The organism is Streptomyces sp. NPDC093600, assembly GCF_044764755.1.
Classification (GTDB): domain Bacteria; phylum Actinomycetota; class Actinomycetes; order Streptomycetales; family Streptomycetaceae; genus Streptomyces.
The window spans coordinates 1-109,189 of record NZ_JBIWIU010000001.1 but is presented as its reverse complement, the minus strand read 5'-3'; the positions used below and the strand labels follow the sequence as shown (position 1 = coordinate 109,189).

Below are 109,189 nucleotides of genomic sequence, written 5' to 3'. Positions count from 1 at the left end.
CCCGCTACGACCTCTCCGAGGACGCCGCCGTCGAGACCGCCATGGTCTTCGGCGAGCTGTACCGCAACGGCGCGGAGTGGAAGTTCCGCGCGGTCGGCCAGGGCTACGCCTCGGGCCTGGAGGGCATCGCCCGCGACTTCGGCGTCAACCTCTGACGGACACGCACCGTACGCGCGCCGTACGACAAGGCCCCGGCTCCGGCCGGGGCCTTACCGTTTCCGCATGATCGTCGAGCCCTACGCCTCCGCCGACCACGCCCTGCCCGGCCCGCTCCTCACCGAGCTGACCGAGCTCTACGCCTCCAACCGCGACTTCCACGCGGTCACCGGCGACTTCCCGGACCCCGACGGCATCCTCCCCGAACAGGTCGCCGCCGCCCTCGCCGACGAACTCGCCCGCCCCGGCTCCGAGGTGCTCCTCGCCCGCTCCGAGGGCCGGCTGATCGGCATCGCGGTCACCCTCGACCACCACCCCGACCCCACCGACCCGGACCCGTGGATCGGTCTGCTGATGGTCGACGCGCGCGCCCACCGGTCGGGCCACGGCCGCGCCCTCGCCGGCACGGTCGAGGGACGGTTCCGCGCCGAGGGCCGTACGGGCGTCAAGCTCGCGGTCCTGGAGAACAACCCGCGCGGCCTCGCCTTCTGGACCTCCCTCGGCTACGCCGAGATCGACCGCCGCCCGGACCGGGAACACGGCCGCCCGAGCGTGGTCCTGCGCAAGAGCCTCTGAACGGCGCGGGACTGCTCATGGCTTCGTACAGCCCAGGGCCACAGGGCTACTGAGGCCGCTCCGGCTTCCCGTCCCCGTACAGCCACACGTCCCACACGTCACCGAGGTCCTCGCCCGCCACGTCCTCCACATAGGCGGTGAAGTCCTCCGTGGAGGCGTTGCCGTGACGGTGCTTCGCGGGCCAGCCCGCCAGGATCTCGTAGAACGTGTCGTCGCCGACCGTCTGCCGGATCTTGTGCAGCACCATCGCGCCGCGCTGGTACACCGGCGGGTCGAACAGGTTCTCCGCCGTCGGCGGTTCGGCGGGCGGGAAGGCCCAGTTGGCCTCGTCGGCGAAGGCCTTCTCGAAGCGGCGCTGGGCCGGGGTGTCCTCGAAGTCCTCCGCGTACAGCCACTCCGCGTAGGTCGCGAAGCTCTCGTTGAGCCACATGTCCCGCCAGGTCGCGGGCGAGACGGAGTTGCCGTACCACTGGTGCGCGAGCTCGTGGACGAGGGTCGGGGCATCGAAGGCGTCCTGCGGGAATACGGGCCGGGTCTGGGTCTCCAGGGCGTAGCCGACGTCGCCGGCCGCTTCGACGATCGCGCCGGTGGAGGAGAAGGGATAGGGCCCGAAGTTCTCCTGCTGCCACTCCAGGATCTCGGGGATGCGGTCGAGGAGCGCGGAGCTGTCGGCGGCGACGGTCGGGTCGACGGCGGTGTGCACGGCGACGCCGGAGGGGGTGGTGGCGGTCCTCGTCTCGTACCGGCCGATCGCGACCGTCGCGAGGTAGCTCGCCATCGGCTCGGCGCTGTGCCAGACGGCGGTGGTCCGGCCGCCTGCCGTCCGCTCGCTGCGCAGGGTGCCGTTGGAGACGGCCCGCAGGCCCGCCGGGACGGTGAGGGTGATGTCGTACGTCGCCTTGTCGGACGGATGGTGGTTGCCGGGGAACCAGGCCGTGGAGCCGACCGGTTCGCCGAGCGCGAGCGCCCCGTCCTTCGTCCGCAGCCAGCCCTCGCCCGCCCCGTCGGCGTCGGTGATCTTCCGGGGTACGCCGGAGTACGTGACGGTGGTCCGGAAGACCTTCCCCTTGCCGATCTCCTCGCGGGGCCGGAGCGTCAGTTCGCCGCCCGCCCGGTTGACGGCGGCCGGGGCGCCGTCGACGGTGGCGCGGCCGACGGTGAGACCGGCGAGGTCGAGGTTGAAGGCGCTCAGGTCCTGGGTGGCGCGGGCGGTGATCTCGGCGGTGGCGTCGAGGCGGCCGTCGGCGGGGTCGTAGTCGAGCCTGAGGTCGTAGTGCCGGACGTCGTAACCGCCGTTGCCGAGCTTGGGGAAGTACGGGTCGCGCAGCCCCGCGGCGCCGGGGGCGCCGTCCACCGGCCCGCCCGTGTCACCGGTGCAGCCGGCGGAGCCGACGATAAGCAGCAGCGTCGCGGCGGCTGCCAGTACGGCTCGGGTACGTCTCTCCACGGAACGATCTTAGGCGGGGGTACGAATCCGGCGGCGCCGGGCCTGGGGCGGAACCGGCGGCGCCCGGCGGGGGTCCGGGCGCCAGCGGGGGGCGCGGGGGCTGTTACTTGTCGAGCGCCTCCACGCCGGCGCGGGCGAACTTCTCGTCCAGGTCGCCACTGGGCGCGCCGGCCACGCCGATGCCGGCGATCGGGGCTCCCTTGGCCGTGACGGGGACGCCGCCGCCGAGGAACAGGGTGCCGGGGATGTCCTTCAGGTTCGGGGCCTGGGCCAGGCGCCCGGCGAGGACGGAGGTCGGGGCGTTCCAGGAGACGGCGGTGAACGCCTTGCGCTCGGCGGACTCGTAGGACTGCGGGCCGGCGCCGTCACCGCGGAGGATCACGACGGTGTTGCCGTTGCGGTCCACGACGGCGACCGTCACGCGCTGGTTCTCGGCCTCGGCGGCGTCCAGGGTGGCCTGCGCGGCCTTGGTCGCGGCGTCGATCGTCAGGTGCGTGGTCTGCTGGAGGTTCCGGTTCGCGGCGTCGGCCTTGACGGCGGCGGCGGGGGCGGCGGCCGGAGCGGAGGCGTTCGCGGAGACGGCGCCGAAGGTGCCTGCGGCGACGGCGGCGGCCGCGGTGGCGCCGATGAGCATCTTCTTCATGGTGAACTCCCGGGGATCGCTGTGTGGTTCGCTCTGCCATCGATCCTCCGGCCGGATCCGGGCCCCCACGGTCGACGGAGCGGCTGCCTCCGCCGCGCGGTACGGATGACACGCGGGTCAGCCGATCGGTTGATGCCCCCGTGGTCCCCCAGGGCCACCATGGAGGCGTACACCCAGGTCAGGACCGTCGGAACCCGCAAGGAAAGGCATGTGATGGAGCAGGACCCGGACGCCCGCTGGCTGGCGCGGGTCATGCACGTCGCCTTCTTCCTCCTCCTCGGCGCGTCCCTGGTCCGCTTCCTGCTGCGGCACCCGTGGGAGGACCGCGGGCCGTGGATCGTCGCCCTCTCCGGCGCCCTCGCCTCCCTCTACGTCCTCGGCCCGGTGCTCGGCACCCGCGCCACCCCGCGCCGGCTCGGCTGGCTCTTCACCGTCGTCGCCGTCTGGATGCTCCTCGTCGTCCTCGCGCCGAGCTTCGCCTGGTGCGCGGTCCCGCTCTTCTACACCGGTCTGCGCACGCTCCCGCCGCGCGCCGCACTCGTCCTGGTCGCGCTGCTGACCGTCTTCGTGGTGGCCGCCCAGGTCCAGCTCTCGTACGGAGGCTGGGACCCGAACCTGATCATCGCCCCGCCGGCCGTCGCCGCCATCGCCACCGCCGTCTTCGTGCACGCGCAGCGCCAGGCCGACCGGCAGCGCGCGCTGATCGACGATCTGATCCGGACCCGCCGTGAACTGGCGGCGATCGAGCGCCGCGAGGGCACGCTCGCCGAGCGCCAGCGGCTCTCGATGGAGATCCACGACACCCTCGCGCAGGGTCTTTCGAGCCAGCAGATGCTGCTCCAGGCCGCGGAGCGCACCTGGGACAGCGACCCGGAGACCGCCCGCCGCCATGTCCGTACCGCCGAGTCCATCGCCGAACGCAACCTCGCCGAGGCCCGCCGCTTCGTCCACGACCTCGCCCCCGCCGACCTCGCCGAGGGCGGCGGCCTGGAGGCGGCGCTGCGCACCCTCGCGGGCCGCGAGTCCGCCGCGTTCCGGGTCGACGGGGTGCCGGTGCCGCTGCCCGACCGGGTGCAGTCGGCGCTGCTGCGCATCGCGCAGGGCGCCCTCGCCAACGTCCGCGAGCACGCCGCCGCCACCTCCGCCGCGCTGACCCTGACCTACCTCGACGACCAGGTCGTCCTCGACATCGCCGACGACGGCCGCGGCTTCGAACCGCGACCGCAGCCGTCCCGGGAGCCCGGCGTACGCGGCCACGGCCTGCCCGCCATGCGGGTCCGTGCCCAGCAGCTCGGCGGCACGCTCACCATCGAATCCACGCCCGGCGAGGGCACGGTGCTCTCGGCCGCGATCCCCCTCACGCCCCCTGCGGAGACCTCATGACGGCCGTACGGATCCTGCTGTGCGACGACCACGCGGTCGTTCGCGCCGGGCTGCTCGCCCTGCTCGGCAGCGCGCCCGACATCGAGGTCGTGGGCGAGGCCGGCAGCGGCGAGGAGGCCGTCGCGATGGCCGCGAAGCTGGCCCCGGACGTCGTCCTGATGGATCTTCAGCTCGGGCCCGGCATCGACGGGATCGAGGCGACCCGCCGGATCGCGGCGTCGGGGGCGGGCGTCCACGTCCTGGTCCTCACCACGTACGACACGGACGCCGACATCACCCGCGCCATCGAGGCGGGCGCCACCGGCTACCTCCTGAAGGCCGAACGGCCCGAGGAACTGTTCGCCGCGATCCACTCCGCCGCCCAGGGCCGCACCACCCTGTCCCCGCCCGTCGCCAGCCGCGTCATGGACCGCATGCGCGGCGCGGCCGGGCCCACGCTCACGGACCGCGAGCGGGACATCCTCGGCCAGCTCGCCCACGGCCTGGGGAACCGCGAGATCGCCCGCGCGCTCTTCATCAGCGAGGCGACCGTGAAGACCCATCTCGGCCGGATCTACGCCAAGCTGGGCGTCGACACGAGGGCGGGCGCCGTGGCCGTGGCCAAGGAACAGCGCCTCCTGCCCTGACCCGCGCCACACTGCTACGCTTCGCTACCTTTCCATCACAAAGTGTGAGATAGCGGGAGCGCGCGTGAAGATCGCCTGCGTCGGCGGTGGGCCCGCCGGCCTGTACTTCTCGATCCTGATGAAGCGGCAGGACCCGTCCCACGACATCACGGTCTACGAACGCAACCCGGCCGGCTCCACCTACGGCTGGGGCGTCACCTACTGGGCCGGGCTCCTCGACAAGCTCCGGGCCGGTGACCCCGAGTCCGCCGACGCCATCGGCGAGGCGTCCGTGCGCTGGACCGACGGCGCCGCCATCGTCCGCGACGAGCGGACCGTCCACCGCGGCGACGAGGGCTTCGGCATCGGCCGCCGCCGGATGCTCACCCTCCTCGCCGAGCGGGCCCAGGCCCTGGGCGTACGGGTCGAGTTCGAGCACGCGATCAGCGGCGAGGACGCCCCGGAGCTCGCCGGCGCCGATCTGATCGTCGCCGCGGACGGGGTGAACAGCGTGCTGCGCGAGGCCCACGGCGACCACTTCGGCGCCGAGGTGACCACCGGCCGCAACCCGTACATCTGGCTCGGCACCACCAAGGTCTTCGACTCCTTCAGCTTCGCCTTCAAGGAGACGGAGCACGGCTGGATCTGGTGCTACGCCTACGGTTTCAGCGGCGAGCGGTCCACGTGCGTCGTCGAATGCTCCCCGGAGACATGGGCCGGTCTGGGCCTCGGCACGATGGGCGAGGCGGACAGCCTGAACCTGCTGGAGAAGCTCTTCCACGACCTCCTGGACGGTCATCCGCTGATCGGCCGGTCGCAGGCCGACGCCGCCGCCCGGTGGCTGCACTTCCGGACGCTGACCAACCGCACCTGGCACCGGGGCAACCTGGTCCTCCTCGGCGACGCCGCCCACACCACCCACTACTCCATCGGCGCGGGCACCACCCTGGCCCTGGAGGACGCCCTCGCCCTCGCGGACGCCCTGCGCGAGGTTTCGGGGGCGGGCACCGGCGCGGGGGCCGGCCGGAGCCTCGACGAGGCGCTGAGCCGTTACGGCCGGCGGCGGCGCGCGGAGCTCCTGTCGGCCCAGAGCGCGGCCCGCTACAGCGCCCGGTGGTACGAGAACCTCCCCCGCTACATGCACCTGGAACCGGCCCGGATGTTCGCCCTCCTCGGCCAGCGGCACTCCCCTCTGCTTCCCTACGTCCCGCCCCAGCTCTACTACCGGCTCGACAAGGCCGCCGGGCAGCTGGAAGCACTGCGCCGCCTCAAGCGCTGGCTGGGCCCCCGCCTCGCCCGCACGGTCCAAGCCCGCACGTCCCAGACCCGGACCCGGACGCGTACCGGTACGGGCGCCTGACGGCGGGGCCCGCACGGGGGCCGGCCCGGGTCCGGTACGGCAGCCGACGCCCCCGCCCCCCGTTTCTCCCCCGCACCGGCCCCGGCCCGCCGCCTCCCCCGGCGTGGGACCATCGACCCGTGCTCGACATCGGCTACTCCCTCTCCCGTCGCTTCCCCGACCCCCCGCAGACCGACTACCGCCGCGCGGACGTCCACGCCCTGCGCCACGACCTCTTCTGCGGGGACGTCTACCTCGCCGACCCCAAGGCCGACCGCGAGCTGTCCACAGCCTGGGGATGGGTGCCGGTGCTCGACTTCGCCTGGGCGCTGTGCGACATCGTCGAGCAGCTCGACCGCGACCCGCGCGGCAACCGGTCCGCGCGCCCCCAGTACGCCGAGCTCGACTTCACCGAGTCCTCCGACCGCATGCTCTTCGAGCGCCGCTTCGGCTGGGTGGACGTCGAGGCCGACTGGATGCCCGGCGACGAGCCGCCGCTCACCTTCAACCACCGCGAGCTGCGCCGCGAGGCCCGCGACTTCCTGCACGACCTGATCGCCGACCTCACCGACATGCACGAGGGCCTCGGCGACAACCCCGTCATCTGGGACCTCCAGGCCCGCTTCCCCCGCGTCCCCTGACACCCGCGCGCGGCCAGGGAGTGCGCGCCGGAAGCCGCAGACCAGGCGAGACAACGCGGACACGGCCTAGTCCTCCACGCGCACCCCCAACTGCGCCGCGAACACCGGTGCCAGGTCCAGCAGCTGCCCCGTACTGATCACCGCGCCCGACAAGGCGTCCACTCCGCGCGCGATCTCCAGCCGCTCGACCGTCCGCAGGTCCACGTCCTTCATCCGGGCCCCGCCGAAGTCCGCCCCCGTCAGCACACAGTCACGGAACTCCACCCTCTCCAGCCGCACGCCGCCGAAATCCGGCTCGCTCAGCACGCACCCCTCGAAGACGACGTCCTTCAGCTTCGCCATCCGCAGATTCAGATAGTCGATCTTCCCGCCGCGCACCACGACCCTCTCCAGGACCGCCCCGTGCAGCTGCGTCCCCCCGAGGCGCGCGTCCAGGACCTCCACATCACGCAGCGACGCCCCCGCCAGATCCGTCCCCACCCCCCGTATCCCGCTCAGCACACAGTCCAGCACACGCGCCGCCGTCAGCCGCGTCTCGTCCAGCGCGCACTCCCGCAGCGCGCAGTCCATGAAACGCGCGCCCGCCCCGTCCTGCCCCGCCAGGTCGAGGCCGGTGAATTCGAGGCCGTCATAGTCCCCGTCCGGCTCAAGCCCCCCTTCGTACGCCGTCAGCGGCGGCAGCCGCACCTCCGCCCGCCGCACGGCGGCCACCGCCTTCTTGCCGTTCCGTGTCGCCATGCCCCCCATAGTGACGTGCACCACTGACAACGCCCCGATGTCACACCCCGTACCCCCGCGTCCGTCCCGTTCATGAGACCGACCCAGGGAGCGTCCACATGCAGCGGAACAGGCAGCACATCACCGTCGTCGGCGGCGGATTCGCCGGACTCACCGCGGCCCTCACCGCCGCCGAGGCGGGGGCCAAGGTCACCCTCCACGAGGCCCACCACACCCTCGGCGGCCGCGCCCGCACCGCCGAAGGGCCGTACCGCACCAACGAGGGACCCCACGCCCTCTACAACGGCGGCCCCCACTGGACCTGGCTCCGGCAGCGCGGACTCCTCGGCCCGCTCGCGCCCCTCCCGCCGCTGGAGGCCGCCCGGTTCCGCTTCCACCGCGACGGCGCACTGCGCCGCACCCCGCCCCTCGGATTCCTGCGCCACACCCTCCGTACGGCCGAACAGGCCCCCGTCGACCTCGACTTCCTCACCTGGGCCACCCGGGTCGCCGGCCCCCGGGCCGCCCGCGACGCCGCCGCGTACGCCGGGGTCGCCCTCTTCCACCACGACCCGGGCTCGCTCTCCGCCCGCTTCGTCCAGGAACGGCTCCACCGGGCCGCCGCACTGCCTCCCGAGGCCCGCTACATCCGCGGCGGCTGGGGAGAGCTGATCGACCGGATGGCCGCCCGGGCCTGGGACCTGGGCGTACGGATCGAGACCTCCTCCCGCCTCGACGCGCTGCCGCTCGCCGACGGACCCGTCATCGTCGCCACCTCCCTCGCCGCGGCCGCCCGCCTCCTCGGCGACCCCGGCCTGAGCTGGGAGAGCGGCCGCACGGTCCTCTTCGACCTGGCGCTGCGCCGCCGCGCGGGAGACCCGTTCGTCATCTCCGACCTGGACGCCCCCGGCTGGATCGAACGCTTCACCGCGCAGGACCCGTCCCTCGCCCCGGCCGGCGAAGAGTTGATCCAGGCCCAACTGCCCATCGGCCCGGGCCGGTCCAAGGCCGACGGCGTCGCCCACGCGGAACGCCTGCTCGACCTCGGGTTCCCCGGCTGGCGCGACCGTACGGTCCGGCGCCGCGAAGCCGTCTCCGACGGCCGTACGGGCGCGGTCGACCGGCCGGGCACCACCTGGCGCGACCGCCCGGCGATCGACCGCGGCGACGGCGTCTACCTCGTCGGCGACCAGGTCGCGGCGCCCGGCGTGCTCTCGGAGGTCTCCTTCACCAGCGCCGTCGAAGCCGTGTCGCTGGCCCTGCGCGCAACTCGCCTTGACCTCAAGGCCGCTTGAGGTTGAAAGCTGGGCTCACCGAACGATCACACGACCCGGGGAGCCCGCCATGCACGCCATCCGCCTCCACGCCTTCGGCCCCGCCGAGAACCTGACGTACGAGGAGGTCCCCGACCCGGTCCCGGGCCCCGGCCAGGTACGTGTCGCGGTCACCGCGGCCGGGGTCCACCTCCTCGACACGGCCCTGCGCAGGGGGCAGACCGGCCCGTTCCCCGCCCCCGCCGAACTCCCCACGATCCCCGGCCGCGAGGTCGCCGGCACCGTGGACGCGCTCGGCGAAGGCACCGACCCGGCCTGGCTCGGCAAGCGGGTCGTCGCCCACCTCGGCCTCGCCCCCGGGGGCTACGCCGAACTCGCCGTCGTCGACGCCGCCAGGCTCCACGAACTCCCCGACACCCTCGGTGACGCCGAAGCCGTCGCCATGATCGGCACCGGCCGCACCACGCTCGGCATCCTCCAGTTCACCGAACTCGGTCCCGACTCGGTCGCCGTCGTCCCGGCGGCCGCCGGGGGCATCGGCACGCTCCTCGTCCAGTACGCGAAGAACGCCGGCGCCACCGTCATCGGCCTCGCGGGCGGCCCCGAGAAGGTCGCCCTCGTCCGGGACAACGGCGCGGACCTGGCCGTCGACTACACGCTCCCCCACTGGCCCGACGAAGTACGCGCCTTCCTCAGCGACCTGCCCCGGACTCCGTCCGGGGAGACCCCCGCGCCCACCGTCGTCTTCGACTCCGTCGGAGGAGACACCGGCCGCGCCGCCGTCGACCTCCTCGGCAAGGGCGGCCAACACCTCGTCTTCGGCTGGTCCGACAGCGGCCTCCACGACGGAAAACCCCTCACCTTCACCGAGGAGGAGCTCACCGCCCGGGGCATCACCTCCGAGAGCGTCCTCGGCCCGGTCATGCTCCAGAAGGCCGGCGGCGACATCCGCAACCTCGAACTCGCCTCCCTCGCCGCCGCCACGGCGGGCCACCTCCGCCCGGCCGTCCACCCCTTCCCCCTCGCCGAGGCGTCCACCGCCCACCGGGCCCTGGAAACCCGCGGCACGGTCGGCAAGGTGGTCCTGATCCCGTAACGCGACGCAGAACCCGAAACGGAGACCCACCGAGCCGGAGAACCGCCGAACCCGCTTACGCCCCCAGCGACGCGAGCGCCTCGTCCGTCAGCCGGTACACCGTCCACTCGTCCTGCGGCTTCGCGCCCAGCGACTTGTAGAAGTCGATCGACGGGGTGTTCCAGTCGAGGACCGACCACTCCATGCGCTCGTACCCCCGCTCCACACAGATCCGCGCCAGCTCCCGCAGCAGCGCCTTCCCGTGGCCGCCGCCCCGCAGCGACGGCCGTACGTACAGGTCCTCCAGATAGATCCCGTGCACCCCGCGCCACGTCGAGAAGTTCAGGAACCACAGCGCGAAGCCCGCCACCTCGCCCTCGTCCGTCTCCGCGATGTGGGCGAACGCGGCGGGGCGCTCGCCGAACAGCGCCTCGCGCAGCTGGTCCTCGCTCGCGCGGGCCTCGTCGAGCGCCTTCTCGTACTCGGCGAGCTCGCGGACCATCGCGTGGATGACGGGGACATCGGCAGGAGTGGCAGTACGAATCATGCGCTCAGCCTGCCCCGGTCAGCGCGTGCGCGCCAAGAGTGTCCGGGCGATGGACACCTGTTCCTCGTCCAGTTCCGGCTCCCCGTCCTCCACGTCCCACAGCCCGTTCTGCAGCACCCGTCCCAGCGTCCAGGCCGCCGACCGCGCCCTGTCGAGCCCCAGGACCTCCGTCATCAGGTCGAAACGCCACAGCGTCTCCGCCGGGTCCGGATCGAAGGCGCTCGTCAGCGCCGGCAGCAGATCGAACCCCGGGTCCCCGGCCAGCGGCTTCGGGTCGATCGCCAGCCACGGCTCCCGGTCGGCCGCCAGGATGTTGTCGCTGTGCAGGTCCCAGTGGAGCAGCCGGTCGCCCGGCTCGCCCATGACCTCCCGTACCGCCGCGGCACAGTCCCGCAGCAGCCGCGCGTCCTCCGCCCCGAGCCGCGACGCCGCCCCCGGTACGTCCGCCAGCATCCGCGCGGCGATGTCATCGAGCCGGCGCACGCCCTCCGGCGCGGGCGCCGCGACCAGCCGGGCGAGCACGTCCGTCAGGATCCGCGTCACCTCCCGGGTGTCCTCCACCGTCGACAGATGCCGGGTCTCGTCCAGCCGCTCCAGAAGCAGCGTCCCCGTCTCCGGATCCTCGTCGAGGAGACGTACGGCCCCGGCGCCTCCCCACGCCCGCAGCGCCACCGCCTCCCCCGCGCTCTCCTCGTCCAGGAGCTGCATCTTCAACGCGGCCCGCGCACCGTCGGCCGTCCGCGTCACCGGCAGGACCAGCGACGCCACGCCGTACATCGACGGTCCGGTCGGCCGCAGCCCCCACCGGTCCATAAAGTGCGCGGCCCGCCCGGGCAGCGCGGCGACGAACGCGCGCCCCGCGTCGCCGTTGAACCGCGCCTGGGACTCCGCGAGTTCCTCCGGTACATGAATCACAGGGGAAGACACACGGCAATGCTAAGGGGCGTCTTGCCGTGCAGGCCGGGCTCGCGCCCGAAGGCCAGACCCGTATCCACAAGGCCGACGGCTCAAGTAACCTCCCGCCCACACCTCAGGGAGAAGGGCACCATGAGCAGCACGGTCAACGGCGGCATTTCGTACTGGTACGCGCGGGAAGGCACCCCCGCCCCCCGCGAGCCTCTGCCCGGGGACGCCACGGCCGACGTCTGCATAGTCGGCGGCGGCTACACCGGCCTGTGGACCGCCTACTACCTCAAGAAGGCCGTCCCCTTCCTCAACATCACCGTCCTGGAAGCCAAGTTCTGCGGTTACGGCGCCTCCGGGCGAAACGGCGGCTGGCTCTACAACGGCATCGCCGGCCGCGACCGGTACGCCAAGCTCCACGGCCACGACGCGGCCGTCCGCCTCCAGCAGGCGATGAACGACACGGTCACCGAAGTCATCCGCGTCGCCGCCGAGGAAGGCATCGACGCCGACATCCACCAGGGCGGCGTCCTGGAGGTCGCGACCTCCCCGGCCCAGCTCGCCCGCCTCAAGGACTTCCACGCCGTCGAGATCGCCTTCGGCGAGAAGGACCGCGAACTCTTCGGCGCCCGCGAAACCGCCGACCGCGTCCGCGTCACCGGCGCCGTCGGCTCCACGTGGACTCCCCACGGCGCCCGCCTCCACCCCGTGAAGCTCGTCAAGGGCCTCGCCGCGGCCGTCGAAGCCCTCGGCGTCACCATCCACGAGTCCACCCCGGTCACCGAGATCAAGCCCAAGCACGCCGTCACCCCGTACGGCACCGTCCGCGCCCCGTACGTCCTGCGCTGCACGGAAGGCTTCACCGCCTCCCTCGCCGGACAGCGGCGCACCTGGCTCCCCATGAACTCCTCCATGATCGCCACGGAGCCCCTCACCGACGCCCAGTGGGAGACCGTCGGCTGGAACGGCCTCGAAACCCTCGGCGACATGGCCCACGCCTACATGTACGCGCAGCGGACCGCCGACGGCCGCATCGCGCTCGGCGGCCGCGGCGTCCCCTACCGCTACGCCTCCCGCACCGACAACGACGGACGCACCCAACCCCAGACCGTCGAAGCGCTCCGCGAGATCCTCATCCGCTTCTTCCCCTCCCTCGCCGGCCTCGGCATCGCCCACGCCTGGTCCGGCGTCCTGGGCGTCCCGCGCGACTGGTGCGCCACCGTCACCCTCGACCGCTCCACCGGCCTCGGCTGGGCAGGCGGTTACGTCGGCTCCGGCGTCGCCACCGCCAACCTCGCCGCCCGCACGCTCCGCGACCTCATCCAGCAGGACTCGGGCCAGTCCGGGTCCACCGACCTGACCGCGCTGCCCTGGGTGAACCACAAGGTCCGCAAGTGGGAGCCGGAGCCCTTCCGCTGGCTCGGCGTCCAGTCGATGTACGCGGCCTACCGCACCGCCGATCGCCGCGAGTCCACCACCCACACGCCGACGACGGCCCCCCTCGCCACACTCGCCGACCGCCTCTCGGGCCGCTGACTGCCCCGAAACGCACAAGTGTCCCGGACCTGAGTGGTCCGGGACACGAGATTGATGGAGCCGCCTGTCGGAATCGAACCGACGACATCCAACTTACAAGGTTGGTGCTCTGCCAATTGAGCTAAGGCGGCGTTGCTCACTCGCTTCACGCGCGCGAGGCTCCCCCACTCTACACAGCACCGCGAACCACCAGCCAAGAAATTGCCGACCACCGTAACGACCCGCCCACACGTTCGTTGACCGGACTGGAGTGCAGTTCCGACTATCGGACAGCAGGACGGGGAGGGGCGATGACGGAGCCGGTACGTGTGGTCGGCGCCGAGGCCAAGCGCGTGAAGCGGGAGGCGCTGGGCATCGCCGACCGGCGCAAGCACCAGGGCCGCGCAGCGATTCCCATGCAGCGCCGAGCGCAGGAAGCGAGCAGGCAGCAGCGGGTCTACCGCTTCCGCTTCTATCCCTCTCCCGACCAGGCCGACCAGCTACTCAAGACCTTCGGTGCCTGCCGGTGGGTCTACAACGAGGGGCTGGCCCTGCGGTCCGGCGCCTGGGAGCAGCACCGCGTGTCGGTGGGGTTCGCCGAGACATGTCGGGCATTGACGGGCTGGAAGCGGGAGGAGGGGCGGGAGTGGTTGCGAGAGGTGTCGTCGACGGTGTTGCAGCAGGCGCTGCGGCATCTGGACGGAGCGTTTTCGCGGTTCTTCAAGAAGTCGGCCACGTACCCGAAGCGAAAGAAGAAGGGCCGGTCGCGGGATGCGGCGACGTACGTCCGGACCGGTTTTCGTTGGGCGGAGGATCCGGAGCGGCCGGGTACGGGTCTGGTGACACTGGCCAAGCAGGCGGCGCCGCTGGACATTCGCTGGTCGCGTCCGTTGCCGGCGGGTCAGGTGCCGGTGCGGTTGAACGTGACGCGGGATCGCGCCGGGCGCTTCTTCCTGTCGGTGTTGGTCGAGGAGCGGATCGAGCCGTTGCCGCCGGTGTTCTTGCCCGGTGGGTGCGAGCCGAAGGCGGTGGGGCTGGATCTCGGTCTGGCTGCGTTGGTGACGTTGGATGACGGTTCGGTGCTTGAGCATCCGCGCCTGCTGAAGAAGTACGGGGAGGAGCTCGCCCGCCGCCAGCGGGCGCTGCATCGCAAGAAGAGAGGGTCGAAGAACCGGGGGAAGGCCAGGGAGCGCATCGCGCGCCTGTACGCGCTCATCGGCGATGTCCGCAGGGATCTGTTGGATCAGTTCACCACCCGCCTCGTGCGCGAGAACCAAGTGCTCGTGGTGGAGGATCTGCCCATCGCCAATCTGATGCGTCGGGCCGAGGGGCAGGGGCGGCGTCGTAAGGCGAAGCTGAATCAGACGATCATGGATGCTGCGTGGGGTGAGCTGTTGCGACAGCTGCGCTACAAGTGCGAGTGGTACGGCCGGACGCTGGTGGTCGTGGACCGGTTTTTTCCGTCGACGCGGCGCTGCTCGGCCTGTCACACGAAGGGGCCCCGGCTGGACGTGTCGGTCCGGGAGTGGATCTGCGGTGAGTGCGGTGTTGTGCACGGGAGGGACAAGAACGCGGCGGTGAACCTTCGCGATGAGGGGATGCGGCTGTACTGGCTGGTGGCAGCTGCGCTGCCGCCGGGGAAGCCGACGCCTTCGGTGATCCGGGCGTCGGCGCTGCCGGACGCTGCCCTGGCCGCGTAGGACCAAAGTGCGGTACGGACCGACGGGCCGTCGGCCATAAGGCCTGTGGAGCTCGCGTAAGACCGGCTGGCGTGCCCTTCAGGGTCGTGCCGGGTCGGCAATGGGTGTTGAAGCAGGAAACGCCGCGCAGTCGGCAGGGCCAAAAACCAGCCGCTCTGCCGCCTGTCGGTGTAGGTCACAAGTGCGGCGCTCTGCCTCCGCCCAGCAGCTCCTCGAAAATCTCTCCGCCTCTGACTGCTGACAGATCGGACACCGCCGAGGTAGCGTCACGGGAAGTTCACTCCGGTGGACTAGACCTCAATCCTTCCTTTACTCGGATCGTCCGGCACGTTCCTGCCGGTGAAGGGACACATCACCATGGCTTCTGTCACGTTCGACAAGGCGACCCGGCTCTACCCGGGGTCCGACAAGCCCGCCGTCGACCAGCTCGAGATCGAGATCGAGGACGGCGAGTTCCTCGTCCTCGTCGGCCCCTCCGGCTGCGGCAAGTCCACCTCCCTGCGCATGCTCGCCGGTCTGGAGGACGTCAACGGCGGCTCCATCCGCATCGGTGACCGCGACGTCACGCACCTGCCGCCGAAGGACCGGGACATCGCCATGGTGTTCCAGAACTACGCGCTGTACCCGCACATGACCGTCGCCGACAACATGGGCTTCGCGCTCAAGATCGCCGGCGTCAACAAGGCCGAGATCCGCGCCAAGGTCGAGGAGGCCGCGAAGATCCTCGACCTCACGCCGTACCTCGACCGCAAGCCCAAGGCGCTCTCCGGTGGTCAGCGCCAGCGTGTCGCCATGGGGCGCGCCATCGTGCGTGAGCCGCAGGTCTTCCTCATGGACGAGCCGCTGTCGAACCTCGACGCCAAGCTCCGCGTCTCCACCCGTACGCAGATCGCCAGCCTCCAGCGCCGGCTCGGCATCACCACGGTGTACGTCACCCACGACCAGGTCGAGGCCCTCACCATGGGCGACCGCGTCGCCGTGCTGAAGGACGGTCTCCTCCAACAGGTCGACTCGCCGCGGAACATGTACGACCGCCCCGCCAACCTCTTCGTCGCCGGCTTCATCGGCTCCCCCGCCATGAACCTGATCGAGGTCCCGATCACGGACGGCGGCGTGAAGTTCGGCAACAGCGTCGTCCCCGTCTCCCGCGAGGCGCTCTCCGCCGCCACCGCCAAGGGCGACACGACCGTCACGGTCGGCATCCGCCCCGAGCACTTCGACGTCTCGGGCGCCACCAGCAAGGAGGGTCTGGCCGTCTCCGTGAACGTCGTCGAGGAGCTCGGCGCCGACGGTTACGTCTACGGCTCCTCCCGCGTCGGCGGCGAGGACAAGGACCTGGTCGTCCGAGTCGGCGGCCGCGCCGTGCCGGAGAAGGGCTCCACCCTGCACGTCGTGCCCCGCGCCGACGAGCTGCACGTCTTCTCCACCTCGACGGGCGAGCGTCTCTCCGGCTGACGCCCGGACCGGCGCCCCGGTCATCCGCCGAAAGGCCCCGTTCCCGCTTGCGGGCGCGGGGCCTCTCGCGTACCCCCGTACCCCCGCCACGGCCGTCGACAAATACCCCGGCAGACCCGCCAATTCGGGCGCCCGCGTCAACACGGAATTCGAAAAGTCGCCTCTCACCATCCCCCGCGAGAGTGACTAAATGTCGCCCTGTCACTACGGCCCGCTACGCTCGCCTGCGTGACGCACACTGCCCGCCGTATCGGCCGCTCTCTCGCCCTCGTCCTGCCCGTCGTCCTGGTGCTCTCCGGCACGCTCGCGGTGTCCGCCGTTCCGTGGGCCGGCCAGGGCTCCGGGACCCAGATGCTCACCGCATCCTCGGAGGACGTCTCCGTCCCCGCCAAGCCCCGCGCCCCGCAGGATATTCTCCGCGACCGGCTCCTCGCAGAGCTTCAGGAGAAGGATCCCGGAACGGCTCTCACCCACCTCCAGCGCGAGGTCGAGAACCGCCCGTCCCTCGCCAAGCACTGCATGTCGATCGCCCGCGCCCTCGGCCGCGCCGCCGTCCAGTACTACGGCCCCACGCGCGCCCAGTCCTACTCCCGCCCGGTCTGCGACACCTCGTTCGCGTCCGGCGTGATGTACGCGAGCTGAGCGGGCACGCCGATCGACAGTTCAGCCTCAAGAGGGACGCATATCGTTCCGGTATGCATACCACCCCGACGCAGGCCGTGGTCCTGGCGGGCGGCCAGGGCTCGCGCCTGCGCCCCTACACCGATGACCGCCCCAAGCCGATGGTCGAGATCCCGGGCACCGGGACCCCGATCATCGGCCATCAGCTGTCCTGGCTCGCCGCCGAGGGCGTCACGGACGCCGTGGTCTCCTGCGGCCATCTCGCCGAGGTCCTCCAGGAGTGGCTGGCCTCCGCCGCCCTCCCCCTGCGCGTGACGACGGTCGTCGAGACGGAGCCTCTGGGCCGCGGCGGCGGTCTGAAGTACGCGGCGGCGCATCTGCCCGAGCCGGGGCAGCCCTGGTACGCCACCAACGGCGACATCTGGACCCGTTTCTCCCTGCGGGAGATGGCCGGGTTCCACGCGGAGCGCGACGCCACCGCCACCCTCGCGCTCGCCCGCCCCCGGATCCCGTGGGGCGCTGTCGAGACCGACACCTTCGGGCACATCACCGACTTCATCGAGTCGCCGCCGTCGCCGTATCTCATCAACGCGGGCGTGTACGTCTTCTCCGCGGCCTTCACGGACCTTCTGCCGGACCGGGGCGACCACGAGCGCACCACGTTCCCCCGCCTCGCCCGTGAGCGCCGTCTGGCGGGCTTCCCGCTGCCCCAGGGGGCGTACTGGCGGGCCATCGACACCGCCAAGGACCTCACGGAGGCGGCGAAGGAGCTGGCCTCCCAGGGCGCCTGACAGCCCGACAGCCTCCCACTGCGCCTGACAACCGGTCCCCCGACCGATCGGGCCGCCCCGGGCGACGTCGCGGACGCCCAGCCTCCCCCGTACGCATACGAAAGGGCGGCCCCCGCTTCCCACGCGGGGGGCCGCCCTTTCGTATGCGTACGTCAGCCCAGCAGGCCGCCGATCGGGTTGCGGTTGCCGCCCGTCGTCGAGCCGCCGTCCGTGGAACCGCTGCTGCCGCCCGAGCTGGAGCCGCCCGATCCTCCGCTGCCCCCGCCGGTGCTCGTCGGGCCGGAGGTGATGGTCGGGGCCGGCCTCGACTGGCTCGGGGAACTGTCCGTACCGCGCGTGGCGGTGGGCCGGCTCTCCTGGGTGCGGCCGGTCTCCCGCGCGGTCTCGCTCGGTGAGGCGCTCTTCTCCTCCTCGCGCTCCCCGCTCGCGCCGGCCGTCTCCGACGGCGTGGGGCGGGTGGAGGCGGACTTGGACGGGCTGCGCTCGCCGGGCTCCCGCGTGAGGGGCTGGCCGGGGAGGTGGTTGATCGGGTCGTCGTTCGGGCCGGGCACCGTGACCATCTCCGTGGAGCGTACGGCTCCGCCGAGCATCGAGCCGATGAGCAGGGTCAGGCCGACGACGACGGACGTGACGACGAGGCCTCGGCGCAGGACGCGGCGGCGCAGGTCCCACAGTTCGGAGCGGGGCCCGAGCGTCCGCCAGGCTTCGCCCGCGAGGCGGGCGTCGATGGAGTAGACGGGGGCGCCGGCGATGACCAGCGGCGACCACGCGGCGAGGAAGATGATGTCGGCGGAGTCGTAGACCGGGACGCTCTTCCAGCTGACGGTGAGGATCAGCGCGGCGGAGAGCAGGGCGCCGAAGACGGCGGCGACCCGCTGCCAGAGCCCGAGGACGGTGAGGACGCCGACGACGACCTGGAGGAAGGCGACGGTCAGGCCCGCGCCGACGGGGTGCTGGAGGGCGAAGTCGCGCAGCGGCTCGGCGAGGTCCCAGGGGTGGAGCGAGTTGAGCCACTTGACCATGGAGCCGCGTTCGCCGCCGTCGAAGTAGACGGGGTCGCACAGCTTGCCCATGCCGGCGTAGATCGAGATGAAGCCGAGGAAGACGCGGAGCGGGAGCAGCACGACGCCGAGGTTCATCCGGCGCCCGGGGTAGTAGGCGTGCCGGACCGGGTCGGCGCCGTGGCGGTGCGAGCGGGCGCGGTCGTCGTCCGGGTCGGCGTCCCCGTCGTCGTACGACGGACCGTAGACCGGCTCCTCGTACGACTGGCCCTGCGGCGGGTCGTAGGCACCCTCGGCGCGCCGCATGGGGGGCAGCAGCGGGGTCCCGTCCGTGGTGGTGCCGGGGACGACGGGGGTCGGCATGGTGTCGCCGATGCGCGGGATGGCCTGCGTCGCCCCGGCGTCGTGGGACGCGGGGGGTTCCAGGGTGGAGACGGAGGACTCGCGCATGGCCTGGAGCAGTCCGGTCGCGCCGGGATCGCCCGGGGCGGACTTTCCGGTCCAGACGACGGGGCGGCGGCGGCCCGCCGCTCCCACGGCCGCGGCCGCACCCACGGCGGCTCCCCCGCCGAGCGCGGAGAGGCGGGGGGAGGCGGCGAACTTCGGCTGCTGGGCGGTCGGCGCGAGCCGCACACGGAAGCTGGCGTGGTTCACGATGACCTGCGCGGGGTCGGAATCCACTTTGACCATGCTCAGCGCGGGCTGATCGTCGAACCCCGGCCGGGGCGTTCTGGTGTCCACACTCATCTAACCGAGTGACGTGGGGTTAGGACACTGCCTTGACGGGCTCGGAATGTCCGAGACCCGTCAAGATCGCCTGATAGGGGAAAGGGCCCAGCTCAGGGAGGTGGGCCCGTTCCGGGTGTACGCCGTTCGAGGGGCGTACGGAGAGTCAGCGCGCGCGGCGGCGGGCGACTTCGTAGAGGACGATTCCGGCGGCGACGCCGGCGTTGAGCGACTCGGCGCCACCGGGCATGGCGATGCGGACGCGGTAGTCGCAGGTCTCGCCGACGAGCCGGCCGAGGCCCTTGCCCTCACTGCCGATGACGATGACGACGGGGCCGTCGAGCGCCTCCAGGTCCTCGACCGTGTGCTCACCGTCGGCGGCGAGGCCGACGACCGTGAGGCCCTCCTTCTGGAAGCCCTCCAGCGCGCGCGTGAGGTTGGTGACGCGGGAGACGGGGGTACGGGCGGCGGTGCCGGCCGAGGACTTCCAGGCTCCGGCGGTCATACCGGCCGCGCGGCGCTCGGGGACGACGACGCCGTGGCCGCCGAAGGCGGAGACGGAGCGGACGATCGCGCCGAGGTTGCGGGGGTCGGTGACACCGTCGAGGGCGACGATCAGCGGGTCCTCGTGGGCGTCGTAGGCGGCCGCCGTCAGGTCCTCGGGGTGCGCGTACTCGTACGGCGGGACCTGCAGGACGACGCCCTGGTGGTTGAGCCCGTTCGTCATCCGGTCGAGCTCCTGGCGCGGGGCCTCCATCAGGTTGATGTTGCCGCGCTCGCCGGCGAGCTTGAGGACGTCGCGTACGCGCTCGTCGTTGTCGATGAACTGCTGGACGTACAGCGTGGTCGCGGGGACGCCGTCGCGCAGCGCCTCGAAGACCGGGTTGCGGCCGACGACCATTTCGGAGGTGCCCTTGGGGCCGCCGCGGCGGGGTGCGGGGCGGCGGGCGGCGGCGTGCTTGGCCTGGGCGGCGGCGATGCGGTTCTTCTTGTGACCCTTGCGGGCGGAGGCGGGCGGCGTGGGGCCCTTGCCCTCGAGGCCCTTGCGCCGCTGGCCACCGCTGCCGACCGTCGCGCCCTTCTTGTTGGACGTGCGACGGTTCCTGCGCTGGCTGTTCCCGGCCATGACTACCTGTTTTCCTCGACTGCGTACATAAGTCTGTAGATGAAGTGTGCCGCCCGGTCCGCCGAGCGGCACATCCGTGGGTGCTGGCCCGCCTCAGCGGGAGGCGAGCGTCCAGCGAGCCCCGTCCTGGCCGTCCTCGATGACCAGGCCGGACTGGTTGAGCTGGTCGCGGATCGCGTCCGCGGTCGCCCAGTCCTTGCGCTCGCGGGCCGACTCGCGCTGCTGGAGCACGAGGCGTACGAGTGTGTCGACGACGCCGTGGAGGTCCTCGCCGCCACCGGACTCGCCGGCCCACTGGGGGTCGAGCGGATCGAGGCCGAGGACGCCGAGCATGGCGCGGACCTCGGCGAGGCGGGCGATGGCCTCGTCCTTGTCGTCGGCGGCCAGCGCGCTGTTCCCCTGCCGGACGGTGGTGTGGATGATCGCGAGGGCGTGCGGGACGCCCAGGTCGTCGTCCATGGCGTCGGCGAAGGCGGTCGGCACCTCGGGGGCGGGCGGGACGGTCTTGCCCGCCTTCTCGGTGACGCGCTGGATGAAGCCCTCGATCCGCGCGAACGCGGACTCGGCCTCGCGCAGCGACTCCTCGCTGTACTCGATCATCGAGCGGTAGTGCGGGGTGCCGAGGTAGTAGCGCAGGACGATGGGGCGCCAGTTCTTGACCATCTCGGAGACGAGGACGGAGTTGCCGAGGGACTTCGACATCTTCTCGCCGCTCATGGTGACCCAGGCGTTGTGCACCCAGTACGAGGCGAAGTCGTCGCCGAACGCCTTGGCCTGGGCGATCTCGTTCTCGTGGTGGGGGAAGATCAGGTCGAGCCCGCCGCCGTGGATGTCGAAGGCGGAGCCGAGGTACTTGTGGGCCATCGCCGAGCACTCCAGGTGCCAGCCGGGGCGGCCGCGTCCCCACGGGGTCTCCCAGTCGGGCTCGCCGGGCTTGGTCGCCTTCCACATCGCGAAGTCGCGCGGGTCGCGCTTGCCGGTGATGCCTTCCTCGGCGGGCTGGCGCAGGTCGTCGAGGTCCTGGTTGGACAGGGCGAGATAGCCGGGGAAGGAGCGCACGTCGAAGTAGACGCTGCCGTCGGCCTCGTAGGCGTGGCCGCGCTCGATGAGGCCGCGCATCATCTCGACCATCTCGGTGACGTGACCGGTGGCACGGGGCTCGTAGCTGGGCGGCAGGCAACCGAGGGCCTGGTAGCCGTCGTTGAAGGCGCGCTCGTTCTCGTAGCCGATGGACCACCAGGGGCGGCCCTGGTCGGCAGCCTTGGCGATGATCTTGTCGTCGATGTCGGTGACGTTGCGGACGAACGTGACGTCGTAGCCGCGGTACTCGAACCAGCGGCGCATGATGTCGAAGTTCAGCCCCGACCGGATGTGGCCGATGTGCGGGGCGGCCTGCACGGTGGCGCCACAGAGGTAGATCGAGACACAGCCCGGTGTGAGCGGGGTGAAATCACGGATCTGCCGGGCGCTGGTGTCGTACAGGCGAATAGTCACCACTCCAGGGTAGTGGGCGTGTGGTAGTGCCCCGCGACCGATTCCCGACCGCGGGGCGTGTTTTTCACCGTCATTCCGGGCTTCTGCGGGCGTGTCTCGTCGATCGGGCCGGATCGGAGAGCGGGCGGCTACGGCCGTACGCGGACGACGAGCGCGGTGGCGATGGCGGCGAGGCCCTCGGCGCGGCCGGTGAGGCCGAGGCCGTCGGTCGTCGTGCCGGAGACGGAGACGGGGGCGCCGACGGCTGCGCTCAACGCCTTCTGGGCCTCGTCGCGGCGCTTGCCGACCTTCGGGCGGACGCCGATGACCTGGACGGCGACGTTGCCGATCTCGTACCCCTCGGCGCGGACGATGCGGGCGGCCTCGGTGAGCAGGGTGACGCCGGAGGCGCCGGACCACTCGGGGCGGGAGGTGCCGAAGTGGGCGCCGAGGTCGCCGATGCCGGCGGCGGAGAAGAGGGCGTCGCAAGCGGCGTGGGCGGCGACGTCACCGTCGGAGTGCCCGGCGAGTCCGTACTCCTCCTCCGGCCACAGCAGGCCGGCGCACCACAGGTCGCGGCCGCGCTCGAAGGCGTGGACGTCGGTGCCGATGCCGACCTGCGGCAGCTTCAGGGGCTCAGAAGCCATCGTTGGCCCTCCGGCGGGCGAGAACGGCCTCGGCGAGGACGAGGTCGAGCGGACGGGTCACCTTGAACGCCTCCTCGTGGCCGGGCACGACCACGACGGGCGCGCCGAGCCGTTCGACCATGCCGGCGTCGTCGGTGGCGCCGTCTCCCGCGAGGGCGACGGTGGCGTGGGCGTTGACGAGGGTGTCGTGGTCGAAGCCCTGCGGCGTCTGGACGGCACGGAGCCGGGAGCGCTCGGGCGTGGCGACGACCTTCTCGGCCTCGCCCTTGTTCTCCGCCGGCTCGACCTCCTTCACCGTGTCCGCGAGCGGCAGGGCGGGGACGACGGCGACCGCCCCGTCCCGTACGGCCTCGACGACCGCGTCGACGGTGTCGACGGGGACCAGCGGGCGGGCCGCGTCGTGGACGAGGACGGTCGTGATGCCCTCGGGGAGCGCTTCGAGGCCGAGCCGTACGGATTCCTGGCGGGTCTCGCCGCCGGGGACGACCAGATAGTCGGTGCGCTCGGGCAGGGCGTGCGTGTCGAGGAGGTTCTTGACCTCGGCGGCGCCGTCCGAGGGGGCGACCACGACGACCAGGGAGACCGCGCGGGAGGCGGCCATCGCGCGGACGGCGTGGATGAGCATGGGGGTGCCGTTCAGCGCTCGGAGCGCCTTGGGGGCGCCCGGGCCGAGCCGTACGCCCCGGCCGGCCGCAGGGATCACCGCGGCGGTACGGACAGGACGCGCTTCGTCTGACATCGGTTGCACTCCGGCAGGTTTGTTTCCTCGGCCGACGTGGGTAGGCCCTCACCGTGCCGGGCGCGACGCGTGGACCGGGCCCTTTCCGTGACGACGGTCGGGCGTAGCGCGACGGGCACAGGGGATGTGGCGCGAGGGGACAGGGGCTACGGGTCTCTTCGTGTGCTGGATGGGCTTTCGTGGACGCCTACGGCCGTACGGCGACGTGCGTGCGGTGACGTGCGTGTCGCGTGCGTCGCGCGCGTGGCGTGTCGTGTGCGTCCGTGGTGCGCTCTCGGGTGTGCGAGACGTGCGGGGAGACGAAATGCCGCAGCGCCCGGCGACGGCACTGTGGTGTTTCACAGCACGTCAGCGGGCACCGCGGCATCGCTGCACTCAGGACGCGAGGACCTCGTCGAGGAGAGCCTCGGCCTTGTCCTCGTTCGTGTTCTCCGCGAGGGCCAGCTCGCTCACCAGGATCTGCCGAGCCTTGGCGAGCATGCGCTTCTCACCTGCGGAAAGTCCGCGCTCGCGCTCCCGGCGCCACAGGTCACGCACCACTTCGGCGACCTTGATGACGTCGCCGGAGGCGAGCTTCTCGAGATTTGCCTTGTAGCGCCGGGACCAGTTCGTGGGCTCTTCGGCGTACGGTGCGCGCAGCACCTCGAAGACCCGGTCCAGCCCATCCTGACCGACCACATCGCGAACTCCGACGAACTCCGCGTTGTCCGCCGGCACCCGAACCGTCAGGTCGCCCTGGGCGACCTTGAGCACCAAGTAGGTCTTGTCCACGCCTTTGATCTGGCGAGTTTCGATGGCCTCGATCAGCGCGGCCCCGTGATGGGGATAGACCACGGTGTCGCCAACCTTGAACGTCATGTGACAGGTACCCCTTCCGTGGCTATCCAGGGTAACACGGATACGGCTTCTTCTGAATGGCGTTTTCGCAGGTCAGGGCATATCTCGGGGCTTGACAACAGCAACACGAACGTGCTGCGACAGGCTTCCGGGAGGGGGTATTCGCAGGTCGGAGCGGCTGTGCGGACGGAGAGAAACGCGCGCGTCACACACGCGCGAGACCCTCCGAAGAAGGAGTGATGTACCGGTTTGCCGGGTTCCGGAGGCGCCTCTTCACCTACTCCGTTCGAGGATCGGTCACCCGTACGGATGCATCCTGGATCGAATCCCGAATTGATCATCGGACGTCGGTACGGATTTTCCTCGGGTGCGGGTTCGCGAAATGCGCGTCCGGTCGGCGAATTGATCACGACGGATATGTGAACGGCGTGTCACAGGGGGTCAATGGACTGCCGTCCGGCCACCGGCCGCGAGGGCCGTGCCAGGGGGGCGCGGCCCGGCCGGGATCCGCCGGACCGGCCGTAGGGGCGGGTCGGGTGCGGGCCGGAGAGTGCGGCTCGGTAACCTAAGCGCGCTGACGCACCTTTAGCTCACCCTTAGCCGGTTGATCACAGCTCGACCTCAGCCGGCTTGTCCATCGCCCGTCCGAACGTCCTAGGAGTTGCCGCCGCCGTGAGCCGCAGCCTTCGACGCGGCGCCCTCGCCGCCACCGCCATCGTGTTCTCGATCGCCTCGCTGTCCGCCTGTGGGGCGGGCAATGACGCGCAGACGCTCGGCGTCCGGCCGGACAACGCCGCCGTATCGGTGGACGACGTCAAGATCCAGAACGCGGTCGTGATCACTCAGCCGGACCCCGCCGTGAAGGGCCCGGCCGTCGTCGCGGCCACGATCTTCAACAACGGCCGCACGCCGCAGACCCTCGACGCGATCACGCTGCCGGGCACCAAGGCCACGGTGCAGCTGAAGCCCGCCACGGGCGCGGGCCCGATCACCGTCCCCGCGGGCGGCTCGGTCATCATCGGCGGCAAGGGCAACGCCTCCGCCACGATCCAGACCGGCAGCGAGGCCGCCAAGGTCGGCGACGCCCAGCAGGTCGTCTTCAAGCTGAGCAGGACCGGCGACGTGAGCCTGGAGGCGTTCGTCGTCCCCGCGACCAGCTACTTCAAGGACTTCGGCCCGGCCGAAGTCCCGAAGCCTCCGGGCGCCACGCCGACGGCGACCGCGACGGCCACTCCGACGGGTGAGGCCGCCCACGGGGCCGACCAGGAGGCCGACCACGGGTCCGGCCACTGACGGACCGCGCGGCGACACGACGCGGAAAGGGGCGCCCCGCCGGAGTGATCCGGCGGGGCGCCCCTTCGTCGTCCTCACGGCATGGGCGTCCGTGGCCCAGGCCGGTCCAGCCGGTCTACGGCTCGAACTTGTAGCCCAGGCCGCGGACCGTCACCAGGTAGCGCGGCGCGCCCGGGTCCGGTTCGATCTTGGCGCGCAGGCGCTTGACGTGCACGTCGAGGGTCTTGGTGTCACCGACGTAGTCCGCGCCCCAGACCCGGTCGATGAGCTGCATACGGGTCAGGACGCGGCCCGCGTTGCGCAGCAGCATCTCCAGGAGGTCGAACTCCTTCAGCGGGAGGTCGACCTTGCCGCCCGAGACGGTGACGACGTGGCGGTCCACGTCCATACGGACCGGGCCGGCCTCCAGGGCCGCCGGGGTGACCTCCTCCGGCTCGCCGCGCCGGCGCAGCACCGCGCGGATGCGGGCGACCAGCTCCCGCGACGAGAAGGGCTTGGTCACATAGTCGTCGGCCCCTATCTCCAGGCCGACGACCTTGTCGATCTCGCTGTCCTTGGCGGTCACCATGATCACCGGGACGTTCGAGCGGCCGCGCAACTGGCGGCAGACCTCGGTGCCGGGCAGCCCCGGCAGCATGAGGTCGAGGAGGACGAGATCCGCTCCATTGCGCTCGAACTCGTCGAGTCCGTCGGGCCCGGTCGCCGCGACCGCGACCTCGAAGCCTTCCTTGCGGAGCATGTATGACAGGGCGTCGCTGAAGGATTCCTCATCCTCGACGACGAGCACTCGGGTCACGGAAGGACCTCCGGGGCAGGGAGCGGTTCGGTCATGAGATCAGGGGTGGGGGAGGTAGAGGAGGCTCGGGAGCCGGAGGCCGGGCCTGAGCCGGACCCGTGGCCGGAGCCGGAGTGGCCGGGGCCGTGGTCGGAGCCGTCGCCGTGGCCGTGGTCGGAGCCGTCGCCGTGGCCATAGCCGTGGCCGTGGCCGGAGCCCGTGCTGGTGCCGTTGGCGGACGACCTGCGGTCCCGCACGGCGCCCGCCTCGGGCAGCCGCAGGGTGAAGGTGGAGCCCTGGCCCTCGGTGCTCCAGACCGTGACCTCCCCGCCGTGCGAGGCGGCCACGTGCTTGACGATGGCCAGGCCCAGACCCGTACCACCGGTGGCGCGGGAGCGGGCCGGGTCGACGCGGTAGAAACGCTCGAAGATCCGGTCGCGGTCCTTCTCGGAGATGCCGATGCCCTGGTCGGTCACGGCTATCTCGATCAGGTCGCCGCCCGGCGCCGCCACGCGGCGGGCGGCGATGCCCACCCGCGTACGGGCGGGTGAGTAGTTGACGGCGTTCTCGACGAGGTTGCCGAGGGCGGCGGCGAGCTGGCCGCGGCTCCCCCAGACGTACAGGTCGGCGGCGCCTCCGGAGGCCATGGTGATCTGTTTGGTGGAGGCGGTGTGCCGGGAGCGGTCGATGGCTTCGGCGACCAGTTCCTCCACCCGTACGGGCTCGGAGTCCTCCAGCGGGTCGTCGTTCTGCACCCGGGAGAGGTCGATGAGCTCCTGTACGAGATTGGTGAGGCGGGTCGCCTCGATCTGCATACGGCCGGCGAAGCGGGTGACCGCCTCGGGGTCGTCCGAGGCGTCCATGACCGCCTCGGAGAGCAGGGAGAGCGCGCCCGTAGGAGTCTTGAGCTCATGGCTCACGTTGGCGACGAAGTCGCGCCGTACCGCTTCGATACGGCGGGCCTCGGTCAGGTCCTCGACCAGAAGCAGCACCAGGCGGGAGCCGAGCGGCGCGACGCGGGCGGAGACGGCGAGGGCCTCGCCGCGTCCGCTGCCGCGCCGGGGCAGGTCGAGCTCCACCTGACGTATCTCCCCGTCCCGGCGGGTGTCGCGGGCCATGTTGAGCATGGGCTCGACGGCCAGTTTCCCGCCGCGGACCAGGCCGAGGGCGTACGCCGCCGAGCTGGCCTTGACCACCGAGTCGCTCTCGTCGAGGACGACCGCGGAGGAGCGCAGCACGGACAGCACGGTGTCGACGCCGGGCGGGAGCACGGCGTCGGTGTGCAGGGAGGTACGGGTGGGCCGCGCCTGGTCGCGCTCGCTCCAGCGGAACGCCAGCATGGCGATCACGCCGGTGCACACCCCGGCGATCGCGGCCAATGCGGCGACCGCCGCGTTCACGTCCATGCCATCCAGGTTATGCGGGGTGAGGGACACTCTCCCAGCCGTCCGAGTGGCTGCTCGAACAGTCGTCGCCCAGAGTTCACCGTGGGGACGGTGGTGGTTCATTTGCCCTGCCCGGCACGTTGACGTGCGTCGCCCAGAGTTCACCGAGGAGAAAGCACCGGTTCATTCCGGGTGGAGGAGCCGGACGCGTACGGGACCGAACGTGGGAGCGTGGGGGTCCGAGCCCCACCCGGACCCCGGACGCTTGTGAGAGAGGGACATCGATGCGGGACGCGTACCACGAGGAACTGGACTCGATCGGCGAGAGCCTGGTCGAGATGGCCCGCCTTGTCGGGTCCGCGGTCGGGCGCGCCACGACGGCGATGCTCGACGCGGACCTGAAGCTCGCGGAGAGCGTGATCGCGGCGGACCAGAAGGTCGACGATCTGCAGCACGACCTGGAGGCCCGGGCGATAGCACTGCTCGCCCGGCAGCAGCCGGTGGCGACGGACCTGCGGATCGTGGTGACCTCGCTGCGGATGAGCGCGGACCTGGAGCGGTCCGGCGACCTGGCGCAGCACGTGGCGAAGCTGGCGCGGCTGCGGTTCCCGGACACGGCGGTGCCGCGGGATCTGCACGCGACGATCCTGCAGATGGGTCAGCTGGCGCAGCGCCTGATGGCGAAGGCGGCGGAGGTCATCATCACGAAGGACGTCGACCTGGCGCTGCAGCTGGAGCACGACGACGACGAGATGGACCTGCTGCACCGGACGCTGTTCCAGCACCTGATGGACGACCGGTGGAAGCACGGCATCGAGACGGCGGTGGACGTCACGCTGCTCGGCCGCTACTACGAGCGGTTCGCGGACCACGCGGTGTCGGTGGCGAAGCGGGTCGTGTACCTGGTGACGGGCGAGCACGCGGACGAGCTGCACCAGTCGGACGCGCCGGTCGAGGGCGCGTAACCCCTTCGGGGAGGCGGGCCGCACTTCTGTGCGCCGTTGATGCGCCGGGAGGAGCGGGCATGCAATGGGGAAAGGCGACCTACGCCTTCGAGGAGGGACCCCATGGCTGATTCCGCCACGACCGATCCCCAGCAGGAGGCCCCGCGCGACGCGGTGTTCCTGCCCGTCCTCGGCGCCTGCGGGTGCGGCTCGGGCTGCGGCTGCGGCTGCCAGTCCGGCGCACCGTGCCAGTGCGGGGGCTGCTCGGGCTAGTTCGTGTCTCAGCGACGGCGAAGGGCCCCGCCCGGCGATCCGAGGATCGGGGCGGGGCCCTTCGTTCCGGCCTTCGTTCGGCCTTCGTGCCGGCCTTCGTACTGGCCGTGCCGCTCTCGTGCCGGGCCCGGGTGAGCGCGTGCCGGGGCGCCGTCAGAGGTCCAGGACGCCGACGGGCTGGCCGCCCGTCGTCTCGCCGGTGGGCCGGAATCCGAGCTTCAGATAGAACGCCTCGGGGCCGTCCTCGCCCGGCTCCCAGGAGACGTACACCTGACGGCCCCCGGTGCGGCGGACCTCGGCGATGACCGATTCGACGGCGAAGCGGCCGTACCCCCGGCCCTGCCGCTCGGCGGCGATGTTGAGACGCCACAGACCGCTGCGGCGGTCGTTCGGGTCCTTCTTGGGGGCCCACTGGATGTCGATGAAGGCCATCAGGAACCCGACGAGCTCGTCTCCGTCGAAGATCAGCCGCGGCCAGGCACAGTCGCCGAAGGCGTACGCCTCGGCGAGCGAGTTCGCGACGGGCGCGACGTTCTTCTCCTGGTCGGGCCGGACGCGCAGCTCCAGGGCGGCGTCCACGTTCTCGGGAGTGATCTTCTCCAGACGGAGCGACGAAGTCATGGCCGGGACCCTACCGACCGTTCATGATCTTCGCCCGCGAATAAGTCCGCCCGCGGTCTCAGGAGAACGCGCCCCGGGACAGGCCGGGTTCAGCCACGTCCAACAACCGCTCGCCAACCGTCCCTTGACAGCGACAAGCCCCCCGCCGGCGGAGGACCCGCGGGCAGGGGGCTTGATCAAGCTCTGTCTACTTCTTCTTGCCCTGGTTCTTCACGGCCTCGATCGCGGCCGCCGCCGCGTCCGGGTCCAGGTACGTGCCGCCCGGCTTGAGCGGCTTGAAGTTCTCGTCGAGCTCGTACGCGAGCGGGATGCCCGTCGGGATGTTCAGGCCCGCGATGTCCGCGTCCGAGATGCCGTCCAGGTGCTTGACCAGGGCGCGCAGGCTGTTGCCGTGCGCGGCGATCAGGACCGTGCGGCCCGTCAGGAGGTCCGGGACGATGCCGTCGTACCAGTACGGCAGCATGCGGTCGACGACGTCCTTCAGGCACTCCGTCCGGGGGCGCAGCTCCGGCGGGATCGTGGCGTAGCGCGCGTCGTTCGCCTGCGAGAACTCGTTGTCGTCGGCGAGGACCGGCGGCGGGGTGTCGTACGAGCGGCGCCAGAGCATGAACTGCTCCTCGCCGAACTCGGCCAGGGTCTGCGCCTTGTCCTTGCCCTGGAGCGCGCCGTAGTGACGCTCGTTCAGACGCCAGGAGCGGTGGACCGGGATCCAGTGGCGGTCGGCGGCCTCCAGCGCGAGCTGCGCCGTGCGGATGGCGCGCTTCTGGAGGGAGGTGTGCAGTACGTCGGGCAGCAGGCCGGCGTCCTTGAGCAGCTCACCGCCGCGGACCGCCTCCTTCTCGCCCTTCTCGGTGAGGTTGACGTCCACCCAGCCGGTGAACAGGTTCTTCGCGTTCCACTCGCTCTCGCCGTGGCGGAGGAGGATCAGCTTGTACGGTGCGTCGGCCATGCGTCCGAGCCTAATCGACGCCCGGCGCCCGACGCTCCCCGCAATTCACTGGCGGCCGGGAAGCCCGCCCCCGTAAGTTACGGATCCGGATAGGGACGCTTACAGACGCTGGGGGCCGGCCACACATGTCCATCGACTCGCTCAGACGATCAGCCGTCGCGACCGTCTCCGGGCTTCCCCGCGGATTCTGGTGGCTCTGGCTCTCCACCCTCGTCAACCGCACCGGCGCCTTCGTCCTCACCTTCCTCTCCCTCTACCTCACCCAGGAGCTCGGGCACTCGGCCTGGTACGCCGGGCTCGTCCTCGCCCTCCACGGTCTCGGCGGCGTCGCCGGATCCCCGCTCGGCGGGACGCTCGCGGACAAGTGGGGCCGACGCCCCACCATGGTGACGATGCACCTGATGACGGCCACCTGCGCCGCCGCCCTCTCCGTGGTCAGCACGGCCTGGGGCGTCGCCGCCGTCGTCCTGCTGATGGGCGTCTCCATGCAGGCCGTGCGCCCCTCCATCCAGGCCACCATCGCCGACATGGTCCCCGAGCACGACCGCCGCCGGGCCTTCGCCCTCAACTACTGGGCCCTCAACCTGGGCTTCGCGATCGCCGCCTTCGGCGGTGGCGCGGCCGTCTTCCTCGGCTACCGCACCCTCTTCCTCATCGAGGCCGTCGCGGTCACCCTGTGCGCCCTGATCGTCTTCCTGCGGCTGCCCGAGACCCGCCCCGAGGCCAAGCGGAACCCCGCCGGCGAACTCGTCGAGAAGGACCGCGTCAGCGTCCTCGACGTCCTGCGCGACGCCCCCTTCCGTATGCTCGTCCTCCTCAACCTCCTCGTCTCCCTCGTCTTCACCGCCCCCTGGGTCGGTCTGCCCCTCTCCATGGCGGCAGAGGGGCTCGAACCCTCCGCGTACGGCGCCGTCATCGCCGTCAACGGTGTCGTGATCGTCGCCTTCCAGTTGCTGGTCAACAAGGTGACCGAGAAGCGCTCGCCGGCGATGCTGCTCACCGTCTCCGCGCTGCTCTTCGCCGTCGGCACGGGCGCCACCGCGTTGGCCGGTACCCCGCTGGTCTTCGCCGCGACCGTCGTCGTGTGGACCATCGGCGAGATGGTCCACGTGCCCACCAACGCCGCCGCCACCGCCAAGCTGGCCCCCGAACACGCGCGGGGCCGCTACCAGGGCGTCATGGGCATGTCCTGGGCGCTGTCCGGATTCCTCGCGCCGATCCTCGCGGGCTGGGTCGTGGACGGCCCCGGACCGGACGTGCTGTGGATCGCCTGCGGGGTCATCGGCTGCATCGCCGCCCTCGGATACATCACCCGCCTCCGCAAGGCCCTCGCCGACGACCAGCCCGTCCCGGCGGCCGACCGGCTTCCCGACGACCAGCCCATCCCGGCGCACGACCGGCTTCCCGACGACCAGCCCATCCCGGCGGCCGACCGGCTTCCCGACGACCGGTCCGTCCCGGCGGCCGACCGGCTTCCCGACGACCGGCCCGTCGTCGACAAGACACCCGGCGCCGGCACCGTCAGCGCCTGACCTTCCGCTGTGCCTCGTACAGGTTCCGGGGGCGCACCGCCCCCGGGCTCCCGTACGCCTCCACGCGCGCGTGGGGGTCTCCGGTGAAGTCCGGCACGTCGATCTGGTCGAACTCGCGGACCTCGCTGATGCCCACGGTCGCGCTGTACGGCGCGACCGTGTCGATCTTGACGAGGCCCGCCCGCCCGTTGGTGACCGTCACGTTCCAGTGGGCGAACCGGGCCCCGTACAGCGGGCCCGCCGAGGCGTCGCCGCCGTGCCGGCCGTTGTTCTCGACCGTGATCTGCGTCCGTACGTTGGCGAAGGGCATTCCCCGGTGCGTGTCGAAGGTGCCCATCTCCATCACCCCCCGCGACCAGACGTTGTGGCTGGACAGGCCCTCCACGTTGATGCCGTGCAGCTGGGTGCCCGGCGGCGCCGGGACCGTACGGGCGGCGATCTTGAAGTCCTCGACGAGGTTGTCGTGCGCTCCCTCGCGGCAGAAGTACGGGTGGTGCGCGCCGCGCCCCTCCACGCGCGTGTGGCGCAGGGTGCAGGCGGAGGCGGCGACGAGACCGAAGCCGTTGTCGACATGGCGGACGACGACGTCGTCGGCCCAGCAGTCGTAGGCGCACTGGAAGGTGACGCCGTTGAAGCCCTTGTCCAGCAGGTGCGGGGCCTGGGGCGTCTCGACCGCCTCCAGGGTCAGGCCCTCCACCCCCGCGTCCGTGAGCGGCTCCACGAGGGTGGTCAGGCGGGGGTCCCACTCCGGGCGTACGTCGAGCGGGAGCGGGCGCTCGAAGGTGACCTTCCGGCCGCGTACGGCCGCGATCCGCACCGGCCACTCGTAGGGGACGTACGACGTCAGCTTGGTCTTGTCGTCCCAGACGTACGACTCCGCTCCCGGCCCGCCGCCCGCGATGTGCTCGAGGAGCGTGTGCCCGGCGTCGTCGGCCAGCCTGAGCAGAACGATCCGGCCCCGGCGCAGGGCTGACGGGTCGTCGACCGTGACCGTCCAGTCGCCGCGGCGGGCCGGGCGTACGGCCGTGAGGGCGGTCCACTCGTCGCGCCTGTTGCCGGTCCAGCCTTCGAAGGGCCAGGCCCGTTCCCGTATCGCGGCGACGAGGGAGGCGTGCCGTGCGCGCGGGGCGAGCCAGATCAGGCCCCCGGCCCAGGACCAGGAGGACTTGTCGCCGCCGTAGCGGGACCCGTAGGGGCCGATCAGCTCGGTGAGGTGTTTCGTTGCCACCAGTTTCGTACGGGCGGATCCCGCACCGCGCAGCACGACTCCGCTGTCGCCGATGTGGATCAGGCCGTCGATCCGGTACGTGCCGGGCGGGACGAGCACCGTCCCGCCGCCGCGCTCCCCCGCCTCGGCGAGGGCCCGGTTGAAGGCGGGGGCCGAGTCCGTCGAGCCGTCGGGGTTGGCGCCGTAGGAGAGGACGTCGGCGACGGCGCGGGGCCGTGGGAGGCCGGTGGCGCCGCGGCGGGCGCCGGCGCGGCCCACGTAGGGGATCTGGGGGTGCGTGTACGGGGCTGCCTCGAACTCCTTCCAGAGGGTGCGGGCGTACGGCACGGACTCCGGCTCCGGGGTGAACCCGGTCGTCGTGGCGGCCGCCGCCACCGCGACCGCGCCGCCCAGGAACCGCCGTCTGCCGAGGGCCCTGTCCCCGAGTGACCCCAGTGATCCGTCGCCGAGTGCCCTGTCCGCTGCCATACCCCGAGCCCCTTTCATATACATGAATGGTGTTCAGATAAGCGCCGGGCGTGAGCATGGCACGGCCGAGCCAGGGAGGGAAGGGGTCGGAAAGGGGGCTGTAGGCCAGCCCCCGGCGCCTCCGAGCGGTCAGTCCGTCGGCTTCTTGGTCAGGTGCGTGAAAGCGTCGAGGTTCCGAGTCGACTCGCCGCGCGACACCCGCCACTCGTACTCACGCCGGATCGCGCTCGCGAAACCCAGCTCCAGCAGCGTGTTGAAGGAACCGTCGGCCGCTTCGAGCACCGAGCCGAGCAGCCGGTCCAGCTCCTCGGGCGTGACGGCCGCCAGCGGGAGCTTGCCGGTCAGATAGATGTCGCCGAGACCGTCGACGGCGTAACTCACTCCGTAGAGCTTGAGATTGCGCTCCAGGAGCCAGCGGTGGACGCCCGCCTCGTTCTCGTCCGGATGCCGGATGACGAAGGCGTTGAGGGAGAGCGAGTGCCGGCCCACCCGGAGCGAGAGCGTGGTGAAGAGCTTGCGCGTGCCGGGGAGCTTCACGACGTACGAGCCGGGCTCGGGGGACTCCCACTCCAGCTCCGCGTCCTTGAAGGTGTCCTCGATGACCCGCTGGGCGTGTACGACGTCAGCCATGGTGCGAGCGTACGCGACGGCGGTGATCATGAGCCCGGTGATCCCGCCCGTGCTCCCGCGTCCGGTGGTCGTGCATCGCCGCCGTGTAGACGTCCGCCGTGCCCGACGCCGCCGTGTCCCAGCCGAAGGAACCGGCGTGCCGGGCGGCCGCCTCCCCCATCCGGGCGGACAGCCCCGGGTCGTCCAGGAACCGGCCGAGCGCGCGGGCGTAGTCGGCCGGGTCGTGCCCCTGGACCAGGAAGCCGGTGACGTCGTCGCGCACCGCGACCGGCAGGCCGCCGACCGCCGCCGCGACCACCGGCGTCCCGGCCGCCTGCGCCTCCAGGGCGACCAGGCCGAAGGACTCGCTGTACGAGGGCATGACCAGCACCGAAGCCGCGCGGAACCAGTCCGCGAGCCGCTCCTGGCCCACCGGCGGGTGGAAGCGCACGACGTCCGCGATGCCGAGCCGGGCGGCGAGCTTCTGCAGCCCCTCGGGCTTGGCCAGTCCGCTTCCGCTCGGGCCGCCGACGACCGGTACGACCATGCGGGAGCGCAGCGAGGGGTCGCGGGCCAGCAGGAGCGCCGCTGCGCGCAGCAGGATGTCGGGGGCCTTGAGCGGCTGGATACGGCCCGCGAAGACCGGCACGAAGGCGTCGGCGGGCAGCCCGAGGCGGGCCCGGGCCGCGGCGCGGCCGTCGGCCGGCCGGAAGCGGTCGAGGTTCACACCGGGGTGGACGACGGCGACCTTGCCGGGATCGGCGTCGTAGAAGCGGACGAGCTCGTCGGCCTCCTCGGCGGTGTTGGCGATCAGCCGGTCGGCGGCGGAGACGATCTGGGTCTCGCCGATCACCCGGGCCGTGGGCTCGGGGGTGTCCCCCTCCGCCAGCGCCGCGTTCTTGACCTTGGCCATCGTGTGCATGGCGTGCACGAGCGGGACGCCCCAGCGCTCGGCGGCGAGCCAGCCGACATGGCCGGAGAGCCAGTAGTGCGAGTGGACGAGGTCGTAGTGGCCGGGGCGGTGGCCCGCCCACGCCTGCATGACGCCGTGCGTGAAGGCGCAGAGCTGGGCCGGCAGCTCCTCCTTGGCCAGACCCTCGTACGGTCCGGCGTCCACATGCCGTACGAGGACACCGGGCGCGAGCTCGACGGCCGGGGCGAGGCCGCCGGTGGTGGCCCGGGTGAAGATCTCGACCTCGATGTTGATCGCGGCAAGCCGCTTGGCCAGCTCGACGATGTAGACGTTCATGCCGCCGGCGTCGCCGGTCCCCGGCTGGTGGAGGGGTGAGGTGTGGACGCTGAGCATGGCCACCCGGCGCGGGGCGCGGTGACGGCCGGGGAGCCGGAGCCTGGACGGTGACGTCAGGGAGCCGGCGAGCCGGGACACGTACTGGCTCACGTCGACGGTCCTTCCGCTCGGAGCGAGGGCATGGCGGGTATGGCGGTTATGGCGGGCATGGCGGGTGGAGCAGGCAGAGCAGGCACGGCGCACCCGGCGGACAGAGGAACAGCGGGCACGGCGGACCGGACGGCGGACAGCGCCCTCCAGGCGGCACAACACCGGAATGTCGCCATCCATTTCCGTTTTGCCAATTCATTGCCGTACGGGAACGGCGTGGCGCGCCCCTTACCCTCGTTCCATGGCCCCGCGCACCACCCGCCCCCAGAGCTCCGCCCGGGGTCACTCCCCTCTCGCTCCGCCCGCCGCAACCCGGCCCGCCGGGACCCGGCCCGTCGGGACGGCGACCCGCGGGACCACCAACCCCAATCGTCTCCGCCGCATGGACCGCTGGATCGCCGCCGTCCACGGCCCGGTCCTGCGCCGCTCGGCCGCCCCGGTCGCCGTCGACCTGGGTTACGGAGCCGCTCCCTGGACGGCCGTCGAGCTGCTCGGCCGGCTGCGCACGGCGGACCCGCGCACGGAGGTCGTCGGCATCGAGATCGAGCCGGCCCGGGTCGCCGCCGCCCAGCCGTACGCGCGCGAGGGCCTGGATTTCGTCCACGGCGGCTTCGAGGTCCCGGTGGCGGGGCAGGTCGCGCTGATCCGGGCCGCGAACGTGCTGCGCCAGTACGACGAGGACGAGGTCGCCGCCGTGTGGGAGCGCCTGTGCGGGCGGCTCGCGCCGGGAGGGCTGCTGGTGGAGGGGACCTGCGACGAGATCGGGCGCCGGCACGTGTGGGTGGCGCTCGACCGGTCCGGGCCCCGGACGGTGACGTTCGCGACCCGGCTGGGTTCGCTGGAGCGCCCCTCGGACCTCGCGGAGCGCCTGCCGAAGGCGCTCATCCACCGCAATGTGCCGGGCGAGCCGGTGCACGCGTTCCTGCGCGACTTCGACCGGGCGTGGGCGGCGGCGGCTCCGTACGCCTCGCTGGGCGCGCGGCAGCGCTGGATCCGGGCGGTACGCGACCTGGCGGCGGACTGGCCGCTGACGGACGGCCACCGGCGGTGGCGGCAGGGGGAGGTGACGGTGCGATGGGAGGCACTGGCGCCGGGGCGGACGGGGGCGTCGGGGTCGGCGTCGCGATCGGGATCGGCGTAGTCGTAGAAGAAATCCCGGCGCGGGGGAACGCGACGCGCCGGGCACCCGTCCTCGACGGGGGGAAGTGACCCGACAAGCCCGGTCCTCCCCTGTCGTTTTCACGTTCCGCATGGCACTATCGCCAAGGTCACCAGCAAGTTACTGACGGTAAATCAGGTACGGGACTCGGATACGGGACGCCAGGCCGTCCAGGGCCGTACGAGGGGGAGATTGTGAACCGACGCCGCTGCGCCACCGCCGCGATCACCGTGGTCTGCGCCCTGACGGTGCTGGCTTCACCCGCGTTGGCCCTTCCCGCCGCGGCGGCGCCCCTGCCGCCGGCGCCGCCCGCCGCACCGGGCGCGCCCGCCGCGCCGAAGAAGACCCTCGACGAGGTACGCAAGGAGATAGACGCCCTGTACCACCAGGCCGCTGTCGCCACCGACGCGTACAACCTCGCCGAGGAGCAGACCAAGGAGCAGTCCGCCGAGATCGTGAAGCTGGCCCGGATGATCGTGGCCGGCCGCGAGAAGATCGACCGGCTCAAGGCTCAGGCGGGCGCCGCCGCCCGCGCCCAGTACCGCAACGGCGGGCTGCCCGACGGCGCCCAGTTCGTCCTCACCGACGACCCGCAGCTCTTCCTCGACAACGCCGGCCGGCTCCAGCAGGGCCAGAAGGCCACGAGGGACCTGCTCGCCGAGATGAGCCGTACCCAGGCGGAGTTGACCACCTACGCCAAGGACGCGGGCACCAACTGGACCAAGCTGGAGGCCAACCGCGTCAAGCAGGCCGAGGCGAAGAAGGACATCGACGCCAAGATCGCCGCGGCCAGGAAGCTCGAGTCCGAGCTGGAGGCCGAGGAGCTGGAGCGGCTGCGGCAGCTGGAGCGGCAGGAGCAGCACCGCGCGCAGACCGCCTGGCTGGGCACCGGCGTCCTCAAGGGCCTGGAGGGGAAGGCGACCGCACGCGGCAAGCAGGCGGTCGAGTTCGCGACGGCGCAGATCGGCAAGCCGTACGTCTGGGGCGCGGAGGGACCGGGCTCGTACGACTGCTCCGGCCTGACCCAGAGCGCGTGGGGTGCGGCGGGCCGCGTCATCCCGCGTACCTCGCAGGAGCAGTGGCGGCTGCTGCCGCGCGTGGACATCAAGGACATGCGGCCGGGCGACCTGATCGTCTACTACAAGGACGCCAGCCACATCGGGATGTACATCGGTGACGGAGCGATGGTGCACGCCCCCCGTCCCGGCCGGAACGTGACGATCGCGGGGGCGGGCTCGATGGAGATCCTGGGAGTCGTCCGCCCGGAGTGAGACCGGAGGGGGACTGAGTGGGACCGGACGCGGACCGGAGGGGGTCCGGAGTGAGACCGGAGTGACACCGCTCACGGCCGTACGTCGGGCGGGGACCGCCCCTGGCCGGGCGTCCGGCGCGTGATGTTCGTCATGGCCGGAACGTCAACAACCTCCCCATGCGCGGCATATGCCAGTGCCACATCAGCGCCCGTGTGGTGATCACCATTCCGTTGCCCGCCGGGGTGGCGCTATGGTCCCCGTCTGGCGGGACGTCGTTCGTCGCCCTGCCGCGCCCTCGGGGGGAGGGAAGGAAAACAAGACCGATGCCCGTACCCGTACCGCGACAGAGAATCGTCTCTGCTGCGGCGCCCGGCGCTGCCACCGCGGCGACAGGCACCGATCTCACCCTTCTGGTCGTCGAGGACGACCCGGCGGGTGCCCTCGCCGTACCCGAACTGCTCGACGCGGACGGGACGCGCGTCCGGATCCGTACCGCCCGCAACCTGACCGAGGCCGAGCGGCTGCTCACCGACGACGTGCACTGCGTCCTGGTCGACCTGGCACTGCCCGGACCGCGCGCGGCCGGTGACGACCCGCTGGCCCCGCTGCGCCACGTCCTGCGCCTCGCGCCGCGCCACGCCGTCCTGGCGCTGGCGGCCTCGGCCGACGCGGAACTGGCGGCGGAGGCGGTACGGGTGGGGGCGCAGGACCATCTCTTCCGCGAGGAGCTCGACGGCCGGCTGCTGAGCCGGGCGATCCGGTACGCGGTGGAGCGCAAGCGCGCGGACGCGGTGCAGGTGAAGCTGGCCGAGTCGCGGCTGCGGGCGCAGGAGAACGCCCGCCTCGAGCGCGGCCTGCTGCCCACTCCCCTGCTGGAGGGCTCCGACCTGCGGTTCGCGGCCCGCTACCGGCCCGGCCGCTCGCGCGCGCTGCTCGGCGGCGACTTCTACGACACCGTGCGCACCCCCGACGGCACGGTCCACGCCATGATCGGCGACGTCTGCGGGCACGGCCCGGACGAGGCGGCGCTGGGTGTGGAGCTGCGGATCGCGTGGCGTGCGCTGACCTTCGCCGGCCTGTGCGGGGACGAACTGCTCTCCACGCTGCAGCAGGTCCTGGAGCACGAGCGGGAGAGCGAGGAGATCTTCGCGACCATCTGCACGGTCGACATCGCGCCGGACGGGCGCCGGGCGGGCCTGTGCCTGGCCGGGCACCCGTCGCCGCTGATCGCCCGGCAGGGTCGGGCGGCGCAGCTCCTGCCGTACGAGGACGGCGGCCCGGCCCTGGGTCTGCTGCCGCGGGCGCGCTGGCCGCGGCGTCAGGTGGAGCTGGGCGGCACGTGGAGCCTGCTGATGTACACGGACGGCCTGATCGAGGGCCGCTCGGCGGGCCCGGGCTCGCCGCGCCTGGGCCAGGACGGGATGGTCGAGATGATCAACCGGCAGCTGGCGGAGGGCCTGCGGGGCGAGGAGCTCCTGGAGGCGGCGGTGACGGAGGTCCGGGCGCTGAACGGCGGGGAGCTGACGGACGACGTGGCGGTCCTGGCACTGGAAAGGGCCCGGGGGTAGTCCCCGGACCCTGTCCGTACGCGCTTACGGTGCTCGGCGGCTGTGGCCATCGGCCACGATGGTCGTCGCCGCTACCCGCCATTTCCGGTGGCCGCCGCTAGCAGCCTTCTTCGCTGGTCGCCGCTACCGGCCGCCGTTGTACGGGCCGTACGGCCCGTCGCTGCTGGATCCACCGCGACGGCCGCCGCCACCACCCGAGATCTGCCGGATCGCGGGCCGGACGTCGACCATGAAGACGATGGCGGCGATGAGGCCGGCGATCTGGAGGAAGAGCATCGGCAGCAGCAGGTTGAGGGCGAGGTTGATGCCCAGGATGATCAGCCAGAACTTCTTGGTCTGCTTGTCGGCCGCGCGGTAGGCGTCCTCGCGCGCCATCGCCGCGAAGACGAGCGCGGTGATGGCGAAGCCGATGAAGACCAGGCCGATCACCAGCCAGATGATGGAGTCGAATCCCGCGCGCAACATGCGTAGCACCGCCTCGTGAGTGGATGGAGCGCCTCGCGGCCAAGGTACCCGGTTCAACGCTCCGGGCACCCTGATTGGTGCCCGGGCTTACTTCTCGGTGGCGGAGGCGGGCTTCTTGGCGGCGGGCTTGCGGGCCGTGGTCTTGCGGCCGGGCTTGTCGTCCTCGGCCGCGACTCCGGCGGAGGCGTCGGCCTTGGCATCGTCGGCCGCGGCCTTGGCCTGGGGCTGGACCTTGGGCTCCGTGTCCGGCTCGACGGCGATGGCGATCTCGGTGATCTCCTCGGCGGCCTCACCGCGCCAGGCCCTGACGGCCTCCTCGCCGTGCGCGGCGACCTCCTCGTACTTCTCCCGCGCCTTGACCGCGTACTCGGCGGCGACACCGACTCCGCGCAGGGCCAGGTCCTGGGCGGTCTCGCCCAGCTTCTTCAGATCGGTGTCCAGGCTGCCCACGACCTCGGCGAACTTCGACTGAACGGTGACCTGGGCCTCCTTGGCCCGCTCCGAGACCTTCTCCTGCACGGCCTTGGGGTCGGTCTTGCGTACGGCCTCGATCCGGGCGGGCGCCTCGGCGGCGATCTGCTCGATCAGCCCGGGCACCTTCTTGGCCTGCTGGACGGCGAGGTCGGCGGTGCCGGCGGCGAAGTAGAGGGGGGTACGCAGTTCTTCGATGATGGCCATGGTGGTGGTCCTCCCGGATGTCACGTACTGGTTCGAGGGTCGTCGTGCGAGGGTGGTTCGGCATCGCTGTCGGGCTCGGCCGCGGCGGCCTCGGCCGCGTTCTCCTTGCGGAAGGAGTCGTAGATCTGGAGCAGCACCTGCTTCTGCCGCTCGTTGATCGAGGGATCGGCCAGTATGACGGCGCGCGTCTCCAGCTCCTCCCGCTCCTTCTCGTCGAGGATCCCGGCCCGGACGTACAGCGTCTCCGCGGAGATCCGCAGCGCCTTGGCGACCTGCTGCAGCACCTCGGCGCTGGGCTTGCGCAGTCCGCGCTCGATCTGGCTCAGGTACGGATTGGACACCCCGGCGGCATCGGCGAGCTGCCGCAGGGACAGCTGCGCGGTGCGCCGCTGCTCGCGGAGGTACTCGCCAAGATTGCCGACGTTGAGTGATGCCATGCTCCGACCCTGCCACCTCTTGCTAACTATTGCAAGCGCCTGCTTGCAATAGTGTCGCGTGTCACGGAGGCTCGGCAGGTGTGCCTGAGCACGCTAGTTGTCACCTGAGCAGGACAACTGTCACCGATCGGCTTGGCGGACTCCTGCGCGCTTGCGACTTTTCGAGATAGATGACACCGAGTCGTGCCGGCTGACACCGAGCACGTCCGCAGCCGGCCAGCGACAACCGACTCCGTCGTCGGAATGTGGTCGGGGCATGATTTCCGCTGTGCATGAGGACGAGAACGAGCGCGTGAGCGCGCGGTACACGCTGACCGAGACTGAGCACGGCCACGTTTGGGGCGTCTGCGCCGAGGCGGAGGGACTGTTCAGGGAATCTCAGCGCGGGATGTATGAGCTGTTCGGTTGGGTTCCGGAGGAATCCGGCGTACCCGCTTGGATCGGCAGCCGGGTGTGGCTGGTGCCGGACGACGAGGCACTCGACGCCTGGCTACTGGAGGACGCGGAGAGCTTGGGGAAACTGCCCGGGACGGACAGTCTGCTGCTCACCGGCATGGACGACTACGAAGGTCCGCCCGAGGGGTACAGAGGGCGCGTTCGTCTGCACGACGGGCACCGCTGGCTGGGCTCCTGCCGGGAATTCACCCGTGTCCTGTCGCCCGAGCAGGTGCCGCCCCCGCTGGTCCTACGGGGGCTCGCCCCGAGTGATCAGCTGAGAGCGGCGCTGATGAAGGGCACCCGGCGAGCGCTGGATCTGGAGGAGGCTGCTCTGGAGATACAGGACGGTGAAGGCGAGCTACTTACTGATCGGCTGCTGTGGGCCACCGTCATTGGCTGGCGCCCGTCCGCCTGCGGAGCAGACCTGATCGACCTGGAGCTCGACGGGGGCCGCTTCACACCCTTTCCCGAATACGCCCGGCCCATCTGGGAGCGGTGGCTCTCCGGGCCACCGGACGCCGTGAACGCCTGGGCCGGCCTCGATACCCGCCGCCGCGGGGCCTGGCATGACCTCGTCCGGGAGCGGGCCTGCCGGCGCACCCACCGTGACCGGCCAACCGGTCACCCCTACGAACTCGACGGCCGGCACATCACTGACGAACCAGCCCTCTACCTGGCACTCGGCGAGGCAATCAACGGGCCGGGAGGCTACTTCGGCGGCTGTCTCGCCGCCCTTGACGACTGCCTGCGCGGCACCTTCGGCTACACCGCCCCCGCGACCCTGCTTTGGCGAGACGCCGCGACCGCACGCGAGTACCTGTCCCACGCCCTGACACCGGATGGACAGCGTTACGACCTGTTCTCCGCAGTCCTTGAGTCCCTGGCCCAGGGTGGCATGGACGTCACCCTGGCATGAGCTCGCGCTGGCGGATCTTCGCGGCGAATACCACCCTGGACATGCTGACTTCTGACCTCGCGGTCCGTCGGGTTGGATGGCGTCGTGGCGAAACGACACAAGACGAAGAAGAAGCGGCCTCCCTTCGGTATACCGCGGGAGATCATCCTGCTGTCGGGGCAGGACGTGTGGCCCTACACGTTCATCGCCGACGATTCGGGTGGCGGATGCGGCAAGGTCGCGATGCCCACCGACACAGCCCTTGAGGACGTGCAGGCGGCGGTCTTCACGCCGCTGGCGGACCTCACCCGCACCTTCCACGGTGTCGAGATCGGCATCGTCTGGTCCCCCCTCACGCCAGACTCGTGGGTCGGGCGTATCAGTTCCATCACCACGGATCGGGCGGACTCTCAACAGATCTAGCGCCTACTGCGTGGCCAACCAGCGGGCGCTGACCTGATCAGATACTGAGAAGCTCGTTTCGCAGTCCGGGCAGGCTGCCGCACCGAAAACGTACGTCAGCGCGTTCGCGACCTCTCGTTGACCATCAGCGAGTGCAATGTCGTGGAGCCGTCGACCGATACCGTCCAGTGCTGCGGGATCCGCAGGGCGCAAGGGCCTCGTCTCCACATCATCCTCAGACAGCGCGTAGTCACCACTGGTGGAAAAGAATCCTCGCTCGCCGAGGACTATGAACAAGCTGGCTTCACAGTGGGGGCAGGAGACCTCGTACTCCTCGTTCGTAAGACCCCATGCCAAGTCTTCGCTCCAACCCAGTACGCCTTCGAAGCTCAATACAGCTTCCAAGAGGTACGCGTACTCGGTTCGATCGGAGGCCGATCGGAGGCGATTGTTCGCCACCGACAGCAGGGTCGCGATCTCGGCCGCGTACTCCAGGCGGACATCGCCAGCGTCGTGTGGCTGGCCAGCGCCTGCCACGATCGCACCGGCCAGGGTGAGGGCACTCACCGTCTGCCCTCGGTCGTCCCCGCCGGCTACTCCGACCAGCCAGGGCAATGCCGCGAAACTGGCTGAGTAGACGCTGCCCTGGTGACACAGCGCCGACCACAGATCGTTCCAGAGCTCGGTGTTCGGCTCCGATGCGATCCGATCCAGCAAAGCGGGTATGCCGCAGAGCCGTAGGCATGGCTCAGTTGCGACCAATCCGTCATGCGGAGATCCAATCACGCGGCTCCTGGCGACTGGCACGGATCAACCCACTGGCCCGGGACGGCTCCGGGAAACGCTCCCGGCCGCCCTTAGGAATCGGACCGCGGGCGATGATCTTGTGCATCGGAGCCATGTGGGCGACGTGGTTCGTGGCGACGATCCGCAGCGGGAACGAGATCCAGGCTTTGCGCCGGAGATAGAACGACAGGGCGTAGTCGACATCGCTGGCCTGGTGAATGAGCGGCAGCATTCGCTCGCGGGCCTGCTCTTCGTCGTCCGCGTCAAGGAGACGTTCGGCAATCCCGAGTACTGCCCCCATGAGCAGCGGGTCCAGCGGGGGGTCGGTGTAGGGGCGGGAGCTGCGCTTCTTCCCGGGGCTGCCCCGGAGGACTGTCGCACGGGCATGGCGTTGCTCGGCGTCGTGGTCGAGGGCTTCGGCGAGGGCTGCTGTTGCGGCGAAGGGCCGGGCCACCGGCCAGGACAGGAACACGAGACCGAGCAGGGCTCTGAGGTCGGCGAAGTAGTCGGCGGCGGGGATCAGCCAACCAACACACGGGGTCATCGCGGGGCCGACGGGATCGAGCAGATCCTGAAGCCGCTGCTGAAGGCCGAGCAGGTGTTCCAGCGTACGCACGTCGGGAAGTTCGCCGGAGAGCGCGCCGTCAGGTTCGGCGAGCTGGGCACCGCAGGCGGGTTGGAGGCGCCCGACGGTGCGTGGGGCGGTGGTTGTCCGGCACTGGGTGGGATGCAGTTCTTCGTCCCAGGGACGGGCGATGATGCTGTTCATCTCGACCGTGTGAACAGGTTGTTGGCAGGTGGGGCATCCGATTCGCAGCAGACGACGGTGCTTGGTGCAGGCGAAGACTGGTGGGAGGCGTCAGGAGCGTTGCCAGGATCCGCCGTGAAGTTGCTGGATCGGGGTCGCGCCATGCCAACAGTTATCCGGTATCCGATATCAGTGAAAGCTTGCTGAGGCACTGGCAGAACGCGCGGAGGCGACGCGCCGTGTAGAACAGCTGCGAGCGCGTGTCATCGACATGCGCGGTACCAGGAAGGCGAGACTCCCGCCGAGGACGCGGCTGAGCTGCTGGCTGAGGCCGGTGACGTGCTGGACGCTCTGGAAACATCGATCGCGGAGGCTGTCAGGATCTGAGGCCCCCCGCCGCAGGCCTGGATCGGGGACAGCGACCTCGCCACATTCCCGGAGGAGTTGGCCGGTCCGGGGGGTGGTGAAATTCGGTCGCGGTCGTCAGTACGCGCCCCTATGGTGGTCCGATGTCGTCGATCAAGCAGTTCCAAGTCACCTTCGACTGCGCGGAACCCGAGCGCCTCGCTCGGTTCTGGTGCGAGGTGTTGGGGTACGCCGTACCGCCGGCCCCCGAGGGGTTCGACACCTGGGACGAATTCAATCGTTCGCTGCCGCCTGAGCAGCGGGACTCGGCGTTCGCCTGCAGCGATCCCTCGGGGGTGGGCCCGCGCCTGTACTTCCAGCGCGTTCCCGAAGGCAAGGTCGTCAAGAATCGGGTCCATCTCTGTGTGCGGGCCGGCACCGGGCTCGTGGGGGAGGAGCGTCTCGCCACGCTTCAGGCCGAGTGCGCACGACTGGTCGCGCTCGGCGCGGTGTGCGAGCGGGTCATGCTCGCCGATGAGGAGAACGAGTCCTGCATCGTCATGCGGGACATCGAGGGCAACGAGTTCTGTCTCGACTGAGGGCCGGTGATCGAGGCGCGGGCGGGCGGTGGACCGAGCGGTCCCGGGTCCGCGCCGCGCGGGTCCCTGGCGTGCGATGCTGGTCGGGTGATGCTGGAGGACCTCGTACGGCTGCGGCGCGCCCGGGACACCATGGACCGCGACTACGCGAAGCCGCTGGACGTCCCGACGCTGGCCGCCGTCGCCCTCATGTCGCCCGGGCACTTCTCCCGCAGCTTCCGCGCCGCCTTCGGTGAGACGCCGTACAGCTATCTGATGACCCGCCGTGTCGAGCGCGCGAAAGCGCTGCTGCGGCGGGGTGACCTGAGCGTGACGGAGGTCTGCTTCGCCGTCGGCTGTACCTCGCTCGGGTCGTTCAGCTCGCGCTTCACCGAGCTCGTCGGCGAGACCCCGAGCGCCTACCGGGCCCGCCGTCACGAGGCCGGCGCCGCCATCCCCGCGTGTGTCGCCAAGGTGCTGACCCGACCGGTCAAGAACGTCAGGAACGGCACACCGGTCAGGATCGGAGAAGCGGAATCCGAGGCCCGGCCGTAGCGTCGAGGCATGGAAATCAAGCTCTCTCAGTGCTTCATCGCCGTCGACGACCATGACAAGGCGCTCGCCTTCTACCGTGACGCCCTCGGCCTGGAGGTCCGCAACGACGTCTCGTTCGAGGGGATGCGCTGGGTGACCATCGGTTCGCCCGCGCAGCCGGACGTGGAGATCGTCCTCGAACCGCCGCTCGCCGACCCCAACGCCTCCCCGGCCGACCGGCAGGCCATGTCCGAGCTCCTCGCCAAGGGCGTCCTGCGTGGGGTGATCTTCTCCACCGACGACTGCGACGCCACCTTCGAACGCATCCGGGCGGCCGGCGGCGAAGTACTCCAGGAGCCGGTCGACCAGCCCTACGGCGTCCGCGACTGCGCCTTCCGCGACCCGGCCGGCAACATGCTCAGGTTCGCCCAGCCCCGCACCACCTGACGACGCCCCCGGGGGCCAGCCCGGGGCCCGGGCGGGGACGCGGTTCAGTGGTGGGACAGCCAGGCGGCGAGAACCCCGAAGTCGGCGGTGGTCAGGCCGAGTCCGGGTTCCACGCGGTGGAGCAGGGCGGGGGCGGGGTGGTGTGCGGAGACCCAGGAGCGGTCGGCGTCGGTGATCTCGTCATCGACCCAGGCGAAGGGCCGCCCGGCCGCCCACGCGAGGAGGGGGCGGGTCTTCCAGTGGAGGCCGTACCACGCGTCCTCGGCGGACCGACCGACATCGGCGGACCACTCGTCGTCGGCGGACCGGCCGACATCCGCGGACCCGCCGGCGCCAGGGGCCAGTACAGGCAGCGCCGGCAGGCCGAGCCGAGGCGCGACCGTGGCGTTCGCCTCCGACATCCAGGTCGTGGCCCACACCAGCTCGCACGGCAGCGCCGCCAGGCGGGGGCCGTGCTCCGGGTCGATTCTGTTCAGAAGGGGGTGCGTGGCGTCGACCGGGCCGTACGTCGGATGGCCGCCCGGATGCCGGCGCGGCGGCGCGCCGAACGGGATCAGCGGCCCGTCGACGTCGAGGAACAGCAGCGGCCGTGGCGGCCCCGTGCCACCCCGCCCGCCCCCGTCCACGTCGTTTCGCGCAGGTCCCATACCCCCAGCCTGCCAGCGCCGCGCCCGGCAACCGACCGTGCCCCCCTCTCCCCGTACGGCGAGACAGCCGCCCCAGCCACTCCCCCGCCCGCCAGTCGTCCGCTTCCTGATAATCCGCTACGGATCGACCTTCGTTACCCTGGTGGACATGACGGCCATGGCACCCACGCGCACCGAACCGGACCTGTCCTTCCTCCTGGACCACACCAGCCACGTCCTGCGGACCCGGATGAGCGCGGCGCTCGGGGAGATCGGGCTCACCCCGCGCATGCACTGCGTCCTCGTCCACGCCCTGGAGGAAGAGCGGACGCAGGCCCAGCTCGCCGAGATCGGCGACATGGACAAGACCACGATGGTGGTGACCGTCGACGCCTTGGAGAAGGCCGGCCTGGCCGAACGCAGGCCGTCGAGCACCGACCGGCGGGCGCGGATCATCGCCGTGACCGAGAAGGGGGCGAAGGTCGCCCAGGAGAGCCAGAAGATCGTCGACCACGTCCACGAGAGCGCCCTCGACTCCCTCCCGGACCACGAGCGGGAGGTCCTGCTCCGCGCACTGAACCTGCTGGTCACAGGACACCTGGCGACGCCTGTCGAAGGCCCCCGGCCAGCCCGCCGGGCACGCCAGAAGGGGTGACACACACCAGCCCCCGCCACCTCGTTCCGTAAAAGATAGTCTGCAACAAAACTATCTGTTACGGTCTCTTCCGTTGCCCTCCCGACGACAGGAGAGACCGCCATGCCACCCACCGAAACCCCCTCGCGCTCCCGCCGCCTCGCCCTCGGCGTCCTGGCCACCGGAATGCTGATGACGATCCTCGACGGCAGCATCGTCACCGTCGCCATGCCGGCCATCCAGAGCGACCTCGGCTTCACTCCGGTCGGACTGAGCTGGGTCGTCAACGCCTACCTGATCGCCTTCGGCTCGCTGCTCCTCCTCGCCGGCCGGCTCGGCGATCTCATCGGCCGCAAGAGGATGTTCCTCGCGGGTACGGGAGTCTTCACGGCCGCCTCCCTCCTGGCCGGCGTCGCCACCTCCCCCGGCGTCCTGATCGCCGCCCGCTTCCTCCAGGGCGCCGGCAGCGCGATGGCCTCCGCCGTCAGCCTCGGCATCCTCGTCACGCTCTTCACCGCACCGCGCGAACGGGCCAAGGCGATCGCCGTGTTCAGCTTCACCGGAGCGGCCGGCGCCTCCCTCGGGCAGGTCCTCGGAGGTGTCCTCACCGACGCGCTCACCTGGAACTGGATCTTCTTCATCAACCTGCCGATCGGCGTCGCGGCCCTCCTCGCCGCCCTCCCCGCCCTGCCCGCCGACCGCGGCCTCGGCCTGAAGGCCGGAGGCGGCGCGGACGTCGTCGGCGCGCTGCTCGTCACCTCCGGCCTGATGCTCGGGATCTACGCGGTCGTCAAGATCGAGGAGTACGGCGCCGGTTCGGCCCACACCCTCGGCCTCGGCGGCCTCGCGCTCGCCCTCCTCGCGGGATTCGTCGTCCGCCAGGCCACCGCGAGGAACCCGCTCATGCCGCTGCGGATCTTCCGCTCGCGCAGCGTCCTGGGCGCCAACCTGGTCCAGATGCTGATGGTCGCCGCGCTGTTCTCGTTCCAGATCCTCGTCGCGCTCTACCTGCAGAAGGTGCTCGGTTACGGCGCCGCCGAGACCGGCCTCGCGATGCTGCCGGCCGCCGCCGTCATCGGTGCGGTGTCCCTCGGCGTCTCGGCCCGTCTCAACGCCCGCTTCGGCGAGCGCACCGTACTGCTGGCCGGCCTCGTCCTCCTCGTCGGCCTCCTCGGTCTGCTGACCCGGCTGCCCGTGAACGCCTCGCACGCCTCGTACGCCACCGACCTGCTGCCCGTCATGCTCCTCGCCGCCGGGTTCGGCCTCGCGCTGCCGGCCCTGACCTCGCTGGGCATGTCCGGCGCGAAGGAGGAGGACGCGGGGCTCGCCTCGGGTCTGTTCAACACCACCCAGCAGATCGGCATGGCCCTCGGCGTCGCGGTCCTCTCCACCCTGGCCGCCTTCCGCACCGAGTCCCTCACCGCCTCGGGCCGCCCCGCCGCCGAAGCCCTGACCGGGGGCTATCACCTGGCGTTCGCCGTCGGCACCGGACTCCTCCTCGCCGCCCTGGCCGTCGCCGCGACGGTCCTGCGCCGACCGCGCCCGGCCGCCGCTCCGCGGTACGCCTGAGGGCGGTTCCGGACGAGGGGACGGTGACGAGCTGAGCCTCTATCCGTGATCAACGATCCCGTACGCACAGCGAGTTCGATTGCCGCAAGGGGTGGGGATCCGCATGCCAACGCCGACCAACCGCGACGGAACCGGTGGCACCGGACCGCAGACCCGGTGGCGGAGCTCGCTCGCCGGGCTGCACGCGGAGGGCGGGCAGGTGACGGTCGCGGAGACCTCCCGCCGGAGCGACTACCTCCACGTCCTGGACGCCGCCACGGGTGACGAGGAGGACGACCGCGACTTCCGTGACGACATCGGGGACGCGGACGCGTTCGCCGCCCTAGCGGCGCCGCCGAGGGAGACGGGCAGGGGCTCGCTGTGGACGAGGTCCAGGCGGGAGACGGCCCGGGTGAGGACGACGTACAGGCGGTGGTGGCCGCGCGGTTCGGCCGCGACGATCGCGGCGGGCTCGGCCACCACCACGTGGTCGAACTCCAGCCCCTTCGCGAGCGTCGCGGGGATCAGCGTGACCCGCCCGTCGGCCTCGTCCAGGGTCCCGGCCAGTGCCCGCGCGAGAGGGGCGACCATCGGATCGGCGGCGATCACGCCGATCGCCCCCTGCCTGGTCAGTGCCTTGGCGACCGCTTCGACGACCCCTTCGACCAGGCTCTCCGTCGCGGTGCGGGTCACCTCGCCCCCGGCCCGCAGGGAGATGGTCGGTGCCACGTCCGCGCCGAGGGCGGGCAGCAGCCGGTTGGTGAGGTCGACGATCGCCTCCGGTACGCGGTAGCCGAGGGTCAGCGGCACCACCTCGGCGTCCGGCTCCCCCAGGTGGGCGAGTTGCTCGCGCCAAAGGCGGGCCGCCCACGGGGTGGTGCCCTGGGCCAGGTCGCCGAGCACGGTCAGTGAGCCGAACGCGACGCGGCGGGCGATCGCCCGGCACTGCATCGGCGACAGGTCCTGCGCCTCGTCGACGACGACATGGGCGTAGCCCTCGGGTCGCTCGATCAGCCCGGCCAGCTCGTCGAGGAGGACCAGGTCGGCGGCCGTCCACCGCGCCGAGCGGTACGAGCGGGGCGGCCGCGCCCACCGGATCGCCTCCCGCTCGTCCGGGGTCAGCGCCTCGTCGCGCGGGTCGGTGAGGACCCCGGCGAGCACCTCCTCGGGCGTCACCTTCGGCCAGCAGCCGTCCACGAACGCCGACACCGGCCGGGCCCGCTCGATCCTGCGCGCCCACGCCCGGCCGAGGGGCCCGGCCCGCCGCTCGGCCTGGAGCCGGAGGGCCCGGACGACCCGGTCGCGGACCCGGTCGCGCCCGGTCGCGTACGGCGGCGCCTCCTCCCGTACCGCCGTGACGATCCTCGCCAGTTCGTCCGCCGTGAGCCGCCAGTGGTACGAGCCGTCGGGGACCGTCAACGGCCCGGCGGGGGCGGTGTCGACCCGGGCGTACAGGGCCGTGCGCAGCACCCGCGCCATCCGGGCGTCGTGCTTGACCAGCGCCGCCGCCTCGCCGTCCTCGGCGCGCACCTCGTGCCGGGCGATCTCCTCGTCGACCGTCGACTGCCGGATTCCGCTCTCGCCGAGCGCCGGCAGCACCTCGGAGATGTACGAGAGGAAGGTCCGGTTGGGGCCGAGGACGAGGAGACCGGAGCGGCGGACGCGCTGCGGGTGGGTGTAGAGGAGGAACGCGGCCCGGTGCAGGCCGACGGCGGTCTTGCCGGTGCCGGGGGCGCCCTGGACGCAGAGGGAGACGGCGGGCCCCGACCGTACGAGGTCGTCCTGTTCGGGCTGCAGGGTGGCGGCGATGTCGCGCATGGGGCCGGTCCGGGGGCGCTCGATCTCCCGGGTGACGATCTCGCCTGCGGTGCCGGGCCCGGAGCGGAGGTACTCGTCCTCCAGGCCGGTCAGATCGGCCGAGTCGCCCTGGCTGTACGGGGCCCAGCCGAAGCGGCGCCGCCGGACCACGCCCTGGGGGTCGTGGGCGCCGGCCTGGTAGTAGGCGCGCGAGACGGGGGCGCGCCAGTCGATGACGAGGGGAGGGGAGGCGGGGTCCTCGGCGATGCGGCGGCGGCCGATGTGAAGGGTCTGGCCGTCCTCGCGGTCGAGGCGCCCGAAGAACAGGGGGCCCGGCGGCTGTTCGCCGAACGCCTTGGCGCGGCTGCGGAGATGGTAGCCGAGGGCTTCGGCGTCGGCACCGGAGGCGGCGACGTCCTCGCCGGTGACGACCTGCTCGGCCACGTCCTCGGCCATCCGGGCCAGGGCGGCGCGGCAGGCGTCGTGATGGGCGCGTTCGCGGGCGAGTTCGAGGACGGGTTCAGGGTCGCGTTCGAGGACGGGTTCAGCGGCGAGTTCGATGTCCGGGGCGAAGGCCGGCTCACGCTTCGGCTCATGGTCGGGTGACGTCATTCCGACAAGCATAGAGGAATAACGTTACCCAGTTACATTATTGCCCGAGTCGCTAAAGCGGCAGTCCGTCCCGCAGCCTCCTGAACGCCAGCTCCGCCGCCGCGACGGCCTCCGGGTGCACCGCGTCGGCGCTCTCGCCCGCCGCCATCCGGCGGGCGTTCTCCTCCGCGAGGACGCGCAGGACGGCGACGATCTGCGCGGCGGCGAGGCGGGCCGGCAGGGGCTCGCCGCCGAGCGCCCGCGCGAGCGCCGCCTCCGACCGGGCCTGGTAGCCGTGGAGCCGGGCGACCAGCGCCGGGGTGCCGTAGAGGAACCGCTGGAAGGCGAGGACATCGGGGTCGTCGCAGAGCCCCGTCACCGGGTCGCGGCGGTCGAGCCCCCGCAGGAAGTGCGCGCGCAGGGCGTCGAGCGGCCCGGCGCCCGCGGGGCGCTCGGTGACGACCCGGGCGGCCTCGTCCTCGTGGTCGGCGAACCGGTGGAGGGCCAGGTCCTCCTTGGCCGGGAAGTAGCGGAAGAGGGTCGGCTTGGAGACCTCGGCGGCGGCCGCGACCTCGGCGACGGAGACGGCGTCGAAGCCCTTCTCCAGGAAGAGGGCGATGGCGGTGTCGGAGAGGAGCTGCCGGGTCTGCCGCTTCTTGCGCTCGCGAAGCCCGCTCACCCCTTCCCCGCCTCCCCGTCCGCCATGACCGCCCGCCCGCCCGCCATGACCGCGACGCCGTCCACCAGGACCGCCACACCGTCGAGGACCCGCGCGAGACCGAAGCGGAACTCGACGTCCGGCTCGTCCGCCTCGTCCAGCACCCCGGAGTCGAGCATCCGGGCCACCGCCGGGAAGCGGGCCGGGTCGGCGAGCCGGCGCAGGGTGTGGCTGTAGCGGGCCATGACGACGGTCGGCTCCTCGCCGCTCGCGCCGATCGCGGCGGCGAGGTCGGCGTTCATCAGGGCGTCGCTCTTGACGAATCCGGCCACCAGCAGGACCACGGAGATCTTGGCGCCCTCGTCGAGGCCGGTGCGGCCGAGGGCGACCATGGCCTTCTCCCACCAGGCGACCGTGTTCGGCGTCGCGGGCGGGCCGGAGACGGGCACCCGGACCATCCAGAGGTTGCGGTGGTAGACCTCGCGCATCGCCCAGGACCACGCCTCCATCGCCTCGCGCCAGCCCGCGTCGGGCGGGAACAGCTCGGGCGGGGCGCCCGTGGCCCTGTCCTGCATGAGTACGTACAGCTCGCTCTTGGCGCCCACATAGCGGTAGAGCGACATGGGGGAGACGCCGAGCTCCTTGGCGATCCGCCCCATGGAGACGGCGTCGAGCCCCTCCGCCGCGGCGAGGCGTACGGCCGTGTCGACGATTCCGTCGAGGGTGAGGCCCGGCTTGGGCCCCTTGGCGGGCCGCTCCCGCAGCCCCCAGGCGGCCTCGATGCTCGGCGGCAGGAACGTCCCGCCACCGCCCTTGTCCTCCGCCATGAGCCGCCGCCTCCACATCTCGCGCTTGACGGCCATCCTAGTAATGCGTAACCCTTACACAGTACCGCGTAGGGCATACGCAGTAAGAGGTCCGAGCTCAAGGAGCCGCCATGCGACCCACCACAGAAGCCACCACCCGGGCCACCACCCCGCCCGGCCGAGGGGCCACCACCCCAGCCGCTGCCACTACCGACCGCGCCAGCGGCGAAAGCGCCGTCGAAGCCGTCGGCCTGCGCAAGACCTACGGGACCCTGCCGGTCCTCGACTCGCTCGACCTCCGCGTCGAACGCGGCACCGTCTTCGCCCTCCTCGGCCCCAACGGCGCGGGCAAGACCACCACCGTCCGCGTCCTCACCACCCTCACCCGGCCCGACGCCGGGCACGCGCGCGTGGCCGGGTACGACGTCGTCGCCCACCGCTCGAAGGTCCGCCGGTCCATCAGCCTCACCGGCCAGTTCGCCGCCGTCGACGACACGCAGACCGGCTACGAGAACCTGCGGATGGCGGCCCGCCTCTCCGGCCTGTCCCGCCGGGCCGCCGACCGGCGCGCCACCGAACTCCTGGAACGCTTCGCCCTCGCCGAGGCCGGCCGCCGCCTGGCCAAGACGTACTCCGGAGGCATGCGCCGCCGCCTCGACCTCGCCGCGGGACTCGTCCGCGACGCGGAGGTGATCTTCCTGGACGAGCCCACCACCGGCCTCGACCCCCGCAGCCGCCAGGAGCTCTGGCAGACCGTCCGCGAGCTGTCGGCCGGCGGCACGACCGTCTTCCTCACCACCCAGTACCTGGAGGAGGCCGACCGGCTCGCCGGCCACATCGCCGTCATGGACTCCGGCCGGATCGTCGCCGAGGGCACCGCCGACGCGCTCAAGTCACGCGTCGCCGGCCACCGCCTCGACCTCGTCCTCGCCGACGAGCGCGCCTACCTCCGGCTCTCCGGCCGGGCGGTCCACCACTCCCCCGAGACCCTCACGCTCGGCGTCCCCACCGACGGCAGCGCCGCCCACGTCCGGGCGCTCCTCGACGAACTCGACCCGGAGCGGACGGACGTCACGCGCTTCACCCTGCACACCGCGACCCTCGACGACGTCTTCCTGACCCTCACCGCACGCGCCCCCGAGGAGCCCGCCCATGTCTGACGCGCTCACCGTGACCGGCACCCTGACCGGCCGCGCCATCCGTCTCAGCCGCCGCAACCCGGACGCCGTCATCACCTCGATGATGCTTCCCGTCATGCTGATGCTGATCTTCGTCTACTTCTTCGGCGGAGCCATCGACACCGGTACGCGCTACGTCACGTACGTCGTCCCCGGCGTCCTCCTCCTCTGCGCCGGCTTCGGCTCGGCGAGCACCGCCGTGTCCGTCAGCGAGGACATGAAGGGCGGCATCATCGACCGGTTCCGGTCCCTCGACATCGGCGGTACGCCGATCCTCGCCGGCCACGTCGGCGCCAGCGTGGCCCGCAACCTCCTCGCCACCACGCTGGTCTTCGGCGTCGCCTTCCTGATCGGCTTCCGGCCGTCGGCCACCCCCGCCGGCTGGCTCGCCGCCCTCGGGCTGCTCCTCGCCTTCATCACGGCCGTCTCCTGGCTGTCGGCGGCGGCCGGACTCCTCGCCAGAACACCCGAGGCGGCGGGCGGGTTCACCTTCTTCATGATGTTCCTGCCGTACCCGAGCAGCGCGTTCGTACCGATCGAGACCATGCCCGACTGGCTCCACGGCTTCGCCCGGCACCAGCCGGTGACGCCGGTGATCGAGTCCCTGCGCGGTCTGCTGCTCGACCAGCCCGTCGGCAACACGCCCTGGATCGCGCTCGCCTGGTGCGCGGGCCTGCTCGCGCTCGCGGTCGCCGCGTCGGGAAGCCTCTTCCGGCTGCGTACGAAGTGACCCCCGGCGGCGGGACAGCCCTGGCCAGGGACGACTCAGAAGATGTCCGGGCACCAGGGCCGGCGCGGGGCCCGCAGCAAAACGTCCGCGAGGGCGGCGGCGCCCGGGGTGAGCTCCTCGACCCGGCCCAGGGCCGCGAGCCGTACCACCGATTCGTCACCGAGCGACAGCGTGCCCAACTCCGCGATGTCGAGGGCGAGATCGGCCGACCCGGTGGTACGGGAGCAGGCGGCGCCCTCCGGGGAGGCGTCGAGCCGGTAGCGGCCGCCCGCCAGTCCGTCGGCGTCGCGCAGATCGAGGACCAGACTGCCGGAGGCGCCGTACGTACGGCCCTCCAGGACCTTGGCGACGTCCAGGACCCGGACCCACAGCATGTCGGCGTGCGTGGTGACGCGGGCGGCCCGGGGGTCGGGGAGCAGCAGCGGGAGGAGGTCGTCGGGGGCGCGGTGGCCGGACTTGACGGCGGTGACCCAGTCGATCGAGCAGAGGAAGTGCCACAGCGCGCGCTCGGCGGCCGGGGTGGCGGCGATCAGATCGCGGACGGTGGCCGTGTTCAGGGGCTGCTTGCCGTCCTCCCACTTGTCGTCGCAGGTGTAGGCGGCGTAGCCCTGAGGGTTGCCGTCCTCGTCGCGGTAGACGGCGTAGAACGGTTCGACCCACGGATGGCTCTGGTAGGCGAGGCCGGTGCCGACGTCCCAGCCGCGGGCTTCCCGGCCGACGATGCCCGCGCGGACGGCGGCGAGCCGGCGGTGCAGGTCGGGACCGATCTTGCGGATCTCCTCGCCGTCGGTGAAGTCGATCCGGCCCCCGTCCCCCGGGCGGCCGGAGCGGCGCGGATCGAGACCGGCGCGGCGGACGTCGACGGTCCACTCGGTGGTCCAGGTGGCGGGTCCGAAGCCGTACCGGCCGTAGATCGGGTACTCGGCGGCGATGAGGGTCGCGACCGCGTCGCCGCGCTCCTTGGCGGCGGCGAGATCGGTCGCCATCATGCGGCTGAGCAGGCCGCGCCGGCGGTGGGTCGCGGCGACGGTGACCGCCGAGACGGCGTCGGCGACGAGCGTGCCGCCGCCCACCGCGCTCAACTCCTGCGTGAACGAGCGGAAGGTGGCGACGACCCGGCCCTGGTCGAAGACGCCCAGAACACGCGAGAGGTCGACGTGCGGCAGCCGGTCGGCGACCTCCTCGTCCGCCACGACCGGCGGTCGCAGGAAGCCGGAGTGAACCGCCCGCAGCCATTCGGGATACTCGGACTCGACGACCGTACGCACCTCAAGGCTCATCCCACGAGGCTATGCGGGGGCCCGTCGGGCTCGCATCCCGGTTTTGACGGCGGCGCTCCCCGGGACCTGGAGGGTGCTCCCGGGACCTGGAGGTGGCCCCTGTCAGGTGGGCGGGCCGGACCCGTCAGGTCAGCAGGTCGTCCACCTGCGCCTCGCCCTCGCGGTAGCGTCGGGCGATCTCCGCGCTGCAGTCGTCCGCGGTCCGCTGGAGCTGCTGCCGCCGCCGCGACACCTGCTGCTCATAGCCGGCCAGACGCCCCATCGCCTGGTGGAGCTCCTCGTCCGTGCGCGCCGAGAGGTCCGACAGCTCGACCTCCGACAGCATCTCCGTCGCCAGCCGGCGGTACTCCTCGCTCCGCGGTGTCGACAGCGTCACATGCCGCGCCGATGTCCTCAGCCGCGAGGGCGCGTCCGCGAGGATCTCCGAGAGCCGGTCCAGGACCGGCGCCTCCGGGTCCGTACGCCGGGCCAGTTCGGCCCGGAGGATGTCGATCCGGCCCTGCAGCATCCGCCGCACATAGCTCAGGTCCGCCTCGTCGCCCTGCGCGTCACGGCGCAGCGCGCGCAGCTCCGGCAGCCGCAGCCCGGCGATGTCCGGCTGTGGACTCTCCGGCAGCGCCGGAGCGGCCGTCCGCTGCAGCGGTGGACGTGCGGCCCCGCCGATCCGGATCAGCGGTACGGGACCGGACGGCGACTGTCCGGCGCCATGTGCACTCATGTGAATCGTCCCCTCGACCGGTGCGGAGCCGCACCGCCTGACACGCATGGTGCCACTCCCGCACGTGTGTGTGCAGGAGCACTGCACCCGTTCGGCCCCAGGCGCGTCGGTCGGTAGGTTGGTCCGTATGCGTGCGGTGGTGCAGAGAGTGGACGGCGCGAAGGTCGTCGTGGCGGGCGAGACGGTCGGCGAGATCGTCGGCGAGGGACTGTGTGTGCTGGTGGGAGTCACCCACGAGGACACGCCGGAGAAGGCCGCCCAGTTGGCCCGAAAGCTGTGGTCCGTCCGCATTCTGGAGGGAGAGAAATCCTGTTCGGACGTGAATGCGCCCTTGCTGGTGATTTCTCAGTTCACCCTCTACGGGGACGCGCGGAAGGGCCGCAGGCCCACCTGGAACGCCGCCGCGCCCGGCCCGGTGGCCGAACCGCTCGTGGACGAGGTGGTGGCGCGGCTGCGCGCCCTGGGCGCGCGGGTGGAAACGGGCCGGTTCGGAGCGGACATGCGCGTGTCGCTCACGAATCACGGCCCGTTCACGGTCCTGATCGAGGTCTGAGAGCTCCGAGAGATCCGAACCCCGCCGGGCCCTACGGCAGGCCGCCGGGCCCTACGGCTCCACGACCGTCTCCTGCGCCGCCGCCGTATCCCCGGCGAGGAGCTCCGCGTCGACCGGCACGTTCCGCTTCACCATCGCCAGCGCGATCGGGCCCAGCTCGTGGTGGCGGCCCGAGGTGGTGATGAAGCCCAGCTGCCGGCCGTCGGCGCCGTCCGAGGCGAGCCGGATCGGGGTACCGGGGCCGGGCAGATACACCTCGCTGCCGTCCAGGTGCAGGAAGACGAGCCGCCGCGGCGGCTTCCCCAGGTTGTGGACGCGGGCCACCGTCTCCTGCCCGCGGTAGCAGCCCTTCTGCAGATGGACCGCGCTGCCGATCCAGCCCAGCTCGTGCGGGATGGTCCGGTGGTCGGTCTCGAAGCCGAGCCGCGGCCGGTGCGCCTCGATCCGCAGCGCCTCGTACGCCAGGATCCCGGCGGCCGGCCCGTGCGCCGCCGCGAAGGACTCGAGCTCGGTCCGGGGCAGGAACAGGTCACGGCCGTGCGGGGTCTCCCGTACGACCACTCCCTCCGGCACCTCGGCGATGGACCCGGCCGGCAGGTGGACGACCGCGAACTCCTCCGTGCGGTCGGCGACCTCGACCCGGTAGAAGAACTTCATCGACTCCAGATAGGCGATGAGCTCGCCCTGCGTGCCGGGCTCGACATGCGCCCAGACCGTCTCGCCGTCGTCGACGAGGTAGAGCGCGTGCTCGATGTGGCCGTTGGCCGAGAGGATCAGCGCCTCGGTGGCCCGGCCGGGCGGCAGCTCCGCCACGTGCTGGGTCAGGAGCAGGTGCAGCCAGCTCAGCCGGTCGTCCCCGGTGACGGTGACGATGCCGCGGTGCGAGAGGTCGACGAAGCCGGAGCCGCCGGCGAGGGACCGCTGCTCGCGGAAGAGGTCGCCGTAGTGCGCGGCGACGCCTTCGTCCCGCCCTTCGGCGGGCACGGCGCCGGGCAGGGACAGCAGGGGGCTGTGCGGAGAAAGTCGCTGCATGGAACCAGACTACGACCGCGTACCGCTGTCCTTGTTCGAACAGTCCGCACAGCGGCCGAAGATCGCGAAATGCTTCATGTCCGTCTCGAAGCCGAACGTCTCGCGGAGCTTGCCGGTGAACTCGGCGGCGATGTCGACATCCGCCTCGATGACCTCCGTGCAGTCCCGGCACACCAGATGCAGATGGTGGTGCCGGTCGGCGAGGTGGTACGTGGGGGCGCCGTGGCCCAGATGGGCGTGGCTGACAAGGCCCAGCTCCTCCAGGAGCTCCAGCGTCCGGTAGACGGTGGAGATGTTCACGCCGGAGGCGGTCTTGCGGACCTCGCCGAGGATGTCGTCGGGCGTCGCGTGTTCGAGCGTGTCGACGGCCTCCAGGACAAGCTGGCGCTGGGGCGTCAGCCGGTAGCCGCGCTGCCGCAGGTCGCTCTTCCAGTCGGTGCTCACCACGCCCCCCAGTGTAGGAGGGCGTGGCGCGATACCGGGGCCCGCGTGCGGGCGCGACCGACGGGCCGGGGCCTACTTGAAGAAGGCGATGCCGTCGTCCGGCAGGTCACCGAGGCCGCGCGCCATCTCCGCGACCTCCTCGGGCGTGACGACCTTCTTCAGGTGCGCCGACATGTAGGGCCGCAGCGGGACCTCGGGGGTGGACTTCTCGCCGACCCACATCAGGTCGCCCTTGACGTAGCCGTAGAGCCGCTTGCCACCGCTGTACGCGCCGGAGGCTGCGGTACGCGCGACGGCGTCGGTCACGAGGTCGATCTGCGGCTTCTGGTGGGCGAGCTCGCCGTACCAGATCTCCACGATGCCCTGGTCACGGACCATGACGATCTCGACCTTGCGGTCCTTGTCGATCCGCCAGTAGCCGCTCTCGCTCTCCAACGGGCGGAGCTGGTTGCCGTCGTTGTCCAGGACCCAGGAGTGGGAGCGGTACTCGATGAAGTCCCGGCCGTCGTGGCTGAACGTCACGGACTGGCCGAAGTTGCACTTCTCGGCGCCGGGGAAGTCGGAGACGCCCGCGCCTTCCCACGTCCCGAGGAGGAACGCGAGGGGGACGAGGTCCGGGTTGAGGTCGGACGGGATCTCGATCATGAGTGGCTCTGTCGATCTGTAGGGGTGATTAGCGCTGGCCCTGGTACAGCTTCTTCACGGCCAGACCGGTGAAGGCGAGCACGCCGACGCAGACCAGGACCAGCAGGGCTTCGAAGAAGATGATCACAGGGTGCTCCTCGAATGAGCGGTGAAGGCAGAACGGGCCGGAACCCAGCTTAATGGGCTGGGGTCCGGCGCCGTCTGTGAGGTGTGTCCAGGAGGTGTCCAGCGGCGTCAGCCGAGGAGCTGCTGCTGCAGCACGACCGTCTGGTGGAACGGTACGGCCGGCGCGCCGCCCTTGCGGTCCTGGCGGACCAGCGCGAGCGTGTCACCGGCCTGGATGTAGCTCCAGCGCGTCTGCTGGGGGCCGTGCGGCTCACCCTCGGTGAAGACGTACGCGGTGGTGTCCATGACAGGCCCCGGGCTGTCCCACTCCGTGTCCAGGACGCCCGCCCCCACGCCGTCGGGCATCACCTCGGAGGTGGAGCCGACCTCCAGGGTGTCGTCCTTGAACGTCTCCGAGAAGGCCACCGAGTTGAACTGGAGGAGGAAGACCCGGGTCGTGGTGCCGTCGGGCATCGTCCAGGCGCGAGCGGCGATGTGACGCAGGGCGGAGTCGGCCAGCGTCTCCTTCAGCTCCGTCCGGTCGTCCTCGTTGTACAGCGCGAGGTACTGGTCCACGCCGACCCAGCCGCCGTCGAGCTCGGGGTCGGCCTTGGCACCCGCCGGGGCGGGCAGCAGCAGCTTGCGCAGGTCGGCGTGGTGGATCTCGCCGTCGTTGCCGTCCGTGAACGGGCGCGGGGTGTCGGCCGGCAGCGCCGGGAGGCTGAGCCGGGGGTACTCCCAGCGGCCGTCGCTCTCGGTGGCGAGGCCGGGAACGTCGGTGCGCTCCATGGCGGTGATCCCGAACGCCGTACCGGCCCCCAGCCCGCCGCACACGAGCACGGCGGCGCCCCAGCGGGCGACGGCCCACAGGAGCGGACGCCGGGAGGCCCTGGGCGCGGGAGCGGCCTCGGGCGTCCCGGGGGCGGCGGCCTGGGGGGTCTCCGCGGCGTCGACCTCGGGCGCTGCGGCCTCGGGCGCTGCGGCTTCCTCGGACGTCTCGGGGGTCGCCGGAGTGGGCGCCTCCGCCGGAGCCGTGTCCTCCGCGCGCACCTTCGTGTCCGCCGGCGAATCGGCCTGCTGCTCGGTCATACGTACTCCCCCGGAGACTTGATGTGGTCGAGCTGCTTCTTCACCAGCGCGGCCACCGCGGACCTGTCGAAGGGCTTGGCGCCCGCGGCGGTCACGGCGACCAGGTTCTCGGAGTCGTACGCGATGCAGATCATGCCGTCCAGCCGCTCGGCCTTCTCCTTCTTGTCCAGGGCCTTGGGCTCCGGCATCACATAGCAGGCCGAGTTCTTGTGTCCGTCGACCTTCGGCCCCTTGGGGAACTCAAGGAGCTCGGCGACGGTCTTCCGGAGCTTGAACATCTCCCTGACCTGCTTCTTGTCCTTCATCCGCATGACGCTGACGTCCACCACGAGGTCGTTCTCGTCGGAGACGAAGGAGCGGACCGCGACCCCCTGGACGCCGAGCTTGTCGACCTCCTTCTCGTACTCGCGGCGCTTCTTGCCGGAGAGGCCCTTGCCCTCGCGCTTGACCAGGGCGGCCGCCTCCTTTCCGCCCAGCTCGCCGTCGTTCCCGTACGTCTCGACGTCCGGGCCGAGCGCGTAGCCCTCCGGCACCGGCAGCAGGAGCTTGCTGAGCGGCGTGGACGCCTTGCCCCGCACGATGCCGGCCGCCGGGTCATTGTCCTCTGTGGCCTCCGGCTCCGGCCCCCACACCACGGTCGGTGCGGTGCGGTCCGCGGCGGCGACCGTGACGCCGGTGTACGTGGCACCGCCGCCGATCACGCCCAGGACGAGCACGGCGGGCAGGACGACCGTCCACAGCCTGCGCCCGCGCCCGGGCGCCTTCGGCTCGTCGGCGGGAACGGTGGCGGCGAACACGTCGCCGGTCGCCGTGGTCGCGTCGGTGGTCGCGTCGCCGGTCGCGTCGGTCACGGTCTTCTGGTCCTCGTTCACAGACGCCCCAGCTGTCGCTCGGCCAACGAAGCGATGTCCTTCTTGGAGATCTTCTTCGTGTCGAAGATGAAGACTCCGACCATGATGTCGCCGCGGTGGAAGTACGCCCGGGCCTCGTAGAAGTCCTCGTAGCCCGCTTCCTTGTGGACCGGGAGGAGGTAGTAGCGGCCGTTGGTCGAGCCCTTGAGCTCGTCACCCTCGCTACCGGCCTGGTCCTCGTCGGGCATGTACTCCATCTGATCCTCGGCGTGCTCCTGCGCACCGAGTCCATCGCCGGACCGGTACTGAACCAGGTGGATCTCGATCGTCCGGTACTGACCCGTCTTCCACGACGTGGTCGCGATCCGCCGGATCCCGCTCCCGAGCTGATAGGTCAGCGCCCTGCCGGGGTGGTCGAACTCACTCGCGTACTCCGGTACGGACATCCAGCCGTCGTCGTCCGCGAACTCCGCCTTCTTCGCACCCGCCGGCTTGGGGAGCAGCAGCTTGCGCAGATCCCCCGCCGCCTTGGCGCCGCGGTCCTGCGAGGCGGGCAACGGCGCAGGCGCCTGCGCCTTCGGGAGCGGCTTCGGGTAGCTGAGACCGGGCTGGCTCAGCGCGGTCGGCGGCGTCGGCTCACGGTCGGCCTGGATGCCGTAGCCCACCGCCGTACCGCCGACGATACCGAGGACGGCGGCGACGGCGATCAACGCGGCGGTACGGCCGGCACGCCGGCGTACGGGCGGGTGCTCGGCAACCGGCGTCGGCGCCGATTCCGGATATCGACCCATTTCTTCGCTTTGCAAAAGTCCCCCCACGAGACCTGAAGCGCAGATTCCGTAACCCGCGCACCCAACTGACAGGTGAGTCATGCATGGGGTTGCACCGGATCGCATTACAGTTCGGTATATGGCGAAGAAGCTCGTGATCAAGGTGACCGCCGGGGCCGACGCCCCCGAACGCTGCTCCCAGGCCTTCACTGTGGCCGCCGTCGCCGTGGCCAGTGGGGTCGAGGTCTCGCTCTGGCTGACGGGCGAGTCGTCGTGGTTCGCCCTCCCGGGGCGGGCGGCCGAGTTCGAGCTGCCGCACGCGGCGCCCCTGCCGGATCTGGTCGACTCGATCCTGGCGGCCGGCCGGATCACGCTCTGCACGCAGTGCGCGGCGCGCCGCGAGATCACGGAGAAGGACGTCCTGGAGGGCGTACGGATCGCCGGCGCGCAGGTCTTCGTCCAGGAGGCGATGGCGGACGGCGCCCAGGCGCTCGTCTACTGACGTCTGCTGACGTCTGCGGGCGGGGGCTACGGACGGCGCTTCTTGCCGTCGAGCTCGTCCCACCACTCGTCGGACTTCGGGTCGCCCGACGGATCGTCCCACCACCGGTCGTCGGGCCCCCGCCGGTTCGCGACCACCGCGGCGACCGGCGGGATGAGCATGGCGGCGACGCACATCCCGATGGCGGCCGGCATCGACCAGAGCCGTACCACGGCCCAGGCCCCCACGAAGAGCACCAGGCACACGCCCATCATCCAGAAGTAGGCATGCCGCCGCCGCGCGTACATACCTTCAGCGTACGACCGAAGGGCCGCGCCTCAAGTCCTGGAATGGCGTCCAACCCCCCAGGAGGCACGGCCCTTCGGCCGGTTCGGTGTCGCGATGACGCTCGCGCGTCAGACCGCGATGGCGACCTCGGCGAGGCCGCCGTGCTGTGCCACGACCTGGCGGTCGGCGGTGCCGCCGGGGACCAGGGCGCGGACGGTCCAGGTGCCCTCGGCCGCGTAGAAGCGGAACTGGCCGGTGGCGGAGGTCGGGACCTCGGCCGTGAACTCGCCGGTCGAGTCCAGGAGGCGGACGTAACCGGTGACGGGCTGGCCGTCCTTGGTCACGAAGCCCTGGATGGTGGTCTCACCGGGCTTGATCGTCGAGGCGTCGGGCCCGCCGGGCTGCGCTCCACACATGTTGAAAATCCTTACGGTCGAGGGGTCCGGAGAAGGGGAGGTCCGGGGAGGTCCGGGGCTTACTTGTTCGCGCCGAGCTCGATCGGCACGCCGACGAGGGAGCCGTACTCGGTCCAGGAGCCGTCGTAGTTCTTGACGTTCTCGACGCCGAGCAGCTCGTGCAGCACGAACCAGGTCAGCGCGGAGCGCTCACCGATGCGGCAGTAGGCGATGGTGTCCTTCGCCAGGTCGACCCGCTCGTCCTCGTAGAGGGCCTTGAGCTCGTCGTCCGACTTGAAGGTGCCGTCGTCGTTGGCGTTCTTCGACCACGGGATGTTGCGGGCGCTCGGCACGTGGCCGGGGCGCTGGGACTGCTCCTGCGGGAGGTGCGCCGGGGCGAGCAGCTTGCCGGAGAACTCGTCGGGCGAGCGGACGTCGACCAGGTTCTGGGCGCCGATCGCGGCCACGACGTCGTCGCGGAAGGCGCGGATCGAGGTGTCCTGGGGCTTGGCCTTGTACTCGGTGGCCGGGCGGGTCGGGACCTCCGCGACGAGGTCGCGGGAGTCGAGCTCCCACTTCTTGCGGCCGCCGTCGAGGAGCTTCACGTCCTGGTGGCCGTAGAGCTTGAAGTACCAGTAGGCGTAGGAGGCGAACCAGTTGTTGTTGCCGCCGTAGAGGACCACCGTGGTGTCGTTCGCGATGCCCTTGGCCGAGAGGAGCTTCTCGAAGCCCTCCTGGTCGATGAAGTCGCGGCGGACCGGGTCCTGCAGGTCCTTGGTCCAGTCGATCCGGATCGCGTTGCGGATGTGGTTCTTCTCGTACGCCGAGGTGTCCTCGTCGACCTCGACGATCGCGACCTGCGGGTTGTCGAGGTTCGCCTCGACCCAGTCAGCGTCTACCAGGACGTCGCTGCGGCTCATGCTGTTTCTCCTCCGGGGCAGTGTTCGGCGGTGTGGCGCAAGGTGGTGCGGGTACGCGGCATCGCTGGGCGTACGGCTACACACGGGCCCCCGACCGTGACGGTCGGCGGGCCTGAAGGAATGCGGGCTCGGGCGTCCCGCTCAGACCGAGCGACAGAGCATGGCGGCGACGCGGCACAGGTCTACTGCCCGCCGCTTCGTGAGATCCGCCTGTCGCTTCATGGCCCCGATCGTAGGGACGGACAGGCGGCCGTGTCACCGGTGTGTCATATTTTGAGACGCGATCGTCCGAAGTGTGGGATGAGATCGCGCAGCGCGGCCGCTCCGGGCGGATCGGCGCCCACGTCCGGGCGCTCTTCATCTACGCCTCGGACAGCCCCGTCTCAGCATGTGGAGGAGGAGTGGGAGAGGGTGAGCGGAGTAGGGCGTCAGCCCGCCAGGGCCACGTTCCTGCCGGTGACCCCGATGGCCACGCCGTCCTCGCGGGCCTCGACCTTCTCCAGCATCATGCCCGTCGGCAGGCCGCCGATCTCCCAGTCGAAGTCGGTGCGCTGCCGCACCAGCCGCTCGACGCCGGGGATGCCCTCGCCGGGCACCTCGTCGGCCCGGACCCGGACCGTGGCGTCGTCCTTCCGGGTCACGGTCGAGAGCACGCTGCGGGTGACCTCGCGGCCCAGGACCTCGACGGCGCCGGTGACCTTGACCTTGCCGTCGCCGCCGTAGGCGACGGTCACATCGCGGTCGGAGGCGGCGGCGAGGTCGGCGTAGGAGACGAGCGCCGTTCCCGTGGCGGTCCCGGCGCGCGCGCTCGTGTAGTCGCCGCTCAGCGTCACGTCGTGGAACGCGGCGGACATCTCGCTGATCCGGATCTTCCTGCCGCCGGCCGTCGCCTCGACGCCGGTCAGCTTCACGTCGACCTCGTCCAGGCGCTCGTCCATGATCTGCGTCAGGAAGGGGAAGCCCTTGATGTCGACCTCGGTCGAGCCCGTCCTGGCGGCTCCGAGCCGGACCCGGTCGGCGGCTTCCGATTCGGCGTAGGCAACGGCGAGCCGGTCCAGGCCGACGAAGAGCCCGCCCAGTACGACGGCCACGATCAGCGATACGCGCAGTGCCCTCATGACCCGTGCATCCCCCAAAAATCTCCGGCCCCCCGACACCTTGATCGACGTGTCGGGGGGCCGGTTGGTTCCCGGGCGCGGTGCGGCGGGCGTCACGCCAGGGCGCGGCCGAGCAGGTAGACGGCGGGCGCGGCGACGGCCAGCGGCAGCGCGACGCCTGCCGTCATGTGGACGAAGCGGGACGGGTAGTCGTAGCTGGCGACCCGCAGTCCGACCAGCGCGCAGACCCCGGCCACCAGGCCCAGGAGCGCCCCGGAGGCGCCGAGGCCGGTGAACGGTCCGGCCGCGATCCCGGCGCCCGCGGCGGCGAGCAGCGCCACGACGACGGAGGCCGGGCCCGGCAGCGGCAGGGCGCGGGCGAGGACGGCGGCGGCGACCGCGAGCCCGCCGGCGGTCACGGCCGCGGGCTCCGCGCCGAGGTGGCCGGTGGCCACGATCGTCAGGGCGGCGGAGGCGACGGTGGCCATCAGGCCGTACATGCGCTCGTCCGGGTCGGCGTGGCTGCGGAGCTGGAGGACGAGGGTGAGCAGCACCCAGACGCCGAGCGTGCCGATGACGGCGGCGGGGGCGTTCTCCCGCCCGGCGGCGAGCAGCACGGCGTCGGCGGTGAGGCCGCCGGCGAAGGCGAGGGCGATGCCCTGCCGGGCCGGCCACATGCCGTTGAGCCGGAACCAGCCGGCGGCGGTGACGGCTTGGAGCAGGACGAGCGGGACAAGCAGTCCGTACGGCCCGACGGCCGCGCCTCCGGCGAGCAGCAGGCCGAGGACGGCGGTGAGCACGGCCGGCCGCATGCCGGGCTCGATGACGGGCGAGCGTCCCTCGGCCCGCGCCCGCTGGGCGGCGGTGAGGCGGGTGCCGCCAACGGTGGTGGGCGCGGAGTACTCCGGCGCGGGGCCCGCGGCGGGCTCCACGAGAGGCTCGTGGGCGGCGGGGGCGGGAGCCGCGGGCTGGTAGGCGGAAGGGTCGTACGCGGCCGGCGTGTGCGGCGACTGGTACGCCGTGTCGTACGGCACGGGCTGAGCGGGCTGCTGGACCACCGGCTGGTACTGGGTGTCCCAGGTCTGGCCCTCCCACGTCTGGGTGACGTTCGGGTCCTGCTGTCCGTACTGCTGCTGCTCGTACCGCTGCGGCGCGTACGGGTCGTACGGGTCGTACGGGTCGTACGGGTCGTACGGATGCTGCTGATCGCTGCTCATGCTGTGCGGTTCACCCTCCTGCGAACGGCGGGAGCACCTCGACCGTGCCGCCCTCGGCAAGCCGTACGGTCTCATGCGCGCGGGTCCCGACGGGGTCGCCGTCGACCAGGAACGAACACCGCTGGAGTACGCGGACGAGCTCGCCCGGGTGCTTCTCGCGGGCCGCGTCGAGCGCCTCCGCCAGGTTCTCGGCGGTGTACGGCTCCTCGGCGGTCCCGGCGGCGGCCTTGGCCGCGGCCCAGTAGCGGATGGTCCCCGCTGCCATAGCGGCGCTCCCTTCGTTCGTGTGCGCGCCGCTCCCATGATGGGCTATGCGCGCGTGAGCCAGTCGCCCAGACGGCGGAGCAGTTCGTCGCCCGCCGCGTTCTCGGCGTGACCCATCCCCCGCTCCAGCCAGAGTTCGGCCGGTCCGGCCGCCGCCAGCATCCGCGGATGGTCGACCGGGAAGTACGGGTCCCGGTCGCCGTGCACGATCAGGACGGGCGTCGGCGCGATCAGCGGAACGGCCTCGACCGGCGACAGCGGTACGGGGTCCCAGTCCTGGTGGTGGATCCGGGTGCCGAGGCCGTAACGGCCGACCAGGCGCCCCGCCCGCCGGGTGATCAGCCAGTGGACCCGGCGCATCGACGGCGTACCCCGGTAGTACCAGCGGGCGGGGGCGCTCACGGCGGCAACCGCGTCGGTATGCGCCCCCTCGCGCTCCCCGCACTCCACCTGCCCCTCGCGCTCCGCCCCGTACAGCGCCGCGTGGCGCAGCACCACCGATCCGCCCATGGAGAAGCCGACGGTCGCCACGCGCGCGTGGCCGAGGGCGCGTGCCCAGCGGACGGCCGCCGCGAGGTCGAGGACCTCCCGGTCGCCGACGGTGGAGCGTCCGCCGGACCTGCCGTGGCCCCGGAAGGAGAAGGTGACGACGGCGGCGCGCTCGGCCAGGACCCGGGACGCCCGCCGTACGGCCGGCCGGTCCACCGAGCCGGTGAAGCCGTGCGCGACGACCACGGCCGTATCGGTGACACTTGCTGTGGACGGCTCGTAAACCGCCTCGATCCGGACACCGTCATCGGTGAGCAATGTGGCGCGCCGAGGACCGTACGTGATCGAGGAAACATCCACCATGTGAAATCAGCCCTCTGCCTCGGAACTCCTGTGGGCTATTCTCCTTGTCAGAGGATCCGGGCAACGCAGCCCCCGGGTCCTTTTGTGTTTTCCGACCGTTGTTACGGACGGATGAACAAAAGCTCTCAAGGCGCGAGAGCCGCACGTGAGACACCGCAGTAGCCGCAGACGTCCTCGCAGGGACCGAGGAGGAACCGACGTTATGGGCGAGCGAACGAAGCACGACCGACCGACCCAGGCAGGTGGGGCGCGATGAGCTCACTGCTGCTCCTGACCAACGCCCTCCAGCCGTCGACCGAGGTGCTTCCCGCACTCGGCCTGCTGCTCCACAACGTGCGGGTGGCTCCGGCCGAGGGCCCCGCGCTCGTCGACACCCCCGGTGCCGACGTCATCCTGATCGACGGCCGCCGCGACCTGCCTCAGGTGCGCAGCCTCTGCCAGCTGCTCCGCTCCACCGGCCCCGGCTGTCCGCTGATCCTCGTCGTCACGGAGGGCGGCCTCGCGGCCGTCACCGCCGACTGGGGCATCGACGACGTCCTCCTCGACACCGCGGGTCCGGCCGAGGTGGAGGCCCGGCTGCGGCTCGCGATGGGCCGCCAGCAGATCGTCGCGGACGACTCGCCGATGGAGATCCGCAACGGCGACCTGTCGGTGGACGAGGCGACCTACAGCGCCAAGCTCAAGGGCCGGGTCCTGGACCTGACGTTCAAGGAGTTCGAGCTCCTGAAGTACCTCGCCCAGCACCCGGGCCGGGTCTTCACCCGGGCCCAGCTCCTCCAGGAGGTCTGGGGATACGACTACTTCGGTGGCACCCGTACGGTCGACGTCCACGTACGGCGGCTCCGCGCGAAACTCGGCCCCGAGCACGAGTCGCTGATCGGCACCGTCCGGAACGTCGGCTACCGCTTCGTCACCCCGGAGAAGGTCGAGCGCGCCGCCGAGGAGGCGCGGGCGAAGGAGGAGGCGCGCGTCAAGGACTCCGCCCGTACCGTCACTCGTACGGAGGACGGTGCCGACGTGGTGGACGCCACAGCACGGCCTGCCAAGAGGTAGGTCACCCCGCGTAGACTGCCGCGCGTGGCCAAGGTGACGCGGGATGACGTAGCGCGACTGGCGGGTACTTCGACCGCGGTCGTGAGTTACGTCATCAACAACGGACCCCGGCCGGTCGCCCCGGCCACGCGCGAGCGTGTCCTCGCCGCCATCACGGAGCTGGGCTACCGCCCCGACCGGGTGGCCCAGGCGATGGCGTCCCGCCGTACCGACCTCATAGGCATGATCGTCCCGGACGCCCGCCAGCCGTTCTTCGCGGAGATGGCGCACGCGGTCGAACAGGCCGCCGCCGAGCGCGGCAAGATGGTGCTCGTCGGCAATTCGGACTACCGCGACGAGCGCGAGGTCCACTACCTCCGGGCCTTCCTCGGCATGCGGGTCTCCGGTCTGATCCTGGTCAGCCAGGGCATGAGCGAGCGGGCCGCGAGCGAGATCGAGGCGTGGGACGCGCGGGTCGTGCTGCTGCACGAGCGGCCCGAGGCGCTCGACGACGTCGCGGTCGTCACCGACGACATCGGCGGCGCCCAGCTCGCCACCCGGCACCTCCTGGAACACGGGCACCCGTATGTGGCCTGTCTCGGCGGCATCCCCAACACCCCGGCGGTCGGCGACCCGGTCGCCGACCACGTCGAGGGCTGGCGGCGCGCGATGCTGGAGGCCGGGCGCCCGCTCGACGGCCGCCTCTTCGAGGCCCCGTACAACCGCTACGACGCCTACCAGATCGCGCTGAAGATCCTCGCGGGCCCCGACCGGCCCCCGGCCATCTTCTGCTCCACCGACGACCAGGCGTTCGGCGTGCTGCGGGCGGCGCGCGAGCTGCGCATCGACGTGCCGGGCGAGCTGGCGGTGGCGGGCTTCGACGACGTGAAGGAAGCGGCGCTCACGGACCCGCCGCTGACGACGATCTCCTCCGACCGGCCGGCGATGGCGCGGGCGGCGGTGGATCTGGTGCTCGACGACGCGCTGCGGATCGCGGGCTCCAAGCGCGAGCGGGTGAAGCAGTTCCCTTCGGCGCTGATCGTGCGCCGTTCCTGCGGCTGCGGCTGACCCCTTCGCGCCTCGCCTTACATCGGGCATACAGGCTTCTGTCGGGCTTCTCAGGCCGTCCTCACGGACCTCTCATGTACGGCTCCCAAAGTCGTACCCATGACGGACTACCAGCAGCAGCCGCAGCAGCCGTACTTCCCGCCGCAGCCCCCGCACCCGCCGTACGGCCAGGCCCCCGCGCCCCTGCCGCACCGCCGGGCCAGGCGGGGCGTGGGCCTGCTGGCCGCCGTGGCGATCGCCGCGGCCGCGGTCGGCGGCGGCACGGCCACGCTCGTGCAGCAGCTCACCGCGGCCGGCGCGCCGACGGCCGGGGGCGTCAGCGGCACGAACATCTCCACGAGCGGCAAGGGCACGGTCGCCGGCGTCGCCCAGGCCGTCTCCCCGTCCATCGTGGAGATCTCCGCGACCTCTGCCTCCGGCAGCTCCACCGGCTCGGGCGTGATCATCACCGGTGACGGCGAGGTCGTCACCAACAACCACGTCATCTCCGGCGCCTCCTCGGTCAAGGTGCGGCTCGCCGACGGCAGGACGTACGACGCCCGGGTCGTCGGCACGGACCCGGCCAAGGACCTGGCGCTGATCCGGCTGGAGGGTGCGTCCGGCCTCAAGGCCGCCACGCTCGGCGACTCCGACCGGGTGAAGGTCGGCGACGAGGTGGTCGCGATCGGTTCGCCGGAGGGCCTGACCGGCACGGTCACCAGCGGCATCGTCTCGGCGCTCGACCGCGATGTGACGGTGGCGAAGGACGACGGCCAGGACCAGCGGCAGCAGCCCCGGTACGACGAGCGGCAGGGCTGGCCGTTCGAGTTCGGCGGGCAGCAGTTCAACGGCGACACCGGCTCGTCGAAGACGACGTACAAGGCGATCCAGACCGACGCCTCGCTCAACCCGGGGAATTCCGGCGGCGCGCTGATCGATATGAACGGCGAGATCATCGGAATCAATTCGGCGATGTACGCGCCCAGCGCCTCGAACGGTTCTTCGGCCGGCAGTGTCGGCCTCGGATTCGCGATTCCGGTGAACACCCTGAAGGCCGATCTGGACGAGCTGCGCTCCGGCGGCGGAAACTGAACGGCGGCGACCGATCCGGCCCGCCCGCCCCGTGCGACGCTTGGGCCATGACTGGTCCGGTGAATGAAGGCGGCCGCATCCTCATCGTCGACGACGAGCCCGCCGTACGGGAGGCCCTGCGGCGCAGTCTCGCCTTCGAGGGGTACGGGACCGAGGACGCCGTCGACGGGTTCGACGCCCTCGCGAAGATGGAGTCGTACGCCCCCGATCTGGTCGTCCTGGACGTGCAGATGCCGCGCATGGACGGCCTGACGGCGGCCCGCCGCATCCGCTCGTCCGGCTCGACCGTGCCGATCCTGATGCTGACGGCCCGGGACACGGTCGGCGACCGGGTCACCGGCCTCGACGCGGGCGCCGACGACTATCTGGTGAAGCCGTTCGAGCTGGACGAGCTGTTCGCCCGGATCAGGGCCCTGCTGCGCCGCAGCTCGTACGCGGCGGCGGACGGCGGCGACGGGCCGGACGCGGACGTGCTGGCCTTCGGGGACCTGCGGATGGACCTGGTGACCCGCGAGGTGACGCGCGGGGGCCGCGCGGTGGAGCTGACGCGCACGGAGTTCACGCTCCTGGAGATGTTCCTGGCGCACCCCCGGCAGGTGCTGACCCGGGAGCAGATCCTGAAGGCGGTCTGGGGCTTCGACTTCGAGCCGAGCTCGAACTCGCTGGACGTGTACGTGATGTATCTGCGGCGCAAGACGGAGGCGGGCGGGGAACCGCGTCTGGTCCACACCGTGCGGGGCGTGGGGTACGTGCTGCGCGGCGGGGGCCCGGAGTGAGCGGTCCGGCGGCGTGGTTCCGGTCGCGGCCGCTGCGGTCACGCCTGGCGCTGCTCACGGCGGTGGCGGTGGCCCTGGCGGTGGCGGCGGTGTCGGCGGCGTGCTGGTTCGTGACGCGGGCGCAGCTGGAGGCCGAGCTGGACTCGTCGCTGCGCGACAGCAGGCTGGACGAGAGCGCGGTGGCCGATCTGGCGCTCACCTGCGCGCGCAGGGTCGAGACCCCGCCGGTGCCGACGACCGGCTCGTACACCTGGCAGATCGTCCTCGCGGACGGCAGGGTCTGTACGTACGGCTCCTCGCCGATTCCCGTGCGGCCGGGGGACGTGGCCGTGGCGCGCGGTCAGGCGACGTACAGCATGCACACGACGAAGGCCGAGAACGGCGCGGAGATGCGGGTCTTCACCTATCCGCAGGCCGCCTTCCAGAACACGATCGTGGGGGTCTCCGTCGCCCGGCCGCTCTCGGAGATCGACAACTCGATGTCCACGCTCGCCTGGGTGCTGCTGCTGGTCTCCGGCATCGGTGTCGTCGGCGCGGGCGCGGCCGGGCTGTGGGTGGCGCGGGCCGGTCTCCGGCCGGTGGACCGGCTGACCGGGGCGGTGGAGCATGTGGCGCGGACGGAGGACCTGACGGTCCGTATCCCGGTCGAGGGCGAGGACGAGGTCGCCCGTCTCTCGCGCTCCTTCAACGCGATGACGGCGGCGCTGGCCACCTCGCGGGACCGGCAGGCGCAGCTGATCGCGGACGCCGGGCACGAGCTGCGGACCCCGCTGACCTCGCTGCGGACCAACATCGAACTGCTGGCCCGCAGTGAGCAGACGGGGCGGGCCCTGCCGCCGGAGGACCGGCTGGCGCTGATGGCGTCGGTGAAGGCGCAGATGACGGAGCTGGCCGCGCTGATCGGCGATCTTCAGGAGCTGGCCCGCCCGGACGCGGCCGAGCCGGGTCCGCTGGAGGTGGTCGCGCTGCACGGCATCCTGCGCACGGCGCTCGACCGGGCGCGGCTGCGCGGGCCCGAGCTGACTTTCGTCACGGATCTGGCTCCCTGGTACGTGCGAGCGGAGCCGGCGGCTCTGGAGCGGGCGCTGGTGAACGTGCTGGACAACGCGGTGAAGTTCTCGCCGCCCCGGGGCACGGTCGAGGTGAGCCTGATGCGGGGCGAGCTGACGGTCCGCGACCACGGGCCGGGCATTCCGGCCGAGGAGCTCCCCCATGTCTTCGAGCGTTTCTGGCGCTCGCCGTCGGCCCGCAGCCTGCCCGGCTCGGGCCTCGGCCTGTCGATCGTGGCCCGGACCGTCCAGCAGGCGGGCGGCACGGTGGCGCTGCGGCCGGCGGAGGGCGGCGGCACGGCGGCGGTGATCCGCCTGCCGGGGGCGCCGACTCCGCCGCCGGAGCTGTCAGTTGTGCCGGATGAGCGATTCGACCAGACCTGAACGGGTGTTGGGGAAGTCCATCGGGACGATGCCGAGGCCCCTCCAGCCGCTCGCCGTGCCGTCGAGGAACGAGTGGACCTTGGGGTTGAGGCGGTCGGAGTTCCAGCGCGGCGGGAGCAGGGCGGCGGTGGAGACGTAGTTGACGTAGAGCTTGCCGGGATGGGTGGCGGCCTTGCGGAAGTGGGATTCGATCTGGGGGTATTTGGCGCCGGGCTCGGCCATGTAGTCGTCCTGGATGTCGAAGAGCGCGCCGTCGCCGTAGCGGACGCCGGGCAGGCCGGCGTTGTCGGCGAGGAGCACGACCCGGCCGCGGGCCTCGCCGAGGGTGGGCAGGCCGTCGCCGATGCGGAAGAGGGAGCGCCAGCCGCGTACGTCGAGGTAGTGGTCGAAGATCCGGCGGAAGGTGGCGTCGGAGTCCTCGGAGTACTCCTGCTTGACGCGCATGAGGACGGTCTCGGTGGGGTGGGCGGCGAGGAAGTCCCGGCAGGCGACGAGGACGTCACCGAACATCAGGTTCTGGTAGTACGCGCCGTGGTGGATGGCGAGGGAGTCTCCGGTGACCCGGCAGCGGACGTCCAGGAAGCGGATACCGCTGTCCAGCTGCTGGGCGATGGTGGTGTTCTGGCAGGCGACCCAGAGGCCGCCCTGCCGTGCGCCGGAGTTGTGGGTGCCGGGGAGGGTGAGCTTCTGGAGCGGGGTGGGGTCGCCGTGGCCGGCCATCCAGTCCTGCGTGGTGAGCGCCCGCGTACGCGCGTGGGCGGGCGGGGCTCCGATGAGAACGGTGGCGGTGGTCGCCGCGGCTCCCGCGAGAAAGCTTCGTCGGTCCATGCGCCGGATTATGACGCGTACGCGTCAATCGGCACCAGAGAGAAGGGGCGACGGACCGCCGCGGCGGACCCTCGCCCCTCCCTGTAGGACTTACTTGACGACCGTGATCCGGTCCGCCGTTGGCACCGCCAGCGGCGCCGAGGCCGTGGAGTGTGCCGCGAGGTACGCGTTGAAGATGTCCAGGTCCGACGCGCCGACCAGCTTGTTCGTGCCCGTCGCAAGCGCCGGGAAGCCGTCGCCTCCGCCCGCCAGGAACTCGTTCATCGCGACCCGGTAGGTCTTGGCCGGGTCGATCGGCTCACCGTTCAGCTTGACCGTGCCGTCCACGACCCGGTCCGCGCCGGTCTTCGTCATGTCGAGCGTGTACGTGAACCCCTTCGAGACCTGGAGGATCTTCACCGAGGCCGCGTTGGAGCCGCTGACCTGCTGTTTCAGCGCGGCGAGCAGGTTTGCGCCGGACAGGTCGACGACGTTCATCATGTTGGTGAACGGCTGCACGGTGAAGGCCTCCCCGTACGTCACCACGCCGTCGCCCTCGGCGCCGGACGCCTTGTACACCAGGTCCGAGCGGATGCCGCCGGGGTTCATCAGGGCCAGCTGCGCGCCGCCCTTGTCCACCGGTGCCAGGGCCTCCAGCTGGGCGTCGGCGATCAGGTCGCCGAGCGGCTTCTCGTACGCCGTCGAGCCGCGGCCGTTGATGTCGGCGGCGATCCAGCCCTGCGGGCGGTTGGCGATCGGGGCGGCAAGCGCGTTCCAGTCGCGGATCAGGTCGCTCAGGTCCTGCGCCTTGGGCACGTCACGGGTGACGACGTGGTTGGCCGACTCCACCGACGCGCGGACGATGTCCTTGGTGCGGCGGTCGTAGGTGAGCGTGGTGTCCGTGTAGAGCTTGCCGTACGAGGACGCCGAGGTGACCAGGCGCGGCTTGCCGGCCGGGTCCGGCACGGTGCACACGTACGCCTGGTGCGTGTGACCCGTGATCAACGCGTCGACCTGCGGGTTCACGTTCTTGGCGATCTCGGTGATGGGGCCGGAGATGCCGTCGCCCGGGCCGGGGCTGTCGCAGTCGTAGTTGTACGCCGAGGAGGCCGGGGCGCCGCCCTCGTGGACCAGGGCGACGATGGACTTGACGCCCTTGCGCTCCAGGATCTTGGTGTACTTGTCGATCGTCTCGACCTCGTCGCCGAACTTCAGGCCCTTGACGCCCTCGGCGGTGACGATGTTCGGCGTGCCCTCCAGGGTGACGCCGATGAATCCGATCTTGACGCCGTTCTTCTCCCAGACGAAGTACGGGTCGAGCAGCGGCTTGCCGGTCTTCTCGTCCGTCACGTTGGCGGCGAGGTACGGGAAGTCGGCGCCCTCGAAGGTCTTGCCGTCGACGAAGCAGCCGGCGGTCGGGTGACAGCCGCCGTTCTGTATCCGCGCCAGCTCGCGCGCGCCCTCGTCGAACTCGTGGTTGCCCACCGAGGTGACGTCGAGGTCCAGCTTGTTCAACGCGTGGATGGTCGGCTCGTCGTGGAACAGGCCGGAGAGCAGCGGCGAGCCGCCGATCATGTCACCGGCGGCGGCGGTGATGGAGTACCGGTTCCCCTCACGCGCCTGGCGCAGGTGCGTGGCGAGGTACTCGACACCGCCGGCGTCGATCTTCTCCGTGGTGCCGTCCTCGTGGACGTGTGTGACCTGTCCGGAGGAACCGGCCGGCGGCTCCAGGTTGCCGTGGAGGTCGTTGAAGGAGAGCAGCTGGACGTCGACGGTCCGGCCCCATCCGTGACCCGTCGCCTGCCCCCGGTCCTGGGCCGCGCCGGCCGGCAGGGCGGCGACGAGCGCGCCGACGGTCGCAAGTCCCGCACCGGCGGCGAGAATCCGCCGGCTCGCCCTGTTCTTCTTCGGTGTCGCTGACATCGCTCCCCTTGTTCCTCTGTGACTCCGTCTGCCGCCGCAGCCTAGAGTCAACGCGCGTAGCGCAACAGGGGGTAGCGGGTTACAAGACAGTTGCTTCCGGGTGCGCCGTACGCTCGTCCCATGACTTCTGACGTGGCACCGGCCCTCGAACCCGGACGGCAGATCCATACCCTCGACGAGCTTTCCCCCGAGCAGGTCCAGGACGTCCTCGACCTGCTGGAGGCCGCGGAGCGCGCGGACGGCATGCACGCGGTGTCCGAGCAGGGGCGGCTGTATCTGCGCCACGGCAAGCGGGAGGGCGTACGGCACTTCCTGCTCACCGTCGGCCCGCGGCTCTACGGCTACGCCCAGCTGGAGGACACCGACCCGGTGGAGGCCCCGGCCGCCGAGCTGGTGGTGCACCCCTCGCACCGCGGGCGGGGGCACGGCCGGGCGCTCGGCACCGCCCTGCTCGCCGCCTCGGGCAAGCGGCTGCGGGTGTGGGCGCACGGCGGCAAGTCGGCCGCACGCCATCTGGCGCAGGTGCTCGGCCTGACCCTCTTCCGCGAACTGCGCCAGCTGCGCCGCCCGTTGGTGCCGCTGGACATTCCGGAGCCGGTGCTGCCCGAGGGCGTCACCGTCCGTACGTTCGTCCCCGGCCAGGACGACGCGGCCTGGCTGGCCGTCAACGCGGCGGCCTTCGCCCACCACCCCGAGCAGGGGTCGCTCACCCAGCGCGATCTGGACGACCGGATGGCGGAGCCGTGGTTCGACCCGAAGGGCTTCTTCCTCGCGGAGAAGGAGGGGCGGCTGATCGGCTTCCACTGGACGAAGGTGCACGCCGAGGAGCAGCTCGGTGAGGTGTACGTGATCGGCATCCTGCCGGAGGCGCAGGGCGGCGGTCTCGGCAAGGCGCTCACGGCGATCGGGCTGCGGCACCTGGCGGCGCAGACGCTGCCGACGGCGATGCTCTACGTGGACGCGGACAACACGGCGGCGGTGACGGTGTACGAGCGGCTGGGCTTCGTGACGCACGAGGTGGATCTGATGTACCGCACGGAGTCCTGAGGCCGAGGCCTGAACCCCTGGGACAAGGGGGCGGTTGACACCGCCCCCTTCTCTCCACCACCCTTTCACTACTTGATTAGTGAAAGGGTGGTGGAAGAGCATGCTCGAGTACCGGATCGACCGGCGCAGCGGGATCGCCACCTACCTCCAGATCGTCCAGCAGACCAAACAGGCCCTGCGCATGGGCGTCCTGGAACCCGGCGACCGGCTGCCCACCGCGCGCGAGGTCGTCGAGGCCACGGCCATCAACCCGAACACGGTCCTCAAGGCCTACCGCGAACTGGAGCGCGAGGGCCTCGTCGAGGCCCGCCGCGGCCTGGGCACCTTCATCCGCGCCACGCTCGGAACCGCCCCGGCCGCCGCCTCCCCCCTGCGCGGCGAACTCGCCGACTGGGCCCGGCGGGCACGGGCCGAGGGGCTGGACCGGGACGACGTGGCGGCGCTCTTCACTTCCGTACTGGACGAACACTTCGAGGGGGACGACGCATGACCCACGACACGGCGTTGGAGGCCGACGGCCTCGGCAGGCGATTCGGGCGGCACCGGGCCCTGGACGACTGCACCTTCCGCCTCCCGGCCGGCCGCGTCTGCGCGCTGGTCGGCCCCAACGGCGCCGGCAAGTCCACGCTCCTCGCCCTCGCGGCCGGACTGCTCCGGCCCACCGAGGGCACCCTCCGCGCCCCGGCCCGCGAGAAGCTCGCCTACGTGTCCCAGGACAAGCCGCTCTACCCGCGGCTCACCGTCGCCGAGACCCTCGGGATGGGCCGGGAGCTCAACCCCGGCCGCTGGGACGCGGACCTGACCGAACGGATCACCGGCGCCCTGGACCGCAAGGCCCGTGTCCGCGCCCTCTCGGGCGGTCAGCGCACCCGCCTCGCGCTCGCCCTCGCCCTGGGCAAGCGCCCGGAACTGCTCCTCCTGGACGAGCCGATGGCCGACCTCGACCCCCTGGCCCGCCATGAACTCATGGGCGCCCTGATGGCCGACGCCGCCGAACACGGCACCACGGTCGTCATGTCCTCGCACATCCTCACCGAGCTGGAGGGCGCCTGCGACCACCTGCTCCTCCTCGACCGCGGCCGGATCCGCCTCGACGGCGCCGTCGACGACCTCCTCGCCGCGCACACCCTGCTCACCGGCCCGGTCGCCGATCTCGCCCCGCACCCGGTCGTCGACTCCCGTACGACGGGCCGTCAGCTGACCGCACTCGTACGCAACGACGGCGTGCCGGTCGAGGGCGCCTGGCAGACCTCGGAACCCTCCCTGGAGGAGCTCCTCCTCGCCCACCTCCGCGCCGCCCGCACCCCCGAAGGAGCCTCCGCATGAGCAGCCTCGCCCTGAAGGGCACGTACTGGGTGACAGCCCGCCAGCACCGGAGCGCGCTGCGGGCGGTCGCGGCCACGGCCGGGCTGAGCCTCGTCTGCATGGCGGGCCTGCGCTTCTGGGACTCCCGCACCCCCGGCACCAACCAGGACAACGGCTACACGCTGCTGCGCTGGGGCATGGAGTACTTCGCCGTCGGCATGGTCGTCCTGCCCCTGCTCGTCGGCGCGTTCGTCGCCGGCCCGCTGGTCGCCCACGAGCTGGAGTCGGGGACCTACAAGCTGGCGCTGACCCAGTCCGTCTCACCGCGCCACTGGTTCGCCTCGAAGCTGCTGGTCGCCGGCGCGGTGACGGTCGGCGGCACGCTGGCGCTGATGGCGGCCTACGCCCTCGGCCTGGCCCGGGTGGCGGGCGACTGGCAGTTCACCTGGGACGAGCGGGGCACGTACGAGTCGACCGGACCCCTCCTCGTCGCGCACGGGCTGCTCGCCGTCGCAGTCGGCGCGCTCGTCGGCCAGCTCGTCCGCCGGACGCTGGTCGCCATGTCGGTGACCGGCGTGGTGGTGGGAGCGGTGCTGCTCGCGCTGCACGCGCTGCGCTGGGACTTCCTGCCGGTGCGCACGATCACCGGCCCGGCCGGCCCCACGCTCTGGGTGCCCGACGGAGCGCTGGAGACGGACTCCGGTCTGATCAGCACCGCGGGAGAGCGGCTGCCCGGCTGGTTCTGCGCCGAGCCGCTCGACGAGAACGGGGTGTGCCGGTCGGACGAGAACATCGCCGCCCGGTACATCGACTACCATCCCGCCTCCCATTTCTGGCCCACCCATCTCATCGAGACCGGCATCGTCCTCGCCCTCGCCGCCCTCGCGCTCCTCGCCGCCTTCCGCGTCCTGCGCGCCCGGCACCCGTAGAGCCGGGCGCCAGTAGAGCCCGGCGTCCGTAGAACCAGGCACCCTTTGCAACCGCCGCGGGGGCCCCGCTGGGGCCCCGCGCCGATTCCGGTACGACACGTCCTCGTTACCGCGCATTCAGAGACGCTTGCGACGCTCACGCAATGACGCCCGCCGTGCCCGCGCTCCCGAAAGGGAGACTTCCCTCCACCACGGCCCGCTCCGACGCGCCCGACCAGCCCTTCGCGCGGAAGAATGGGGCCATGAGCCAGCAGCCCGCCGAGGTCCCGGTCCAGTCCTCCGCACAGCCGTCCGCGACGCCCACGACGCCGGCCCCGAACGGTCGGAACGGCCAGCCGACCGTCGGTTCCATAGCCGCGCACCGCCCCCACACCGTCCACGCGGGCCCGGTCTCGGACCTCGCACCCGACCTGGACGCCGATCCGGACGCGTACGAGGGCGACGACGCCGCGGGCGAACTCCCCCAGGGCCGCTTCCTGGACCGCGAGCGCAGCTGGCTCGCGTTCAACGAGCGGGTTCTCGAACTGGCCGAGGACCCCGCCACCCCCCTCCTCGAACGGGCCAACTTCCTCGCGATCTTCGCGTCGAACCTCGACGAGTTCTTCATGGTCCGCGTCGCCGGCCTCAAGCGCCGTATCGCCACCGGCGTCGCCACCCGCTCCGCCTCCGGGCTCCAGCCCCGCGAGGTGCTCGACCTCATCTGGACCCGCTCGCGCGAGCTCATGGCCCGGCACGCCGCCTGCTTCCAACAGGACGTGGCCCCGGCCCTCGCCGACGAGGGCATCCACCTGATCCGCTGGCCGGAGCTGACCGAGAAGGAGCAGGCGCGGCTCTTCACGCTCTTCCGGCAGCAGATCTTCCCCGTCCTCACCCCGCTGGCCGTCGACCCCGCGCACCCCTTCCCGTACATCTCGGGGCTCTCCCTCAACCTCGCCGTGGTCGTACGCAACCCGGTCAGCGGCCACCGCCACTTCGCGCGCGTCAAGGTGCCGCCGCTGCTCTCCCGCTTCCTGGAGGCCTCCCCGCAGCGCTACGTCCCCCTGGAGGACGTCATCGCCGCGCACCTGGAGGAGCTCTTCCCCGGCATGGAGGTGCTGGCGCACCACATGTTCCGGGTGACCCGGAACGAGGACCTGGAGGTCGAGGAGGACGACGCGGAGAACCTGCTCCAGGCCCTGGAGAAGGAGCTCATGCGGCGCCGCTTCGGGCCGCCGGTCCGGCTGGAGGTCGAGGAGTCCATCGACCCGTACGTCCTGGACCTGCTGGTACGCGAGCTGAAGGTCTCCGACGCCGAGGTCTACCCGCTGCCCGGGCCGCTCGACCTGACCGGGCTCTTCGGCATCGCCTCCCTGGACCGGCCCGAGCTGAAGTTCCCGAAGTTCGTCGCCGGCACCCACCGCGACCTCTCCGAGGTCGAGTCGGCCTCCGCGCCCGACATCTTCGCCGCGCTGCGCGAGCGGGACGTCCTGCTCCACCACCCGTACGACTCCTTCTCCACCTCCGTCCAGGCGTTCCTGGAGCAGGCCGCCGGCGACCCGGACGTGCTGGCCATCAAGCAGACGCTGTACCGCACCTCCGGCGACTCGCCGATAGTGGACGCCCTCATCGACGCCGCCGAGTCCGGCAAGCAGGTCCTCGTCCTCGTCGAGATCAAGGCCCGCTTCGACGAACAGGCCAACATCAAGTGGGCGCGCAAGCTGGAGGAGGCCGGCTGCCATGTCGTCTACGGCCTCGTCGGCCTCAAGACGCACTGCAAGCTCTCCCTCGTCGTCCGGCAGGAGGGCGAGCTGCTGCGCCGCTACTCCCACGTCGGCACCGGCAACTACCACCCCAAGACGGCCCGGCTCTACGAGGACCTCGGCCTCCTGACGGCCGACCCGCAGGTCGGCGCGGACCTCTCCGACCTGTTCAACCGGCTCTCCGGCTACTCCCGTCGCGAGACCTACCGGCGGCTGCTCACCGCCCCCAAGTCCCTGCGCGACGGACTGGTCTCCCGGATCCAGAAGGAGATCGTCCACCACCGGGCCGGGCGGCCCGCCTACGTCCGGATCAAGGTCAACTCGATGGTCGACGAGGCCGTCATCGACGCCTGCTACCACGCGGCGCGGGCGGGCGTGCCGGTCGACATCTGGGTCCGCGGCATCTGCGCGGTGCGGCCCGGCGTCACCGGCCTGTCCGAGAACATCCGGGTCCGCTCGATCCTCGGCCGCTTCCTGGAGCACTCCCGGATCTTCGCCTTCGGCAACGGCGGCGAACCCGAGGTCTGGTTCGGCAGCGCCGACATGATGCACCGGAACCTGGACCGCCGTATCGAGGCCCTCGTACGGGTCTCCGACCCGGCCCACCGGGCCGCCCTCAGCCGGCTCCTGGAGACCGGCATGTCCGACACGACCTCCTCCTGGCACCTCGGCCCGGACGGGAACTGGACGCGGCACGCGACCGACCCGGAGGGCCAGCCGCTGCGGCACGTCCAGGAGATGCTCATCGACGCGCGGAGGCGCCGGCGTGCACAGCCCTGACCACGACCGCACCACGAAAGCCCCCGCGGGGGTGACCACCGGAGTCTCTCCAGGAAGGACCACCGACGTCACCGCGGGCGAGATCCTCGCCCCCTACCTCCACGCACGCGCCGCGGACTTCCTGCGCGCCCTGCGCCTGCACGCGGAGAGCGGCGCCGACACCAGCGGCTCGGAGGAGGCGGCCCGGGCCCTGCGGTCCGCCGCCCGCAGGATCAGCGGAACCCTGCACACCTTCCGGCCGCTCCTGGACGCCTCCTGGGCCGACCAGCTCCGCACCGAGCTGGCCTGGCTCTCCGGCACGCTCGCCCTGGAGCACGCCTGCACCTCCCGGCTCGTCCGGCTAGTGGACGCGCTGTCCCGCCTGTCGAGCGGAGGCGGCGCCGTACCGGCCGCCCGGGGCGCGGAAGGCACGGGGCTCACGGTGGGCGCCGCCCGCGCCGGCGCCCTGCTCGAACGCCAGCTCACCCTCGCCCGTACGCGAGCCCACTCCGCCGCCCTCCAGGCGCTCGGCTCCTCCCGCTTCCACGCGGTCGCGGACGCGGTCGCGCTCCTCGCCTCCGAGGTGCCGCTGGGGCCCGCGGCGGCGGCCCCGGCGATCGAGGTCCTCGACGCGCCCGCCGAGAGCGTCGAGCGCCGCCTCCTGGACGCCGTGGCCGGCCTGCCGCTGTCCCGGGCCGCCCACCCGTACAACGCCGACGCCCTCGCCCTCGCGGCCGGCGAGTCCCAGGACACGCCCTGGCACCAGGCCCGGCTCCTGCTGCGCCTCCACCGGTACGCCTGCGAGGTCCTGCACGCGGGCACCGACCCGGACCCGGTCCTGTACGAGGCCGGCCGCGCCCTCGACCGCCACCGCGACGCCGCCGAGGCCGCCGCCGCCGCGGCCACGGCGGCCCGCACCCCCCGGATCGCCCCGGCCACGGCCTACGCCCTCGGCGTCCTCCACGCGGACCAGCGCCACGAGGTCGAGGCGGCCAGGTTCGCCTTCCAGCGGGCCTGGCGGAGAGCGACGGCGGGGGTCCCGTGATCCGGGCGGCCGGGTGCGTCCTGTGGCGCCCGGCCCCCTCGGGCCGGGGCATCGAGATCGCGCTGATCCACCGGCCGAAGTACGACGACTGGTCGCACCCGAAAGGGAAGCTGAAACCGGGCGAGACGGCGCGGGAGTGCGCGGTCCGCGAGGTCCTGGAGGAGACCGGCCAGGCGTGCGAGCCGGGTGACCGCCTCCCCACGGTCCGCTATGTGGTGAAGGGGCGCCCCAAGGAGGTCCGGTACTGGTCGGCCCGCGCCCTGGGCGGCACGTTCACGCCCGGCCGCGAGGTCGACCGGCTGGTCTGGCTCCCCCCGGCCGCCGCCCGCGCCCGCCTCACCCGGGCGCAGGACCGCGAGGTCCTCGACGCGCTGCCGGCCGCGACACCCCGATAGCCCGCCGCCCGGCGTCCCCGCACCCGGCCTTCCGGCACGGTTCACTTGCCGTTCACCCTGTTCCGCCAGCCGCTTCACCTGTTCTGCCTAATTTCGGCCGTACAAGGTGCACAAGCTGAGTGACGCACCGGCAACCCCGACACGCGCCGCCGTACAACGTTGAGGACAGGTCAAGGTCCGCGCCAGGCGGCTTCTGGAAGGAACACCCGAAAGTGAAGCTTTCGCGCAAGAACGGGCTTCGCGCCACCGCGCTCGGTGCCCTCGCCGTTTCCGGCGCCCTGGTTCTCACGGCGTGTGGTTCGGACGACAACACCGGTACGACCCCGAACGGCGACAAGACCTCCGCCGCCGCATCGAACATCAAGTGCGACGACGCCAAGGGTCAGCTCCTCGCCGCCGGTTCCAGCGCGCAGAAGAACGCCATGGACCTGTGGGTCAAGAACTTCCAGGCCGCCTGCTCCGGCGTCGAGGTGAACTACCAGTCCATCGGCTCCGGCGGCGGTATCACCAAGTTCAACCAGGGCCAGGTCGCCTTCGCGGGCTCCGACTCCGCGCTCAAGGAGGACGAGGTCGCCGCGTCGCAGAAGATCTGCAAGGGCGGCAAGGGCATCAACCTGCCGATGGTCGGCGGCCCCGTCGCCATCGGCTACAAGCTGGACGGCGTGGACAACCTCGTCCTGGACGCCCCCACCCTCGCCAAGATCTTCGACACGAAGATCACCAAGTGGAACGACCCGGCGATCGCCAAGCTGAACCCGGGCGCCAAGCTGCCGGGCAGCACCATCCAGGCATTCCACCGCTCCGACGAGTCGGGCACCACCCAGAACCTGGGCAAGTACCTCTCCACGGCCGCCCCGGCCGACTGGAAGCACGACCCGAAGTCGAAGTCGTGGCCGGCCCCCGGTGGCCAGGCCGCCAACGGCTCCTCCGGTGTCGCCGCAGCGGTCAAGGACGCCGAGGGCTCGATCGGCTACTTCGAGCTCTCCTACGCCACCGCGAACAAGATCCCCACGGTCAGCATCAACACCGGCGCCTCCGCCCCGGTCGCGGCCACCACGGAGAACGCCTCCAAGGCCATCGCCGCCGCCAAGGTGAAGGGCACCGGCAACGACCTGGCCCTGGAGCTCGACTACGCCACCAAGGCCGAGGGCGCCTACCCGATCGTCCTCGTCACCTACGAGATCGCCTGCGACAAGGGCAACAAGGCGGAGACCCTGCCGACCCTGAAGGCGTTCCTCAACTACGCCATCAGCGAGGAGGGCCAGAAGGTCCTCGCCGACGCCGACTACGCCCCGATCCCGGCCGAGATCGCGACCAAGGTCCGCGAGATCGTCCCCACCCTGTCCTGATCCCCGGCCGGGACCGGCCCGTCACACGACGGGCCGGCCCCGGCATCCGGTGCACCGCCGCCAGGGGCCCGTACACGCGTACCGGCCCCGCAGACCGGAGAGACCGATGGCTACGACCACATCCACACCACCCATAGACAAGGGACGCGCCAACGGCGCGACCCGCCCCGGCGACCGGATCTTCCTCGGTCTGTCCCGCGGCTCCGGCATCGCCCTGCTGGTGATCATGGCCGCGATCGCGGGCTTCCTCACCTACCGCTCGGTCCTCGCCATCTCGCAGGACTCCACGAACTTCCTCACCACCTCCGAGTGGAACCCGGCCGGCAGCCCGCCCGTCTTCGGCATCGCCGTCCTCGCCTTCGGCACCGTCGTGTCGTCGGTCATCGCCATGGTGATCGCCGTGCCGGTCGCCATCGGCATCGCGCTGTTCATCTCGCACTACGCGCCGCGCAAGCTGGCCAAGCCGCTCGCGTACCTCGTCGACCTGCTCGCCGCCGTGCCCAGCATCATCTACGGCCTGTGGGGCGCGATCTTCCTGGTCCCCTACCTGGCCGGCCTGAACGAGTGGCTCGACCGGTACATGGGCTGGACGTACATCTTCGACAAGACCAGCGACGGCGTCGCCCGTTCCCTGTTCACCGTCGGCATCCTGCTGGCGATCATGATCCTGCCGATCATCACCAACGTGACCCGCGAGGTCTTCCTCCAGGTCCCGAAGATGCACGAGGAGGCCGCGCTCGCCCTCGGCGCCACGCGCTGGGAGGTCATCCGCATCTCGGTGCTCCCCTTCGGCCGCTCGGGCATCATCTCCGCCTCGATGCTGGGCCTGGGCCGCGCCCTCGGTGAGACCATGGCCGTGGCGGTCGTCCTCTCGCCCAGCTTCGTCATCTCGGGCCGCCTCCTCGACCCGGGCGGCGGCACGTTCGCCCAGAACATCGCGGCGAAGTTCAACGAGGCCAACGAGTTCGGCCGGGACGCGCTGATCGCCTCCGGCCTCGTCCTCTTCGCCATCACCCTGCTGGTCAACGGCGCGGCCCGGTGGATCATCGCCCGCCGCAAGGAGTACTCGGGAGCCGCCGCGTGAGCAGCGCCATTCAGGAGCGTCCGCCCGTGACGACCACCCCCGTGAAGCACGACCCGCTGCGGCACGCCCGGCTTCCGCGCTGGACCCCGGCCGCCGTCGCCGTCGGGTCGATCGCCGCCGCCGTCGGCCTCGGGCTCGCGGCCGGCTGGCACAGCCGCGTCCAGTGGGGCCTGATCGCCGCGCTGTTCTTCGTCCTCGCCACCTACGCGATCACCACCAAGGTGGAGGGCAGCCGCCAGGCCAAGGACCGCGTCGCGACCAGCCTCGTCTGGGTCTGCTTCATCCTGGCCGTCGTCCCGCTGTTCTCCCTCGCCTGGGTCACGGTCAGCAAGGGCCTCGAGGTCCTCGACCCGTACTTCCTCACCCACTCGATGAACGGCGTCCTGGACGCCGAGGCCGGCGGCGGTGTCTACCACGCGCTGCTCGGCACGATGGAACAGGTCGGCATCGCCACCCTGATCGCCGCGCCGATCGGCCTGCTGACCGCGGTCTACCTCGTCGAGTACGGCGGCGGGAAGCTCGCCCAGGCCGTCACCTTCTTCGTCGACGTCATGACGGGCATCCCCTCGATCGTCGCGGGTCTGTTCATCCTCGCCACCTGGAATCTGATGCTGGGCTTCGGGCCCTCCGGATTCGCCGGGGCCATGGCCCTCGCGATCCTGATGATGCCGGTCGTGGTCCGCTCCACCGAAGAGATGCTCAAGCTCGTCCCCAACGAGCTCCGCGAGGCCTCCCTGGCCCTCGGCATCCCGAAGTGGCGCACGATCCTGAAGGTGGTCCTGCCCACCGCGATCGGCGGCATCACCACGGGCGTCATGCTCGCGGTCGCCCGCATCACCGGTGAGACGGCCCCCGTCCTGCTCCTCGTGTTCGGTACGAAGCTCATCAATCCGAACCCCTTCGAAGGCGCCCAGTCCTCGCTGCCGCTCTACGTGTACGAGCAGTACGCGGTCGGCACCGACGCCGCCGTGGCCCGCGCCTGGGCCGCCGCGCTCGTCCTGATCGCCTTCGTCATGATCCTCAACCTGGTGGCCCGCGGCATCGCCCGCTGGAAGGCCCCGAAGACCGGCCGCTGACCGCGGCACTTTGGAAGTGAACTGATATGGCCAAGCGAATCGACGTCAGCGGCCTCTCCGCGTACTACGGCGCCCACAAGGCGATCGACGACATCTCCATGACGGTCGAGCCCCGCTCGGTGACGGCCTTCATCGGCCCCTCCGGCTGCGGCAAGTCCACCTTCCTGCGCACCCTGAACCGGATGCACGAGGTCACCCCCGGTGGCCGCGTCGAGGGCAAGGTGATGCTGGACGACGAGAACCTGTACGGCTCCCACGTCGACCCGGTCGCCGTGCGCCGCACGGTCGGCATGGTCTTCCAGCGCCCGAACCCGTTCCCCACCATGTCGATCTTCGACAACGTGGCGGCGGGTCTGCGCCTGAACGGCTCGTACAAGAAGTCCCAGCTCAACGAGATCGTCGAGCGCTCCCTCAAGGGCGCGAACCTCTGGAACGAGGTCAAGGACCGTCTGAACAAGCCGGGCTCCGGTCTCTCCGGCGGTCAGCAGCAGCGTCTGTGCATCGCCCGCGCGATCGCGGTCGAGCCCGAGGTCCTGCTGATGGACGAGCCCTGCTCGGCGCTCGACCCGATCTCCACCCTCGCCATCGAGGACCTGATCGGTGAGCTGAAGGAGCGCTTCACGATCGTCATCGTGACGCACAACATGCAGCAGGCGGCGCGGGTGTCGGACCGTACGGCCTTCTTCAACCTGGCGGCCGTGGGCCAGCCGGGCAAGCTGATCGAGCTCGACGACACCGACCGCATCTTCTCCAACCCGAGCGTCCAGGCGACCGAGGACTACATCTCCGGCCGCTTCGGATAGCCCATCGACCATGCGGCTCCGCCGCGTGGCGTCCTGCGGTGCTGCATGGCGGTGCCACCGCACGACGAAGGGCCCGGCTCCCCCACTGGGGAGCCGGGCCCGTTTACGTTCCGTCGGGGCGGAGTCTCCGCACCCGGGGCGGCGGATCAGCCGAAGAACAGCTTGACGATGTAGTAGCTCACCGCCGCGACCAGCGCCGCGGCCGGCATCGTGATGAACCACCCCAGGATGATGTTCTTGGCGACACCCCACCGCACCGCGTTCACGCGCTTGGTGGCACCCACACCCATGATCGCCGAGGTGATCACATGGGTCGTGGAGATCGGCGCGTGGAACATGAACGACGCCGTGTACATCACGGACGCCGCCGTCGTCTCGGCGGCGAAGCCCTGCGGCGGGTCCAGCTCGATGATCCGGCGGCCGAGGGTCCGCATGATGCGCCAGCCGCCCGCGTACGTACCGAGCGACAGCATCACCGCACAGGCGATCTTGACCCAGGCGGGAATCGCGTCGCCGGCCTGCTCGACGTCGGCGATGACCAGGGCCATCACCACGATGCCCATCGTCTTCTGCGCGTCCTGCAGACCGTGGCCGAGCGCCATGCCCGCCGCCGAGACGGTCTGGGCGATCCGGAAGCCGCGCTTCGCCTTGCTCGGGTTCGCCTTGCGGAAGATCCACAGGATCGCGCACATGACGAGGTAGCCGAGGAGCAGCCCGACGACCGGCGAGATGAACATCGGGATGACGACCTTCTCGAGCACCCCGGACCAGATCACGTCGATCCCGCCCGCGAGCGCCGCGCCCACCATGCCGCCGAACAGCGCGTGCGAGGAGGAGGACGGAAGACCGAAGTACCAGGTGACCAGGTTCCAGACGATCGCGCCGACGAGCGCGGCGAAGAGGATGCCCATCCCCTTGCTGCCCGCGGGCGTCTCGATCAGGCCCTTGCTGACGGTCTTGGCGACGCCGCTGCCGAGGAACGCGCCCGCCAGGTTCATCACCGCCGCCATCGCCAGCGCCGCCCGCGGGGTCAGCGCCCGGGTCGACACGGAGGTGGCGATGGCGTTGGCGGAGTCGTGGAAGCCGTTCGTATACGTGAAGCCGAGCGCGACACCGATGGTCACGACCAGAGCGAAGGTGTCCACGAAGCTCAGGACTCCTTGACCGCGATGGTCTCCACCGTGTTCGCGACGTGCTCGAAGGCGTCGGCGGCCTCTTCCAGCACGTCCACGATCTGCTTGAGCTTGAGCACCTCGATGGCGTCGTACTTGCCGTTGAAGAGCGTCGCGAGGAGCTTGCGGTGGATCTGGTCGGCCTGGTTCTCGAGGCGGTTGACCTCGATCCAGTACTCGGTGAGGTTGTCCATCGTCCGCAGGTGCGGCATGGCCTCGGCGGTCAGCTCCGCGGCACGGGCCAGCACCTCGATCTGCTGCTCGACACCCTTGGGGAGCTCCTCGACGTTGTAGAGGACGACCAGGTCGACGGCCTCCTCCATGAAGTCCATGATGTCGTCGAGGGACGACGCGAGGTTGTAGATGTCCTCGCGGTCGAACGGCGTGATGAACGAGGAGTTCAGCTGGTGGAAGATCGCGTGGGTGGCGTCGTCACCGGCGTGTTCCGCTGCCCGCATCCGCTCCGCGATCTCGACCCGGGCGGAGGCGTCCGCTCCGAGCAGTTCCATCAGGAGCTTCGAGCCCGTGACGATGTTGTCCGCGGACGCGGCGAACATGTCGTAGAAGCTCGTCTCCCTGGGGGTCAGACGAAATCGCACGTGGGGTCCTCGGGGTGCTGGGTTTCGGTCAGGCTGATGCTAGGCGCATCATCCGGCCACGGCTAACCGGCGTCCCCTCAGTGTCGCCCATCAGGCACAGTGGCATGCACGGACCCCCGCCCGGATCGGCGAGGATCGGTACCATATACCCACGAGGGGTATACGCACCCCTTTATGGACAACGGGAGGACGCGATGACGACCACCGAGGCGGACCAGGCCACCCCCGAGGCCGTCGAGCCGACCGTCGTGCCGGCCGACCACGACCACGGCGTGCACGGATACCACAAGCAGAAGGACGAGCACCTCAAGCGGCTGCGCCGTATCGAGGGTCAGATCCGCGGTCTGCAGCGGATGGTGGACGAGGACGTCTACTGCATCGACATACTCACCCAGGTCTCCGCGTCCACGAAGGCCCTGCAGTCCTTCGCGCTCCAGCTCCTTGAGGAGCACCTGCGCCACTGCGTGGCGGACGCGGCGCTGAAGGGCGGCGACGAGATCGAGGCGAAGGTCGAGGAGGCCACGAAAGCCATCGCGCGGATGCTGCGTACCTGAGCCTGGGCCCCGCAGGCCGGCTCAGCCGGCCTCGGCTCTCTCGGCGGCCACTCTCAGCACCTCGTCGATGCGGTCGGCACTGAGGCGTTCCCCGTCGGCGGCCGAGGCCGCGATGATCAGTTCGCCGCAGAGCTCGATCTCGGCGAGGGCGACGCGGTCCTGGTCGATGGGCAATGTAGCGGTACCGGGCGGAGCCACGCGGTTTCACCTCTTCCTGCCGGCGTCGGTCTCCCAGCGTAGGTACCGCGCCACGCGCCGCGCATGACACGTCCGGACCATTTGAGGAGTGGCTAGGAAGAGCGGCCCAAGGGGAGCGGCCCAGGAGGGGAGCGGCCTACGAGGTGGCTCGTCACACCTTGATCTTCCCGGCGTAGATGTCCTCGCGCGCCGGCAGCCGTACCTCGACGGGCGTGCCGAAGGCGTACAGCAGGGTCGTCGACGCGACCGCGACGTCACGGCCCTGGTTGGCGAAGCTGAACTGGTGCCGGACCTTGCGCAGCCGCCCCTCGTCGTCCAGATAGGCGTCGAAGGGCACGGTGTCCTTGGTGAACCCTTTCGCCGCCGCGGCCAGCGACCCGCGCACCTGTGGCGAGGCGGCCCGCGCGGCCACCGCGATGTCGGCGACCCCGCGGTAGTGGCTGACTCTCACCCCCGCGAGATCGACCTCGCCGACGTAGACCACCTGCCGTACGCCGCGCAGCAGCTCGACCGCGGCCGCCGGGTCGGTGGCCCCGCCCGTGACGAGGTTGCCGTCGTCGAGCGTGGTCGTGTCGACCCGGACCCATTTGTCGGCGGGGACCCCGGCGCCGCGGTTCTTCATGTAGAGCGCGCCGGGGCTGAGGAGTTCGGTGATGGGCCGGTGTCCGCCGGCGCCGGCGGCGTCCTTGGGCAGGACGACCTCGAGTCGGCCCGTACGCCTTCGGAAGTCGTAGCCGCCCTCGCCGCGGATGGTCACGCGGGTCCCGCCGGCCGCCATCTCCATGGACGTGGTCGCCTTCGACGTCCCGGCGCGGGTCAGCACCTCGGCCGCGTCCCGCACGGTCGCCGTCGGATCGCCTCCGGGCTTGGCGTCCGCGGGTGCGGAACACCCGCTCGCGGCCGCCCCGACCAGGGCGGCGGCGACGGCGATCGCCCCGCCCCCATGCCCGTACCTCCGCACCACCATCGCCTGCCAACCCCCAACGCCGTGCCGCTGCTTGTCCGGGACCCGCCCGACCCGCATAACGACGGTCACGGCGACCCGTCACGCGCAGTACGGTGGATCCGTGCATGAGCAGGCCCCGCATCACACGACCACGACGGAGCGCGGCTCCTTCGCGATAGCCACCTGCAGCTGTGGCTGGACCGGCCCGGCACGCAGATCCCGGGACCGGGCCCGCACGGACGCGCGGACCCACACGGCGACGCCCGCGCCGCAGGGGGCGCTGGGGGTGCTGGGCGGGGAGTCCTGAGGCAGTCCTGAGGCGGGGAGCGCTCGGGCCGAGCCCCGCCGACCGGCCTCAGGCGGCCAGGTCGCTCTCGCCGGAGCCCAGCCGCGGCTCCGGAAGGTCGAGGGCCTCGGGCCGGGGGCTGCGCTCGGCGGCGCGCCGGGAGCGCACGAGCCGGGCACCGCGCTTCGAGCGGGCCACGGCGGAGACCACCGGGGTCAGCAGGGCGAGCGCGAGCGGCGCGAGGAGCAGGGCCACCGCCGTACCCAGCGCGAAGCCGCCGATGACGTCGGTGGGGTAGTGCACGCCCATGTAGACCCGGCAGAAGCCTTCGGCGAAGGCGAGGCCGATCGCGGCCAGGCCGAGCTTGCGGTGGGCGACGAACAGCCCGACGCCGATGGCCATCGCCATGGTGGCGTGGTCGCTGACGAAGGAGAAGTCGGTCTTCCCGTCGACGAGGACCTCGAGCCCCTGATGGTCCTTGAACGGCCGTGGGCGCTCGACGAATCCGCGGATGGGGATGTTGACGAGGAGGGCGACACCGGCCGCGAGCGGGGCCCAGACGAGCCCGGCGAGGCCGGAGACCGAGTCGGCGAGGTTCCCCCGCCGGCGGACGCTCGCCCAGCACCAGAGCGCGACGAGGACGAGGCCGAGCATGATCCCGTACTCGCCGACGAACCCCATGACCCGGTCGAACCACGGAGGCGCGTCCTTCGCCAGCCCGTTGATGTCGTAGAGCAGGCCGACATCGGGGTTCGAACCGTCCGATGCGAGTCCAGCCATCTGCCGCGGCCCCTTGCCTTGTCATGTGAGTCGACCGTGAGCGGTCGAAATCAGGGAACGAACCGCCTGAGGCGAGCGTTCCGCTCTTCCCCGAGAATCACCCTGACGTTACCGAAGAGTGACACGTCGTCGCAGCTCAGGGCCATTGCTTAACGGAGAGTTCCAGCCATGTGGCCGGTGCCGCACCGACTCCCCGTCAGGCTTCCGGCGGCCCGCTGGGCAGCGCCGCCGCACCGTCCCGGGTGACTCGGGTCGCACCGAAGTAGTCCGGTGTGTCGATCTTCGTGAACCGGATCACGGCCCCGGTGCGTGGGGCGTCGATCATATAGCCGCCGCCGACATAGATGCCGACGTGCCTGATGGCACGGGAGTTGGTGAGGTCATCGGAGAAGAAGACGAGATCACCGGGGAGCAGTTCGTCACGGGACGGATGGGGCCCGGCGTTGTACTGGTCGTTGGCGACGCGCGGCAGCTCGATCCCGACGCTCCGGTACGCGGCCTGGGTCAGCCCGGAGCAGTCGAATCGGCCATTCTGCGCCGCCGTCCCCGTACCGCCCCAGAGATAAGGCGTACCGAGCTTCTGCTGCGCGTAGTAGATGGCACCGGCGGCCTGCCGGGAGGGATCGACCCGGCCGACGGGCCGGGCGAAGCTCTTCTCCAGGGAACGGATGATCCGCACGTAGTTCTGCGTCTCGCTGATCCGCGGGACGCCGCCGGACTTTATGACGCGGTACGCCCCGGCGTTGTACGCGGCGAGCATGTTGTTCGTCGGGTCGCCGGGCACGTCCTTCACATAACCGGCGAGCTCGCAGTCGTACGAGGCGGCGGACGGGATCGCGTCCGCGGGGTCCCAGACGTCCCGGTCCCCGTCGTTGTCCCCGTCGATGCCGTGCCCGGCCCAGGTGCCGGGGATGAACTGGGCGATGCCCATGGCGTTGGCGGGCGAGACGACCCTCGGGTTCCAGCCGCTCTCCTGGTACAACTGCGCGGCCAGCAGAGCCGGGTTGATGGCGGGGCAGAGGTTCCCCCACCGCTGCACCAGCCCCTGGTACGCGGCCGGCACGGCCCCCTTGGCAAGCCCGACGGTCCCGTTCCGGGCGTCCCCGGCGCCCCCGAACAGCCCGGCGGCGGCGGAGTAGGTCCCCACGACCAGCAGCGCGACAAAGCTGAGGCACGCCCCGACGACCCCACCGGCCACCCACCAAGCCCTGCCCACCGCGCGCACCTTACGCACCGTCAACCACCCCTAGGCCCTCGGTAGTCCACCACCCGGCAGTGTAGGACGCCGGGCCGACGGCCCGGCGCCACCACCCCAAGAGTGGAACAACGACAATCATTGCCCGGAGTCACCCACCGTGATACACAGAGTGACCATACGCTTCTTCGCATAGAAACCGGCCATACCGCCGCAGGTCAAGACGGTCGGATCGGTCAAGTGTGCGGGGATCGGGTAAAGAGAGCCGTCAAGCCGTCACACGCGAGCGGTTTCATCAGCGAAGATAGGACGATGACCCATGCCATCCGGCAGGGGCGATGAACTACCCAACAGGGGCGGTGAGTTACATGTACCTGGCGGCCGAAGAGGGCGACATCACCACCATCATCGGTGGAATCGCCCCGAACTGGGGGCCTTTCGGGAGCCTGGGCAATGAGGCCAAGGTGATGATCGAGGTCGTGATGGCCGTGGCCATCCTGCTCTGCCTCGGCATCGCCATCTGGGGAGCGGCCAAGCAGCGCATCGGCGCGACCGCCCTCCGGGACACGTTCAGCGCCGAGCAGGGCAAGGGTCTGATCGTGGCCGGCCTCACCGGCGTCTTCATCATCGGCTCGCTGGGGACGCTGTTCACCATCGTGTACGGGATGGCTGTCTAACCACCGAGGTCAGATCCCTGATGTCCAGTCACCACACCGCGCCCGCGCGGAGACCAGAACGGCTTCTGTCGTACCCGCGAACGGTTGAGGGGGCGTACCCGTCATGAGCCTCGGCGACGAGAACGACGGCTTCGGCGGAGTGGGCGGCTCGGGCCAGACCCGTACGCGCCTGCCCGAGGGTGGCAGCGGTGACGTCTACGGCTCCGTCAGGCGCCCACCGACACGCAGCTCGCGCTCGCTGATCACGGTGGTGGGTGTGGTGGTCCTGCTGATCGCCGCGATCGCCTTCGCGAACCGCGGCGGCGGCGAGGCCACGGACACGACGGGCTCGACCACGGACAAGACCCCCTCAGGCGCGGGCGCCCCGACCTCGGCGACGGGCGTCCGCCCGGTGACGGGCAAGAACGGCCAGATCCCGACGGGCTTCGCCCACGACGAACAGGGCGCGCAGAGCGCGGCGGCCAATTACTCAGTGACGCTGGTCTCGGCCGACATCCTGAAGCCGGACCAGCGCGGCCAGATCGTCCGGCAGCTGTTCGTTCCGGACAAGGTCGGTGAGCTGGAGGCGAGTTTCGACAAGGCGTACAGCCGCGAGTTCCTCGACAAGCTGGGCCTGGATGAACACGGGAACGCCGCCGCCGGTCTCACGTACGTGTCGCGTACGGCGCCGGTCGGCACCAAGGTCACCGCGTACACGGGCAACGCCGCGACCGTCGAGGTCTGGTGCACAGGTGCGTTCGGAACTGCCGGAGTCGGCTCCACCAACCCGGTGGCGAGCGACTGGTTCACCTTGACCCTCGCGCTCCGCTGGGCCGGCGATGACTGGAAGGTCGAAAGCTTCTCGCAGAAGGAGGGCCCGGCTCCGGTGACCACCGACCGCACGGCCTCCGACGCCGACGCGATCGCCAAGGCCGTCGAGGAGTACGGAGGCTTCACCTATGCCCGGTAGCTCCCGCCCCGCCCTTCGCCTGGCCGCCACACTGGCGGTCGTGCAGACCGGTGCCGTCCTGCTGGCCTCGCGCGCCTACGCGGCCCCGACCCCCACGCCGACCCCTTCCCCCTCGCCGCCTTCCAACAGCGAGTGCGAGCTCATCGTCGGGCCCGCAAGGGAACACTGCGACAACGGCGACCCCGGCGGAGCCCCCCGTCTCAACGACCCCACCTCCGCCCTCGACCCCCTCTCCTCCCTCGCCCGCGGCTGCGCCGACGCCGCCGTCTCCATCGTCGACGCGCTCTCCAAGGCCGTGAAGGAGACCGCCGACGTCGACTTCACCAACCCCGACTTCCTCGCCCGCTACGCCATCGTCTTCGCCGCCGCCACCGTCCTCACCCTCATCCTCTGGCTGCTCGCCGTCGCCAAGCGCGCCATCCGCGGCGTTCCCCTCACCACCGCGATCTCCGAGGCCATCGGGTTCCTCTGGCTGACCGTCCTCGCCTCCGCGTTCACGCCGCTCATCCTCTACACCGTCGTCTCCGCGACCGACGCCGTCACCGAGGTCATCGCCTCCGGGACCGGGCAGCAGACCGACGTCTTCTTCGGGAGCTTCAAGGAAGCCCTCCAGAAGGGTGACAGCATCGGTGGCGGGCCCATCATGCTGATCATCGTCTCGCTCGTGACCGTGCTCGCCGCCGGCGTGCTCTACCTCGAACTGTTCCTGCGCGCCGTACTGCTCTACGTCGGCGCCCTCCTCGGCGTCGTCGTCTACTCCGGGCTCGTCGACAAGAACATGTGGGGCCACGTCCGCCGCTGGGCCGGGATCATGATCGCGGTCATCCTCGTCAAGCCCGTCATCGTCATCGTGCTCGGTCTCGCCGGCGCGCTCTCCTCCGGCACCGGGCCCGACGCGTTCTCCGCCGTCGTCTCCGGGCTCGCGATCATCCTGCTCGCCATCTTCGCCTCCGCGATGATCTACCGCTTCGTCCCCGGCTTCGGCGACGAGATCGTCGCATCCCGCGACAACCGGCTCCACCGCTCCGGCGAGAACGCGGCCGCCGCCGTGATCTCCTCCCCCGCCTCCCTCGTCTCCCAGGGCATCAAGACCCACAGCGCCCGCGGCGACGGCGGAGGCGGCCAGTCCAACGCCGCCGGCGGTGCCGCCCGTCCCGCCAACCCCCTCGCCGGCGGCGTCGCCGCCCACAGCAGCCGCGGAGGCGCGGCCGGGGGCGGCGGCGGAACTGTCCCCTCCGCCGCACCCCCGCCGCGTAGCAGCAGCCCCACGACAGGCACACCGCACAGCAACCGAAAGAACTCTGGAGGTGGAGGGCGTTGACGACCCAGTCCCAGCCGGTCACGCCCCGCCGTACGTATCTGATCGGCCGCGCTCGGCCGAACGCGATCGTCGGCAAGAACCGCGAGACGGGCGAGATCGCGCTGATCATCGCCGGCGCGTTCCTCGGCATGATGAGCGGGTTGATCGTCCCCGTCCTGACCCTGCGGATCGTCCTGCTCATGGGCTTCCCGCTGCTCGCGCTCGCCGCGGTGTACGTCCCGTACAAGCACCGCACCTTCTACAAATGGTTCGAGATCAACCGCAGTTACAAGCGCTCCCTCAAGCGCGGCACCGCCTACCGCTCCACCGCCGCCGAAGCCGGCACCCGGCTCGACGGCCGCGAGGTCGAGGTCGGACCGCCGCCCGGCATCGGCCGTATCAGCTGGCTGTCCGCGCCCTTCGGCCCGGACGAGATCGCCGTCCTCCTCCACGCCGACCGGCGTACGGTCACCGCGGCCATCGAGATCGAGGGCCCGGGCGTCGGCCTGCGCGACAGCGAGGACCAGGAGGCCCTGGTCGACCGCTTCGGCACGCTCCTCAAGCACGTCGCCAACGGGGACGGCTTCGTCACCCGCCTCCAGATGCTCGCCCGTACCCTCCCCGCCGACCCCGACGCGCACGCCAAGGACGTCGCCCAGCGCGGCGACCCCCACGCGCCCGCCTGGCTCCAGGAGTCGTACGAGCAGCTCCAGTCGATGGTCTCCACCTCCAGCGAGCAGCACCGCGCCTACCTCGTCGCCTGCATGCACTACACCCGCGAGCTCGCCGCCGAGGCCAACGCCATGGCCCGCGCCGCCCGCCACGCCTCCGGCGCCCGCAAGCTCGACCGCGACGCCGGACTCGCCGTCGTCATGGCCCGCGAACTCACCGACATCTGCGCCCGCCTCGCGGAAGCCGACATCAGGGTCCGCCAGCCCCTCGGACAGTCCCGGCTCTCCTCCCTCGTGCACTCCATGTACGACCCGGACCACCCGATCGACCACATCCAGGCCATGACGAAGCGCAACGCCTGGCCCGCCGAGCTCGACGCCATGGAGCCCACCTACCTCCAGGCCAAGACCCGCGAGTCCTCCACCCGCGCCCCGTGGTGCCACGCCACCGCCTGGGTGAAGGAGTGGCCGATGACCCCCGTCGGCGTCAACTTCCTCGCCCCGCTCCTCGTCCACACCCCCGACGTCATCCGCACGGTCGCCGTCACCATGGACCTCGAACCCACCGAGGTCGCCATCGAGCGCATGCTCACCGAGAAGACCAACGACGAGGCCGAGGCCTCCCGCCAGGCCAAGATGAACCGCACCGTCGACCCGCGCGACATCGCCGCCCACGGCCGGCTCGACCAGCGGGGTGAAGATCTCGCCAGCGGCGCGGCGGGCGTCAACCTGGTCGGGTACATCACTGTGTCGTCGCGTTCGCCCGAGGCCCTGGCCAGGGACAAGCGCACGATCAGGGCCTCCGCCGGCAAGTCGTATCTGAAGCTGGAGTGGTGCGACCGCGAGCACCACCGGGCCTTTGTGAACACCTTGCCGTTCGCGACCGGCATCCGCCGCTAGCCGCTAAGGGGCCCGTGCCAATGCGAGATCCGCTCTCCGCCGTCACCGAGGCGTTCACCTCCTTCCTCTTCGGGAAGGTGGAGACGACACGGCTGCCCGTCCGCACCTCGACCGGGCAGGCCCAGGCCGTCTACCTGCCCACGGCCGCCCCCGGCCTCGGCGACTCCGGCGTGATCATCGGCCGCGAGGTGTACAGCGGCAAGGGGTACATCTACGACCCGTTCCAGCTGTACGGCCAGCAGCTCCCGGCCCCCCACTGGCTCGTCCTGGGCGAGTCCGGCAATGGAAAGTCCGCGCTGGAGAAGACGTACGTCCTGCGCCAACTCCGTTTCCGCGACCGCCAGGTCGTCGTCCTCGACGCCCAGGGCGAGGACGGTGTCGGCGAGTGGAACCTCATCGCCCAGGAGCTGGGGATAACCCCCATCCGCCTGGACCCGATGGTCGCCGTCGACTCCGGCATCCGGCTCAACCCGCTCGACCCGTCGATCACCACGACCGGGCAGCTCGCCCTGCTCCGTACGATCATCGAGGTCGCGATGGGCCATGGCCTGGACGAGCGCGCGGGCTTCGCGCTCAAGGTCGCCCACGCCTACGTCAACGAGCACATCACCGACCGCCAGCCGATCCTCACCGACATCGTGGAGCAGCTGCGCCACCCGAAGGCCGAGTCGGCCGAGGCGATGAACGTCGACATAGACGATGTACGGGCCTGGGGTCTGGACGTCGCGCTCGTCCTGGACCGGCTGGTCGACGGTGACCTGCGCGGCATGTTCGACGGCCCGACGACCGTCGGCATCGACCTCGACGCCCCGCTGATCGTCTTCGACCTGTCCCACATCGACCGCAACTCCATCGCCATGCCGATCCTGATGGCGATCGTCGGCGTCTGGCTGGAGCACACCTGGATCCGCCCCGACCGGAAGAAGCGCATCTTCCTGGTCGAGGAGGCCTGGCACATCATCAACAGCCCGTTCGTGGCCCAGCTGTTCCAGCGACTGCTGAAGTTCGGCCGCCGCCTCGGCCTGTCCTTCGTGGCGGTGGTCCACCACCTCTCCGACGTCGTCGACGGAGCGGCGGCCCGGGAGGCCGCAGCCATCCTCAAGATGGCCTCGACCAGGACCATTTATGCCCAGAAAGCCGACGAGGCCCGCGCCACGGGACGGGTCCTCGGCCTGCCGCGGTGGGCGGTCGAAATCATCCCGACGCTCACCCCGGGCATCGCGGTCTGGGACGTCAACGGCAATGTGCAGGTGGTCAAACACCTCATCACCGAGAAGGAACGCCCGCTCGTCTACACCGACCGCGCGATGACCGAGTCCTCCGTCGACCCGTCCGCCGACCCGTCCGTCGACGCCGAACTGGAATGGGAGACGGAACAGCGCGCCGCCCTCATCGAGCAGCACCTGAACGACACGGTGGCCTGAGATGTCCCGGGAACGACAGCAAGGAGGTATCCCGGACGGCCTGGTGGTCGGCCTCGTCGGCTTCGTCCTCGGGCTGAGCGTGCTGGTCTGGACGGCGACCGGCCTGGCCGCCCTCCTCTCGAAGGGCGGCTGGCCGTCCGGGGTCACCTTCACCAGGACCCCGATGGCCGTACGCGCCCTGATCGGCAACCCGCAGGACCTGGCGGGCGCCTGGCCCGACACCCCGGCGGGCGAGCTGTCGGGTTACGGGCTGTTCTGGGGGCTGCTCATCGGCGAGCTGATGGTGCTGATCGTCTTCGGGGTGTTCGTGGTGGGCACGCTGGCCCGATGGAGAGCGGTACGGGCGGGCAGACGGGTCGCCTACGGTACGGCGGCGGCAGCCGCTGACGCTGTGGTCACGGAGCGGACGCCCGCGCCCGCCACGCAACCATCGCCGGCGCAGGCGGCACCGACCCCGACCGGACAACCAGCCCCGCCAACCCCCGTCGCGGCAGAGGCCCCCGCCCCCGCCTTCCAGGCCGTCGTCCCGGCGCCCCGCGCCGCCCCCCGCCTCCTCTACGGCTCCCCCGCCGACCGCCGGCCGTCCGCCCTCCAGGCCGTCCAGGACGCCGAGGGCCCCGCGCTCGTTGTCACCTCCGACCCCACCGTCTGGGCCGACACCAAGGACGCCCGCGGCAAACTCGGCCCCGTCCTCGTCTACGACCCCGGGCACCTCTGCGACACCCCGGCCCGCCTGCACTGGTCCCCGACCGACCGGTGCGAGGACCCCGCCACGGCCCAGGAACGGGCGATCGCGCTCCTCGCCCCCGTACGCCCGCCGTCCCGCCTGGACACCGCCGTCGCCGACACCGCCGAGACGCTCCTCCGGTGCTGGCTGCACGCCGCGGCCGTGGACGACCGTCCGTTCAAGCAGGTCCACCGCTGGGCGCAGGGCACGGGCGCCCACGAACCCGTACGGATCCTCCGTACCCACCCCAAGGCGGCCGGCGGGCAGGCCGGGCTCCTGGAGTCGGCGCTGACGGCGTATCCGGAACGGCGGGAGATGGCGCAGGAGTTGACCGCACGGGCGCTGTCGTCGCTGTTCTCGGTCCACATCCGCGAGGCGTGCACACCGAATCGAACAGATTCGTTGACACTGGCATCTTTCATCGCCGAAGCGGGCACTCTTTATGTCGTGGGCGAACCGGTCGAGGACCCCCGCACCCACCCCGGCGCGATGCCTCTGCTGACCGCCCTGACCGCAAGCGTGGTCGAGCACGGCCGCCGCATGGCCGCACGGTCATCCGACGGTCGGCTCGACCCACCACTCACCGTCGTCCTCGACGACGTCGCCGCCGTCGCCCCGCTCCCCCGCCTCCCCGAACTCCTGGCCCGGGGCCGCGACGAGGGCCTGCCGACCCTGGCTCTCCTCCGCTCCCGCGAACAGGCCCGCGCCCGCTGGCCGGAGCCGCTGCCCCAGGACTGAGGCAGACGGCGGCCGCCATCGGCGCGAGCTAAACCCGTACTTCGCGGGTCGTTGATTCGTATGGTGTGACCGGTCCGGGGTGTCCTGGGCCGGTTGTGTGGCGTTGGGTGGGGTGTGTCGATGGCTTCCCGGTCCCCGCGGCCACGGTCTGTGCGTCAGCGCCTTGAAGTGGCGGTGACGTGCGTGGTGGAGAAGCGTCTGGGCGCTCTGCCTGTCGCTGCCGAGTTTCTGCGCCGACTGGATGTCGCCGGGATCGTCGACGAGGTGTGTCCTGGTGGCGCGAGTGCGCTGGTAACGCACGGGCAGGTGATCGAGGCGTTGGTGGCCAACCGGCTGACGTCGCCCGCGCCGCTGGTGCGGGTGGAGGACTGGGCCAGGTGCTGGGCGGTGGAGGAGGTCTTCGGGATCGAGCCCGGTCTGCTCAACGATGACCGTCTGGCCCGGGCACTGGATGCGATCGCTCCGCAGCTGGAGCACATCGCGGGCACGGTCGGGGCACGGGCGATCGGTGAGTTCGGGATCGATGTGGCCCGGATGCACTGGGACACGACCAGCATGTCCGTGCACGGAGCCTTCCCGGCTGAGAGCCAGGACGAGGACTTCCCGGTCATCGGCTACGGGCATCCCAAGGACCGGCGCTTCGATCTGAAGCAGGTCCAGGCCGGGCTCGCGGTGTCGGCCGACGGCGGCATCCCGCTGCATGCCCGGGTCTTCGGGGGCGGGGCGGCCGAGGTCAGCCAGGTCGTCGGCGCGATGAAGGATCTGCGGGCCATGGCCGGTGAACGCGACTTCCTGATGGTCGCCGACTCCAAACTGGTGTCCTACTCCAACGTCCGTGCCCTGCTGGCGGCCGGGGTTGAGTTCATCGCCCCGGCCCCGGCCGCGCAGGTCAAGGACGAGGTCTATGCCGCTCTCGATCCCGCGCGGGCCACCGTCGTGGACTGGACACCCGACCGGGAGGCGGGCAAGCCCGCCGGGCAGCGTGAGACCTACCGGGTGCTGGAGGACACTCACACCCTGACCGGGCCCCGCAAGAGCGATCCTCCGCTCACCGTGCGCCGGATCCTGGTCCACTCCACCGCGAACGCCGCCGGCCAGCAAGCAGCCCGGGACAAACGCCTGGCCAAGGCCGCCGAGGACTTGAACAAGCTCACCGCCGCGGCCGGCGGACGCTACTACAGGACCCGGGAGAAGATCGTCGCCCGGATCGGTGTCATCGCCGCCAAGCGCCGTGTCACCTCCTGCCTGCGGTGGACCGTCACCGACAACGACGACGGCACCCCGGTCCTGGCCTGGCACTTCGACACTGGGGTGCTGAACGCCGAAGCCGTGGTCGACGGCTGGTACGCGCTGCTGACGTCCGTCCCCGCCGGCCAGGCAGACGCTGGGCAGGCCCTGATCCACTACAAGGGCCAGGGCGCGTTCGAGCGCAGATACCACGACTTCAAGGGCCCGCTCGCGGTCGCGCCGGTCTTCGTGCAGCACAACCGGCGCGTTGCCGCCCTGATTCAGGTCATCTGCCTGGCCCTGCTGGTCTTCTGCCTGATCGAGCGCCAGGTCAGACGGGCACTCGGCCCCGAGCAGACCATGAGCGGCCTCTACCCCGACAACCGCCGCGCCCGCCCCACCGGCCGCATGATCTTCTACCACCTCGGCGAACTCACCCTGAGGATCGGCAACGTCACCGACCCGCCCACCGTCCAGATCACCCGCGGCGTCCAACTCCACCTCCTCGACCTACTCGATACCGACATCGGACAAACCCGCTGGCCACAGACCTGTGGCTAAGCGTCTCCGGGCCCAATCCGCCCGTGTGATGGGATGTCCACCAACGCTCGCAGAGGGCGGGGATACGTCGCAGCAACGAACGAGGGAAGGGGAGAGGGGGCCATGACGAGCGGGCACCAGACTCACGGGGCAGCCTCCGGTCTGCGGCCGTTGCAGACGCGCGCCCTGACCCGCGAGGCCGGGCGGGCACGGCAGCTCCTGGCCGCCGGGGAATGGCGCCCTGCCGCGGCGGACTCCGAAGCAGCAGCACGCGTCCTGGCCCGCCTCACGGCCCCGCTCCCAACCCGGCGGGCAGCGACCACACAGACGCTGGCCACGGACCGGGACCGGCGCCTCCAACGCATCCTGCGGACCACTCTCCACCACCTCGACGCAGGCGCAGTCAGCCCACCCGCAGCCGCCCTCCTGGCCGCCGTCGCCCGCGCCTTCCTGCCTTGGCACACCACCCCGAACCCACCGCCCGCAGCGGCGGCCCCGAGATACGGGACCCCGGTGGACACCGCGGACAGCCCGGCCGTGCCACCGACAGAGGCGGGCGAGGCCCTGCTTCCCGATCTGATCGCACTGTTCGCCGTGCTGGCCTCGGCGAGCCCACCCGGGACCACCCCGCTCACGCCCCCGGTCGAGCCCTGGCAGGTCCGGCACTCGGGCCGCTTCCGTCGTTACGGCAGACCCGCTTTCGGGGTGTGGACGGCCGAGACCATCGGCTGCCCGGCATGCGGGGGTAAGGCCGGCCCGTGGACGGTGACCTGCGACTGGCGCCTGATTACGCTGGGCTGCCCGTGCGGGGCGGTGACTCACAAGCACGGCCTTGCCTTCTCCGAAGTCTGGCTCCTCTTGCCGGACCTGTGACCGAGTGCCGTGACTGACCGCCCGCTCATTGGTGCCCAGTTAGCCAAAATCAAAGCTCACTGGATAACTGAAGCGCCCAGCGAGACCTGAAACGGCGACCCGCGAAGTCCGCGGCTAGACGCCCGCCGGCCGCCGGAGCTCGTACTCCAGCTCGCTCGCCGTCTCGCTCCCCGGCACCGCCACCCGCTCCCCCGTCGCCACGAACCCGAACCGCCGGTAGAACGCGGCGGCCCGCGCGTTGTCCTCGTGGACATAGAGCCGTACCCGCCGGATGAGCGGCTCCGGCAGCGACCACGACCACTCCACGCCCGCCCGGAACAACTCCTCCGTCAGCCCGGTCCCGCGCGCCTCCGGCCGTACGTACACCGCCACGATGTGCGTCTGGTCGACCGTCGCCGCCTCCCCGAAACGCACCTCGTCCGACGGCCGCTCCACCAGCACCGAGATCGTCCCCGCCCAACTGCCGTCCGGGGCCTCCGCCACGAACTGGCGGGCGCCGCCCGACCCGCCCTCGGCAGCGCCCTCCGTCCGCTCCCGCCAGAAGGAGTCCGGGCGCTCGACGGCGTTCTCGTACGTGTCCAGGAAGGCGATGCCCGCGACCGGGTCCCGCAGCGCGGCCAGCCGGATCTCGCGGGCCTTCGCCCACTCATCGGCGCGGATGGCTCGTATCAGATGGTCCATGGCCTGATGGTCTCCACCACAGCACCGCTCCGACAAGCGACTTTCGTCGCCGTCCCTTCGCCGTCCCCTTCGCCGTCGCCCCCGCGTCGTACCCCGGTACCACTCCCCGCCCCTCTCCCCGCCCACGGTCGGACGATCCCCCGCCCCCCGCTCCGTAGCGTCGTCGGCATGATCCGAGCAGAAGAACTCACCAAGCGGTACGGGGACAGGACCGTCGTCCAGGACCTCACCTTCACCGTCCGCCCCGGCGCCGTCACCGGCTTCCTCGGCCCCAACGGCGCCGGCAAGTCCACCACCCTGCGGATGCTCCTCGGCCTGGACGCCCCCACCCGCGGCCGCTCCACGATCGGCGGACGGGCGTACGCCACCCACCCCGCGCCCCTCACCCAGGTCGGCGCGCTCCTGGAGGCCCGCTCACTGCACCCCGGCCGCACCGCCTTCCACCACCTCATGGCGCTCGCCCACACCCACGGCATCCCGCGCTCGCGCGTCGAACACGTCCTGGGCCTCACCGGCCTGTCCGACGTGGCCCACAGGCGCGTGAAGGGCTTCTCGCTCGGCATGGGCCAGCGGCTCGGCATCGCGGCCGCGCTCCTCGGCGACCCGGCCACCGTCGTCCTCGACGAACCGGTCAACGGCCTCGACCCCGAAGGCGTCCTCTGGGTCCGCACCCTCCTCACGTCGCTCGCCGCCGAAGGCCGTACGGTCCTCGTCTCCTCCCACCTGATGAGCGAGATGGCCCTGACCGCCGACCACCTCATCGTCATCGGCAAAGGCCGGCTCCTCGCCGACACGACGGTCGCCGCGCTCGTACGGGAGTCGGGGGGCGCCTCCGTCAAGGTCGTCACCCCCGACGCGGACCGCCTCCGCACCCTCCTCCCGGAGGCCCGGATCGTCACCGAGGCCGCCGACACCCTCCTCGTCACCGGCATGGAGGCCGCGGACATCGGCCGCGCGGCCGCCGCCCACGGCGTACCGCTCTTCGAACTCACCCCACAGACCGCTTCGTTGGAGCAGGCGTTCATGGACCTCACCCACGACTCGGTCGAATACCAAGGAGCCGCCGCATGAGCGCCCCCATGATCACCCCCGCCCGCGTGCTGCGCTCCGAATGGCACAAGCTGTGGACGGTCCGCTCCACCTGGATCACCGTTCTCGCCTCGGTCGCGTTCCTCCTCGGCGTCGGCATCCTCATGGGCGCCACCTACACCAGCGACGGCGGCGACTCCGACGTCGACACCGTCGTCCTCACCCTCTACGGCTCCCAGCTCGGCGGGATCTGCCTCGCCGTCCTCGGCATCCTGGTCACGGCCGGCGAGTACTCCACCGGCCTCGTCAGAGCCACCCTGACAGCCGTTCCCCGCCGCACCCCCGTGCTGTGGGCGAAGGCGGCGGTCTTCACGGCGGTCGTCCTCACGGTCTCCTTCACGACCGCCCTCGTCACCTTCCTCACCGCGCAGCTCTTCCTCTCCGACACCGACCAGGCCGCCTCCCTCACCGACGACGGCGTCCTCGCCGCCATCGCGGGCAACGCCGCCGGCGTCACCCTGCTCAGCCTCGTCGCCCTCGGTCTCGGCGCCGCGCTGCGCTCGGTGCCGGGCGGCATCGGCGCCTTCATCGGCGGCGTGATGGTGCTGCCGGAAGTCCTCGGGATGCTGCCGTACGAGGCCGTGGACACGGCCGTCCGGTACTTCCCCACCCAGGCCGCCGGGGCCCTCGGCTCCGCCGACCCGATGCCCGGTGCGGCCTCCCCCGGCGCCGCGCTGCTCGCCCTGCTCCTGTGGGCCGCCGCGGCCCTGGCCGTACCGGCCCTGTCGCTGAAGCGCCGTGACGTATGACGATGAACGGATGATCACGCAGACGACGAGTGACGGGGCCGTCCCGGCGGCGAAGGACCGGGCGCGGGAGCCGGACTGGTCCGCGGGCGCCCCGCCGCTCAGCCGGTACGTCCAACGCCAGGCCCAGCGCGTACGGGCCTTCGACGCCCGCCGCCCTTGGGTCTGGGACGTGCTGCTGACCGCGTTCTGGGTGACCGCCGCGCTCGTGGACGCGAGGGGCGGCTGGCGGAACATCGCCCGCGACCCGTCCGTACCGGTCTGGCTGGTGCTCGCCATGAGCCTGGCTTTCTCGGTTCCGCTCCTGTGGCGCCGCCGCCACCCGATGGGCGTCTTCACCGCGATGGCGGCCGCGAGCCTCGTCAGCAACGGGACCGGGGCCTTTCTGCAGGCCGGTCTTCTCCAGCTGCTCGTCGTCTTCCACGTCTCGCTGCGGCTGCCGCCCCGCTTCCTCGCCTGGAGCCTCGCGCTGATCGTCCCGCCCCTGGTGACCGGCGCGGTCCTCTTCCCGAAGGGCAGTTGGGACCAGCAGGTCGTGCCGACGCTGTGGGCGTACGCAATGGCCGCCCTGGCCGGCATCGCGGTCCGCTCCCGCAAGGACTACACGGCCGCTCTCGTCGACCGGGCCCGCCGCCTCGAAGTCGAACGGGACCAGCAGGCGCGGCTCGCCGCGGCGGCCGAACGCACCAGGATCGCCCGGGAGATGCACGACATCATCGGCCACAACCTGTCGGTCATCACCGGTCTCGCGGACGGCGGAAGGTACGCGGCGGCCAAGAGCCCCGAGCGCGCCGCCCAGGCCCTCGACGCCATCGGCACGACCAGCCGCCAGGCTCTCACCGAACTCCGCCGGCTCCTCGGCGTCCTGCGCGACGACTCGGCACAGGCCGCGCGCGACCCGCAGCCGTCCCTGGGTGACCTGGACACCCTGCTCGCGGGCGTACGGGCGGCGGGCCTGCCAGTACGCGTGCGGACCCTCCACACCCGTGCCGAACCCGATGCCGGGCCGCTGGCGGCGGGCGCCCAACTGACGGTCTACCGGGTCGTCCAGGAGGCCCTGACGAACACCCTGAAGCACGCGGGGCCGGAGGCGGAGTCCTCGCTCCTCCTCGCCTATGAGGAAGGCGCGTTGACCGTCGAGGTGACCGACTCGGGGACGGGCGGCGCGGCCCCGGAGGGCACGGCCACGGGCACGAGTACGAGTACGAGTACGGCCACGGGCACGGGCCGGGGAATCGCCGGCATGCGCGAGCGCGCGGCCCTGTACGACGGCACACTCGAGGCGGGCCCGCTGCCGACCGGCGGCTGGCGCGTACGGCTGCGACTCCCCCTGGAGGGTTCCTCCTCGTGACGACCGTGCTCATCGCGGACGACCAGGCGATGCAACGCTTCGGCTTCCGCATGCTCCTGGAGAGCCAGGACGACATGACCGTCGTCGGCGAGGCGTCGAACGGCACCGAGGCGGTCCGCCTGGTGGACCGTCACCGTCCGGACGTGGTCCTGATGGACATCAGGATGCCCGGCCTCGACGGCATCGAGGCGACCCGCCGCATCATCGCGACCGGCGCCCGCACCCGCGTCCTGATCGTCACGACCTTCGACCTCGATGAGTACGCGTACGACGGGCTGCGCGCCGGCGCCAGCGGCTTCCTGGTCAAGGACGCCCAGCCGGAGGAGCTCCTGGCGGGCGTCCGCGCGGTGGCGAGCGGCGACGCGGTGGTGGCCCCCAGCCTCACCCGCCGCCTTCTGGACGCCTACGTCCACCACCTCCCCGCCGCGCCGGGCACCCCCTCGGTCCCCTCGCGACCGGACCCGCGACTGGCCGCCCTGACGGACCGCGAGCGGGAGATCCTCACGGTCATCGCCCAGGGCTGGACGAACACCGAGATCGCCGAGCGCCTCCACCTCGCGGAGTCCACGGTGAAGACCCATGTGAGCCGCGTCCTGGCGAAGACGGGCGCCCGGGACCGCGTCCAGGCCGTGATCCTCGCGTACGACACCGGCCTGGTCTCCCCGTCGCCCTGATCCACCGGTACCGCGACGTTCAGGAACGGGCTTGACCCTCACGTTGCGTGAGGCTGGAGGGTGGAGTCCATGAGCGACTACTACAACGCGTTCGAGATGAGCCCCGTACCCACCCCCGGCCCGGACGCGGTTCCGCCGGAGCCGTTCCGCGGCATCTATGGAATGCCCGCGTTCGTGACGATCCCGACGACCGACATGGCGGCGTCGGTGGATTTCTGGACCCGTGGGCTCGGGTTCATCGAGCTGTTCAGCATCCCCGGCACGCTCGTGCATCTGCGCCGGTGGGCGTTCCAGGACGTCCTCCTCGTCTCTTCGGAGAGCGTTCCGGAGGAGGCACCGTCGATGAGTGTCACGTTCGCGTGCGTGCTCAGCCAGATCGATTCCGTGGTCGACGCCTGTCGTGCGGTGCGCCCGAACTCGGTCGACGGTCCACGGGACACCCCCTGGACCACCCGCGATGTGCACGTGATCACTCCCGAGAACGCACGGATCGTCTTCACCGCGGCCAAGCCCTTCGATCCGGCCAGTCAGGAGGCGCGGGACCTTGCGGCCATCGGCATCACCCCGCCGGGCGTCGGTGAAGGTGACAATGAGGAGCATGCCTGATGCCACTGACATAGAGGGCCTGACCGTCGGTCAGGTGTCGACCGGTCTGGGCGTGACCGTGCGCGCACTGCACCACTGGGACGAGATCGGCCTGGCGCGCCCGTCGCTGCGCACGGCTGCCGGATACCGGCTCTACACCGCTGATGACCTGGTCCGCCTGCAGCGCATCGTCGTCTACCGCGAGCTCGGTCTCGGCCTGGACAGGATCCGTGCCGTCCTGGACGACGCGGCCGCGGACGTCCCCGGCGCGCTGCGCGCACAGCGCACGCAGGTCGCGGAGCGGATCGACCGCCTCAAGGAGCTCAGCGCCGGACTGGACCGGATGATCGACGCCCATGATCGCGGCCTGCTGCTCACCGTCGAGCAGCAGGCCGCGATCTTCGGCCCCCGATGGAACCCGGACTGGCCCACTGAGGCGCGTCAGCGCTACGGAGACACGACGCAGTGGCGGCAGTACGCCGAACGCTCGGCCTCGCGCGGCCCGGAGGAATGGCAGACCGTCACCGACGCCATGACCGAACTCGACCGAGCTCTGGCGGACGCGATGGACGCCGGCGTCACGCCTGGCAGCTCGGAGGCGAACCAGCTCGTCGAGCAACACCGTGCGGTCTTCGCCTCGTACTTTCCCCTCACCCGGCAGATGCAGGTCTGTCTCGCCCGCATGTACGAGGCCGATCCGGGATTCGCCGCCCATTACGACGGCATCCGCGCGGGCCTTGCCCCCTGGTTCCGCCGCATCGTCGACGCGAGCGCACGGGCCCACGGCATCGACCCCGACACCGCGACCTGGCAGTAGAACCGCGGGGCCGTGTCACGTAGACACAGAAATGTCCTGAACGCAGAAAAGCCCCGCACCATAAGGTGCGGGGCTTTCCCACAATGATTGTTCGGCGGCGTCCTACTCTCCCACAGGGTCCCCCCTGCAGTACC

Annotated in this window: 114 protein-coding genes, 1 tRNA gene and 2 pseudogenes (1 of these 117 cut by a window edge); 64 read left to right on the top strand and 53 right to left on the bottom strand. The window is 71.4% G+C overall.

The genetic code is table 11. The features are described from left to right. Both ACIRB4_RS00585 and ACIRB4_RS00580 read left to right on the top strand, forming a co-directional pair. Nucleotides 1–155: the 3' end of a TerD family protein gene (locus ACIRB4_RS00585; protein ID WP_356891921.1), read on the top strand. Its footprint begins 421 nt before the window's first position; 155 of the gene's 576 nt are visible here — the last part of the coding sequence; its start codon lies off the left edge, out of view; its stop codon occupies nt 153–155. A gap of 67 nt (nt 156–222) precedes the next feature. Then, on the top strand, nt 223–732 hold the full coding sequence (locus tag ACIRB4_RS00580) for a GNAT family N-acetyltransferase (RefSeq protein WP_403287594.1): 510 nt from the start codon (nt 223–225) through the stop codon (nt 730–732). Between the two features lie 46 nt (nt 733–778). Here ACIRB4_RS00580 and ACIRB4_RS00575 read toward each other — a convergent pair whose 3' ends face one another. Continuing rightward, nucleotides 779–2,179 (bottom strand): M1 family metallopeptidase, encoded by a 1,401-nt coding sequence (locus ACIRB4_RS00575; protein WP_403287593.1) that lies wholly within the window; start codon nt 2,177–2,179, stop codon nt 779–781. A gap of 103 nt (nt 2,180–2,282) precedes the next feature. After that, entirely contained in the window at nt 2,283–2,822 is a 540-nt protein-coding gene (locus tag ACIRB4_RS00570; RefSeq protein ID WP_403287592.1) for a heme-binding protein, read from the bottom strand. A gap of 213 nt (nt 2,823–3,035) precedes the next feature. On the opposite strand from ACIRB4_RS00570, the gene ACIRB4_RS00565 reads away from it, so the two are divergent. The 4 genes from ACIRB4_RS00565 (at nt 3,036) to ACIRB4_RS00550 (ending at nt 6,790) form a co-directional block, all read left to right on the top strand. Further along, the gene (locus tag ACIRB4_RS00565) at nt 3,036–4,205 is read left to right on the top strand and encodes a histidine kinase (RefSeq protein ID WP_403288624.1); all 1,170 of its coding nucleotides are present in this window, start codon (nt 3,036–3,038) and stop codon (nt 4,203–4,205) included. Beyond that, on the top strand, nt 4,202–4,831 hold the full coding sequence (locus ACIRB4_RS00560; RefSeq protein WP_403287591.1) for a response regulator: 630 nt from the start codon (nt 4,202–4,204) through the stop codon (nt 4,829–4,831). The genes ACIRB4_RS00565 and ACIRB4_RS00560 overlap by 4 nt, the downstream gene beginning before the upstream one ends. 64 nt (nt 4,832–4,895) lie before the next feature. Continuing rightward, on the top strand, nt 4,896–6,170 hold the full coding sequence (locus ACIRB4_RS00555; RefSeq protein ID WP_403287589.1) for an FAD-dependent monooxygenase: 1,275 nt from the start codon (nt 4,896–4,898) through the stop codon (nt 6,168–6,170). Nucleotides 6,171–6,289: 119 nt separating this feature from the next. Beyond that, nucleotides 6,290–6,790: a hypothetical protein gene (locus ACIRB4_RS00550; protein WP_403287588.1), complete on the top strand. Its 501-nt coding sequence runs from the start codon at nt 6,290–6,292 to the stop codon at nt 6,788–6,790. 66 nt (nt 6,791–6,856) lie between these two features. Here ACIRB4_RS00550 and ACIRB4_RS00545 read toward each other — a convergent pair whose 3' ends face one another. Next, a complete protein-coding gene (locus ACIRB4_RS00545; RefSeq protein WP_403287587.1) occupies nt 6,857–7,528 on the bottom strand; it encodes a pentapeptide repeat-containing protein in 672 nt (223 codons plus the stop codon). Nucleotides 7,529–7,626: 98 nt separating this feature from the next. Between ACIRB4_RS00545 and ACIRB4_RS00540 the strand changes: the two genes are divergently transcribed. Then, nucleotides 7,627–8,802, top strand: a complete 1,176-nt coding sequence (locus ACIRB4_RS00540) for an NAD(P)-binding protein (RefSeq protein WP_403287585.1) — start codon at nt 7,627–7,629, stop codon at nt 8,800–8,802. 49 nt (nt 8,803–8,851) lie between these two features. Next, the gene (locus ACIRB4_RS00535) at nt 8,852–9,877 is read left to right on the top strand and encodes a zinc-binding dehydrogenase (protein WP_403287584.1); all 1,026 of its coding nucleotides are present in this window, start codon (nt 8,852–8,854) and stop codon (nt 9,875–9,877) included. A gap of 55 nt (nt 9,878–9,932) precedes the next feature. Here the strand turns inward: ACIRB4_RS00535 and ACIRB4_RS00530 are convergent, their stop codons facing one another. Next, nucleotides 9,933–10,403, bottom strand: coding sequence for a GNAT family N-acetyltransferase (locus ACIRB4_RS00530; RefSeq protein WP_403287582.1), 471 nt, complete (start codon nt 10,401–10,403; stop codon nt 9,933–9,935). A gap of 18 nt (nt 10,404–10,421) precedes the next feature. Then, nucleotides 10,422–11,330 (bottom strand): aminoglycoside phosphotransferase family protein, encoded by a 909-nt coding sequence (locus ACIRB4_RS00525; protein WP_403287580.1) that lies wholly within the window; start codon nt 11,328–11,330, stop codon nt 10,422–10,424. Nucleotides 11,331–11,450: 120 nt separating this feature from the next. On the opposite strand from ACIRB4_RS00525, the gene ACIRB4_RS00520 reads away from it, so the two are divergent. Then, entirely contained in the window at nt 11,451–12,842 is a 1,392-nt protein-coding gene (locus ACIRB4_RS00520; protein WP_403287579.1) for an NAD(P)/FAD-dependent oxidoreductase, read from the top strand. A 55-nt stretch (nt 12,843–12,897) separates the two neighbouring features. On the opposite strand, the gene ACIRB4_RS00515 is transcribed toward ACIRB4_RS00520, so the two are convergent. Continuing rightward, nucleotides 12,898–12,973 (bottom strand) — tRNA-Thr (locus ACIRB4_RS00515). A gap of 159 nt (nt 12,974–13,132) precedes the next feature. Between ACIRB4_RS00515 and ACIRB4_RS00510 the strand changes: the two genes are divergently transcribed. From ACIRB4_RS00510 to ACIRB4_RS00495, 4 genes are all read left to right on the top strand, one after another. Continuing rightward, entirely contained in the window at nt 13,133–14,521 is a 1,389-nt protein-coding gene (locus ACIRB4_RS00510; RefSeq protein ID WP_403287578.1) for an RNA-guided endonuclease InsQ/TnpB family protein, read from the top strand. Between the two features lie 357 nt (nt 14,522–14,878). Further along, nucleotides 14,879–15,976, top strand: a complete 1,098-nt coding sequence (locus ACIRB4_RS00505) for an ABC transporter ATP-binding protein (protein WP_403287577.1) — start codon at nt 14,879–14,881, stop codon at nt 15,974–15,976. A gap of 228 nt (nt 15,977–16,204) precedes the next feature. Beyond that, nucleotides 16,205–16,618 (top strand): hypothetical protein, encoded by a 414-nt coding sequence (locus ACIRB4_RS00500; protein WP_403287576.1) that lies wholly within the window; start codon nt 16,205–16,207, stop codon nt 16,616–16,618. A 53-nt stretch (nt 16,619–16,671) separates the two neighbouring features. Beyond that, nucleotides 16,672–17,388, top strand: a complete 717-nt coding sequence (locus ACIRB4_RS00495; RefSeq protein WP_403287575.1) for an NDP-sugar synthase — start codon at nt 16,672–16,674, stop codon at nt 17,386–17,388. A gap of 152 nt (nt 17,389–17,540) precedes the next feature. On the opposite strand, the gene ACIRB4_RS00490 is transcribed toward ACIRB4_RS00495, so the two are convergent. The 6 genes from ACIRB4_RS00490 to ACIRB4_RS00465 all read right to left on the bottom strand — a co-directional run bounded on the left by ACIRB4_RS00490 (nt 17,541) and on the right by ACIRB4_RS00465 (nt 23,958). Next, nucleotides 17,541–19,136 (bottom strand): DoxX family membrane protein, encoded by a 1,596-nt coding sequence (locus tag ACIRB4_RS00490; protein ID WP_403287574.1) that lies wholly within the window; start codon nt 19,134–19,136, stop codon nt 17,541–17,543. Nucleotides 19,137–19,281: 145 nt separating this feature from the next. Beyond that, a complete protein-coding gene (rlmB, locus tag ACIRB4_RS00485; RefSeq protein ID WP_403287573.1) occupies nt 19,282–20,241 on the bottom strand; it encodes a 23S rRNA (guanosine(2251)-2'-O)-methyltransferase RlmB in 960 nt (319 codons plus the stop codon). A gap of 93 nt (nt 20,242–20,334) precedes the next feature. Further along, nucleotides 20,335–21,735 carry a cysteine--tRNA ligase gene (cysS, locus tag ACIRB4_RS00480; RefSeq protein WP_403287572.1) on the bottom strand — a complete coding sequence of 467 codons (1,401 nt, stop codon included), beginning with the start codon at nt 21,733–21,735 and terminating at the stop codon, nt 20,335–20,337. Between the two features lie 128 nt (nt 21,736–21,863). After that, complete coding sequence (gene ispF / locus ACIRB4_RS00475) at nt 21,864–22,361, bottom strand: 2-C-methyl-D-erythritol 2,4-cyclodiphosphate synthase (RefSeq protein ID WP_403287571.1); 498 nt, start codon at nt 22,359–22,361, stop codon at nt 21,864–21,866. After that, nucleotides 22,351–23,100 carry a 2-C-methyl-D-erythritol 4-phosphate cytidylyltransferase gene (ispD, locus tag ACIRB4_RS00470; protein WP_403287569.1) on the bottom strand — a complete coding sequence of 250 codons (750 nt, stop codon included), beginning with the start codon at nt 23,098–23,100 and terminating at the stop codon, nt 22,351–22,353. The genes ispF and ispD overlap by 11 nt, the downstream gene beginning before the upstream one ends. A gap of 375 nt (nt 23,101–23,475) precedes the next feature. After that, nucleotides 23,476–23,958: a CarD family transcriptional regulator gene (locus ACIRB4_RS00465; protein WP_003953493.1), complete on the bottom strand. Its 483-nt coding sequence runs from the start codon at nt 23,956–23,958 to the stop codon at nt 23,476–23,478. 651 nt (nt 23,959–24,609) lie between these two features. Between ACIRB4_RS00465 and ACIRB4_RS00460 the strand changes: the two genes are divergently transcribed. Then, the gene (locus ACIRB4_RS00460) at nt 24,610–25,230 is read left to right on the top strand and encodes a DUF461 domain-containing protein (RefSeq protein WP_403287568.1); all 621 of its coding nucleotides are present in this window, start codon (nt 24,610–24,612) and stop codon (nt 25,228–25,230) included. A gap of 115 nt (nt 25,231–25,345) precedes the next feature. Here ACIRB4_RS00460 and ACIRB4_RS00455 read toward each other — a convergent pair whose 3' ends face one another. Both ACIRB4_RS00455 and ACIRB4_RS00450 read right to left on the bottom strand, forming a co-directional pair. Further along, complete coding sequence (locus tag ACIRB4_RS00455; RefSeq protein WP_017242433.1) at nt 25,346–26,026, bottom strand: response regulator transcription factor; 681 nt, start codon at nt 26,024–26,026, stop codon at nt 25,346–25,348. After that, nucleotides 26,023–27,411, bottom strand: a complete 1,389-nt coding sequence (locus tag ACIRB4_RS00450; RefSeq protein ID WP_403287567.1) for a sensor histidine kinase — start codon at nt 27,409–27,411, stop codon at nt 26,023–26,025. Before ACIRB4_RS00450 ends, ACIRB4_RS00455 begins: the two co-directional genes overlap by 4 nt. 263 nt (nt 27,412–27,674) lie before the next feature. Between ACIRB4_RS00450 and phoU the strand changes: the two genes are divergently transcribed. Both phoU and ACIRB4_RS00440 read left to right on the top strand, forming a co-directional pair. Beyond that, entirely contained in the window at nt 27,675–28,355 is a 681-nt protein-coding gene (phoU, locus tag ACIRB4_RS00445; protein ID WP_403287566.1) for a phosphate signaling complex protein PhoU, read from the top strand. Between the two features lie 102 nt (nt 28,356–28,457). Further along, a complete protein-coding gene (locus tag ACIRB4_RS00440; protein ID WP_403287565.1) occupies nt 28,458–28,607 on the top strand; it encodes a hypothetical protein in 150 nt (49 codons plus the stop codon). Between the two features lie 153 nt (nt 28,608–28,760). Here the strand turns inward: ACIRB4_RS00440 and ACIRB4_RS00435 are convergent, their stop codons facing one another. Continuing rightward, nucleotides 28,761–29,228: a GNAT family N-acetyltransferase gene (locus ACIRB4_RS00435; protein WP_403287564.1), complete on the bottom strand. Its 468-nt coding sequence runs from the start codon at nt 29,226–29,228 to the stop codon at nt 28,761–28,763. Between the two features lie 187 nt (nt 29,229–29,415). Beyond that, nucleotides 29,416–30,177, bottom strand: coding sequence for a phosphoglyceromutase (locus ACIRB4_RS00430; protein ID WP_403287563.1), 762 nt, complete (start codon nt 30,175–30,177; stop codon nt 29,416–29,418). Between the two features lie 125 nt (nt 30,178–30,302). Here ACIRB4_RS00430 and ACIRB4_RS00425 point away from each other — a divergent pair, with 125 nt between their 5' ends. Then, entirely contained in the window at nt 30,303–31,709 is a 1,407-nt protein-coding gene (locus ACIRB4_RS00425; protein ID WP_403287562.1) for an MDR family MFS transporter, read from the top strand. Here the strand turns inward: ACIRB4_RS00425 and ACIRB4_RS00420 are convergent. The 3 genes from ACIRB4_RS00420 to mshA all read right to left on the bottom strand — a co-directional run bounded on the left by ACIRB4_RS00420 (nt 31,699) and on the right by mshA (nt 35,413). Further along, nucleotides 31,699–33,405 (bottom strand): glycosyl hydrolase family 28-related protein, encoded by a 1,707-nt coding sequence (locus tag ACIRB4_RS00420; protein ID WP_403287561.1) that lies wholly within the window; start codon nt 33,403–33,405, stop codon nt 31,699–31,701. The genes ACIRB4_RS00425 and ACIRB4_RS00420 overlap by 11 nt on opposite strands. A gap of 129 nt (nt 33,406–33,534) precedes the next feature. Continuing rightward, entirely contained in the window at nt 33,535–34,035 is a 501-nt protein-coding gene (locus tag ACIRB4_RS00415) for a YbjN domain-containing protein (RefSeq protein ID WP_403287560.1), read from the bottom strand. Then, nucleotides 34,028–35,413 (bottom strand): D-inositol-3-phosphate glycosyltransferase, encoded by a 1,386-nt coding sequence (gene mshA, locus ACIRB4_RS00410; protein ID WP_403287559.1) that lies wholly within the window; start codon nt 35,411–35,413, stop codon nt 34,028–34,030. Before mshA ends, ACIRB4_RS00415 begins: the two co-directional genes overlap by 8 nt. 382 nt (nt 35,414–35,795) lie before the next feature. On the opposite strand from mshA, the gene ACIRB4_RS00405 reads away from it, so the two are divergent. The 3 genes from ACIRB4_RS00405 to ACIRB4_RS00395 all read left to right on the top strand — a co-directional run bounded on the left by ACIRB4_RS00405 (nt 35,796) and on the right by ACIRB4_RS00395 (nt 39,393). Next, nucleotides 35,796–36,554: a class I SAM-dependent methyltransferase gene (locus tag ACIRB4_RS00405; protein WP_403287558.1), complete on the top strand. Its 759-nt coding sequence runs from the start codon at nt 35,796–35,798 to the stop codon at nt 36,552–36,554. A gap of 212 nt (nt 36,555–36,766) precedes the next feature. Further along, nucleotides 36,767–37,843 carry a C40 family peptidase gene (locus ACIRB4_RS00400; protein ID WP_403287557.1) on the top strand — a complete coding sequence of 359 codons (1,077 nt, stop codon included), beginning with the start codon at nt 36,767–36,769 and terminating at the stop codon, nt 37,841–37,843. 305 nt (nt 37,844–38,148) lie between these two features. Further along, nucleotides 38,149–39,393, top strand: coding sequence for a PP2C family protein-serine/threonine phosphatase (locus ACIRB4_RS00395; protein ID WP_403287556.1), 1,245 nt, complete (start codon nt 38,149–38,151; stop codon nt 39,391–39,393). Between the two features lie 123 nt (nt 39,394–39,516). Here ACIRB4_RS00395 and ACIRB4_RS00390 read toward each other — a convergent pair whose 3' ends face one another. The 3 genes from ACIRB4_RS00390 to ACIRB4_RS00380 form a co-directional block, all read right to left on the bottom strand. Next, nucleotides 39,517–39,858, bottom strand: a complete 342-nt coding sequence (locus ACIRB4_RS00390) for a DUF2516 family protein (protein ID WP_403287555.1) — start codon at nt 39,856–39,858, stop codon at nt 39,517–39,519. An 87-nt stretch (nt 39,859–39,945) separates the two neighbouring features. Next, the gene (locus tag ACIRB4_RS00385) at nt 39,946–40,536 is read right to left on the bottom strand and encodes a hypothetical protein (RefSeq protein ID WP_403287554.1); all 591 of its coding nucleotides are present in this window, start codon (nt 40,534–40,536) and stop codon (nt 39,946–39,948) included. A gap of 20 nt (nt 40,537–40,556) precedes the next feature. Beyond that, nucleotides 40,557–40,973 carry a helix-turn-helix domain-containing protein gene (locus ACIRB4_RS00380; RefSeq protein ID WP_403287553.1) on the bottom strand — a complete coding sequence of 139 codons (417 nt, stop codon included), beginning with the start codon at nt 40,971–40,973 and terminating at the stop codon, nt 40,557–40,559. Nucleotides 40,974–41,229: 256 nt separating this feature from the next. Here ACIRB4_RS00380 and ACIRB4_RS00375 point away from each other — a divergent pair, with 256 nt between their 5' ends. Together ACIRB4_RS00375 and ACIRB4_RS00370 are read left to right on the top strand one after the other, a co-directional pair. Further along, nucleotides 41,230–42,327 carry a barstar family protein gene (locus ACIRB4_RS00375; RefSeq protein ID WP_403287552.1) on the top strand — a complete coding sequence of 366 codons (1,098 nt, stop codon included), beginning with the start codon at nt 41,230–41,232 and terminating at the stop codon, nt 42,325–42,327. An 84-nt stretch (nt 42,328–42,411) separates the two neighbouring features. Continuing rightward, a complete protein-coding gene (locus ACIRB4_RS00370; RefSeq protein WP_403287551.1) occupies nt 42,412–42,729 on the top strand; it encodes a hypothetical protein in 318 nt (105 codons plus the stop codon). 3 nt (nt 42,730–42,732) lie between these two features. Here ACIRB4_RS00370 and ACIRB4_RS00365 read toward each other — a convergent pair whose 3' ends face one another. Both ACIRB4_RS00365 and ACIRB4_RS00360 read right to left on the bottom strand, forming a co-directional pair. Continuing rightward, nucleotides 42,733–43,425 carry a hypothetical protein gene (locus tag ACIRB4_RS00365; RefSeq protein WP_403287550.1) on the bottom strand — a complete coding sequence of 231 codons (693 nt, stop codon included), beginning with the start codon at nt 43,423–43,425 and terminating at the stop codon, nt 42,733–42,735. Between the two features lie 49 nt (nt 43,426–43,474). After that, nucleotides 43,475–44,263, bottom strand: coding sequence for a hypothetical protein (locus ACIRB4_RS00360; RefSeq protein WP_403287549.1), 789 nt, complete (start codon nt 44,261–44,263; stop codon nt 43,475–43,477). 190 nt (nt 44,264–44,453) lie between these two features. On the opposite strand from ACIRB4_RS00360, the pseudogene ACIRB4_RS00355 reads away from it, so the two are divergent. The 4 genes and pseudogenes from ACIRB4_RS00355 to ACIRB4_RS00340 form a co-directional block, all read left to right on the top strand. Further along, a pseudogene (locus ACIRB4_RS00355) lies at nt 44,454–44,618 on the top strand (hypothetical protein); the annotation flags it as partial. 133 nt (nt 44,619–44,751) lie between these two features. After that, nucleotides 44,752–45,186, top strand: coding sequence for a VOC family protein (locus tag ACIRB4_RS00350; RefSeq protein ID WP_403287548.1), 435 nt, complete (start codon nt 44,752–44,754; stop codon nt 45,184–45,186). A gap of 87 nt (nt 45,187–45,273) precedes the next feature. Next, entirely contained in the window at nt 45,274–45,720 is a 447-nt protein-coding gene (locus ACIRB4_RS00345) for a helix-turn-helix domain-containing protein (RefSeq protein ID WP_403287547.1), read from the top strand. A 9-nt stretch (nt 45,721–45,729) separates the two neighbouring features. Beyond that, nucleotides 45,730–46,146 (top strand): VOC family protein, encoded by a 417-nt coding sequence (locus tag ACIRB4_RS00340; protein WP_403287546.1) that lies wholly within the window; start codon nt 45,730–45,732, stop codon nt 46,144–46,146. Between the two features lie 44 nt (nt 46,147–46,190). Here the strand turns inward: ACIRB4_RS00340 and ACIRB4_RS00335 are convergent, their stop codons facing one another. Then, nucleotides 46,191–46,793, bottom strand: a complete 603-nt coding sequence (locus ACIRB4_RS00335; protein WP_403287545.1) for an HAD domain-containing protein — start codon at nt 46,791–46,793, stop codon at nt 46,191–46,193. Nucleotides 46,794–46,941: 148 nt separating this feature from the next. On the opposite strand from ACIRB4_RS00335, the gene ACIRB4_RS00330 reads away from it, so the two are divergent. Continuing rightward, a complete protein-coding gene (locus tag ACIRB4_RS00330) occupies nt 46,942–47,427 on the top strand; it encodes a MarR family winged helix-turn-helix transcriptional regulator (protein WP_403287544.1) in 486 nt (161 codons plus the stop codon). Between the two features lie 102 nt (nt 47,428–47,529). Then, a complete protein-coding gene (locus ACIRB4_RS00325) occupies nt 47,530–48,975 on the top strand; it encodes an MFS transporter (RefSeq protein WP_403287543.1) in 1,446 nt (481 codons plus the stop codon). A gap of 231 nt (nt 48,976–49,206) precedes the next feature. Here ACIRB4_RS00325 and ACIRB4_RS00320 read toward each other — a convergent pair whose 3' ends face one another. Genes ACIRB4_RS00320 through ACIRB4_RS00310 form a run of 3 tightly spaced genes read right to left on the bottom strand, consistent with a single transcriptional unit; the run spans nt 49,207 to nt 52,863 of the window. After that, complete coding sequence (locus ACIRB4_RS00320; RefSeq protein WP_403287541.1) at nt 49,207–51,363, bottom strand: HelD family protein; 2,157 nt, start codon at nt 51,361–51,363, stop codon at nt 49,207–49,209. Nucleotides 51,364–51,415: 52 nt separating this feature from the next. Further along, the gene (locus ACIRB4_RS00315; protein WP_403287540.1) at nt 51,416–52,021 is read right to left on the bottom strand and encodes a TetR/AcrR family transcriptional regulator; all 606 of its coding nucleotides are present in this window, start codon (nt 52,019–52,021) and stop codon (nt 51,416–51,418) included. Then, a complete protein-coding gene (locus tag ACIRB4_RS00310; protein ID WP_403287538.1) occupies nt 52,018–52,863 on the bottom strand; it encodes a TetR/AcrR family transcriptional regulator in 846 nt (281 codons plus the stop codon). The genes ACIRB4_RS00315 and ACIRB4_RS00310 overlap by 4 nt, the downstream gene beginning before the upstream one ends. 74 nt (nt 52,864–52,937) lie before the next feature. Here ACIRB4_RS00310 and ACIRB4_RS00305 point away from each other — a divergent pair, with 74 nt between their 5' ends. Both ACIRB4_RS00305 and ACIRB4_RS00300 read left to right on the top strand, forming a co-directional pair. Further along, nucleotides 52,938–53,966, top strand: coding sequence for an ATP-binding cassette domain-containing protein (locus ACIRB4_RS00305; protein ID WP_403287537.1), 1,029 nt, complete (start codon nt 52,938–52,940; stop codon nt 53,964–53,966). Next, a complete protein-coding gene (locus ACIRB4_RS00300; protein WP_403287536.1) occupies nt 53,959–54,714 on the top strand; it encodes an ABC transporter permease in 756 nt (251 codons plus the stop codon). The genes ACIRB4_RS00305 and ACIRB4_RS00300 overlap by 8 nt, the downstream gene beginning before the upstream one ends. A gap of 35 nt (nt 54,715–54,749) precedes the next feature. On the opposite strand, the gene ACIRB4_RS00295 is transcribed toward ACIRB4_RS00300, so the two are convergent. Beyond that, nucleotides 54,750–55,994, bottom strand: coding sequence for a GNAT family N-acetyltransferase (locus ACIRB4_RS00295; RefSeq protein ID WP_403287535.1), 1,245 nt, complete (start codon nt 55,992–55,994; stop codon nt 54,750–54,752). A 124-nt stretch (nt 55,995–56,118) separates the two neighbouring features. Next, nucleotides 56,119–56,712: an ABC transporter substrate-binding protein gene (locus ACIRB4_RS00290; protein ID WP_403287534.1), complete on the bottom strand. Its 594-nt coding sequence runs from the start codon at nt 56,710–56,712 to the stop codon at nt 56,119–56,121. Between the two features lie 127 nt (nt 56,713–56,839). On the opposite strand from ACIRB4_RS00290, the gene dtd reads away from it, so the two are divergent. Next, a complete protein-coding gene (gene dtd, locus ACIRB4_RS00285; RefSeq protein ID WP_403287532.1) occupies nt 56,840–57,265 on the top strand; it encodes a D-aminoacyl-tRNA deacylase in 426 nt (141 codons plus the stop codon). A gap of 51 nt (nt 57,266–57,316) precedes the next feature. On the opposite strand, the gene ACIRB4_RS00280 is transcribed toward dtd, so the two are convergent. The 6 genes from ACIRB4_RS00280 to ACIRB4_RS00255 all read right to left on the bottom strand — a co-directional run bounded on the left by ACIRB4_RS00280 (nt 57,317) and on the right by ACIRB4_RS00255 (nt 62,222). Then, a complete protein-coding gene (locus ACIRB4_RS00280; RefSeq protein ID WP_403287531.1) occupies nt 57,317–58,297 on the bottom strand; it encodes a YgfZ/GcvT domain-containing protein in 981 nt (326 codons plus the stop codon). 9 nt (nt 58,298–58,306) lie between these two features. Then, nucleotides 58,307–58,744, bottom strand: a complete 438-nt coding sequence (locus ACIRB4_RS00275; RefSeq protein ID WP_356891821.1) for a transcriptional repressor — start codon at nt 58,742–58,744, stop codon at nt 58,307–58,309. Nucleotides 58,745–58,813: 69 nt separating this feature from the next. After that, complete coding sequence (locus ACIRB4_RS00270; protein ID WP_403287530.1) at nt 58,814–59,386, bottom strand: FABP family protein; 573 nt, start codon at nt 59,384–59,386, stop codon at nt 58,814–58,816. Between the two features lie 234 nt (nt 59,387–59,620). Beyond that, complete coding sequence (locus ACIRB4_RS00265; protein WP_403287529.1) at nt 59,621–60,580, bottom strand: hypothetical protein; 960 nt, start codon at nt 60,578–60,580, stop codon at nt 59,621–59,623. After that, entirely contained in the window at nt 60,577–61,431 is an 855-nt protein-coding gene (locus ACIRB4_RS00260) for a hypothetical protein (protein ID WP_403287528.1), read from the bottom strand. Before ACIRB4_RS00260 ends, ACIRB4_RS00265 begins: the two co-directional genes overlap by 4 nt. 17 nt (nt 61,432–61,448) lie before the next feature. After that, complete coding sequence (locus tag ACIRB4_RS00255) at nt 61,449–62,222, bottom strand: hypothetical protein (RefSeq protein ID WP_403287527.1); 774 nt, start codon at nt 62,220–62,222, stop codon at nt 61,449–61,451. A 118-nt stretch (nt 62,223–62,340) separates the two neighbouring features. Between ACIRB4_RS00255 and ACIRB4_RS00250 the strand changes: the two genes are divergently transcribed. Continuing rightward, a complete protein-coding gene (locus tag ACIRB4_RS00250; protein WP_356891811.1) occupies nt 62,341–62,703 on the top strand; it encodes a DsrE family protein in 363 nt (120 codons plus the stop codon). A 26-nt stretch (nt 62,704–62,729) separates the two neighbouring features. Here ACIRB4_RS00250 and ACIRB4_RS00245 read toward each other — a convergent pair. The 8 genes and pseudogenes from ACIRB4_RS00245 to ACIRB4_RS00210 all read right to left on the bottom strand — a co-directional run. Further along, nucleotides 62,730–63,020: pseudogene (locus ACIRB4_RS00245) on the bottom strand (DUF3099 domain-containing protein); the annotation flags it as partial. A gap of 78 nt (nt 63,021–63,098) precedes the next feature. Then, nucleotides 63,099–63,386: a DUF1416 domain-containing protein gene (locus ACIRB4_RS00240; protein ID WP_015035121.1), complete on the bottom strand. Its 288-nt coding sequence runs from the start codon at nt 63,384–63,386 to the stop codon at nt 63,099–63,101. Nucleotides 63,387–63,445: 59 nt separating this feature from the next. Further along, a complete protein-coding gene (locus tag ACIRB4_RS00235; protein WP_403287526.1) occupies nt 63,446–64,285 on the bottom strand; it encodes a sulfurtransferase in 840 nt (279 codons plus the stop codon). A 141-nt stretch (nt 64,286–64,426) separates the two neighbouring features. Further along, nucleotides 64,427–64,507 carry a putative leader peptide gene (locus ACIRB4_RS00230; RefSeq protein ID WP_350497993.1) on the bottom strand — a complete coding sequence of 27 codons (81 nt, stop codon included), beginning with the start codon at nt 64,505–64,507 and terminating at the stop codon, nt 64,427–64,429. A 206-nt stretch (nt 64,508–64,713) separates the two neighbouring features. After that, a complete protein-coding gene (locus ACIRB4_RS00225) occupies nt 64,714–65,403 on the bottom strand; it encodes a DUF2993 domain-containing protein (protein ID WP_403287525.1) in 690 nt (229 codons plus the stop codon). Between the two features lie 92 nt (nt 65,404–65,495). Further along, entirely contained in the window at nt 65,496–66,599 is a 1,104-nt protein-coding gene (locus ACIRB4_RS00220; protein ID WP_403287524.1) for a hypothetical protein, read from the bottom strand. A 10-nt stretch (nt 66,600–66,609) separates the two neighbouring features. After that, entirely contained in the window at nt 66,610–66,864 is a 255-nt protein-coding gene (locus ACIRB4_RS00215; protein ID WP_356891803.1) for a MoaD/ThiS family protein, read from the bottom strand. Nucleotides 66,865–66,908: 44 nt separating this feature from the next. After that, a complete protein-coding gene (locus ACIRB4_RS00210; protein WP_403287523.1) occupies nt 66,909–67,715 on the bottom strand; it encodes an alpha/beta hydrolase in 807 nt (268 codons plus the stop codon). Between the two features lie 252 nt (nt 67,716–67,967). On the opposite strand from ACIRB4_RS00210, the gene ACIRB4_RS00205 reads away from it, so the two are divergent. The 5 genes from ACIRB4_RS00205 to ACIRB4_RS00185 all read left to right on the top strand — a co-directional run bounded on the left by ACIRB4_RS00205 (nt 67,968) and on the right by ACIRB4_RS00185 (nt 73,095). Next, nucleotides 67,968–68,768: a response regulator transcription factor gene (locus tag ACIRB4_RS00205; protein WP_403287522.1), complete on the top strand. Its 801-nt coding sequence runs from the start codon at nt 67,968–67,970 to the stop codon at nt 68,766–68,768. Nucleotides 68,769–68,792: 24 nt separating this feature from the next. Continuing rightward, on the top strand, nt 68,793–69,815 hold the full coding sequence (locus tag ACIRB4_RS00200) for a LacI family DNA-binding transcriptional regulator (RefSeq protein WP_403287521.1): 1,023 nt from the start codon (nt 68,793–68,795) through the stop codon (nt 69,813–69,815). A gap of 99 nt (nt 69,816–69,914) precedes the next feature. Continuing rightward, nucleotides 69,915–70,886 carry a S1C family serine protease gene (locus ACIRB4_RS00195; RefSeq protein WP_403287520.1) on the top strand — a complete coding sequence of 324 codons (972 nt, stop codon included), beginning with the start codon at nt 69,915–69,917 and terminating at the stop codon, nt 70,884–70,886. A gap of 47 nt (nt 70,887–70,933) precedes the next feature. Further along, on the top strand, nt 70,934–71,662 hold the full coding sequence (locus ACIRB4_RS00190; protein ID WP_403287519.1) for a response regulator transcription factor: 729 nt from the start codon (nt 70,934–70,936) through the stop codon (nt 71,660–71,662). Beyond that, nucleotides 71,659–73,095 carry a sensor histidine kinase gene (locus tag ACIRB4_RS00185; RefSeq protein WP_403287517.1) on the top strand — a complete coding sequence of 479 codons (1,437 nt, stop codon included), beginning with the start codon at nt 71,659–71,661 and terminating at the stop codon, nt 73,093–73,095. Before ACIRB4_RS00190 ends, ACIRB4_RS00185 begins: the two co-directional genes overlap by 4 nt. On the opposite strand, the gene ACIRB4_RS00180 is transcribed toward ACIRB4_RS00185, so the two are convergent. Then, entirely contained in the window at nt 73,060–73,923 is an 864-nt protein-coding gene (locus ACIRB4_RS00180; protein WP_403287516.1) for a phosphatidylinositol-specific phospholipase C, read from the bottom strand. The two genes, ACIRB4_RS00185 and ACIRB4_RS00180, sit on opposite strands and share 36 nt — an antisense overlap. Before the next feature lie 90 nt (nt 73,924–74,013). Further along, on the bottom strand, nt 74,014–75,825 hold the full coding sequence (locus tag ACIRB4_RS00175; RefSeq protein ID WP_403287515.1) for a bifunctional metallophosphatase/5'-nucleotidase: 1,812 nt from the start codon (nt 75,823–75,825) through the stop codon (nt 74,014–74,016). Nucleotides 75,826–75,945: 120 nt separating this feature from the next. Here ACIRB4_RS00175 and mshD point away from each other — a divergent pair, with 120 nt between their 5' ends. The 11 genes from mshD (at nt 75,946) to pstB (ending at nt 87,356) form a co-directional block, all read left to right on the top strand. Beyond that, entirely contained in the window at nt 75,946–76,872 is a 927-nt protein-coding gene (gene mshD / locus ACIRB4_RS00170; protein WP_403287514.1) for a mycothiol synthase, read from the top strand. Nucleotides 76,873–76,972: 100 nt separating this feature from the next. Then, nucleotides 76,973–77,362 (top strand): GntR family transcriptional regulator, encoded by a 390-nt coding sequence (locus ACIRB4_RS00165; RefSeq protein ID WP_403287513.1) that lies wholly within the window; start codon nt 76,973–76,975, stop codon nt 77,360–77,362. Next, complete coding sequence (locus ACIRB4_RS00160) at nt 77,359–78,198, top strand: ABC transporter ATP-binding protein (protein WP_403287512.1); 840 nt, start codon at nt 77,359–77,361, stop codon at nt 78,196–78,198. The genes ACIRB4_RS00165 and ACIRB4_RS00160 overlap by 4 nt, the downstream gene beginning before the upstream one ends. Then, complete coding sequence (locus tag ACIRB4_RS00155) at nt 78,195–79,106, top strand: ABC transporter permease subunit (protein ID WP_403287511.1); 912 nt, start codon at nt 78,195–78,197, stop codon at nt 79,104–79,106. The genes ACIRB4_RS00160 and ACIRB4_RS00155 overlap by 4 nt, the downstream gene beginning before the upstream one ends. A gap of 242 nt (nt 79,107–79,348) precedes the next feature. Next, nucleotides 79,349–81,625 (top strand): RNA degradosome polyphosphate kinase, encoded by a 2,277-nt coding sequence (locus ACIRB4_RS00150; RefSeq protein ID WP_403287510.1) that lies wholly within the window; start codon nt 79,349–79,351, stop codon nt 81,623–81,625. After that, nucleotides 81,612–82,649: a CHAD domain-containing protein gene (locus tag ACIRB4_RS00145; RefSeq protein ID WP_403287509.1), complete on the top strand. Its 1,038-nt coding sequence runs from the start codon at nt 81,612–81,614 to the stop codon at nt 82,647–82,649. Before ACIRB4_RS00150 ends, ACIRB4_RS00145 begins: the two co-directional genes overlap by 14 nt. Next, nucleotides 82,646–83,044, top strand: a complete 399-nt coding sequence (locus tag ACIRB4_RS00140; RefSeq protein ID WP_403287508.1) for an NUDIX hydrolase — start codon at nt 82,646–82,648, stop codon at nt 83,042–83,044. The genes ACIRB4_RS00145 and ACIRB4_RS00140 overlap by 4 nt, the downstream gene beginning before the upstream one ends. A 212-nt stretch (nt 83,045–83,256) precedes the next feature. After that, on the top strand, nt 83,257–84,393 hold the full coding sequence (pstS, locus tag ACIRB4_RS00135; RefSeq protein WP_403287507.1) for a phosphate ABC transporter substrate-binding protein PstS: 1,137 nt from the start codon (nt 83,257–83,259) through the stop codon (nt 84,391–84,393). A gap of 106 nt (nt 84,394–84,499) precedes the next feature. Then, complete coding sequence (gene pstC, locus ACIRB4_RS00130; RefSeq protein WP_403287506.1) at nt 84,500–85,477, top strand: phosphate ABC transporter permease subunit PstC; 978 nt, start codon at nt 84,500–84,502, stop codon at nt 85,475–85,477. After that, nucleotides 85,474–86,553, top strand: a complete 1,080-nt coding sequence (gene pstA / locus ACIRB4_RS00125) for a phosphate ABC transporter permease PstA (RefSeq protein ID WP_403287505.1) — start codon at nt 85,474–85,476, stop codon at nt 86,551–86,553. The genes pstC and pstA overlap by 4 nt, the downstream gene beginning before the upstream one ends. Nucleotides 86,554–86,579: 26 nt before the next feature. Then, a complete protein-coding gene (pstB, locus tag ACIRB4_RS00120) occupies nt 86,580–87,356 on the top strand; it encodes a phosphate ABC transporter ATP-binding protein PstB (protein WP_403287504.1) in 777 nt (258 codons plus the stop codon). A gap of 146 nt (nt 87,357–87,502) precedes the next feature. Here pstB and ACIRB4_RS00115 read toward each other — a convergent pair whose 3' ends face one another. Both ACIRB4_RS00115 and ACIRB4_RS00110 read right to left on the bottom strand, forming a co-directional pair. Further along, nucleotides 87,503–88,501, bottom strand: a complete 999-nt coding sequence (locus ACIRB4_RS00115; protein ID WP_403287503.1) for an anion permease — start codon at nt 88,499–88,501, stop codon at nt 87,503–87,505. 5 nt (nt 88,502–88,506) lie between these two features. Then, nucleotides 88,507–89,127: a DUF47 domain-containing protein gene (locus tag ACIRB4_RS00110; RefSeq protein ID WP_403287502.1), complete on the bottom strand. Its 621-nt coding sequence runs from the start codon at nt 89,125–89,127 to the stop codon at nt 88,507–88,509. Between the two features lie 194 nt (nt 89,128–89,321). On the opposite strand from ACIRB4_RS00110, the gene ACIRB4_RS00105 reads away from it, so the two are divergent. Then, the gene (locus ACIRB4_RS00105) at nt 89,322–89,681 is read left to right on the top strand and encodes a metal-sensitive transcriptional regulator (protein WP_403287501.1); all 360 of its coding nucleotides are present in this window, start codon (nt 89,322–89,324) and stop codon (nt 89,679–89,681) included. 21 nt (nt 89,682–89,702) lie between these two features. On the opposite strand, the gene ACIRB4_RS00100 is transcribed toward ACIRB4_RS00105, so the two are convergent. Both ACIRB4_RS00100 and ACIRB4_RS00095 read right to left on the bottom strand, forming a co-directional pair. Then, nucleotides 89,703–89,879, bottom strand: a complete 177-nt coding sequence (locus ACIRB4_RS00100) for a hypothetical protein (RefSeq protein WP_403287500.1) — start codon at nt 89,877–89,879, stop codon at nt 89,703–89,705. A gap of 151 nt (nt 89,880–90,030) precedes the next feature. Further along, nucleotides 90,031–90,846 carry a hypothetical protein gene (locus tag ACIRB4_RS00095; RefSeq protein ID WP_403287498.1) on the bottom strand — a complete coding sequence of 272 codons (816 nt, stop codon included), beginning with the start codon at nt 90,844–90,846 and terminating at the stop codon, nt 90,031–90,033. Nucleotides 90,847–90,946: 100 nt separating this feature from the next. On the opposite strand from ACIRB4_RS00095, the gene ACIRB4_RS00090 reads away from it, so the two are divergent. Next, on the top strand, nt 90,947–91,132 hold the full coding sequence (locus tag ACIRB4_RS00090; protein ID WP_403287497.1) for a hypothetical protein: 186 nt from the start codon (nt 90,947–90,949) through the stop codon (nt 91,130–91,132). Between the two features lie 48 nt (nt 91,133–91,180). On the opposite strand, the gene ACIRB4_RS00085 is transcribed toward ACIRB4_RS00090, so the two are convergent. Then, nucleotides 91,181–91,891: a phosphatase PAP2 family protein gene (locus ACIRB4_RS00085; RefSeq protein ID WP_403287496.1), complete on the bottom strand. Its 711-nt coding sequence runs from the start codon at nt 91,889–91,891 to the stop codon at nt 91,181–91,183. Nucleotides 91,892–92,087: 196 nt separating this feature from the next. Continuing rightward, nucleotides 92,088–93,107 (bottom strand): NlpC/P60 family protein, encoded by a 1,020-nt coding sequence (locus tag ACIRB4_RS00080; RefSeq protein WP_403287495.1) that lies wholly within the window; start codon nt 93,105–93,107, stop codon nt 92,088–92,090. 347 nt (nt 93,108–93,454) lie between these two features. Here ACIRB4_RS00080 and ACIRB4_RS00075 point away from each other — a divergent pair, with 347 nt between their 5' ends. The 8 genes from ACIRB4_RS00075 (at nt 93,455) to ACIRB4_RS00040 (ending at nt 103,112) form a co-directional block, all read left to right on the top strand. Continuing rightward, on the top strand, nt 93,455–93,763 hold the full coding sequence (locus ACIRB4_RS00075; RefSeq protein ID WP_260230621.1) for a hypothetical protein: 309 nt from the start codon (nt 93,455–93,457) through the stop codon (nt 93,761–93,763). A gap of 103 nt (nt 93,764–93,866) precedes the next feature. Continuing rightward, nucleotides 93,867–94,712 carry a hypothetical protein gene (locus ACIRB4_RS00070; protein WP_403287494.1) on the top strand — a complete coding sequence of 282 codons (846 nt, stop codon included), beginning with the start codon at nt 93,867–93,869 and terminating at the stop codon, nt 94,710–94,712. Next, on the top strand, nt 94,702–96,033 hold the full coding sequence (locus ACIRB4_RS00065; protein WP_403287493.1) for a hypothetical protein: 1,332 nt from the start codon (nt 94,702–94,704) through the stop codon (nt 96,031–96,033). Before ACIRB4_RS00070 ends, ACIRB4_RS00065 begins: the two co-directional genes overlap by 11 nt. Continuing rightward, complete coding sequence (locus ACIRB4_RS00060) at nt 96,030–97,583, top strand: SCO6880 family protein (RefSeq protein WP_403287492.1); 1,554 nt, start codon at nt 96,030–96,032, stop codon at nt 97,581–97,583. The genes ACIRB4_RS00065 and ACIRB4_RS00060 overlap by 4 nt, the downstream gene beginning before the upstream one ends. Before the next feature lie 20 nt (nt 97,584–97,603). Then, complete coding sequence (locus ACIRB4_RS00055; protein ID WP_403287491.1) at nt 97,604–99,007, top strand: ATP-binding protein; 1,404 nt, start codon at nt 97,604–97,606, stop codon at nt 99,005–99,007. Nucleotide 99,008: 1 nt separating this feature from the next. Beyond that, nucleotides 99,009–100,472 (top strand): type IV secretory system conjugative DNA transfer family protein, encoded by a 1,464-nt coding sequence (locus ACIRB4_RS00050; RefSeq protein ID WP_403287490.1) that lies wholly within the window; start codon nt 99,009–99,011, stop codon nt 100,470–100,472. A gap of 183 nt (nt 100,473–100,655) precedes the next feature. Beyond that, entirely contained in the window at nt 100,656–102,260 is a 1,605-nt protein-coding gene (locus ACIRB4_RS00045; RefSeq protein WP_403287489.1) for an IS1634 family transposase, read from the top strand. 492 nt (nt 102,261–102,752) lie between these two features. Then, nucleotides 102,753–103,112, top strand: coding sequence for a hypothetical protein (locus ACIRB4_RS00040; RefSeq protein WP_403287487.1), 360 nt, complete (start codon nt 102,753–102,755; stop codon nt 103,110–103,112). Nucleotides 103,113–103,226: 114 nt separating this feature from the next. Here the strand turns inward: ACIRB4_RS00040 and ACIRB4_RS00035 are convergent, their stop codons facing one another. Further along, a complete protein-coding gene (locus ACIRB4_RS00035; RefSeq protein ID WP_403287486.1) occupies nt 103,227–103,793 on the bottom strand; it encodes a GNAT family N-acetyltransferase in 567 nt (188 codons plus the stop codon). Between the two features lie 168 nt (nt 103,794–103,961). Between ACIRB4_RS00035 and ACIRB4_RS00030 the strand changes: the two genes are divergently transcribed. The 6 genes from ACIRB4_RS00030 to ACIRB4_RS00005 all read left to right on the top strand — a co-directional run bounded on the left by ACIRB4_RS00030 (nt 103,962) and on the right by ACIRB4_RS00005 (nt 109,055). Next, nucleotides 103,962–104,864 carry an ATP-binding cassette domain-containing protein gene (locus tag ACIRB4_RS00030; protein WP_403287485.1) on the top strand — a complete coding sequence of 301 codons (903 nt, stop codon included), beginning with the start codon at nt 103,962–103,964 and terminating at the stop codon, nt 104,862–104,864. Then, nucleotides 104,861–105,631, top strand: coding sequence for an ABC transporter permease (locus ACIRB4_RS00025; RefSeq protein WP_403287484.1), 771 nt, complete (start codon nt 104,861–104,863; stop codon nt 105,629–105,631). The genes ACIRB4_RS00030 and ACIRB4_RS00025 overlap by 4 nt, the downstream gene beginning before the upstream one ends. Nucleotides 105,632–105,641: 10 nt before the next feature. Beyond that, nucleotides 105,642–106,979: a sensor histidine kinase gene (locus ACIRB4_RS00020; protein WP_403287483.1), complete on the top strand. Its 1,338-nt coding sequence runs from the start codon at nt 105,642–105,644 to the stop codon at nt 106,977–106,979. Beyond that, nucleotides 106,976–107,653 (top strand): response regulator, encoded by a 678-nt coding sequence (locus ACIRB4_RS00015; protein ID WP_403287481.1) that lies wholly within the window; start codon nt 106,976–106,978, stop codon nt 107,651–107,653. The genes ACIRB4_RS00020 and ACIRB4_RS00015 overlap by 4 nt, the downstream gene beginning before the upstream one ends. 69 nt (nt 107,654–107,722) lie before the next feature. Next, nucleotides 107,723–108,259 carry a VOC family protein gene (locus ACIRB4_RS00010; RefSeq protein ID WP_403287480.1) on the top strand — a complete coding sequence of 179 codons (537 nt, stop codon included), beginning with the start codon at nt 107,723–107,725 and terminating at the stop codon, nt 108,257–108,259. Further along, nucleotides 108,252–109,055, top strand: a complete 804-nt coding sequence (locus ACIRB4_RS00005; protein ID WP_403287478.1) for a MerR family transcriptional regulator — start codon at nt 108,252–108,254, stop codon at nt 109,053–109,055. The genes ACIRB4_RS00010 and ACIRB4_RS00005 overlap by 8 nt, the downstream gene beginning before the upstream one ends. Nucleotides 109,056–109,189: the final 134 nt, after the last annotated feature.

Excerpts from the sequence above, each read along its gene's own strand:
- ACIRB4_RS00180 (WP_403287516.1), bottom strand. The coding sequence starts at position 73,923 with ATGGACCGACGAAGCTTTCTCGCGGGAGCCGCGGCGACCACCGCCACC.
- ACIRB4_RS00160 (WP_403287512.1), top strand. The coding sequence starts at position 77,359 with ATGACCCACGACACGGCGTTGGAGGCCGACGGCCTCGGCAGGCGATTC.
- ACIRB4_RS00025 (WP_403287484.1), top strand. The coding sequence starts at position 104,861 with ATGAGCGCCCCCATGATCACCCCCGCCCGCGTGCTGCGCTCCGAATGG.
- ACIRB4_RS00085 (WP_403287496.1), bottom strand. The coding sequence starts at position 91,891 with ATGGCTGGACTCGCATCGGACGGTTCGAACCCCGATGTCGGCCTGCTC.
- ACIRB4_RS00255 (WP_403287527.1), bottom strand. The coding sequence starts at position 62,222 with ATGGGTCGATATCCGGAATCGGCGCCGACGCCGGTTGCCGAGCACCCG.
- ACIRB4_RS00405 (WP_403287558.1), top strand. The coding sequence starts at position 35,796 with ATGGACCGCTGGATCGCCGCCGTCCACGGCCCGGTCCTGCGCCGCTCG.
- ACIRB4_RS00465 (WP_003953493.1), bottom strand. The coding sequence starts at position 23,958 with ATGACGTTCAAGGTTGGCGACACCGTGGTCTATCCCCATCACGGGGCC.
- ACIRB4_RS00505 (WP_403287577.1), top strand. The coding sequence starts at position 14,879 with ATGGCTTCTGTCACGTTCGACAAGGCGACCCGGCTCTACCCGGGGTCC.
- ACIRB4_RS00530 (WP_403287582.1), bottom strand. The coding sequence starts at position 10,403 with ATGATTCGTACTGCCACTCCTGCCGATGTCCCCGTCATCCACGCGATG.
- ACIRB4_RS00240 (WP_015035121.1), bottom strand. The coding sequence starts at position 63,386 with ATGTGTGGAGCGCAGCCCGGCGGGCCCGACGCCTCGACGATCAAGCCC.
- ACIRB4_RS00205 (WP_403287522.1), top strand. The coding sequence starts at position 67,968 with ATGAGCTCACTGCTGCTCCTGACCAACGCCCTCCAGCCGTCGACCGAG.
- ACIRB4_RS00380 (WP_403287553.1), bottom strand. The coding sequence starts at position 40,973 with ATGGCATCACTCAACGTCGGCAATCTTGGCGAGTACCTCCGCGAGCAG.
- ispD (WP_403287569.1), bottom strand. The coding sequence starts at position 23,100 with ATGTCAGACGAAGCGCGTCCTGTCCGTACCGCCGCGGTGATCCCTGCG.
- ACIRB4_RS00155 (WP_403287511.1), top strand. The coding sequence starts at position 78,195 with ATGAGCAGCCTCGCCCTGAAGGGCACGTACTGGGTGACAGCCCGCCAG.
- ACIRB4_RS00540 (WP_403287585.1), top strand. The coding sequence starts at position 7,627 with ATGCAGCGGAACAGGCAGCACATCACCGTCGTCGGCGGCGGATTCGCC.
- ACIRB4_RS00335 (WP_403287545.1), bottom strand. The coding sequence starts at position 46,793 with ATGGGACCTGCGCGAAACGACGTGGACGGGGGCGGGCGGGGTGGCACG.
- ACIRB4_RS00290 (WP_403287534.1), bottom strand. The coding sequence starts at position 56,712 with ATGAGTGCACATGGCGCCGGACAGTCGCCGTCCGGTCCCGTACCGCTG.
- ACIRB4_RS00230 (WP_350497993.1), bottom strand. The coding sequence starts at position 64,507 with ATGAAGCGACAGGCGGATCTCACGAAGCGGCGGGCAGTAGACCTGTGC.
- ACIRB4_RS00330 (WP_403287544.1), top strand. The coding sequence starts at position 46,942 with ATGACGGCCATGGCACCCACGCGCACCGAACCGGACCTGTCCTTCCTC.
- ACIRB4_RS00265 (WP_403287529.1), bottom strand. The coding sequence starts at position 60,580 with ATGACCGAGCAGCAGGCCGATTCGCCGGCGGACACGAAGGTGCGCGCG.
- ACIRB4_RS00175 (WP_403287515.1), bottom strand. The coding sequence starts at position 75,825 with ATGTCAGCGACACCGAAGAAGAACAGGGCGAGCCGGCGGATTCTCGCC.
- ACIRB4_RS00430 (WP_403287563.1), bottom strand. The coding sequence starts at position 30,177 with ATGGCCGACGCACCGTACAAGCTGATCCTCCTCCGCCACGGCGAGAGC.
- ACIRB4_RS00095 (WP_403287498.1), bottom strand. The coding sequence starts at position 90,846 with ATGGTGGTGCGGAGGTACGGGCATGGGGGCGGGGCGATCGCCGTCGCC.
- ACIRB4_RS00105 (WP_403287501.1), top strand. The coding sequence starts at position 89,322 with ATGACGACCACCGAGGCGGACCAGGCCACCCCCGAGGCCGTCGAGCCG.
- ACIRB4_RS00510 (WP_403287578.1), top strand. The coding sequence starts at position 13,133 with ATGACGGAGCCGGTACGTGTGGTCGGCGCCGAGGCCAAGCGCGTGAAG.
- ACIRB4_RS00435 (WP_403287564.1), bottom strand. The coding sequence starts at position 29,228 with ATGACTTCGTCGCTCCGTCTGGAGAAGATCACTCCCGAGAACGTGGAC.
- ACIRB4_RS00010 (WP_403287480.1), top strand. The coding sequence starts at position 107,723 with ATGAGCGACTACTACAACGCGTTCGAGATGAGCCCCGTACCCACCCCC.
- ACIRB4_RS00440 (WP_403287565.1), top strand. The coding sequence starts at position 28,458 with ATGGCTGATTCCGCCACGACCGATCCCCAGCAGGAGGCCCCGCGCGAC.
- ACIRB4_RS00520 (WP_403287579.1), top strand. The coding sequence starts at position 11,451 with ATGAGCAGCACGGTCAACGGCGGCATTTCGTACTGGTACGCGCGGGAA.
- ACIRB4_RS00050 (WP_403287490.1), top strand. The coding sequence starts at position 99,009 with ATGTCCCGGGAACGACAGCAAGGAGGTATCCCGGACGGCCTGGTGGTC.
- ACIRB4_RS00490 (WP_403287574.1), bottom strand. The coding sequence starts at position 19,136 with ATGAGTGTGGACACCAGAACGCCCCGGCCGGGGTTCGACGATCAGCCC.
- ACIRB4_RS00415 (WP_403287560.1), bottom strand. The coding sequence starts at position 34,035 with ATGGCTGACGTCGTACACGCCCAGCGGGTCATCGAGGACACCTTCAAG.
- ACIRB4_RS00565 (WP_403288624.1), top strand. The coding sequence starts at position 3,036 with ATGGAGCAGGACCCGGACGCCCGCTGGCTGGCGCGGGTCATGCACGTC.
- ACIRB4_RS00215 (WP_356891803.1), bottom strand. The coding sequence starts at position 66,864 with ATGGCAGCGGGGACCATCCGCTACTGGGCCGCGGCCAAGGCCGCCGCC.
- ACIRB4_RS00235 (WP_403287526.1), bottom strand. The coding sequence starts at position 64,285 with ATGAGCCGCAGCGACGTCCTGGTAGACGCTGACTGGGTCGAGGCGAAC.
- ACIRB4_RS00055 (WP_403287491.1), top strand. The coding sequence starts at position 97,604 with ATGCGAGATCCGCTCTCCGCCGTCACCGAGGCGTTCACCTCCTTCCTC.
- ACIRB4_RS00065 (WP_403287493.1), top strand. The coding sequence starts at position 94,702 with ATGCCCGGTAGCTCCCGCCCCGCCCTTCGCCTGGCCGCCACACTGGCG.
- ACIRB4_RS00570 (WP_403287592.1), bottom strand. The coding sequence starts at position 2,822 with ATGAAGAAGATGCTCATCGGCGCCACCGCGGCCGCCGCCGTCGCCGCA.
- ACIRB4_RS00035 (WP_403287486.1), bottom strand. The coding sequence starts at position 103,793 with ATGGACCATCTGATACGAGCCATCCGCGCCGATGAGTGGGCGAAGGCC.
- ACIRB4_RS00150 (WP_403287510.1), top strand. The coding sequence starts at position 79,349 with ATGAGCCAGCAGCCCGCCGAGGTCCCGGTCCAGTCCTCCGCACAGCCG.
- ACIRB4_RS00320 (WP_403287541.1), bottom strand. The coding sequence starts at position 51,363 with ATGACGTCACCCGACCATGAGCCGAAGCGTGAGCCGGCCTTCGCCCCG.
- ACIRB4_RS00295 (WP_403287535.1), bottom strand. The coding sequence starts at position 55,994 with ATGAGCCTTGAGGTGCGTACGGTCGTCGAGTCCGAGTATCCCGAATGG.
- ACIRB4_RS00390 (WP_403287555.1), bottom strand. The coding sequence starts at position 39,858 with ATGTTGCGCGCGGGATTCGACTCCATCATCTGGCTGGTGATCGGCCTG.
- ACIRB4_RS00305 (WP_403287537.1), top strand. The coding sequence starts at position 52,938 with ATGCGACCCACCACAGAAGCCACCACCCGGGCCACCACCCCGCCCGGC.
- ACIRB4_RS00350 (WP_403287548.1), top strand. The coding sequence starts at position 44,752 with ATGTCGTCGATCAAGCAGTTCCAAGTCACCTTCGACTGCGCGGAACCC.
- ACIRB4_RS00005 (WP_403287478.1), top strand. The coding sequence starts at position 108,252 with ATGCCTGATGCCACTGACATAGAGGGCCTGACCGTCGGTCAGGTGTCG.
- ACIRB4_RS00580 (WP_403287594.1), top strand. The coding sequence starts at position 223 with ATGATCGTCGAGCCCTACGCCTCCGCCGACCACGCCCTGCCCGGCCCG.
- pstB (WP_403287504.1), top strand. The coding sequence starts at position 86,580 with ATGGCCAAGCGAATCGACGTCAGCGGCCTCTCCGCGTACTACGGCGCC.
- ACIRB4_RS00270 (WP_403287530.1), bottom strand. The coding sequence starts at position 59,386 with ATGATCGAGATCCCGTCCGACCTCAACCCGGACCTCGTCCCCCTCGCG.
- ACIRB4_RS00545 (WP_403287587.1), bottom strand. The coding sequence starts at position 7,528 with ATGGCGACACGGAACGGCAAGAAGGCGGTGGCCGCCGTGCGGCGGGCG.
- ACIRB4_RS00360 (WP_403287549.1), bottom strand. The coding sequence starts at position 44,263 with ATGAACAGCATCATCGCCCGTCCCTGGGACGAAGAACTGCATCCCACC.
- ACIRB4_RS00020 (WP_403287483.1), top strand. The coding sequence starts at position 105,642 with ATGATCACGCAGACGACGAGTGACGGGGCCGTCCCGGCGGCGAAGGAC.
- ACIRB4_RS00195 (WP_403287520.1), top strand. The coding sequence starts at position 69,915 with ATGACGGACTACCAGCAGCAGCCGCAGCAGCCGTACTTCCCGCCGCAG.
- rlmB (WP_403287573.1), bottom strand. The coding sequence starts at position 20,241 with ATGGCCGGGAACAGCCAGCGCAGGAACCGTCGCACGTCCAACAAGAAG.
- ACIRB4_RS00075 (WP_260230621.1), top strand. The coding sequence starts at position 93,455 with ATGTACCTGGCGGCCGAAGAGGGCGACATCACCACCATCATCGGTGGA.
- ACIRB4_RS00340 (WP_403287546.1), top strand. The coding sequence starts at position 45,730 with ATGGAAATCAAGCTCTCTCAGTGCTTCATCGCCGTCGACGACCATGAC.
- ACIRB4_RS00220 (WP_403287524.1), bottom strand. The coding sequence starts at position 66,599 with ATGAGCAGCGATCAGCAGCATCCGTACGACCCGTACGACCCGTACGAC.
- ACIRB4_RS00165 (WP_403287513.1), top strand. The coding sequence starts at position 76,973 with ATGCTCGAGTACCGGATCGACCGGCGCAGCGGGATCGCCACCTACCTC.
- ACIRB4_RS00560 (WP_403287591.1), top strand. The coding sequence starts at position 4,202 with ATGACGGCCGTACGGATCCTGCTGTGCGACGACCACGCGGTCGTTCGC.
- ACIRB4_RS00210 (WP_403287523.1), bottom strand. The coding sequence starts at position 67,715 with ATGGTGGATGTTTCCTCGATCACGTACGGTCCTCGGCGCGCCACATTG.
- ACIRB4_RS00325 (WP_403287543.1), top strand. The coding sequence starts at position 47,530 with ATGCCACCCACCGAAACCCCCTCGCGCTCCCGCCGCCTCGCCCTCGGC.
- ACIRB4_RS00190 (WP_403287519.1), top strand. The coding sequence starts at position 70,934 with ATGACTGGTCCGGTGAATGAAGGCGGCCGCATCCTCATCGTCGACGAC.
- ACIRB4_RS00300 (WP_403287536.1), top strand. The coding sequence starts at position 53,959 with ATGTCTGACGCGCTCACCGTGACCGGCACCCTGACCGGCCGCGCCATC.
- ACIRB4_RS00425 (WP_403287562.1), top strand. The coding sequence starts at position 30,303 with ATGTCCATCGACTCGCTCAGACGATCAGCCGTCGCGACCGTCTCCGGG.
- pstC (WP_403287506.1), top strand. The coding sequence starts at position 84,500 with ATGGCTACGACCACATCCACACCACCCATAGACAAGGGACGCGCCAAC.
- ACIRB4_RS00225 (WP_403287525.1), bottom strand. The coding sequence starts at position 65,403 with ATGAGGGCACTGCGCGTATCGCTGATCGTGGCCGTCGTACTGGGCGGG.
- mshD (WP_403287514.1), top strand. The coding sequence starts at position 75,946 with ATGACTTCTGACGTGGCACCGGCCCTCGAACCCGGACGGCAGATCCAT.
- ACIRB4_RS00420 (WP_403287561.1), bottom strand. The coding sequence starts at position 33,405 with ATGGCAGCGGACAGGGCACTCGGCGACGGATCACTGGGGTCACTCGGG.
- ACIRB4_RS00535 (WP_403287584.1), top strand. The coding sequence starts at position 8,852 with ATGCACGCCATCCGCCTCCACGCCTTCGGCCCCGCCGAGAACCTGACG.
- ACIRB4_RS00310 (WP_403287538.1), bottom strand. The coding sequence starts at position 52,863 with ATGGCCGTCAAGCGCGAGATGTGGAGGCGGCGGCTCATGGCGGAGGAC.
- dtd (WP_403287532.1), top strand. The coding sequence starts at position 56,840 with ATGCGTGCGGTGGTGCAGAGAGTGGACGGCGCGAAGGTCGTCGTGGCG.
- ACIRB4_RS00385 (WP_403287554.1), bottom strand. The coding sequence starts at position 40,536 with ATGGCCATCATCGAAGAACTGCGTACCCCCCTCTACTTCGCCGCCGGC.
- ACIRB4_RS00450 (WP_403287567.1), bottom strand. The coding sequence starts at position 27,411 with ATGGACGTGAACGCGGCGGTCGCCGCATTGGCCGCGATCGCCGGGGTG.
- ACIRB4_RS00375 (WP_403287552.1), top strand. The coding sequence starts at position 41,230 with ATGATTTCCGCTGTGCATGAGGACGAGAACGAGCGCGTGAGCGCGCGG.
- ispF (WP_403287571.1), bottom strand. The coding sequence starts at position 22,361 with ATGGCTTCTGAGCCCCTGAAGCTGCCGCAGGTCGGCATCGGCACCGAC.
- ACIRB4_RS00250 (WP_356891811.1), top strand. The coding sequence starts at position 62,341 with ATGGCGAAGAAGCTCGTGATCAAGGTGACCGCCGGGGCCGACGCCCCC.
- phoU (WP_403287566.1), top strand. The coding sequence starts at position 27,675 with ATGCGGGACGCGTACCACGAGGAACTGGACTCGATCGGCGAGAGCCTG.
- ACIRB4_RS00070 (WP_403287494.1), top strand. The coding sequence starts at position 93,867 with ATGAGCCTCGGCGACGAGAACGACGGCTTCGGCGGAGTGGGCGGCTCG.
- ACIRB4_RS00395 (WP_403287556.1), top strand. The coding sequence starts at position 38,149 with ATGCCCGTACCCGTACCGCGACAGAGAATCGTCTCTGCTGCGGCGCCC.
- ACIRB4_RS00030 (WP_403287485.1), top strand. The coding sequence starts at position 103,962 with ATGATCCGAGCAGAAGAACTCACCAAGCGGTACGGGGACAGGACCGTC.
- ACIRB4_RS00495 (WP_403287575.1), top strand. The coding sequence starts at position 16,672 with ATGCATACCACCCCGACGCAGGCCGTGGTCCTGGCGGGCGGCCAGGGC.
- ACIRB4_RS00280 (WP_403287531.1), bottom strand. The coding sequence starts at position 58,297 with ATGCAGCGACTTTCTCCGCACAGCCCCCTGCTGTCCCTGCCCGGCGCC.